This window comes from Salinifilum aidingensis, from assembly GCF_054782015.1.
Genome location: NZ_BAAGTH010000003.1, coordinates 115,344 through 230,686, shown reverse-complemented (window position 1 = coordinate 230,686; position 115,343 = coordinate 115,344). Strand labels below are relative to the sequence as shown.

General features: G+C 72.6%; 95 protein-coding genes, 4 tRNA genes and 3 pseudogenes (1 of these 102 only partly in view). 41 read left to right on the top strand and 61 right to left on the bottom strand.

The window, feature by feature from the left end; all coding sequences use genetic code 11:
- Nucleotides 1-334, top strand: partial view of a DoxX family protein gene (locus ACYVJE_RS06120; RefSeq protein ID WP_461143667.1) — the 3' portion only. Its footprint begins 257 nt before the window's first position; 334 of the gene's 591 nt are visible here — the last part of the coding sequence; the start codon falls outside the window, past its left edge; its stop codon occupies nt 332-334.
- Between the two features lie 84 nt (nt 335-418).
- Nucleotides 419-1,060: a response regulator gene (locus ACYVJE_RS06115; protein ID WP_459157861.1), complete on the top strand. Its 642-nt coding sequence runs from the start codon at nt 419-421 to the stop codon at nt 1,058-1,060.
- 13 nt (nt 1,061-1,073) lie between these two features.
- Here the strand turns inward: ACYVJE_RS06115 and ACYVJE_RS06110 are convergent, their stop codons facing one another.
- From ACYVJE_RS06110 to ACYVJE_RS06100, 3 genes are read right to left on the bottom strand one after another with little or no spacing between them, the layout of a single operon-like run.
- Complete coding sequence (locus ACYVJE_RS06110) at nt 1,074-2,228, bottom strand: sensor histidine kinase (RefSeq protein ID WP_461143666.1); 1,155 nt, start codon at nt 2,226-2,228, stop codon at nt 1,074-1,076.
- 54 nt (nt 2,229-2,282) lie between these two features.
- Nucleotides 2,283-3,191 carry a serine hydrolase gene (locus ACYVJE_RS06105; RefSeq protein WP_461143665.1) on the bottom strand — a complete coding sequence of 303 codons (909 nt, stop codon included), beginning with the start codon at nt 3,189-3,191 and terminating at the stop codon, nt 2,283-2,285.
- Complete coding sequence (locus ACYVJE_RS06100) at nt 3,188-4,060, bottom strand: LysR family transcriptional regulator (RefSeq protein WP_461143664.1); 873 nt, start codon at nt 4,058-4,060, stop codon at nt 3,188-3,190. The genes ACYVJE_RS06105 and ACYVJE_RS06100 overlap by 4 nt, the downstream gene beginning before the upstream one ends.
- Nucleotides 4,061-4,164: 104 nt before the next feature.
- Between ACYVJE_RS06100 and bla the strand changes: the two genes are divergently transcribed.
- Entirely contained in the window at nt 4,165-5,061 is an 897-nt protein-coding gene (gene bla, locus ACYVJE_RS06095) for a class A beta-lactamase (RefSeq protein WP_461143663.1), read from the top strand.
- A gap of 190 nt (nt 5,062-5,251) precedes the next feature.
- Here the strand turns inward: bla and cydD are convergent, their stop codons facing one another.
- From cydD to ACYVJE_RS06065, 6 genes are all read right to left on the bottom strand, one after another.
- Entirely contained in the window at nt 5,252-8,581 is a 3,330-nt protein-coding gene (cydD, locus tag ACYVJE_RS06090; RefSeq protein WP_461143662.1) for a thiol reductant ABC exporter subunit CydD, read from the bottom strand.
- Between the two features lie 367 nt (nt 8,582-8,948).
- Nucleotides 8,949-9,953, bottom strand: coding sequence for a cytochrome d ubiquinol oxidase subunit II (gene cydB / locus ACYVJE_RS06085; protein WP_461143661.1), 1,005 nt, complete (start codon nt 9,951-9,953; stop codon nt 8,949-8,951).
- Between the two features lie 27 nt (nt 9,954-9,980).
- Entirely contained in the window at nt 9,981-11,477 is a 1,497-nt protein-coding gene (locus tag ACYVJE_RS06080) for a cytochrome ubiquinol oxidase subunit I (RefSeq protein WP_461143660.1), read from the bottom strand.
- A 129-nt stretch (nt 11,478-11,606) separates the two neighbouring features.
- Complete coding sequence (locus ACYVJE_RS06075; protein WP_461143659.1) at nt 11,607-14,312, bottom strand: glycosyl hydrolase family 65 protein; 2,706 nt, start codon at nt 14,310-14,312, stop codon at nt 11,607-11,609.
- Between the two features lie 226 nt (nt 14,313-14,538).
- Nucleotides 14,539-15,744: a fumarylacetoacetate hydrolase family protein gene (locus ACYVJE_RS06070; protein WP_461143658.1), complete on the bottom strand. Its 1,206-nt coding sequence runs from the start codon at nt 15,742-15,744 to the stop codon at nt 14,539-14,541.
- On the bottom strand, nt 15,741-16,607 hold the full coding sequence (locus tag ACYVJE_RS06065; RefSeq protein ID WP_461143657.1) for a hypothetical protein: 867 nt from the start codon (nt 16,605-16,607) through the stop codon (nt 15,741-15,743). The genes ACYVJE_RS06070 and ACYVJE_RS06065 overlap by 4 nt, the downstream gene beginning before the upstream one ends.
- Nucleotides 16,608-16,847: 240 nt before the next feature.
- Between ACYVJE_RS06065 and ACYVJE_RS06060 the strand changes: the two genes are divergently transcribed.
- From ACYVJE_RS06060 to ACYVJE_RS06050, 3 genes are all read left to right on the top strand, one after another.
- Complete coding sequence (locus tag ACYVJE_RS06060) at nt 16,848-17,630, top strand: DUF2470 domain-containing protein (protein WP_459157850.1); 783 nt, start codon at nt 16,848-16,850, stop codon at nt 17,628-17,630.
- A 73-nt stretch (nt 17,631-17,703) separates the two neighbouring features.
- A complete protein-coding gene (locus ACYVJE_RS06055; RefSeq protein WP_459160120.1) occupies nt 17,704-18,504 on the top strand; it encodes a CPBP family intramembrane glutamic endopeptidase in 801 nt (266 codons plus the stop codon).
- A 130-nt stretch (nt 18,505-18,634) separates the two neighbouring features.
- Nucleotides 18,635-19,810 carry an arginine deiminase gene (locus ACYVJE_RS06050; RefSeq protein WP_461143789.1) on the top strand — a complete coding sequence of 392 codons (1,176 nt, stop codon included), beginning with the start codon at nt 18,635-18,637 and terminating at the stop codon, nt 19,808-19,810.
- Nucleotides 19,811-19,837: 27 nt separating this feature from the next.
- On the opposite strand, the gene ACYVJE_RS06045 is transcribed toward ACYVJE_RS06050, so the two are convergent.
- The 14 genes from ACYVJE_RS06045 to ACYVJE_RS05980 form a co-directional block, all read right to left on the bottom strand.
- Nucleotides 19,838-20,395, bottom strand: coding sequence for a ferritin (locus tag ACYVJE_RS06045; RefSeq protein WP_459157849.1), 558 nt, complete (start codon nt 20,393-20,395; stop codon nt 19,838-19,840).
- 637 nt (nt 20,396-21,032) lie between these two features.
- Nucleotides 21,033-21,512 carry a SigE family RNA polymerase sigma factor gene (locus ACYVJE_RS06040; protein ID WP_461143656.1) on the bottom strand — a complete coding sequence of 160 codons (480 nt, stop codon included), beginning with the start codon at nt 21,510-21,512 and terminating at the stop codon, nt 21,033-21,035.
- A gap of 180 nt (nt 21,513-21,692) precedes the next feature.
- A complete protein-coding gene (locus ACYVJE_RS06035; protein ID WP_461143655.1) occupies nt 21,693-22,634 on the bottom strand; it encodes a DUF5926 family protein in 942 nt (313 codons plus the stop codon).
- A 435-nt stretch (nt 22,635-23,069) separates the two neighbouring features.
- On the bottom strand, nt 23,070-23,894 hold the full coding sequence (locus tag ACYVJE_RS06030) for a glycerophosphodiester phosphodiesterase family protein (protein WP_461143654.1): 825 nt from the start codon (nt 23,892-23,894) through the stop codon (nt 23,070-23,072).
- Nucleotides 23,895-23,957: 63 nt separating this feature from the next.
- Complete coding sequence (locus ACYVJE_RS06025; RefSeq protein WP_461143653.1) at nt 23,958-24,869, bottom strand: DUF4328 domain-containing protein; 912 nt, start codon at nt 24,867-24,869, stop codon at nt 23,958-23,960.
- Nucleotides 24,866-25,174 (bottom strand): rhodanese-like domain-containing protein, encoded by a 309-nt coding sequence (locus ACYVJE_RS06020; RefSeq protein WP_459160118.1) that lies wholly within the window; start codon nt 25,172-25,174, stop codon nt 24,866-24,868. Before ACYVJE_RS06020 ends, ACYVJE_RS06025 begins: the two co-directional genes overlap by 4 nt.
- Before the next feature lie 146 nt (nt 25,175-25,320).
- Nucleotides 25,321-26,952, bottom strand: coding sequence for a solute symporter family protein (locus tag ACYVJE_RS06015; RefSeq protein WP_459160117.1), 1,632 nt, complete (start codon nt 26,950-26,952; stop codon nt 25,321-25,323).
- Nucleotides 26,952-27,302, bottom strand: a complete 351-nt coding sequence (locus ACYVJE_RS06010) for a DUF485 domain-containing protein (RefSeq protein WP_459157844.1) — start codon at nt 27,300-27,302, stop codon at nt 26,952-26,954. Before ACYVJE_RS06010 ends, ACYVJE_RS06015 begins: the two co-directional genes overlap by 1 nt.
- A 288-nt stretch (nt 27,303-27,590) precedes the next feature.
- The gene (locus ACYVJE_RS06005; RefSeq protein ID WP_461143652.1) at nt 27,591-29,357 is read right to left on the bottom strand and encodes a sodium/solute symporter; all 1,767 of its coding nucleotides are present in this window, start codon (nt 29,355-29,357) and stop codon (nt 27,591-27,593) included.
- Nucleotides 29,354-29,761 carry a hypothetical protein gene (locus ACYVJE_RS06000; RefSeq protein WP_459157842.1) on the bottom strand — a complete coding sequence of 136 codons (408 nt, stop codon included), beginning with the start codon at nt 29,759-29,761 and terminating at the stop codon, nt 29,354-29,356. Before ACYVJE_RS06000 ends, ACYVJE_RS06005 begins: the two co-directional genes overlap by 4 nt.
- Before the next feature lie 24 nt (nt 29,762-29,785).
- The gene (locus ACYVJE_RS05995; protein WP_459157841.1) at nt 29,786-30,625 is read right to left on the bottom strand and encodes a LytR/AlgR family response regulator transcription factor; all 840 of its coding nucleotides are present in this window, start codon (nt 30,623-30,625) and stop codon (nt 29,786-29,788) included.
- 263 nt (nt 30,626-30,888) lie between these two features.
- Nucleotides 30,889-31,800, bottom strand: coding sequence for a S49 family peptidase (locus ACYVJE_RS05990; protein ID WP_459157840.1), 912 nt, complete (start codon nt 31,798-31,800; stop codon nt 30,889-30,891).
- Nucleotides 31,801-31,984: 184 nt separating this feature from the next.
- Entirely contained in the window at nt 31,985-33,418 is a 1,434-nt protein-coding gene (locus tag ACYVJE_RS05985) for a histidine kinase (RefSeq protein WP_461143651.1), read from the bottom strand.
- Between the two features lie 219 nt (nt 33,419-33,637).
- The gene (locus ACYVJE_RS05980) at nt 33,638-34,075 is read right to left on the bottom strand and encodes a DUF983 domain-containing protein (RefSeq protein WP_461143650.1); all 438 of its coding nucleotides are present in this window, start codon (nt 34,073-34,075) and stop codon (nt 33,638-33,640) included.
- A 235-nt stretch (nt 34,076-34,310) separates the two neighbouring features.
- Between ACYVJE_RS05980 and ACYVJE_RS05975 the strand changes: the two genes are divergently transcribed.
- Together ACYVJE_RS05975 and ACYVJE_RS05970 are read left to right on the top strand one after the other, a co-directional pair.
- Nucleotides 34,311-34,385, top strand: a tRNA-Gly gene (locus ACYVJE_RS05975).
- A 133-nt stretch (nt 34,386-34,518) separates the two neighbouring features.
- On the top strand, nt 34,519-35,076 hold the full coding sequence (locus ACYVJE_RS05970; protein ID WP_461143649.1) for a TIGR03086 family metal-binding protein: 558 nt from the start codon (nt 34,519-34,521) through the stop codon (nt 35,074-35,076).
- Between the two features lie 90 nt (nt 35,077-35,166).
- Here the strand turns inward: ACYVJE_RS05970 and ACYVJE_RS05965 are convergent, their stop codons facing one another.
- Nucleotides 35,167-35,754, bottom strand: a complete 588-nt coding sequence (locus ACYVJE_RS05965) for a TetR/AcrR family transcriptional regulator (protein ID WP_461143648.1) — start codon at nt 35,752-35,754, stop codon at nt 35,167-35,169.
- Nucleotides 35,755-35,820: 66 nt separating this feature from the next.
- Between ACYVJE_RS05965 and ACYVJE_RS05960 the strand changes: the two genes are divergently transcribed.
- Complete coding sequence (locus tag ACYVJE_RS05960; RefSeq protein WP_461143647.1) at nt 35,821-36,372, top strand: hypothetical protein; 552 nt, start codon at nt 35,821-35,823, stop codon at nt 36,370-36,372.
- A 66-nt stretch (nt 36,373-36,438) separates the two neighbouring features.
- Here ACYVJE_RS05960 and ACYVJE_RS05955 read toward each other — a convergent pair whose 3' ends face one another.
- From ACYVJE_RS05955 to ACYVJE_RS05945, 3 genes are read right to left on the bottom strand one after another with little or no spacing between them, the layout of a single operon-like run.
- Complete coding sequence (locus tag ACYVJE_RS05955) at nt 36,439-36,651, bottom strand: hypothetical protein (RefSeq protein WP_461143646.1); 213 nt, start codon at nt 36,649-36,651, stop codon at nt 36,439-36,441.
- On the bottom strand, nt 36,648-36,965 hold the full coding sequence (locus ACYVJE_RS05950) for a hypothetical protein (protein WP_461143645.1): 318 nt from the start codon (nt 36,963-36,965) through the stop codon (nt 36,648-36,650). Before ACYVJE_RS05950 ends, ACYVJE_RS05955 begins: the two co-directional genes overlap by 4 nt.
- On the bottom strand, nt 36,962-37,246 hold the full coding sequence (locus ACYVJE_RS05945; RefSeq protein ID WP_461143644.1) for a zinc finger protein: 285 nt from the start codon (nt 37,244-37,246) through the stop codon (nt 36,962-36,964). The genes ACYVJE_RS05950 and ACYVJE_RS05945 overlap by 4 nt, the downstream gene beginning before the upstream one ends.
- Nucleotides 37,247-37,464: 218 nt before the next feature.
- Between ACYVJE_RS05945 and ACYVJE_RS05940 the strand changes: the two genes are divergently transcribed.
- On the top strand, nt 37,465-38,328 hold the full coding sequence (locus ACYVJE_RS05940) for a helix-turn-helix domain-containing protein (protein ID WP_459157832.1): 864 nt from the start codon (nt 37,465-37,467) through the stop codon (nt 38,326-38,328).
- Between the two features lie 20 nt (nt 38,329-38,348).
- Nucleotides 38,349-38,546, top strand: coding sequence for a DUF397 domain-containing protein (locus tag ACYVJE_RS05935; RefSeq protein WP_461143643.1), 198 nt, complete (start codon nt 38,349-38,351; stop codon nt 38,544-38,546).
- A 48-nt stretch (nt 38,547-38,594) separates the two neighbouring features.
- On the opposite strand, the gene ACYVJE_RS05930 is transcribed toward ACYVJE_RS05935, so the two are convergent.
- Together ACYVJE_RS05930 and msrA are read right to left on the bottom strand one after the other, a co-directional pair.
- Nucleotides 38,595-38,777, bottom strand: a complete 183-nt coding sequence (locus tag ACYVJE_RS05930) for a helix-turn-helix domain-containing protein (RefSeq protein ID WP_461143642.1) — start codon at nt 38,775-38,777, stop codon at nt 38,595-38,597.
- Between the two features lie 206 nt (nt 38,778-38,983).
- Nucleotides 38,984-39,649: a peptide-methionine (S)-S-oxide reductase MsrA gene (msrA, locus tag ACYVJE_RS05925; protein ID WP_461143641.1), complete on the bottom strand. Its 666-nt coding sequence runs from the start codon at nt 39,647-39,649 to the stop codon at nt 38,984-38,986.
- A gap of 295 nt (nt 39,650-39,944) precedes the next feature.
- On the opposite strand from msrA, the gene ACYVJE_RS05920 reads away from it, so the two are divergent.
- Nucleotides 39,945-41,387 (top strand): hypothetical protein, encoded by a 1,443-nt coding sequence (locus ACYVJE_RS05920; RefSeq protein ID WP_461143640.1) that lies wholly within the window; start codon nt 39,945-39,947, stop codon nt 41,385-41,387.
- Between the two features lie 273 nt (nt 41,388-41,660).
- Here ACYVJE_RS05920 and ACYVJE_RS05915 read toward each other — a convergent pair whose 3' ends face one another.
- Complete coding sequence (locus ACYVJE_RS05915; protein WP_461143639.1) at nt 41,661-44,867, bottom strand: methyltransferase domain-containing protein; 3,207 nt, start codon at nt 44,865-44,867, stop codon at nt 41,661-41,663.
- A 166-nt stretch (nt 44,868-45,033) separates the two neighbouring features.
- Here ACYVJE_RS05915 and ACYVJE_RS05910 point away from each other — a divergent pair, with 166 nt between their 5' ends.
- From ACYVJE_RS05910 to ACYVJE_RS05890, 5 genes are all read left to right on the top strand, one after another.
- Nucleotides 45,034-45,324: a hypothetical protein gene (locus ACYVJE_RS05910; protein WP_459157826.1), complete on the top strand. Its 291-nt coding sequence runs from the start codon at nt 45,034-45,036 to the stop codon at nt 45,322-45,324.
- Nucleotides 45,302-46,789: a sensor histidine kinase gene (locus ACYVJE_RS05905; protein WP_461143638.1), complete on the top strand. Its 1,488-nt coding sequence runs from the start codon at nt 45,302-45,304 to the stop codon at nt 46,787-46,789. Before ACYVJE_RS05910 ends, ACYVJE_RS05905 begins: the two co-directional genes overlap by 23 nt.
- Complete coding sequence (locus tag ACYVJE_RS05900; protein WP_461143637.1) at nt 46,786-47,448, top strand: response regulator transcription factor; 663 nt, start codon at nt 46,786-46,788, stop codon at nt 47,446-47,448. The genes ACYVJE_RS05905 and ACYVJE_RS05900 overlap by 4 nt, the downstream gene beginning before the upstream one ends.
- A gap of 276 nt (nt 47,449-47,724) precedes the next feature.
- A complete protein-coding gene (locus ACYVJE_RS05895; RefSeq protein WP_461143636.1) occupies nt 47,725-49,308 on the top strand; it encodes an SLC13 family permease in 1,584 nt (527 codons plus the stop codon).
- Between the two features lie 35 nt (nt 49,309-49,343).
- Entirely contained in the window at nt 49,344-50,507 is a 1,164-nt protein-coding gene (locus ACYVJE_RS05890) for a glycerate kinase family protein (RefSeq protein ID WP_461143635.1), read from the top strand.
- Nucleotides 50,508-50,530: 23 nt separating this feature from the next.
- Here ACYVJE_RS05890 and ACYVJE_RS05885 read toward each other — a convergent pair whose 3' ends face one another.
- Nucleotides 50,531-52,339, bottom strand: a complete 1,809-nt coding sequence (locus tag ACYVJE_RS05885; RefSeq protein ID WP_461143634.1) for a gamma-glutamyltransferase family protein — start codon at nt 52,337-52,339, stop codon at nt 50,531-50,533.
- A 197-nt stretch (nt 52,340-52,536) separates the two neighbouring features.
- On the opposite strand from ACYVJE_RS05885, the gene ACYVJE_RS05880 reads away from it, so the two are divergent.
- Nucleotides 52,537-53,580 (top strand): NAD(P)-dependent alcohol dehydrogenase, encoded by a 1,044-nt coding sequence (locus tag ACYVJE_RS05880; protein ID WP_461143633.1) that lies wholly within the window; start codon nt 52,537-52,539, stop codon nt 53,578-53,580.
- 51 nt (nt 53,581-53,631) lie between these two features.
- On the opposite strand, the gene ACYVJE_RS05875 is transcribed toward ACYVJE_RS05880, so the two are convergent.
- Entirely contained in the window at nt 53,632-55,287 is a 1,656-nt protein-coding gene (locus ACYVJE_RS05875) for a TM0106 family RecB-like putative nuclease (protein ID WP_461143632.1), read from the bottom strand.
- A gap of 379 nt (nt 55,288-55,666) precedes the next feature.
- On the opposite strand from ACYVJE_RS05875, the gene ACYVJE_RS05870 reads away from it, so the two are divergent.
- A complete protein-coding gene (locus ACYVJE_RS05870) occupies nt 55,667-56,263 on the top strand; it encodes a DUF6474 family protein (RefSeq protein WP_461143631.1) in 597 nt (198 codons plus the stop codon).
- A 33-nt stretch (nt 56,264-56,296) separates the two neighbouring features.
- Here the strand turns inward: ACYVJE_RS05870 and ACYVJE_RS05865 are convergent, their stop codons facing one another.
- From ACYVJE_RS05865 to ACYVJE_RS05845, 5 genes are read right to left on the bottom strand one after another with little or no spacing between them, the layout of a single operon-like run.
- On the bottom strand, nt 56,297-57,289 hold the full coding sequence (locus tag ACYVJE_RS05865; protein ID WP_459157817.1) for a glycine betaine ABC transporter substrate-binding protein: 993 nt from the start codon (nt 57,287-57,289) through the stop codon (nt 56,297-56,299).
- Complete coding sequence (locus ACYVJE_RS05860; RefSeq protein WP_459157816.1) at nt 57,286-58,041, bottom strand: ABC transporter permease; 756 nt, start codon at nt 58,039-58,041, stop codon at nt 57,286-57,288. Before ACYVJE_RS05860 ends, ACYVJE_RS05865 begins: the two co-directional genes overlap by 4 nt.
- Nucleotides 58,038-59,267, bottom strand: a complete 1,230-nt coding sequence (locus ACYVJE_RS05855; protein WP_459157815.1) for an ABC transporter ATP-binding protein — start codon at nt 59,265-59,267, stop codon at nt 58,038-58,040. The genes ACYVJE_RS05860 and ACYVJE_RS05855 overlap by 4 nt, the downstream gene beginning before the upstream one ends.
- The gene (locus ACYVJE_RS05850; protein WP_461143630.1) at nt 59,260-59,907 is read right to left on the bottom strand and encodes an ABC transporter permease; all 648 of its coding nucleotides are present in this window, start codon (nt 59,905-59,907) and stop codon (nt 59,260-59,262) included. The genes ACYVJE_RS05855 and ACYVJE_RS05850 overlap by 8 nt, the downstream gene beginning before the upstream one ends.
- A complete protein-coding gene (locus ACYVJE_RS05845) occupies nt 59,908-61,557 on the bottom strand; it encodes a BCCT family transporter (protein WP_461143788.1) in 1,650 nt (549 codons plus the stop codon).
- Nucleotides 61,558-61,833: 276 nt separating this feature from the next.
- On the opposite strand from ACYVJE_RS05845, the gene ACYVJE_RS05840 reads away from it, so the two are divergent.
- From ACYVJE_RS05840 to ACYVJE_RS05830, 3 genes are all read left to right on the top strand, one after another.
- A complete protein-coding gene (locus ACYVJE_RS05840) occupies nt 61,834-62,391 on the top strand; it encodes a hypothetical protein (RefSeq protein ID WP_461143629.1) in 558 nt (185 codons plus the stop codon).
- Nucleotides 62,392-62,510: 119 nt separating this feature from the next.
- Nucleotides 62,511-63,239: a YcnI family copper-binding membrane protein gene (locus tag ACYVJE_RS05835; RefSeq protein WP_461143628.1), complete on the top strand. Its 729-nt coding sequence runs from the start codon at nt 62,511-62,513 to the stop codon at nt 63,237-63,239.
- Nucleotides 63,236-63,799: a copper resistance CopC family protein gene (locus tag ACYVJE_RS05830; RefSeq protein ID WP_461143627.1), complete on the top strand. Its 564-nt coding sequence runs from the start codon at nt 63,236-63,238 to the stop codon at nt 63,797-63,799. Before ACYVJE_RS05835 ends, ACYVJE_RS05830 begins: the two co-directional genes overlap by 4 nt.
- A 241-nt stretch (nt 63,800-64,040) precedes the next feature.
- Here the strand turns inward: ACYVJE_RS05830 and ACYVJE_RS05825 are convergent, their stop codons facing one another.
- The 3 genes from ACYVJE_RS05825 to ACYVJE_RS05815 all read right to left on the bottom strand — a co-directional run bounded on the left by ACYVJE_RS05825 (nt 64,041) and on the right by ACYVJE_RS05815 (nt 70,939).
- Nucleotides 64,041-64,934, bottom strand: a complete 894-nt coding sequence (locus ACYVJE_RS05825) for a phosphotransferase (RefSeq protein ID WP_461143787.1) — start codon at nt 64,932-64,934, stop codon at nt 64,041-64,043.
- A gap of 133 nt (nt 64,935-65,067) precedes the next feature.
- Nucleotides 65,068-66,432: a helix-turn-helix domain-containing protein gene (locus tag ACYVJE_RS05820; protein WP_461143626.1), complete on the bottom strand. Its 1,365-nt coding sequence runs from the start codon at nt 66,430-66,432 to the stop codon at nt 65,068-65,070.
- Nucleotides 66,433-67,501: 1,069 nt separating this feature from the next.
- Nucleotides 67,502-70,939, bottom strand: a complete 3,438-nt coding sequence (locus ACYVJE_RS05815; RefSeq protein WP_461143625.1) for an L-tyrosine/L-tryptophan isonitrile synthase family protein — start codon at nt 70,937-70,939, stop codon at nt 67,502-67,504.
- A gap of 967 nt (nt 70,940-71,906) precedes the next feature.
- On the opposite strand from ACYVJE_RS05815, the pseudogene ACYVJE_RS05810 reads away from it, so the two are divergent.
- Nucleotides 71,907-72,449 (top strand): annotated as a pseudogene (locus ACYVJE_RS05810) (TetR/AcrR family transcriptional regulator); the annotation flags it as partial.
- A gap of 302 nt (nt 72,450-72,751) precedes the next feature.
- On the opposite strand, the gene ACYVJE_RS05805 reads toward ACYVJE_RS05810, so the two are convergent.
- The 4 genes from ACYVJE_RS05805 to ACYVJE_RS05790 all read right to left on the bottom strand — a co-directional run bounded on the left by ACYVJE_RS05805 (nt 72,752) and on the right by ACYVJE_RS05790 (nt 75,774).
- Nucleotides 72,752-73,411 carry an NAD(P)H-binding protein gene (locus ACYVJE_RS05805; RefSeq protein WP_461143624.1) on the bottom strand — a complete coding sequence of 220 codons (660 nt, stop codon included), beginning with the start codon at nt 73,409-73,411 and terminating at the stop codon, nt 72,752-72,754.
- 89 nt (nt 73,412-73,500) lie between these two features.
- Nucleotides 73,501-74,130, bottom strand: coding sequence for a hypothetical protein (locus ACYVJE_RS05800; protein WP_461143786.1), 630 nt, complete (start codon nt 74,128-74,130; stop codon nt 73,501-73,503).
- Between the two features lie 288 nt (nt 74,131-74,418).
- Complete coding sequence (locus tag ACYVJE_RS05795; protein WP_459157805.1) at nt 74,419-75,201, bottom strand: IclR family transcriptional regulator; 783 nt, start codon at nt 75,199-75,201, stop codon at nt 74,419-74,421.
- A gap of 490 nt (nt 75,202-75,691) precedes the next feature.
- A tRNA-Leu gene (locus tag ACYVJE_RS05790) sits at nt 75,692-75,774 on the bottom strand.
- A 258-nt stretch (nt 75,775-76,032) separates the two neighbouring features.
- Between ACYVJE_RS05790 and ACYVJE_RS05785 the strand changes: the two genes are divergently transcribed.
- The 7 genes from ACYVJE_RS05785 to pknB all read left to right on the top strand — a co-directional run bounded on the left by ACYVJE_RS05785 (nt 76,033) and on the right by pknB (nt 85,873).
- Nucleotides 76,033-77,427, top strand: coding sequence for a DUF3662 and FHA domain-containing protein (locus tag ACYVJE_RS05785; RefSeq protein WP_461143623.1), 1,395 nt, complete (start codon nt 76,033-76,035; stop codon nt 77,425-77,427).
- Between the two features lie 49 nt (nt 77,428-77,476).
- A complete protein-coding gene (locus tag ACYVJE_RS05780; protein WP_459157803.1) occupies nt 77,477-77,968 on the top strand; it encodes an FHA domain-containing protein FhaB/FipA in 492 nt (163 codons plus the stop codon).
- The gene (locus ACYVJE_RS05775) at nt 77,965-79,410 is read left to right on the top strand and encodes a PP2C family protein-serine/threonine phosphatase (protein WP_461143622.1); all 1,446 of its coding nucleotides are present in this window, start codon (nt 77,965-77,967) and stop codon (nt 79,408-79,410) included. Before ACYVJE_RS05780 ends, ACYVJE_RS05775 begins: the two co-directional genes overlap by 4 nt.
- Nucleotides 79,410-80,843 carry an FtsW/RodA/SpoVE family cell cycle protein gene (locus ACYVJE_RS05770; protein ID WP_461143621.1) on the top strand — a complete coding sequence of 478 codons (1,434 nt, stop codon included), beginning with the start codon at nt 79,410-79,412 and terminating at the stop codon, nt 80,841-80,843. Before ACYVJE_RS05775 ends, ACYVJE_RS05770 begins: the two co-directional genes overlap by 1 nt.
- The gene (locus ACYVJE_RS05765; protein ID WP_461143620.1) at nt 80,840-82,291 is read left to right on the top strand and encodes a peptidoglycan D,D-transpeptidase FtsI family protein; all 1,452 of its coding nucleotides are present in this window, start codon (nt 80,840-80,842) and stop codon (nt 82,289-82,291) included. Before ACYVJE_RS05770 ends, ACYVJE_RS05765 begins: the two co-directional genes overlap by 4 nt.
- 3 nt (nt 82,292-82,294) lie before the next feature.
- A complete protein-coding gene (locus ACYVJE_RS05760; RefSeq protein WP_461143619.1) occupies nt 82,295-83,854 on the top strand; it encodes a serine/threonine-protein kinase in 1,560 nt (519 codons plus the stop codon).
- 63 nt (nt 83,855-83,917) lie between these two features.
- Nucleotides 83,918-85,873 (top strand): Stk1 family PASTA domain-containing Ser/Thr kinase, encoded by a 1,956-nt coding sequence (gene pknB, locus ACYVJE_RS05755; RefSeq protein ID WP_461143618.1) that lies wholly within the window; start codon nt 83,918-83,920, stop codon nt 85,871-85,873.
- 58 nt (nt 85,874-85,931) lie between these two features.
- On the opposite strand, the gene ACYVJE_RS05750 is transcribed toward pknB, so the two are convergent.
- Both ACYVJE_RS05750 and ACYVJE_RS05745 read right to left on the bottom strand, forming a co-directional pair.
- Nucleotides 85,932-86,588, bottom strand: coding sequence for an aminodeoxychorismate/anthranilate synthase component II (locus ACYVJE_RS05750; RefSeq protein WP_459157797.1), 657 nt, complete (start codon nt 86,586-86,588; stop codon nt 85,932-85,934).
- Nucleotides 86,589-86,637: 49 nt separating this feature from the next.
- Nucleotides 86,638-87,459 (bottom strand): class E sortase, encoded by an 822-nt coding sequence (locus tag ACYVJE_RS05745; RefSeq protein ID WP_461143617.1) that lies wholly within the window; start codon nt 87,457-87,459, stop codon nt 86,638-86,640.
- Between the two features lie 271 nt (nt 87,460-87,730).
- On the opposite strand from ACYVJE_RS05745, the gene crgA reads away from it, so the two are divergent.
- Together crgA and ACYVJE_RS05735 are read left to right on the top strand one after the other, a co-directional pair.
- Nucleotides 87,731-87,994: a cell division protein CrgA gene (gene crgA / locus ACYVJE_RS05740; protein WP_459157795.1), complete on the top strand. Its 264-nt coding sequence runs from the start codon at nt 87,731-87,733 to the stop codon at nt 87,992-87,994.
- A gap of 162 nt (nt 87,995-88,156) precedes the next feature.
- On the top strand, nt 88,157-88,585 hold the full coding sequence (locus ACYVJE_RS05735) for a PH domain-containing protein (RefSeq protein WP_461143616.1): 429 nt from the start codon (nt 88,157-88,159) through the stop codon (nt 88,583-88,585).
- 114 nt (nt 88,586-88,699) lie between these two features.
- Here the strand turns inward: ACYVJE_RS05735 and ACYVJE_RS05730 are convergent, their stop codons facing one another.
- Complete coding sequence (locus ACYVJE_RS05730; protein WP_461143615.1) at nt 88,700-89,611, bottom strand: rhomboid family intramembrane serine protease; 912 nt, start codon at nt 89,609-89,611, stop codon at nt 88,700-88,702.
- A 24-nt stretch (nt 89,612-89,635) separates the two neighbouring features.
- Nucleotides 89,636-90,169 (bottom strand): peptidylprolyl isomerase, encoded by a 534-nt coding sequence (locus ACYVJE_RS05725; RefSeq protein ID WP_459160115.1) that lies wholly within the window; start codon nt 90,167-90,169, stop codon nt 89,636-89,638.
- Nucleotides 90,170-90,372: 203 nt separating this feature from the next.
- On the opposite strand from ACYVJE_RS05725, the gene ACYVJE_RS05720 reads away from it, so the two are divergent.
- On the top strand, nt 90,373-90,963 hold the full coding sequence (locus ACYVJE_RS05720; RefSeq protein ID WP_461143614.1) for a hypothetical protein: 591 nt from the start codon (nt 90,373-90,375) through the stop codon (nt 90,961-90,963).
- A 110-nt stretch (nt 90,964-91,073) separates the two neighbouring features.
- Here the strand turns inward: ACYVJE_RS05720 and gdhA are convergent, their stop codons facing one another.
- The 12 genes and pseudogenes from gdhA to dnaA form a co-directional block, all read right to left on the bottom strand.
- Nucleotides 91,074-92,417 carry an NADP-specific glutamate dehydrogenase gene (gdhA, locus tag ACYVJE_RS05715; protein WP_459157791.1) on the bottom strand — a complete coding sequence of 448 codons (1,344 nt, stop codon included), beginning with the start codon at nt 92,415-92,417 and terminating at the stop codon, nt 91,074-91,076.
- A 437-nt stretch (nt 92,418-92,854) separates the two neighbouring features.
- Nucleotides 92,855-92,930: transfer RNA gene (locus tag ACYVJE_RS05710), tRNA-Ala, on the bottom strand.
- A 179-nt stretch (nt 92,931-93,109) separates the two neighbouring features.
- Nucleotides 93,110-93,217, bottom strand: a pseudogene (locus ACYVJE_RS05705) (DLW-39 family protein); the annotation flags it as partial.
- 75 nt (nt 93,218-93,292) lie between these two features.
- Nucleotides 93,293-93,366: transfer RNA gene (locus ACYVJE_RS05700), tRNA-Ile, on the bottom strand.
- A gap of 98 nt (nt 93,367-93,464) precedes the next feature.
- On the bottom strand, nt 93,465-94,331 hold the full coding sequence (locus ACYVJE_RS05695) for a DUF3566 domain-containing protein (protein ID WP_461143613.1): 867 nt from the start codon (nt 94,329-94,331) through the stop codon (nt 93,465-93,467).
- A gap of 99 nt (nt 94,332-94,430) precedes the next feature.
- Nucleotides 94,431-96,938, bottom strand: a complete 2,508-nt coding sequence (gene gyrA / locus ACYVJE_RS05690) for a DNA gyrase subunit A (RefSeq protein WP_461143612.1) — start codon at nt 96,936-96,938, stop codon at nt 94,431-94,433.
- A gap of 94 nt (nt 96,939-97,032) precedes the next feature.
- Nucleotides 97,033-98,991, bottom strand: a complete 1,959-nt coding sequence (gyrB, locus tag ACYVJE_RS05685) for a DNA topoisomerase (ATP-hydrolyzing) subunit B (RefSeq protein ID WP_459157788.1) — start codon at nt 98,989-98,991, stop codon at nt 97,033-97,035.
- 434 nt (nt 98,992-99,425) lie between these two features.
- Nucleotides 99,426-100,049: a DciA family protein gene (locus tag ACYVJE_RS05680; protein WP_461143785.1), complete on the bottom strand. Its 624-nt coding sequence runs from the start codon at nt 100,047-100,049 to the stop codon at nt 99,426-99,428.
- 139 nt (nt 100,050-100,188) lie between these two features.
- Nucleotides 100,189-101,367 (bottom strand): DNA replication/repair protein RecF, encoded by a 1,179-nt coding sequence (gene recF / locus ACYVJE_RS05675; RefSeq protein WP_461143611.1) that lies wholly within the window; start codon nt 101,365-101,367, stop codon nt 100,189-100,191.
- A 223-nt stretch (nt 101,368-101,590) separates the two neighbouring features.
- Nucleotides 101,591-102,475, bottom strand: coding sequence for a phosphogluconate dehydrogenase (NAD(+)-dependent, decarboxylating) (gene gnd / locus ACYVJE_RS05670; RefSeq protein ID WP_461143610.1), 885 nt, complete (start codon nt 102,473-102,475; stop codon nt 101,591-101,593).
- A gap of 106 nt (nt 102,476-102,581) precedes the next feature.
- Complete coding sequence (gene dnaN, locus ACYVJE_RS05665; protein ID WP_461143609.1) at nt 102,582-103,706, bottom strand: DNA polymerase III subunit beta; 1,125 nt, start codon at nt 103,704-103,706, stop codon at nt 102,582-102,584.
- 1,270 nt (nt 103,707-104,976) lie between these two features.
- Entirely contained in the window at nt 104,977-107,133 is a 2,157-nt protein-coding gene (dnaA, locus tag ACYVJE_RS05660) for a chromosomal replication initiator protein DnaA (RefSeq protein ID WP_461143608.1), read from the bottom strand.
- Nucleotides 107,134-107,922: 789 nt separating this feature from the next.
- Here dnaA and rpmH point away from each other — a divergent pair.
- From rpmH to ACYVJE_RS05620, 8 genes and pseudogenes are all read left to right on the top strand, one after another.
- Nucleotides 107,923-108,066, top strand: a complete 144-nt coding sequence (gene rpmH, locus ACYVJE_RS05655; RefSeq protein WP_459157784.1) for a 50S ribosomal protein L34 — start codon at nt 107,923-107,925, stop codon at nt 108,064-108,066.
- A 9-nt stretch (nt 108,067-108,075) separates the two neighbouring features.
- Nucleotides 108,076-108,504: pseudogene (gene rnpA / locus ACYVJE_RS05650) on the top strand (ribonuclease P protein component); the annotation flags it as partial.
- 134 nt (nt 108,505-108,638) lie between these two features.
- Complete coding sequence (gene yidD, locus ACYVJE_RS05645; protein WP_461143607.1) at nt 108,639-108,983, top strand: membrane protein insertion efficiency factor YidD; 345 nt, start codon at nt 108,639-108,641, stop codon at nt 108,981-108,983.
- 6 nt (nt 108,984-108,989) lie between these two features.
- Nucleotides 108,990-110,057, top strand: coding sequence for a membrane protein insertase YidC (gene yidC, locus ACYVJE_RS05640; RefSeq protein ID WP_461143606.1), 1,068 nt, complete (start codon nt 108,990-108,992; stop codon nt 110,055-110,057).
- A gap of 37 nt (nt 110,058-110,094) precedes the next feature.
- Nucleotides 110,095-110,709 (top strand): Jag family protein, encoded by a 615-nt coding sequence (locus tag ACYVJE_RS05635; RefSeq protein WP_461143605.1) that lies wholly within the window; start codon nt 110,095-110,097, stop codon nt 110,707-110,709.
- A 470-nt stretch (nt 110,710-111,179) separates the two neighbouring features.
- Nucleotides 111,180-111,887: a 16S rRNA (guanine(527)-N(7))-methyltransferase RsmG gene (gene rsmG / locus ACYVJE_RS05630; RefSeq protein ID WP_461143604.1), complete on the top strand. Its 708-nt coding sequence runs from the start codon at nt 111,180-111,182 to the stop codon at nt 111,885-111,887.
- Between the two features lie 62 nt (nt 111,888-111,949).
- The gene (locus ACYVJE_RS05625; RefSeq protein WP_461143603.1) at nt 111,950-112,882 is read left to right on the top strand and encodes a ParA family protein; all 933 of its coding nucleotides are present in this window, start codon (nt 111,950-111,952) and stop codon (nt 112,880-112,882) included.
- Complete coding sequence (locus tag ACYVJE_RS05620) at nt 112,879-113,880, top strand: ParB/RepB/Spo0J family partition protein (RefSeq protein ID WP_461143602.1); 1,002 nt, start codon at nt 112,879-112,881, stop codon at nt 113,878-113,880. The genes ACYVJE_RS05625 and ACYVJE_RS05620 overlap by 4 nt, the downstream gene beginning before the upstream one ends.
- Before the next feature lie 401 nt (nt 113,881-114,281).
- On the opposite strand, the gene ACYVJE_RS05615 is transcribed toward ACYVJE_RS05620, so the two are convergent.
- Nucleotides 114,282-115,250, bottom strand: coding sequence for a D-alanine--D-alanine ligase family protein (locus ACYVJE_RS05615; RefSeq protein WP_459157777.1), 969 nt, complete (start codon nt 115,248-115,250; stop codon nt 114,282-114,284).
- Between the last annotated feature and the right edge of the window lie 93 nt (nt 115,251-115,343).

Genomic DNA, 115,343 nt, shown 5'->3' with positions numbered 1-115,343 from the left:
GCTGGCGGCGAACATCGTGCCGACGACGCTGGCCGCGCACGCCTTCTGGGAGCACGCGGACGCGGAGCAGCGCGGCGCGCAGACCATCCACTTCCTGAAGAACCTCGGCGTGCTCGGCGGCCTGCTCGCCAGCGCCGCGGAGACGGGCGGCAGGACCAAGCACGACCGGTGCCCCCGCAAGGCCCAGCAGAAGGCCAAGGCGCAGCACGCGGTGGTGCACACCCCCAAGGCCCAGCAGGCGGCGCACGCCCCCAAGGGCGGCAGGGGCGGCAAGGCGGGCCGGTGCGCCAAACCCGGCAAGAAGGCGGCCAAGGCGGCGAAGGCCAAGCGCTGAGCCGCGTCCCCGTTCGACCGCCGGCGACTCCGCACCTCGGGGCGGGTGCTCGGCGGCGGTCCACCGCGTCGTAGCGTGTTGACCGTGCCGGTGAAGGTGCTGCTCGTGGACGACCACGAAGTCGTCCGCCGCGGCTTGCGCGAACTGCTGAACATCGAGGACGACCTCGAAGTCGTCGCCGAGGCCGGCGGGGTGGACGAGGCGCTGGTGCGCGCCCGCGCCACCCGGCCGGCGGTCGCCGTCGTGGACATGCGCCTGCCCGACGGCGACGGGTTGGACCTGTGCCGCCGACTGCGGGAGCTGCCGTCCGCGCCGCGCTGCCTCGTGCTCACCGCGTTCGATGACGAGCAGGCGCTCGTCGGCGCGATCAACGCGGGCGCTTCCGGCTACCTGCTCAAGCAGGTCCGCGGGCAGGACCTGGTCAGCGCCGTGCGGGAAGTCGCCGCGGGCCGGTCGCTGCTCGACCCGGTGACCACGACCCGGGTGCTGGACCGGCTGCGCCAGTCCACCGCGCCCGAACCGGAAGGGCTCGCCGCCATGACCGAGCGGGAGCGGCGCGTGCTCGAGCTCATCGGCGAGGGCATGACGAACCGGCAGATCGCCGAGCGGCTGTTCCTCGCCGAGAAAACCGTGAAGAACTACGTCACCTCCGTGCTGGGCAAGCTCGGCATGGAGCGCCGCACCCAGGCGGCCGCCTGGGTCGCCCGCCACAACAGCGAGTCGTGAGCGCTCCGGCGGATCACACCCCGACCAGGGGGACTTCCCAGGTCACGATCGTGCCGGCCTCCGGGGAGGAGTCGATGTCGCAGTGGCCGCCGGCGGCCGCGGCGCGCTCCTCCAGGTTGCGCAGGCCGCGCTTGCTCACGTCCCGCGGGATGCCGCAACCGTCATCGGCGACCTGCAGCGACAGACCGCCCTCCCCGCGGCGCACCCGCACGGACACCGCGCGCGCCCCCGCGTGGCGCACCACGTTGGACAGCGCTTCGCGCAGCGCGGCGCGCGCGTGGTCGGCCACCGCCACCGGCACCTCGGAGAGATCGCCGGTGATGTCCAGCTGCGGCTCCCGCCCGAGCAGTTCGCCGGCGATGCGGACCTCCGAGCGCATCGACTCGTGCAGGTCCGCCGCCTCCCGCGAGGACTCGGGGTCCGCGGAGCGCAGCGTGCGGGCGGTCGTGCGCACCTCGTCGATGGCCTGGTCGATCTCCTGCATCGTGTCGGTCAGCCGCTCGCTGTCGGCCGGCGCCAGCTGCCCCGACAACCGCCTGCCGAGCACCTCCAGCTGCATGCCCGCGGCGTAGAGGCGCTGCACGATGACGTCGTGCAGCTCGCGCGCGATCCGCTCCCGCTCCTGGTACACGGCGATGCGCTGGCGCGCCGTCGAGCCCTCCGCGAGCACCAGCGCCAGCCCCGCCTGGGCGGCGAACGAGGTCAGCACGTCGACCGCGCTGCGGGCGAAGGACGTCGCACCCCGCCGCCGGTACACCGCCAGCGCGCCGAGGCGGCGCTCGTTCGTGCCGAACGGCGCGACCGCGAACGGTCCGTACACGCGCAGCTCGGCGGGCACGTAGGGCGCGGTCAGCGGGTCGTCGACGAGGTCGTCCACCACCACGGGCACACCGCTGCGGGCCACGCGGGCCGCAGCCGAGTTGGACGAGAGCACCGTGCCCACCGGGTCGCCGAGCGGTGCCGTGTCGTCGGAGGCGCCGTGCACGGCCTCCACCGTGACGCGGCCGTCGTCGCCGCGCGCCGTCACCACGCCGAGATCGGCCCCGACGAGTTCGGCGGCGCGGCGCACCACGAGCGGCAGCACCGCGTCCGGGTCGTCCGCCGCGAGCGCGGCCTTGGTGATCTCGGTGGACGCGTCGAGCATCCTGCCGGCGAGTGCGGAATCCATGGCGCACTCGACACTACCGGCCGCACGCGCAGCGGACCGCCGCCTCACCGCACGTCACAGCGGACCGCGCCGGAGGTGGTCCCGCAGCACCCGCGCCACCCTGCTCATCAGCACCTCGGCCTCCGGCTGGTTCACCGCGGGCACGCGGGACTCGGTCAGCGCTGCGACCGCGAACGCCCGACCGTCGGCGTGCTCGACCACGCCCACCTCGTGCCGCAGGTTCAGCAGCGTCCCGGTCTTGGACGACCAGGTGGCCGCGTCCGAGGTGAAGTCGGGCGCGAGCCGCTGCCGCAGCACGTTGGCGCCCATGAGCTCCCGGACCCGTTCCGCCGCACCGGCACCGAGCCGCGACGGCCGCCACAGCTCCTGCAGCAGATCCGCGAACGCCCGCGCCGAGCCGGTGTTGGCGCGCGTGACGTCCAGCTGCGGGATGCGGTGCCCGCGCCCGCCGGTGCCGGCCTCGATGGCCAGCGAGTGCGCGAGGTGCGCTGCGCCGGAGGGGAACCACTCCGCCGGGGTGCGCACCAGCTGGCCGAGCAGGTGCCGGGCGGTGATGCCGCGCAGCTCCCACTCCCGCAGCTTCCGCGTGACCGCTGCCGGCGGGGTGAGCCCGAACAGCGCGTCCGCCGCCGCGTTGTCGCTGATCGCCAGGCTCAGGTACAGCAGGTCGTCGACGGCGATCCGCGCCGGATGCCGGAAACGGGTCACCCCGGTCGGACCGGGGGTGTCGACCCGGCCGGGCCGGACCGTCAACTCCGCCGAACCGTCGAGCTCCCCGCCCGCGATGCGTTCGGCCGTGACCGCGGCCAGCGGCACCTTGATCAGCGAGGCCACGGGGAACAGCAGGTCCGGCTCGATGCCGACTTCCCGCCCGCTGCGCAGGTCGCGCACCAGGAACGAGCCGCGCAGCCCGCCCTCGTCGAGTTCGGCGCGCAAGTCGCCGACGAGTCGCGCGGAGTTCACTCCCCGCCACCTCCGAGGCACGCCGCGACGGGTTCCCGCAGCTTCGCGCGGAGCCGTTCGGCCTCGTCGCCCACGTCGGCGGTGATCTCGTAGCCGCGCACCGGGCGGAGCTCGGCGAGCGGCCGCCAGTGCAACCCGAACTCCGCGGCCTGCGCGGCGGAGCACAGCAGCAGGTCGGCCGAGCCGTAGGCGGTGGCGACCGCGGAGGTGAGCGATTCCGCCACACCGACCTGCGTCGGCCGCAGCCCCACGTGATCCCGCACGCGCATGAGCGGGTCGCGCACGTGCGGCACGTCGTCCTCCGGCTGGATCCACACCCGCCGCGGTGCACGCCCGGAACGGCCGACCCGCAGCGCCTCGAGATGCACGGAACCGCTGCGCAGCGATACCGCGCAGGCGACTCCCAGCGGCACGGTCCAGCTCGCCTCGTCGGCGGGCACGGCGACGAGCGCGGCGCGGACCTCCCCCGCGCGCACGAGTTCGGCGCGTTCGGCGGGGCACGCCGCGCGGAATTCCAGGAACAGCTCGTGCGCGCGGGCCTGGACGTCGAGTTCCGCGAGATCGCGGCGCCGGCAGAGGGCGGGCACGGCCATCCGCAGCGGCCGCAGCCGGGAGCGCTCGGCGTCCTGCTCCATCGCGTCGGCGAAGTGCACCAGCCGCTGCGCCCACGGCAGCATGTCGCGCCCGAACGGGGTGAGGTGAGCGCGGCGGGCGGAGCGGTCGAAGAGCCGGTCGCCGAGGTGCGCCTCCAGGGCCGCGACGCGGCGGCTGGCCACCGGTTGCGGGATGCCGATGCTCGCTGATCCGCCGGTGAAGCTGCCGATCTCGGCGACGCTCACGAACGCGCGGCAGCCGCTGACCAGGTCCACGCGCTCATCCTATGCGATCCCGGCATCGAAGTTCCGGTTCGCGTCTTGGAAAGCATGGCGCCGTCCGGTCGAGACTCGCGGCAACCGACCGGAGAGGACCTTCCATGCGATTCCTGCCACGGGCCGCGGCGGCCCTGCTGGTGCTGTGCGCGCTGCTCGGCTGCACACCCCGGGACGGGCAGCAGGCAGTGCCGCCGACGCAGGCCTCCGCGGAGGCCGAGGAGCCGGACTTCGCCGGGCTGGAGCGCCGCTCCGACGCCCGGATCGGGGTGTACGCGGTGGACACCGCGACGGGCGCGGAGGTCACCCACCGCGCCGACGAGCGGTGGGCGTTCGCCTCCACGATGAAGACGTTCACGGCCGCTGCCGTGCTCCGGGACAACGGCGCCGGCGGGTTGCGCGAGCGGGTCCACTACACCCGCGGGGACCTGGTGGCGCACTCCCCGGTGACCGAGCAGCACGTGGACACCGGCATGTCGCTGCGCGGGCTGCTGCGCGCCGCCGTCCGGGACAGCGACAACACCGCGCAGAACCTGCTGCTGCGCGAGCTCGGCGGGCCGACCGGGCTGCAGCGGTGGCTGCGCGCGATCGGGGACACCACCACGCGCGCGGACCGGTTCGAACCGGCGTTGACCGAGACGACGCCCGGCGACCTCCGGGACACCAGCACGCCCCGGGCGCTGGCGGCCGATCTGCGCGCCGTCGCGCTCGGGGACGTGCTCCCGCCGGAGGAGCAGGAGGTCCTGCTCGCCGCGATGCGCGACTCGCCGCTCACCGCGGACCTGATCCAGGCGGGCGCGCCCGCGGGCTGGCGGGTCGAGGACAAGTCCGGCGCCGCCGACCACGCGACGCGCAACGACATCGCGGTGCTGCACCCGCCGAACAGCGCACCGATCGTGCTGGTGGTGATGTCGGACCGGCCGGAGGCCGAGGCGGGAGCCGAGCACGAGGACGCCCTCGTCGCGGAGGCCGCGCGGCGCGCGCTCGCCGCGCTCCCCTGAGGCAACGCGCCTGCCCCTGCCGAGCACCTCACCCGGAAGGAGGGTTTGAACATGTCGCGGGAAGTGCGCAAACCCCTGGGCACGGGTGCGGCGACCGCGAAGGTGCGGGCGGGAGCGCAGCGGGAGTGCGCACCGCAGGGCGGCACCGCGCGGTGCAGCGGGAGCGCCGCGCGGGGCGCTGAGCTCCGCCTCAGGTGAGCGCCGCGGGGGCGCTCCGGTGCGGGTCGTGTCCCGGTGCGACTCCGGTGCCGGTGCCGATCAGGTCGCGGAGCACCGCGACCTGACCGTCGGCCACGCGGAGCACGACGTCGGCGTGCTCGGCCTCGGCCCACCGGTGCGTCACGTGCACCACGGTGCGGTCGCGCAGCGCCCGCCGCAGGCAGGTGACCACGGAATCGGCGGTCCCGGTGTCCACGTGCGCCGTCGGCTCGTCGAGCAGCACCAGCGCGGCCTCCTCGTCGAGCAGCGCCCGCGCCAGGGCCAACCGCCGCGCCTCGCCGCCGGACACGGCCAGCCCGTCCGCGCCGACCACCGCGTCCAAGTGCTCGGACCAGCCGGCCAGCCCGGCCAGCCGCAGCGCCCGGCCGAGGCGGGCGTCCGAGGCCTCCGGGTCGGCCACGCGCAGGTTCTCCCGCACGGTCGTGGACACCAGCTGCGGTTCCTGCGGGCACCAGGACAGCCGCGGCGGCGCGGCGACCGCGCCGCCCTCCGGGACGAGGTGCCCGAGCAGCAGCGCCACCAGCGTCGACTTGCCGCCGCCGGACGGGCCGACCACGGCCACGTGCGTGCCCGCCGGGATCCGCAGGTGCACGTCGCGCAGCGCCGGTTCGGCGGCCCCGGGCCACCGCGCCGTCACCCCGCGCAGCTCCACCGACTCCGCCGGTTGCGGCGCGCAGCGCTGCTCGGCGCACTCCTCGGCGGCCGCGAGCACCGGCGCGACCCGCCGCTGCGCGGCGCGCAGCGCGGAGGCCTGCTGGGCGGCAGGCGGGAACAGCCCCACCGCTTCCGCGGCGGCCAGCGGCACCAGCCCCAGCACCGGCGCCAGCTCCGGGGCCAGCGCCCCGCTGGAGACGGCCGCGGCCCCGGTCCAGACCCCGCCGAGCACGGCCACCCCGATCGCCAGGGTCTGCACCGCGGTGGCCGCGCCCGATCCGAACGCCGCCCGCCGCGAGCGCCGCGTCAACAGCGCGTCCGCCGCGGCCAGTTCCCGGCGCTGCCGCGCGTCGGCCCCGAAGGCCACGTGCTCGGCGATGCCGTCGAACAGGGCGAACACCCGCGCGGCCACGCTGCGCCGTCCCGCGGCCGCGGCCGCGGTGGCGCGGCGCTCCGCAGCGAGCGCGACGAGCGGTCCGGCCACCGCCGCGGTGATGCCGCCGCCGGCCAGCCACCACCCGGCCGCGGGCAGCACCGCCGCCTGCACCGCGACCGCCCCGAGCAGCACCACCCCGCCGACGGCCGGGGGGAGCAGCACGCGCGGGACGAGGTCGCGGATCGCGTCCACGTCGTCGACGAGCCGGCGCAGCCCCTCCCCGCGGCGCAGACCGGCGGTGCGGGCGGGTCCGAGCCGCACCAGCGCGTGCCACAGCTGTTCGCGCAGCCGGCCGGACAGGCGGAACGCGGCGTCGTGGCTGACGACGCGCTCCACGTAGCGCAGCACCGCCCGGGACAGCGCGAACGTGCGCACGCCGACGACGGCCACGGTCAGCGCCATGATCGGCGGCTGCTGCGAGGCCCGCGCGATCAGCCACGCGGAGGTGGCGGTCAGCGCGAGACCGGACAGCAGCGACAGCGCGCCCAGCGCGATGCCGGCGAACGCGCGGGGCGTGAGCAACCGCCGCACCCGCCGCGCGCGGGGTCCGTCCACATCGGATTCACCGGCGATCTCGCGGGTCCCGCCGTCCGCCGCGTCCGCGGCCGGTGCCGGTTCCTCGGGGCGGTGGCTGGCGAGCACCACCACGTGGCCCGCTCGCGCGGCGCGGTGCACCGCCGCGTCGACCCGCCGCGCCGCGTCCACGTCGAGGTTCGCGGTGGGTTCGTCCAGCAGCAGCACGCGCGCGTGCCCGCGCAGCCGCAGCAGCGCCCGCGCGACCGCCACGCGCTGGCGCTCCCCCGTGGACAGCCGGTCCACCGGGCGGTGCAGCAGCGCCGCGGCGCCGATCTCCGCGAGCGCGGTTCCGGCGGCCTCGCCGGTGCCGGGCGGCTGGTCGGACACGGCCAGGGCGAGCTCCTCGGCCACGGTGCCGCCGCTGAACGCGGGCCGCTGCGGCACCCACGCCACGCGCTGCCGCCAGGCCGCCGGGTCGAGCTCGTCCAGCGCGGTGCCGCCGTAGCGGACCTCGCCCTCGTCGGCGCGGGTGAAGCCCAGCAGCACCGACAACGTGGTGGACTTGCCGCTGCCGCTCGGACCGAGCCCGTCGAACCCGTCGAGCCGCAGGACCTCGCCGGGGCGCGCGGTGAAGCCGACCCCGTCGGGCGCGCTGCCGGCGCGGCGCAGCACCCGCAGGTCGCGCACTTCCAGGGGGGCGGCTTCCCGCGGGGGCGGGGTGGTGCCGCCGCGGTGCTCCGCGGGCTCGTCGCGCAGCGCCTCGTCCACGCGTCGCACCGCCTCCACCCCGTCCTCGCTGGCGTGGTGCGCCGAACCGACGGAGCGCAGCGGCAGGTACACCTCGGGGGCGAGGACGAGCACCATCAGCCCGGTGGCCAGGTCGAGGTCGCCGCCGGCCAGGCGCAGCCCGATGCCCACCGCCACCACGGCCACCGACAGCGAGGCCAGCAGCTCCAGCACGAGCGCGGACAGGAACGCGATGCGCAGCGTGGCCATCGTCGTGCGCCGGTGCTGTTCGCTGACCCGCCGGACGACGTCGCCCTGCTTGCGGGCGCGGCCGAAGGCGGTGAGCACGCCGAGCGCGCGGACGAGCTCCAGCAGCTGGGCCGAGAGCCGTTCGACGGCGCGGGCCGCGCGGCTGGTGCGGTGCTCGGTGTAGCGGCCGACGAGCCAGCCGAACAGCGGGATCAGCGGCACGGTGAGCACGAGCACCAGCGCCGAGATCCCGTCGTGCAGCAGGATCCACGCACCGATCGCGGGCGGCACGACGCCGGCGGTGATCAGCTCCGGCAGGTAGCGGGTGAAGTACGCGTCGAGCGCGTCCAGCCCGCGCGTGGCCACTGTGGACAGCTCGGCGCGACCGCGCCGGTCGACCCACTCCGGTCCGCGCCGCACCGCGGCGTCCACCAGGTTCCGCCGCAGCTCCGCCTTGGCCCCGGCAGCGGCGCGGGCGGAGACCGCCTCGGTGGCCCAGCCGATCGCGGCGCGCGCGGCGATCGCGGCGGCCAGCACCACCAGGTGCGCGGTGACCTCCGCCGGTGCGGCGGCGCCGGTGACCACGGCGGCGAGCGCGCTCGCCAGCGCCCACGCCTGCACCACGAGCGCGGCGGCCTGCGCCGCCGCCAGCGCGCCGCCGAGCACGAGGGCGCGCCGCGCGGACGTCGACAACCGCGGCAGGGCTCCCAGCGGGGACATCGGCCTCCTGCTCCAGGTTCGTAGTAGTGCTCTGTCCAGTCGTTCGCAGTTCTCGCCTCGAGGTAACGCCCCCGGCGCGTCAGCTCAACTACCCCACCCCCTCATCGCATCGCAGCAGCACCCACCGCGGGTTCTCCTGTGCGGCTCCTCGCGAGGACGGCGAACATCGCCTGCTTCCGCTGTTCGGGGTGGGGGTCGGGGGTAGCTGGGAGTGCAGGAGGTTCCGCTACGCATGCGCAAACGCCCTAACAAAGTCCTACGGCCTGTTTCATAAGCGGTGTAGCCGCTTGTCCTTTCACCACCCGCGCAACGTGCACCGCCGCCACGGAAGCCCGTACGCAGCCCACATGTGAAACTCTTCCTGGTGTCAGTGCGCGTGCACGGGGATGTGGTGCGTGCCGATCCGCTTGCGGAACACCCAGTACGTCCAGCCCTGGTAGATGATCACGGCCGGTGCGCCGATCAGGGCGGTCACGCTCATCACGGTCAGCGTGTACGGGCTCGACGCGGTGTCGGCGATCGACAGCGACCAGGCCGGGTTCAACGTGGAGGGGAGCACGTTCGGGTGCAGCGCGCCGAACAGCGTGACGACCACCGCGGCCAGGCTGATCCCCTGCAGGGCGAACGCCTGGCCCTCGCGCCAGGCCGCCATCCTGGCCAGCGCCGCCAGCGCGGCCAGCAGCGCGATCCCCAGCGGCACCCAGGTCCAGGCGCCGCCCTCGGCGAGCTGGGCCCACAGCACGAGCGCGACCACCGGCGCCAGCAGCGGGACACCGCCGCGGAGGGCCAACCGGTGGGCCCGCTCGCGCACCTCGCCCTCGGTCTTGAGCGCGAGGAACACCGCACCGTGCAGCACGGAGAAGGTGCACACGGCCACGGCGCCGAGCACGGCGGGGCCGGTGAACACCCCGTACCACGGTCCGACGCGGTCACCGATCGCGTTCAGCGGCATGCCGAACACCGACAGGGTGAGCACCAGGCCGACGACCAGCGGCGAGATGTACGAGGACACGACGATGACCCGGTCCCACGTGCGCCTCCAGCGCGCGGAGTCGACCTGGTGGCGGTACTCGAAGGACACGCCGCGGCCGATGAGCGCCAGCAGCAACAGCAGCAGCGGCAGGTACGCGGTGCTGAACAGGGAGGCGTACCAGCCGGGGAAGGCGGCGAAGGTGGCGGCGCCGGCGACGATGAGCCACACCTCGTTGCCGTCCCAGACGGGCCCGATGGTGTTGATGAGCACGCGCCGCTCCTGCTCGTCGCGCCCGAGGATCGGCAGCAGCATGCCGACCCCGAAATCGAAGCCCTCCAGGAAGAGGTACCCCAACCAGAAGAAGGCGATGACGATGAACCAGACGGTGGGCAGATCCATGGTCGTGTCCTCGCTTGACGGTGCGTCTCAGTACGCGAACGACAGGGCCTGGTCCTCGCCGTCCCCTCCGGACCCGGTCGGTTCCTCCTCGGTGATCCCGCCGCGCACGACGCGGACGATCAGGAACAGCTCGACGACGAGCAGCACCCCGTAGAGCACGCCGAGCGTGATCAGCGAGGTGAGGATCTCGCCCGCGGCGAGGTTCCCGGAGACGGCCTGCGCGGTGTGCAGCCAGACACCGTCCACTCCGGACGGATCCGGGTTGGGGGCCACGACCCACGGCTGGCGGCCCATCTCGGTGAACACCCAGCCGGCGATGTTGCCGAGGAACGGCAGGGCGATGCTCAGCACGGCGCCGAGCGTCCAGATGCCGTGCCGCGGGAACCGCCGCTTGCGGGTGAGCACGAGCACGAGCACCGCGCCGAGCGCGGCCATGCCGCCGAAGCCGATCATGAGGCGGAAGCCCCAGTAGGTCACCGGCAGGTTCGGCACGTAGTCGACGGGCTGGCCGGCCAGCGGGCCCAGCCGCGGGTCGTCGGGGTAGTGCGTGCCGAAGTTCTCCTGGTACTGCGGGATGAGCGACTGCACGCCGTCGACCTCGCTGCTGAAGTCGCCCTCGGCCAGGTACGACAGCACGTAGGGGACGGTGAAGCTCTTGACGTCCTCGCAGTCGGGCCGGCTGACGTCGCCGACGGCGAAGATGGAGAACGACGCGGGCGCTTCGCTGTGGCACAGCGCCTCGGCCGAGGCCATCTTCATGGGCTGCTGCTCGAACATGAGCTTGCCCTGCACGTCACCGCTGACCGCCAGGCCGATGAACGCGACCAGCCCGACCCAGGCGCCGAGCCGCAGCGAACCGTGCCAGGCGCGGTAGTTCTCCTCCTCGCGGTCCGAGCCGCGGTGGTGGCGCCACAGCTGCCAGGCGGAGATGCCGATGAGGAACGACCCGGCCACGGCGAAGCAGCCGAAGATGGTGTGCGGCCACGCGGCCCACAGGGTGCTGTTGCCGAGCACGGCTCCGATCGAGGTCAGGCGCGGGCGCCCGTCGACCATCTCCACGCCGACGGGGTGCTGCATCCACGAGTTCGCCGCGAGGATGAAGAACGCCGACAGCACCGTGGCCAGGGAGAACGCCCAGATGCAGGCGAGGTGCACGCCCTTGGACAGCCGCCCCGCCCCGAAGATCCACAGGCCGAGGAACACCGACTCGACGAAGAACGCCATGAGGCCTTCCATGGCCAGCGGCGCGCCGAAGACGTCCCCGACGAACCGGGAGTAGGCGTTCCAGGCCATGCCGAACTGGAACTCCTGCACGATCCCGGTGACGACGCCCATGGCGAAGTTGATCATCATCAACTTGCCCCAGAACAGCATCATCTTGCGGTACCGCTGCTTACCGGTGCGGTACCACGCTGTCTGCATCGCGGCGACGAGGATGGACAGTCCGATCGTCAGCGGGACCATCACGAAGTGGTAGACGGTCACGATGCCGAACTGCCAGCGGGCGATGTCGAGCAGGTCCACGACTCCACCCTGGCTCGGTGACGATCGACTGCGCAGAGTCAGATGTCCCGATTCCCACGGTCGGAGGTCGCCGGTTCGGCGGGACTTTCGTCCCGCGAACCGGCGACCTCCCGGTGAGCGGACATGCGATCACTCGACGCGCAGTTCGCGCAACCCCGCGTGCTTCTCCGCATCGGCCGGCCCCGTCAGCTCCACCCGGACGAACCGGGCCAACCGGGGGTTTTCCGGCTCGGCCGGGGTGGGCGTGAAGTGCTCCCCGTCCAGCGAGGTGGACAGCCGCACCTGCTCCGGCCGCACCTCGGAGAACTGCGCGACGATCCTGCCGACCTGCTGCGGCCTGCCCAGGTCCGCGGTCAGCGCGCCGGAGCGCTCGTCGAGCACCCACGCCGTCGCCTCGCTGCCGTCCACGGCGGCCTCCGCGTACTTGCCCGGCTCCGCCGAGGTGGCCTGAGCCGGCTGGCAGCGGGCCACGTTGTCCGTGGGCGCACGGTCGGGTCGCCGCGTCTTCATCGTCAGCGGCGCCCCGTCGCTGACCACGCGCTCGCCCTCCGGGGTGCGCACCGTGAACGGCTCGCCCGAGCGCAGCTCGACCGTGCTCGTCTCGCCCCCGAGGCGGACGTCGAACGTGCGGCCCTGCCAGTGCAACCCGGTCAGCTCCACACCGCCCTCGGCCAGCTGCGGCGGCAGCATCGGGTCCAGCTCCACGGCGTCCTCGCGCAGCCGCAGCCCGGTCAACCCGTGCGTGAACGCCTGCTGGAAACCACCGCCACCGGTGAGGAAGTTCAGCGCGGGAGCGCCCGCGTCCTCGCCCGCGGTCTCCCCGCGCGCCTCCGAGAACTGCGCGAACGGCTCCTCCATGAACGGACGCACCGAGCGCTCGAGGTACGTGTTCGTCACGCACCCGGGCTCGCCGATCTCGGCGGCGTCGATGGCGTGCACCGCGTCCGTCATCGCCGGACCGTCCGGATCGGTGCGCTGCGCGTAGTAGTCGAGCGTGTTGCGCGCCACCTCGTCGGACATCGGCCACTCCAGCGGGTACTGCAGCAGCACCGTGTCGGCCTGCTTGATCTCGTGCCCGTCGTAGCCCGCGTACTGCACGAACCGCTCGTTCTGCGCGTCGAACGGGATGCGCAGGTTGTCGGCGATGTGCCGCCACTCCTGCGGCGCGTCGGCACCGATGACCTGCGCCGCGCGGGTGGCCTTGCGCAGCGCGATGGCCGCACCGGCGTTGGTGAACACGCCGTCGTCGACGCCGTTGCTGTACTCGTCCGGGCCGGCGACGTTCTCGATCGAGTAGCTGCCGTCGTCGTTGGGCGTGACGCGGCCGGCCCAGTACCGGGCGATCTCCCGCATCACCGGCCAGCCGTGCTCGCGCAGCCACTGGCGGTCGCCCGTGGCCAGGTAGTACTGCCACGCGGCGAAGGCGACGTCGCTCTGCAGGTGGTTCTGCGTCAGGCAGTGCGGCGGGTCCCAGCTGTGGCAGTCCTCCTGCAGGTCACCGCTGTTGGCGCTGGTCCACGGGTAGAACGCGCCCTGCTGGCCGATCGCGGAGGCGTTCCGCTTCGCGGCCGGCAGCAGCTTCTCCCGGTACTCCACCATCGACTTGGCGATCTCCGGGTTCTGCAGCAGCAGGTTCGGGTACATCCGCAGCTCGGTGTCCCAGAACGCCAGGCCCGCGTAGTTGTCGCTGCTCAGACCGGCCGGCCCGAGGGCGTGGGCCCCCTCGGCGCGCGTGCTCGACAGCACCGCGTAGCGCGTGGACCGCAGCCACCGCTGCATGTCCTCGCGCCCCGGCGTGCGCACGTCGCTGCGCCACAGCTGCAGCCACCTGCGCACGTGCTCCTCCCACACGCCGTCCCAACCGCGGTCGGCGGCGCTGCGGGAGTGCTTCGCGGCGGCGTCCGCGTGCTGCCGGCCGGTGTCCACGCCGACGAACTTCGTCAGCTGGTAGCTGCGGCCCTGCTGCACCGGGAACGCGACCCGCTGCCGCGCGGTCAGCCCGTCCCGGCCGTGCCCGGCCGGTTCGGCCCGCACCCCCGGGCCCGCTCGCAGGGTCGAGGCGAGGCTGCCGGTGTCGCCGACCTCGGTGGTGCTGAAGCTGACGTGCTGGGTGGAGCCCGCGCGCCCGCCGCCGGTGGCGTGCATGCGCCGCGCACCTCGGCCGTCGAGCGCGTCGGTGACGCGGACTTCGCCGCTGTAGTGCGGGGTCACCGTCACCCGCACCGCTCCCACGTGCCGGTCGGCGCGGTCGGCGAGGACCTCGTAGACGAGGTCGGTCTTCCTGCCGTCCGGTGCGGTCCACGTCAGCGAGGTGCTCAGCAGTCCGCAGCGGACGTTGAGGGTCTGCTCGAACCCGGAGATCCGCCCGGCCGGTGTGTCCGAAGTGTACTGGTGCTCGCCGGTGCCGACGTTGAGCGTCGACCACGTCGGCAGCGCCGCGATCGCGCGGCGCTGCCGAGGGGACTGCGACGTCGGCGCCTTGCCGTACCTCCCCGCCACGAAAGCCCCGTCGTAGCGCGGAGTTTCCAGCGGGAAGCCGGTCTCCTCCCCGGTGGCCGCGTAGCCCATCCCGTTCGGCGGCACGCGCTGCGACAGCAGGCCGTTGCCGACGAAGGCGTGCCGGGTGTACGCGTCGTCGAGGCGCCGCGTCGACATCTCCCACCCGGGCCCCGCGGCGCAGCGCGGATCCTCCGCGGCCGCCCCGCCGGCGCGCGCGTCCGAACCGCCGGGGGACGCGTCGGCGCGGGACGGCCCCGCGGACGCCGGTGGAGCCCCGGCCAGCGTCGCGGCCAGCAGCGCGCTGCCGAACAGCCCCGCAGTGCGTGAGTACCTCATCCGATCACCCCGGAAGATCGCATCCGAATCGATTGACCGGGGAGCTAAATCTCTTTCGCCCGTTCAGTCAACCGAGACGCGGGATCTCCGGCGGATCCGCCAGAACCCGCTTCCGGTGATCGGAAAAGCGGTGGTGGGGCTTCCGGAACCACGGCGGCGACGGCTGCCCCCGAGCACCCGCCCCGCAGCGCAGCGCTCCGGCCGCGAACCGCGCGTGCAGCGCTCCCTACCGCCGGGGCGCGGCGAGCACGGTCCCGGTGACCTCGCCGAGCCCCACGACGGAACCCTCCGGCCCCGGAGCGCTGCCGGTGAGCGTCACCCGGTCGCCGTCCTGCAGGAACGTGCGCTGCTCGCCGTCGTCGAGCGTGACCGGCTCGGCCCCGCCCCAGGTGAGCTCGAGCAGGCACCCGCGCTGGTCCCGCTCCGGACCGGAGACGGTTCCCGAGGCGTAGAGGTCGCCCGGCCGCACCGACGCGCCGTTGACCGTCAGGTGCGCCAGCTGCTGGGCCGGCGACCAGGACATGTGCACGAACCGGGGCTGGGCGACGGGGGTCTCGTTGCACCGCACCGCCAGGCGCAGGTCGAGCCCCCACGGCTCGTCCTCCACCAGGTACTCCTGCAGCGGGTGCTCCGGCTTCGGCACGTCCACCCGGGCGTGCTCGAACGCCTCGAGCGGGGTGATCCACCCGGACATGGACGTGGCGAACGACTTCGACAGCATCGGCCCGAGCGGCTGCGACTCCCACGCCTGGATGTCCCGCGCCGACCAGTCGTTGACGAGGACGACGCCGAAGACGTGCTCCGGCAGCTCGCCGGGGCGCAGCTGGCTGGCCGGTTCGCCGCCGCAGACGAACCCGACCTCGCACTCGAAGTCCAGCCGGCGCGTCGGGCCGAACGCCGGCTGCGCGTCCCCGGAGGCGCGGCGCTGGCCGCACGGGCGGTGGATGTCCGTGCCCGACACGCACACCGTCCCCGCCCGCCCGTGGTAGGCCACGGGCAGGTGCGTCCAGTTGTCCGTCAGCGGGCTCGTGGCGCGGCGCAGGATCCGCCCGACGTTCTCCGCGTGGTGCCGGGAGGAGTAGAAGTCGACGTAGTCCCCGACGGTGAACGGGCGCACCAGGGTGTGCCAGTCGGTGCGGACCAGTTCCGCACCGCGCGGCGCCCGCTCCGCCGTGACGATCTCGATCAGCCGCTCCCGCAGTTCCCGCCACCGCTCGCGGCCCGCGGCCAGCAGCGGGTCGAGCGAGTCCCCGCTGACCAGCTCGGCGAGCCGCGCGGAGAGCTGGTCCGCGATGCCGCGCAGCGGCAGGGCGTGCCGCCCCACCCGCACCGCGACGACCGGTCCACCACCGGTCACCAGCACCCCGTAGGGCAGGGTCTGCGGCCCGAAGGGCTTGTCCGCGGCGAACTCGGGATCGTCGATCCAGCTCACAGCAGTTCCAACCTTTCCAGGTCGGTTACCGGACCAGTCGGCGAAACAGCACCGCAGGAGGCGAACACGTCCCGCACCGCGCTCGCCGCCGCCTCGGACAGGGACCGGGCCTCCTCGGCGAGCGCCGCGCCGTCCGTGCTCTCCAGGGCCGCGCGCACGTCCTTGCCGGACAGCGAGCGGGCCGTGGCGACCAGGAGGTTGAGGAAGCCGTGGTACACGGTTCCGGTCCCCTCGTCGGCGCCGCGCACCGCGGCGTGCATGCCTGTGGTCGTTTTGAACGGTACGTCCAGGCTGCTGGCCACCGCGAGGAACTCGGCCACGACGTCCACCGATGGCACCGATTCGGGGGTGTGCCCGGCGCACCGGAGCTTCGGCCAGCACCCGTGCTCGGCCACCCGGCGAACGCCCTCGAGCCACTCGGCGCCGCCGCGGCGCGGCTCCACGACGCGCACGACCTCCTCGGGCACGAACTCGGAGACGCGCTCCAAGAACTCGTCGTCGACGTCGGACGGGGCGGGCATCTCCACCATGCGCAAGTCCAGCAGCTCCTGTCTCCCCTCGATGATGGACAGGGCCTTGGGTACCCCGCCGAGCCCGCTGTCGCACACCAGCGAGAGGGGCACGGGGCTGCTGGGCTTGATCTTGGCCAGTTCGGTGATCAGCTCGGGAAGTCTGGACGCGGGGCACAGCAGCGGCCCCAGCACGCCGGCGTACTCCCCGCCGCGCACGTCGAGGTGCGCGGACACCGCACCCGGGGCGGAAGCGGTGTCGCTGGAGAACAGCGACGCGTCATCGACCAGACGGGCGAACAGGGGCGGGATGCCGCGCGGACCGGGCGCGCGTAGCTCAACAGCGCTTGACACGGCAGACACGCTAATGCCGCGGCGATGAGTGAACAAAGTTGCCCGATACACGGGCGTCTGCGTCATTCGAATCGGCTGGAAACGGGCACGACACCCCGCCGATCAGACACGGAGAGTAGCAGTTCCCGCAGCGTGAACATCCCGTGAATCTTCTCGGTGATCACCCGGCCGCCGCCTTTCTCCACCACCCCCGATGATTTAGGGTTGCCTAAGTCGGAGGTGAGCAGAGCAGTGGGCAACATGACGACATCGACATCCCGCCGACCCGCTACCCCGAGCCCGGCGGAGCGGGCGCGCACCATCGCCAAACGCGTCGGATGCGCAGAACTGCTGTCCTGCGGTGTGGAACCCGAGCGCAGCACCCCGCTGCTGCACCACGTGCACGCGGACGGCACCGCCACGGTGCTGCTCGACGACGACCACGCGTTCGTCGACCTCGCCCGGCGCTCCCCCAGGCGGGAGGTCGGCGCGGTGCTCGAGATCACCGACTCGGCGCCCGTGCCCGTGCGCGAACCCGTGCGCGGGCTGCTGTGGCTCACCGGGTGGGTTCGGCTGCTCGAGCACGAGGCCGCCGCGCGCGACGCCGTGCTCGCCGTCGCCGAGGAGCGCCCGGACTCCCGGCTGCTCGACGTGGGCCACGGCGCGTCCGTGCTGCGCGTCGAGTCCGCCTCGCTCGTCCTCGCCGACGCCGAGGAGAGCGGCGCCATCGCCCCCGCGGGGTTCCGCGCCGCCGAGCCCGACCCGTTCTGCCTGCTCGAGAACGGCTGGCTGCGGCACCTGGAAGTGGCCCACCGCGACGTCGTCGGGCTGCTGACCCGGCACCTGCCGGAAGAGCTGCGCGGCGGCCACCTGCGGCCGCTCGGCATCGACCGCTACGGCATCCGGCTGCGCGTGGAGTCCCCCGACGGGGACCACGACGTGCGGCTGGCCTTCTCCCGGCCCGCGACCACCACCGAGCACCTCAGCCACGAGCTGCGCCGCCTCGTCGGCTGCCCCTTCCTCGCCGCCCAGCAGAGCGGGTGAGCGCACCGGCGGAGCAGCACCCCGCCGGTGCACCGGCACCGCGTGCGCGATCGGTACGGTTCCGGCCGTGAGCCTGCGCGCCTGGCTGGCCCCGCCCCGCCCCGCACAGCCGGAAACGATCACCGGCCGGGCGGAGCGCCGCGCGATCCTCGCCGAGCTGCTGCTCGTGCTCACGATCACGCTCGGCCTGTCCGCGGCGCAGAGCCTGCTGTCGCTGGTCGACTCGCTGCTGACACCCGAACCGCTGTCCGAGCAGCAGGTCGCCCTCAACGCCCCGGGCGCGCGGGTCGGCCTGCTGGACCTCGCGCACCAGCTGCTCGGCGCGCTGCGCCTGCTGGCCTGGGGAGCGCTCGGCGTGCTCCTGCTGTGGCGCAGCGGCCTCGGCCCGCGCCGCATCGGGCTGGACCGCACGCGGCCGCTGGCCGACGGCGCGGGCGGTGCCGGACTGGCAGCGCTGATCGGCCTGCCCGGTCTCGCGTTCTACCTCGCCGCGCACGCCGCGGGCCTCGCGCTGACCGTGCAGCCCTCCACGCTCGACGACACGTGGTGGCGCGCGCCGGTGCTCGTGCTGTCGGCCTTCGGCAACTCCTTCGCCGAGGAGGCGCTCGTCGTCGGTTACCTGCTCACGCGGCTGCGGCAACTGGGCCACTCGGAGAACGCGGCGCTGTGGACCTCCGCGGTGCTGCGCGGGGCCTACCACCTCTACCAGGGCTTCGGCGGGTTCGTCGGCAACGTCGTCATGGGCCTCGTCTACGGCCGCGTCTGGCAGCGCACGAACCGGCTGTGGCCGCTCGTCCTCGGCCACGCCCTCATCGACGTGGTCGCCTTCACCGGCTACGCCCTGCTGCGCGGCCACGTCGGCTGGCTGCCGTGACCGGCGCGGCCGCGCCTCCGGAGGCCGCGCTCGCGGAACGCGCGGAACCCCGCGACCGCGGGATCCGGCGCGCAGCACTACTGGGGCCGCGGCAGCGCTACTAGGCTGTGGCGGCGTGACGCGCGCGCAGGTGGACAACGAGGTCGAACCGCTGCGAACGGTGCTGCTGCACCGCCCGGGCCCCGAGCTGAAGCGGCTCACGCCGCGCAACAGCGACCAGCTGCTCTTCGACGCGATCCCCTGGGTCGAGCGCGCCCGCGAGGAGCACGACGCGTTCGCGGAGCTGCTGCGGCAGCGCGGGGTGGAAGTGCTGCTGCTGCGCGACCTGCTCGAGGAGACGCTGCGGGACGAGCGCGCCCGCGCCGCGGCGGTGCACGCGGCCGTGCGGGAGCGGGAACTGGGCGAGCACGTGGCCGACGTGCTGCGCGCGCACCTGTCCGGCGCGGACGAAGCAGGGCTGGCGGACGTGCTCACCGCCGGGATGACCTTCGAGGAACTCCCGGACGGCGAGGAGCGATCACTGGTGCGGCGGATGCGGCACCCGCACGACTTCGCCGTCGAGCCGCTGCCGAACCTGCTGTTCACCCGGGACTCCTCGGCCTGGCTCGGGCCGCGCGTGGCGATCGCCTCGCTGGCGATGCCCGCGCGGCGCCGGGAGTCGGCGCTGACCGATCTGATCTACGCCTACCACCCGCGGTTCACCCGCGCCCCCCGCGCCTACGGCGCCCACTCGGCACCGGTGGAGGGCGGCGACATCGTGCTGCTCGCACCCGGCGTGGTGGCGATCGGCGTGGGCGAGCGCACCACCCCGGCGGGTGCGGAATCCTTGGCGCGCTCGCTGTTCGCCGACGGCCTGGCGCGGACCGTGCTCGTGGTGCCGATCGAGCAGGCGCGCGCGTCGATGCACCTGGACACGGTGTGCACGATGGTCGACCGGGACGCGGTGGTGATGTACCCGGCGGTGCGGGATGCGCTGCGCGCCTACACGCTGCGTCCGGCGGGCGAGGACGTGCGCATCGAGGGGCCCGCACCGTTCCTGGGCAGCGCCGCCGAGGCGATGGGCATCGAGCGGTTGCGGGTCATCGACACGGGGCTGGACCCGGTCACGGCCGAGCGCGAGCAGTGGGAGGACGGCAACAACACGCTGGCCCTGGGCCCCGGGGTGGTCGTGGCGTACGAGCGGAACGTGGAGACCAACGCCCGCCTCGAGGAGGCGGGCATCGAAGTCCTCCGCATCCGGGGATCCGAGCTCGGGTCGGGTCGGGGCGGACCGCGGTGCATGTCCTGCCCAGTGCTGCGGGGATGACCGCGGCCGCGCCGCGCGTCCCGACCGTCACACGGCGCCGCCGGCCGCTTCCGGCGCCGTCGGGTCCTGCCCGCCGTCGCCGAGCTGCTCGCGGGACAGGAAGGTCTCCACGTCGAACATGTTGCCGCGCGAGCGGTCCACGACGTTGAGCAGCGTGGACATCTGCGAGACCTCCTCGACCTGCTCCTTGAGGAACCAGTGCATGAACTGCTCGCCGATGTAGTCGTCCTCGGAGCGCGCGGCCTTGGCCAGGGCCTCGATTTCCCGGGTGACCTCCTGCTCCTGCTCCAGCGCGAGAGCGACGAGTTCGCGCGGTTCGCCGAATTCGTTGCGCACCGCCTCGATGGCCGGGATGCTCGGCGAGATCCCCCGGTCCAGGAGGAACTGGACGATCATCATGGCGTGGTTGCGCTCTTCCAGGGACTGCTTGTAGAAGTGCTGGGCCAACCGCGGCATGTCCTCGTTGTCGAACCAGGTCGCCACGGCGATGTACTGCTGCGACGACGTGAACTCGTTTTTGATCTGCTCCTGCAGAAGCTGGCGGAACTGCGAGTCCTGCTGTTGGAACTTCTCTGCTGTGGTCATGCCGCCAGCATACTCTGGAACAAATCAAGATACATCCAAGGCAAGCCTCATGGAACTTTGGTTCGCCTTTCCTTCCGCTCGGGAAAGAAAGGCAAACCTCACCTGTCCCCACCGGTGCCCCGAATCCCACGGAAGCGCTCTTTCCCGCCCCTCGGGAACGCCCGTCCGGGCGCCCTCCGGAGCTCTCCCGGCGGTTTGCCGGGAACCCTCCCAGGCATCTTCCCCGACATCCTCCCGAGGCGGAAGAATTGCACGAATCACAGCAATCATGGCACAGATCATCAGAAATGTTCCATACCACCGCACCGAGCTTCCCGGTAACCGCCGACACGCGAAGAACTCCCGTTACCTCCTCCGAAAGAAGGACACCGGCAGCGCCGCACGCACTCCTCCGGAGCTGATCCCCCCGCACTGCACCTCCCCGCCCCGGCGTCCCACCTCCCCGCACCTGCGCACTCTGGACTCGTTCCAGAGAGCGCAATTTTCATGAAAATTGTAAGCTGTCCCCACCCGTATGGAGCACAAACTGTCCCCAAGGGGTGGGTTGTCCACAGGGAGGCGGGTGGGGGATTGACACCGGCGCGGCACCGTCAGGTCCTCCGGACGAGGCGAGGAGCTCGGTCGCGTGGCTCAGGCCTCAGGAGGTCTCGGCCTCCAGGCGGCGGCGCAGGGTGCTCAGCGCCTTGCTCGACTGGCTCTTCACCGTGCCGCAGCTGACGCCGAGCAGCTCGGCGATCTCCCCCTCGGACAGCCCGTCGAAGTAGCGCAGCACGAGCACCGCACGCTGGCGCTCGGGTAACGCCCGCAACGCCTGCCGGACCGGCTCGTCGTCCCACCGGTCCCGCTCGGGCTGCGCCGGAACCTCCGGGCACTCGGCGAACAAGGTCTCCCTGCCCGCGCGGCGCCACCGCGAGATGTGCGCGTTGACCATGGCCCGGCGGACGTACGCGGCCGGGTCGGCACCGCCGCGGATCCGCCCCCACTGCGCGCCGACCTTCTCCAGCACGGCCTGCACCAGGTCGGCAGCGTCGTTCGGGTCCCCCGTCAACGCGTGGCCGTAGCGGAGCAGCTCGGGCAGACAAGCCCGGACGAACTCCGTGAACTCCTCGTCCCCCATGTCCCCTGCCGTTCCCGCCCCGGCACCACCGGGGGCTCGACGGGGTGCCCGTCCGCACCGGGAGCAGCGGCCGAAGAACCGCTGCTCCCCCTCAGCCGAGTGCCGACGGAACACGCCGGTTCACCGACTCAGCTTGCCCCCGGTGGAGGATGAACGCCCGACGGGCGGGAACGCCGCGACTCAGCGCACGGTGACCTGGCGGCCGCGCAGCCCTTCGCGGACGCGCCGCTCGTCCGCGGACAGCGGCGCGTCGTCCAGCGAGGCCAGCGCCTCCTCGAGCCGCGCCCCCAGCGCGGCCGCGGAGTCCTCCCACTCGCGGGCGTGGGCTTCGCGGTCGACGTCCCAGACCGGAACGAGCAGCCCGTGCGCGCGGAACGAACCGGCGTAGCGGGTCCCCTCGCCGAGGTCGAGCTGATCGCGGTGGCTCAACCGCGCCAGCGCCGCCACCAGCCGGTCCTCCGGCTCGGGGCGGACCCAGCGCACGTGCGCCTTGCTGCCGGTGTCCACCCAGTACGCCGAACGCACCCCGCGCAGCCGCACCGTCGGTGTGATCGCCGCGTTGGCGCGTTCGAGCGACGTGGCGATCTCGCCGGTGGGCTCGACGCCCTCCGGCAGCCACCAGGAGAAGTCCTCGTGCGTGACGACGTCCAGGTCCGCCGCGGGGTCGAGCAGGTCCTGCAGGCGCGTCGGCACCGCATCCGCGGCGGCGTCCTCCGGTCCGACCACGGACAGCGTGGACCCGGCCGCGGCCTCGCGGACCCACTGCACCGCGCGCGCCACGTCACGGCTGACGTCACCGGAGCGCGTCTGCACCTGCATGCCCACGAAGGCCTGCCCGTCGGTGCGGCGCATCGCCGCGGCGGCCACCGGAAGCACGCTGGCCGCGGTGACCTCGCCGCCCTCGACCAGCGGGAGCCGCGCCGTGGCCGCGGGCACGAACTCGCGCAGCGCCACCAGCTCGCACTCGGCCGCCAGGCCTTCGAAAGGCCTGGTCACGATGACGTCGGCAGCGCCCTTCCGCTTGCCGTGGCACGCCTTGTACCGCTTGCCCGAACCGCAGGGGCAGGGCTGCCGGGGGCTCACTCCGCCGGAGGGGGTCTCGGAGGTGGTTCGCTCGGGCACCGGGATCTCCCGCCTTGTGCACGCGCGGCCGCGCGGACGACGATCATTGCTCCCCGCACGGTATCCCAGGCGTTCGGGCAGCCGACGCGGCGGAACCAGCCGCAGCCGGCGCGCAGTCTGACCTGCCGGGGAATGCAGCAGCGGCCTCAGCTGCCCTCGCACTGCTGCTCGCGCTCGGAGTGCCACCGGGGCGGACGGCCCCGAGCGCGCTGTTCAACACCCCTCCTGACCAGGGGTTTGGATATTTCTCGAGAAATGCGCAAACCCCTCGATGCGGTGAGGTGCTTGCGAAATGGCCGCCATTGCGCCAAGCGGCTCGATCGAGCGGGCCACGCGACCGCCGGAGCTCCGCATTTCCACGCCGCAAGCGGCCATGAGTCAGCCCGCCACGCCGTCGGGCCGCCGCGATGCCACCGCCGCAGGCCGGTCGCACCGTCAGGCGGCCACGCGCTCGGCCGGGGCGAGCCGGTTCAGGTGGCTGCGGGTGGCCGCGGGCGCGTTCGTCGCGAGGTACCGCACCCCGGCCTGCCGGCACAACGCGATGTCGTCCGGGGCGTCCACGGTCCAGCAGTAGGTGCCGTGCCCGTGCCGCGCGGCGCGGGCGACGAACCCGGGGTCGGAGCGGACGACGTCGATGCCCGGCCCGGCGTGGTCGACCCACGGGGGCAGGGCGCCGGAGCGCCAGCGCCGCCCGCCCTCGAACAGCAGCACCGTCGGCACGGTGGGGGCGAGCCCGCGGAAGCGGCGCACAGCGGCGGAGGAGAAGGACATCATCACCGCCGAGGGATCGTGCTCTCCTGCGGTGAGCATGCCGTGGCGGTGCAGTTCGCCCGCCAGGAGCCGCTCGACGAGACCGCCGTAGCGGACCGGGTGCTTGGTCTCGACGAACAGCCGCACCGGCCGGGCGAAGTCGCGGATCATCCCGAGCAGTTCGGGCAGCGTCAGCACGCCGCGCTCGGGGGACGGCGGGTCGCACAGCAGCCGGTCCGCCGAGGCCGGCCAGCGCCGCTGCCAGCTGCTGAAGTCCCAGCCGGACATCGCGGGAACGGTCAGGGTGCTCACCACGCCGCTCCCGCTGGACGTGCGGTCCACGCGGCGGTCGTGCACGAGGACGAGCTGGCCGTCCCTGCTCACGCGGACATCGCACTCGACGGCGTCGGCGCCCTGTCGCATGGCCAGTTCGTAGGCGCCGCGCGTGTGCTCGGCGCGGTCGGCCGAGGCTCCACGATGCGCGACGACTTCCGGGGTCGACTGCGGCACACCCTCAGTGTGCTGACGCAGCGTGAACAGTGTCCGCCAACTGTGACCTACACGGCGAAAGTGTCACCGAGGTGAGGCACGGGGGCGTGCACGCCGCGGAGGCAGTTCGGCCCCGCGCACCGCGACGACGCGGTCGCGCCGCAGCTCGGTCGGGTCGAGCGGCGCGAGCAGCCGCCGCAGGTGCAGCACCACCCGGGACGACAGCACGGCCACCGCCGCGGCCACCGCGGCGATCCACGCGTGCAGCAGCACGCCGTCGGCCTCCGCCTGCACGCCGTCGCGGAAACCCCAGGCGATCCCGGTCCAGCCGAGCAGCAGGCTCGCCGACCAGCACGCCCACCACACGCGGACCAGCGGCGACGGCACCGGCCGCCCGGACGAGCTGCGGTCCCCGGTGCCGATCAGCGCGGTGTGCTCCAGCTCCGCCAGCGCGGCACCGGGCACGATCAGGTTCCACCCGGGCACGAGCGTCCCGAGCACCACGGTCCAGTCCGAGCGGGCGTTGCGCACCCCGGCGCCCCGGGCCGCCGCGGCCCGCGCGCGCACCAGCCACACCAGCGCGCACCCCGCGCTGATCACCGCCGCGACCAGCAGCAGCGTTTCGCTGAGCACCACGAGCGCGTCCGAGGCGGCCACCACCGCCGCCGACAACGTGCCCGAGCGGCTCATCAGCAGCAGCCCGTAGCGCCACAGCTCGGCACCGAGGGCCAGCAGCGCCACAACGGCGGTGCACCGCAGCCACAGGGCGGTCGGCCGCGTGATCGCGGCCGTGCGGGCGCCCGCGTCCGCGCGCAGGTCCGCGGGCACGCCCCGCGGCCGCCGCCACGCCACCCGCGGGAAGCCCCACCGGGGCGGGGCGGCGTACGCGGGCGGACCGGTGTAGCGGTGCGGGCCGCGGCGCACCGGCCGGGAGCGCGGAGCTCCCGGCGGTGTGGCGACCCACCGCACCGGTGGGCGCTGCGGCTCCGCGGTCACAGCACGTACGGCTCCGCGTCCGGGTCATCGGAGACCACGCTGCGCCCGTTCGCGGCCCAGCCGTTCATCCCGCGCTCGACGTTGACCGCGTCCCAACCGTTGGCGTTCAGGTACGCGGTGACCTTGGACGACCGGCCGCCGGAACGGCAGATGACGTACAGCTGGTCGGCCTCGGGCACCTCGTCGAGCCGCTGGGGGACCTCCGCCATGGGGATGTGCACCGCCTCGGGGGCGTGGCCCGCGGTCCACTCCTCGTGCTCGCGGACGTCCAACAGGGCGCTGCCCTCAGGGATCTGCGCGGGCATGTCCTCCGGCTGCACACCGGGAATCTGACCAGGCACTGGAGTAGTCACGCCCCGATGCTGCCACGCGGGCCCGGCCGCGCGCCGCCGGGTCGGCGGGCGCGGGCCGGGCCCGCTGCCGGTGTTCCGGTCGCTCAGCGCTCGAGCGCTCAGTGCTCGGCCGTGGCCTTCTCGGCCCCGGCGCCGGTCAGCGACCGCACCTCCATCTCCGCGTACTTCTCCGCGTCGTGGGGCTCCTTGCTCAGCACCGTGCCCAGGTAGCCGAGCAGGAACGACAGCGGGATGGACACCAGGCCCGGGTTGGACAGCGGGAACCAGGCGAAGTCCGCGCCCGGGAGCATCGCGTCCTCCGAACCGGACACCGCCGGCGAGAAGACGATCAGCCCGACGGTGCTGATGAGACCACCGTAGATGCTGCACAGCGCACCGGTGGTGTTGAACCGCTTCCAGAACAGCGAGTACAGCAGCGTCGGCAGGTTCGCCGAGGCGGCCACCGCGAAGGCCAGCGCCACGAGGAAGGCCACGTTCTGCCCGTTCGCGGCGATCCCGCCGAGGATCGACACGAGGCCGATGACCACGGCGGTGATCCGGGCGACCTTGACCTGCTTCTCGCTGTCCTCCTCGCCGCGCTTGATCACGTTGGTGTAGATGTCGTGCGCGAACGAGGCGGAAGCGGTGATGGTCAGACCGGCCACCACGGCGAGGATCGTGGCGAAGGCGACCGCGGAGATGAACCCGAGCAGCAGCGGGCCGCCGATCACGAAGGCCAGCAGCGGCGCCGCCGCGTTCTCCCCGCCCGGTGCGTTCTCGATCGTCTCCGGGCCCACCAGGGCCGCCGCGCCGTAGCCGAGCACGAGCGTGAACAGGTAGAACAGCCCGATCAGCCAGATGGCCCAGACGACCGAGCGGCGCGCCTCCTTCGACGTCGGCACGGTGTAGAAGCGCATGAGCACGTGCGGCAGACCCGCCGTGCCCAGCACCAGGGCCACGCCGAGCGAGACGAAGTCCAGGCGGCTCATCGCCGACTCGCCGTACTTCGCACCCGGGTTGAGCAGCGCCTCACCGCCCGGGCCCGCGCTGTCCACGGCGGAGCCCATCAGCCCCGAGAGGTTGAACCCGAACATGGCCATGACCCACACGGTCATGACACCGGTGCCGGCGATGAGCAGCGCGGCCTTGACGATCTGCACCCACGTGGTGCCGCGCATCCCGCCGATGAGCACGTACACGATCATGATCATGCCGACGATCGCGATGACCAGCGACTGCCCGGCGCGGCTGCCGATGCCGAGCAGCAGCGCGACGAGCCCGCCCGCACCGGCCATCTGCGCCAGCAGGTAGAAGAAGGTCACGGCCAACGTGGACAGCGAGGCCGCGGTCCGCACGGGGCGTTCCCGCATGCGGAAGCTGAGCACGTCGGCCATCGTGTAGCGGCCGGTGTTCCGCAGCAGCTCGGCCACCAGCAGCAGGGCCACGAGCCACGCGACGAGGAAGCCGATCGAGTACAGGAACCCGTCGTAGCCGTAGACGGCGATGGCCCCCGCGATCCCGAGGAACGAGGCGGCCGAGAGGTAGTCACCGGAGATGGCGATGCCGTTCTGCGCGCCCGAGAACGCGCGCCCGGCGGCGTAGTAGTCGGTGGCGCTGCGCGTGTTGCGGCTGACGCGGAACACGATCACGAGCGTGGCCACCACGAACAGGGTGAAGATCGCGATGTTCAGCCACCGGTTCTCCGAGGTGGGGCTCTGCGCGAGCGGGGAGAGCTCGAGTGCGGGCCGGATCACCGGTCGTCTCCTTCCACTTCCTCCCGGATGCGCTCGGCAGCCGGGTCCAGCCGTCGGTTGGCGAAACGCACGTACAGCGTGGTGATCGCGAAGGTCGACACGAACTGCAGCAGGCCCAGCACCAGGCCGACGTTGATGTTGCCGACCAGCTTGATGCTCATGAACCCGTGCGCGTAGTCGGCGAGCAGCACGTAGATCAAGTACCACGCCAAGAACAGCGCGGACACCGGGAAGACGAAGCGGCGCAATCGCCGCCGCAGGTCCGCGAACTCGGAACCGGCTTGCACGTCAGCCCAGGTCTCGGGAGGATTTCCCGCCCCGGGCTCGTGCTCGTCAGTCGTGCTCACTGTGCTCCTTCCACATAGCGGCTCCCCAACTCGGAACCGACGTCGCTGTCGCCCCTGGACAGTCGGTTCGGCCTGCGAACGCTACGGAGGCGTGCAGGAATTGTGAAGGGACGCCGGAAGGCGCGGGTCTAACGATCGAGTGACGCCGGCGGGGGTTCCCGCACATTCCACAGGGGACTGCACCCGTTCAGCGGTTGACCCGGGAATTCCCACCGCTCGGCGAGGCGGTTCCGCCGCTGTCAATGCTCCGCGCGGAGCATTGCTGCGCGCGGAGGTCCCGTGGGCGGGCTACTCGCGGTGGTGCCGCCCGCCGCGCCGCGGGACCTGCGCGTCGTGCCGCGGTCCCGGTTCCCGCTCGTGGAAGCCCAACCGGTCCGGCGCGTGCAGCCGCAGCATCACCCGGCCCGCGCGGGGCGGCACCCGGCCGCGCGTCGCCGCGCTCACCGCCCAGGTCACCGCGAACGCCAGCGGGACGGTCACCAGCGCGGGCTGGCCGAGCAGCGCCGACCACCACACCTCCGCACCCGCCCCGGCGAGCACGTGCGCCACCAGCGACACCAGCACCAGCACCCCGCCGGTCACCATGCCGCTGAGCGCGCCCGCCGCGGTCAACCCGCGCCACCACACCCCCAGCACCAGCACCGGGCCGAACGTCGAAGCGGCCAGCGCGAACGCCATGCCCACGCTGCGCACCAGGTCCTGCCCGCCGACCACCAGCGCCACCAGGGCGGCCACCAGGCACGCCGCCACCGCCATCGAGCGCACGTCCCGGAAGCGCTCCGGCACCACGTCCACCGCCAGCACCCCGGCCAGGCTCACCACCAGACCGGTCGATGTGGACAGGAACGCCGCGAACGCACCGGCACCCGTCACCGCAGCGAGCAGGCCGCCCACCCAGTTGTCCAGCATCGCCTGCGGAAGCAGCAGCACCGCCGCGTCCGTGCGGCCGGTGACGAGCAACTGCGGCACGTACAACCGGGACAGCAGCCCGAACACCGCGGGGAACAGGTAGAACGTGGCCAGCAGCGCCAGCACGTACAACGCGGTGCGCCGCGCCGCATGCCCGTTCGGGTTCGCGTAGAAGCGCGCCAGCACGTGCGGCAGCCCCATCGTGCCGAAGAACGTCGCCACCAGCAGCGAGTACGTCTCCACCAGCTCGCCCGCACCACCGCTGAACGGCCGCAACCACTCCGCGTTGGTCGCCTCCGCACCGAGGACGACCGGCGCCGGGCTCCCCGCCGGGAACCGCAGCTCGCTTCCCGCGCTGATCTCGTGCTCGCCCGGCTGCAGCTGCACGGTGCTCACCTGCCCGCCGGTGCGCTGCTCCAGCCGGGCCGGAGCGGTGACGCGCAGGAGCACGTCGGTGTCCACCGACACCGTCGTGGCGTGCTCGAACACGGGCGGCGCCGGTGCATCCAGCTCCTGCGGCACGTCCGCCCGCGCGCCCAGGAACACCACGAACAGGGCGAACGCGGGCAGGGTGACGGCGAAGAGCTTCACCCAGTACTGGAAGGCCTGCACCACGGTGATCGCCCGCATGCCACCGGTGAGCACGCTGGTCACCACCACCGCGACGACGACGGCCAGGGCCGCGGCGAACCGCAGCCCCGTCGCCGCGGCCAGCGTCGACCCCGCTCCCTGCAGCTGCGGGACGAGGTACATCAGACCGGCGAGCACCACGAACGCGGTGCACACCCGCCGCAGCCGCGGCGAGTCCAACCGGGCCTCGGCGAAGTCCGGCAGCGTGTACGCGCCGGAGCGGCGCATCGGGGCGGCCACGAACAGCAGCAGCGCCAGGTACCCCGCGGCGAAGCCGACCGGGTACCACAGCGCGTCCGCGCCCTCCTTGACCACCAGCCCCGCCACGCCGAGGAAGGAGGCGGCGGAGAGGAACTCGCCCGAGATCGCCGCGGCGTTGCGCTCGGCCGGCACGAGGCGGCGCGCGGCGGACGGGTCCGTCGTCGTGCGGGCCGAACGCACCGCCCACAGGCCGATCGCCAGGGTCGCACCGGCGATGGCCACCATGCCGGTCAGCGACCACGGGTCCGGCGTCACTGCTGCTCCACCATGTGCACGAACTCCCGCTCGTGGCGTTCGGCGAACCGCGTCGCCACGACGCCGACCAGCAGCAGGAACGGGTAGATCAGCACTCCCACCAGCAGCCACGGCAGCGGGACGCCGAGCACGCTCGCGCGCGCGAACGCCGGGAACGCCCACAGCAGCAGCGGCAGGGACAGCAGCACGAGCGCGGGCAGCCCAGCGGCCGCGAGCACCGTGCGCAGCTGCGCGCGGACGAGGTGGCGCACCAGCACCTCACCGACGCTGGTCTGCTCCTCCAGCTCCATCATGGTGCGCGCGACCTGCCGGGTCCGCCGCCGGTCGGCCAGCACCACGCGCTTCCGGCGGGGTCGGGAGGACGTGGCGAACCGGCCGCGCCGGTCCGCGATCTGGCGGGTCATGCGCTCGCGGACCATGACGTCGCGCTACTCCCAGCCCTGGCGCGGGGCCCGCACCAACCGGTCCTTCAACTCCCGCGTGTGCCTGCGGCTGACCGGCAGCTCCTCCTCGGGGTCGCCGAGCACGACCGAGTACCCCGAGGAGGACATGCGCAGCTCGGTCACCTGCGCCAGGGACACCAGGTACGAGCGGTGGATCCGCAGGAACCCGGCGTCGCCCCACCGCTCCTCCAACTGCGCCAGCGGGATGCGCACCAGGTGCGAGCCCTCCGCGGTGTGCAGGCGGGCGTAGTCGCCCTGGGCCTCGACCCAGCGCACCGAGCGGCGCGGCACGAGCTTCGTGGTGCCGGCGAGTTCGACGGGGATGACCTCGTCGTCCTCGCCCGGGTCGGAGGAGGTCAGCGCCTCCTGCTGGGTGCCGGGCTCGACCGCCGCGTTCACCCGCGCGTCGCGTTCCACGGCCCGCAGCGCGCGGTCCACGCGCTCGGTGTCCGCGGGTTTCATGATGTAGTCGATCGCGCCGACCTCGAAGGCCTCCAGCGCGTTCTCCTCGTGGCCGGTGATGAACACCAGCGCCGGCGGGCGGCGGAACGCGGAGAGCACGCGCGCGAGCTCCATGCCGCTGAGGCCGGGCATGGACACGTCGGCGAACACCACGTCGACGGGGGGTAAGTCCTCGGCCACCCGCCGCGCGAGCTCCGGGTCGTCGCCGCGCAGCACGCGCAGCGCCTCCGCCGCGTCGAACACGCTGATCACGCGCCCCACGCGGGGATTCGACTCCAGCAGGTACTTCGTCTCGTCGAGCCCGGCCACCTCGTCGTCCACGGCGAGGACGACGAGTCCGGAAGTGTGCTCTCGGGTACTCACTGCACTGCCACACCCTGCCGCGCCGACGGCGCACTGTCCACGTCTCCACCCAGCCCCGCACTGCGCGGTCCACGCCGCGCGATCCCGCACCGCGGTCGGCACCGCTCGGTGATCCACGACATGCGCTGGGTGTTCAAAAGTACGTGCTCACGCAACGCACAGAACACCGGGGCAGCCCCGGAGGTCGTGACGCGCCGCAGTGACCGGTCCCCGCGCCCGGAACGCGGGCGCCCGCACCGGTCCCGCTGGTGCTCGCAGCCGGTTCACAGCCCGAAGCGCGACCACAGCGCCCGGTGCTCCAGCGCCTCCACTGTGGACATGACCGGGTCCGATCCGCCGAGCAGCGAGCCGAGCCCGGTGGACGCCGGCGAGGACACGCCCAGCCGCGCCAGCAGCGGTTTGCGCGGCTCGACGGAGACCAGGTGCGCGTCCGGGAACTTCTCGCGCACGACCGAGCGCATCGTGCCCAGGCCGTCGAGCAGACCGAGGTCGACCCCCTTGCGCCCGGTGTAGACCTCGCCGCTGAACAGCTCCTCGCTGTCGGCGAGCCGGTCCGCGCGGCGCGCGGTGACCCACTCGCGGAACTGCTGGTGCAGTTCGTTCTGCATCCCGGTCAGCCACTCGACGTCGTCGTCCTTCTCCGGGCGGTACGGGTCGAGCCGCACCTTGTTCTCACCGGCCGCGTGCACGCGGCGTTCCACGCCGATCCGGTCCAGCAGGCCGTGCAGTCCGAACCCGGCGGTCACCACGCCCACCGAACCGATCATCGAGGTGCCGTGCGCGTAGATCTCGTCGCCCGCGCAGGCCAGCCAGTACCCGCCGGAGGCGGCGACGTCCTCGCAGAACGCCAGCACGGGCACGTCCTTGTCCTTCGCGAGCTCGCGGATGCGCTCGGCCACCAGGGCCGACTGGGTGGGCGAACCGCCGGGCGAGTTGATGGCCAGCGCCACCGCCTGCAGCCGGTCGTGCGCGAACGCCCGCGACAGCGCGGTCTCCACGTTCTGCATCGAGATCGTGGGGCGGCTGACCGGCGAGGGCGTCGAGGTGATCACGCCGTGCAGCCGGACGGCGGCGACCACCGGTCCGCGCTCGGCGCGCTCGCCCAGCTTGCCCGGCAGCTTGCTCGGCAGGCCGGTGAGCACATCGCTGAACTTCTGCGGAGTCTTGTCGGTCATGCTCCGCACGCTACCGAGCCGCGCCGCCTCGTCCCACCGGCCACGCCAGCAGGTGTGGACAGCTCGCAGGGCTGTGGATCACCAACCGCAGTCTTCACCACAACGGGTGATCACGTGCCTGCCGTTCCTTCCCCGTCCAGATGATCTCGCCATCCGGGTGATCGCGCTCGTGCCGCGGGAAGCCTCAGTGCAGGGGCGCGGCGGTCCGCGAGGACCCCTGCCCGCCGCGCACCCGCCGCTCGTTCGAGCGGGTCCGGGCCTGCTGCTCGCCAGCTGACCGCTCGCCGGTCTGCCCACCAGCATCCTGCTCGTCACCGGCCTGCTCCCCGGCGGCCTCCGCCGCACCGGACTCCGGCTGCGCCTCGTCCCCACCGGGCGAGTCCGACTCCCCACCGGGCGAGTCCGGCTCCCCGCCGGTCGACTCGGGGGACACGCGCACTCCCGGGGCGAACTTCGGCACGCGCATCAGGACCTTCATCCCCGCGCCCTGCTCGGTCTCCACCACGAGCGCGTAGTCGTTGCCGAACGTGGCCCGCATGCGGTTGTTGATGTTGCCGAGCCCCACGTGCGCGCCGGTCATGTGCGCATCGGCCAGCTCGGCGTCGAGCCGGTCCGGATCCATGCCCACGCCGTCGTCGTCGACGCTGATCAGCGCCTCCGCGCCGTTGTCCTCGGCGATCAGCGTGACCGTCCCGCCGCCGGGCTTGTCCGCCAGGCCGTGCCGCACCGCGTTCTCCACCAGCGGCTGCAGCGCCAGGAACGGCACGACCACGGGCAGCACCTCGGGCGCGATCTTGAGCTGGACCTTGAGCCGGTCCGGGCCGAACCGGGCCCGCTCCAGCGTGAGGTAGCGGTCGATGTTGCGGATCTCGTCGGCCAGCGTGGTGTACAGGCCGGTGGTGCGGAACGAGTACCGCGTGAAGTCGGCGAACTCCTGCAGCAGGTCCCGCGCGTGGTCGGGGTCGGTGCGGATCAGCGAACTGATCGTGTTCAGCGCGTTGTAGATGAAGTGCGGGGAGATCTGCGCCCGCAGCGCGCGCACCTCGGCCTGGGCGAGCTGGCGCCGCGACTCCTGCAGCTCGGCCAGCTCCAGCTGGGTGGCCACGTGGTGGGCGACCTCCCCGCTCGCCCGCAGCAGCCGCTTGCGGTCGCCGTCGGCGATGATCACCAGCGCACCGCGGGTCTCACCCTCGACGTCCAGCGGCACGACGATCGCGTGCCGCATCGGGCAGGAGCGCTGCTCGCAGGGGACGTCGGAGTGCTCGACGTACTCGCGCTTGCCCGTGCGCAGCACCTGCTCGATCGTGCCGCGCAGGTCCTCGTAGTGGTGGTTGGCCCCACCGTCCCAGCTGAGCAGCTGCCCCTCGGCGTCGACGATGCCGACGGCGCCGCAGGAGAGCAGGTCCCGCAGGTGCGGGGCGGTCCTGTCCGCCGACTCCTGGCTCAGGCCGTCCCGCAGGTGCGGGGCGGCGCTGGTGACGCGGTGCAGCGCGGCGAGGGTGGCGTCTTCCACGGAGGTGCTCACCCGGCGGGCGCGGCACAGCAGCACGAACATCCCGAGCACTGCCAGTGCGGCGAACGCCGTGAGCACCGTGCGCTCCGTCAACAGCTCCGGCACGGGCTTCACTATTTCCGATGGCCACCGGCCGGGACAAGGTAACCACGTCGGGTGCACTTCGTGCGTCGACGAGCGGTAGCCGCACTTCCGCTGAGCAGAACGAGCGCGGCCGAACTCCGCCGCGCCCCCGCTGCTCCGCGAGCGGGCGCGGCACCGGCGACGCCGCTCCGCGCCCGGGGGACGCGGGAGTCCGCGGCCGGCCGCTCGACCGGTCGCGACCTACTCGACCGGTTGCAGCTCCCCGTTCATGTCGGGCTCGGCGTACAGCTCGATGTGCCGGGCCACCTGCGCCGCCTGCTGGCGCACGTTGACGGGGCCGCGCACCGACCCGGTCCACTTCTCCGGCGGGTGCTCGTCGGCGTCGCCCGGGGTGCTCGCGGTCAGCTGCCAGGGGCGGCGCATGATCCAGCGCACCGGGAAGAACAGCACCAGCACGGCCAGGGCCGCGATGAGCCACACCGGCACGACGACACCGTCGGGCGTCCACAGCACGAACAGCACCACGAGGAACAGCAGCGCCGAACCCATGAGGATCGGCGGCATCGAGCCGCCGTTGATGTCGTGCTCGAACTCGTCGGGAGCCAGTGGGTTGGACCACTCGACGTGGGCCTCGATGCTCCACTCCCGGCCATCGGATCCCCGTACGACCCGGTTCATCCTCGCCTCCCGCCAGGCGGTCCGCACACGTGTGCACGTTGATCATGCGCGGGCCCACCGTACCGCGCGGAGCCCCGCCGCGGAGAGGGAAGCGCGGTCGAACCGCCCCCATCGTTGGAGCGGACGCACCGCGCCGAGCCGGCGGCGGCTCCCGGCGAGGACCCCCCGTCGGGTCCCGTGCGGGGGTGCGTTAGTGTGGTGGCACCGGCGAACGAGGCCGGGACGAAGAGAATATGCGGATGTAGCGCAGCGGTAGCGCATCAGCTTGCCAAGCTGAGGGTCGCGGGTTCGAATCCCGTCATCCGCTCCACCCGAAACCCCCGGTCCGCGGACCGGGGGTTTCGTCGTGCGCCGCCGGCAGGAGCTGCCCGGGAGAGGTCCTCGCGGCGAGGTGCGCCTTTCCGGGAGATGTGCGCACCGCTCCCACCGGCTACGTTGCCGCCATGGACGTGAAGCGGACCTTCTTCGACGGCTTGGAACTCTTCGGCGGGGCGGTGCGCGCCGTACCCCCGGACGCCTGGGACAGGCCCACCCCCTGCGCCGAGTGGAACGCGCGCCAGCTGGTGGGACACCTGGTGAGCGTGCTGGAACTGGCCGGCGCCACCATCCGCGGCGACGAGAACCCGCCCGGTTCCACCGCCCCCGCGGAGCTGGGCACGGACCCGGCGGCCGAGTGGCCGCGCGCGGCGGCACGCACCCGTGCGGAGGTGGAGCGCGCCGATTTGGACGAGGTGCGTACGACCATGTTCGGGGAGGTCCCGCTGCGGCAGGCGCTGGGATTCCCCGCGGTCGACCTGTACCTGCACACCTGGGACCTCGGCCGCGCCCACGGGCGCCGGGTCGCACTCCCCGACCACGTGCTGACGTGGGCGGAGCAGTTCCTGCGGCAGATCCCGGAGGAGGCGCTGCGCTCGCCGAACGCGTTCGGGCCGGAGCAGCCGGCTCCGGAGGGGGCGGACGCGACGGAGCGGTTGATGGCGTTCCTCGGCCGCACGCCCTGAGGAGCGGGGTCCGCTCCCCGTCCCGGAGCCGGCGTGCCCGAACGCGGTCGCGTCCCGAGCTCCGGTCCGCCCGAGTCCCGGCTCGTCCGCTCAGCCGCTCGCGATCGCGGCGAGTTCGCGGTCCAGCTCCGCGCGCACCTCGGCCTCGCCGATCCGCCCGAACAGCAGGTGCAGCGACAGCCCGTCGACGAGGAGGTGCAGGCGGCGCGCGGAGCCCTCGACGTCCTGCGCGCCCCCACCCGCCAGGTGCTCGACGACGTCCCGCAGAAATGCGCGGAGCTCGTCGAAGTGCCGCCGCTGCTGCTCGGCGACGCCCGGATCGACCCGCGCGAGGTCGAGGAACGCGAAGGAGATCGCGGCTTCGGTGCTGCGCTCCGCGTCGAACGGCAGGACCTCGCCGATCAGCTCCCGCGCGGCCGCGCACCGCGTCCTGCCCGCGAAGCCGCGCTCCATCCGCTCGCGGAGGCGGGCGGCGACGCGTTCGGCGACCAGTTCCGCGGTGAAGGCCAGCAGCTCCGCCTTCGTCGCGAAGTAGTGGCGCAGGGCTCCGGTGGACCAGCCGGACTCGGCGGCGACGGTGCGGATGCTCACCGCCTCGGCCCCCTCGCGCGCGACGAGCCGCTGCACCGCCGCGCCGATCTCGGCGCGGCGCTGCTCGTGATCGACCACCTTGGGCACGTGGCTTTTATAGCACGACCGTGCTACAAAGGTTTCAACACAGTCGTGCTAAAAAATGGGGGAGTCATGCTGGTCGGACTCATCGTCGGCTGCGAGATCGGCTTCTGGGCGCTGCTGCTCGCCGGGCTCGCCGCGCGCTACCTCGCGCGGCGCAACCGCCTGAGCACGGCGCTGCTCGCGGCCATCCCGCTCGTCGACGTGGTGCTGCTGCTCGCCTCGGTCGCCGACCTGCGCACCGGTGGCGCGGCGAGCCCGGTGCACGGCATCGCCGCCATCTACCTGGGCGTGACGGTGGTGCTCGGCCCGGCGATGGTGCGCCGGGCCGACGAGCACTTCGCCCACCGCTTCGCCGGCGGACCGCCGCCGACCCGCGCACCCCGCACCGGACGCGCCAGGGCGCGGCACGAACGGCGGCAATGGCTGCGGCACTTGGCGGCGTGGACCCTCGGCGCGCTCATCGGCGGCGTGTTCCTGCTGCTCATCGGGGACCTGCAGGCGGCGCTGCCCGCCCTGCAACCGCTGAAGGTGTGGACGATCGTGCTCGCGGTCGACGCGCTCATCACTCTGAGCTACCAGCTCGCCCCTCCCCGCCGGGAGCGGGAGCCGCAGCGCGGCTGAGACGACGCGGCCCGGGCCCGCGCACGCGGGCGGCGCCCGATGCCCGATCGACCCGCGCATCCGCCGTCACGCGCGGTGAGCGGAACCCGGGAGCGGAGGAACGGTCCGGGCCGGCAGCTGGTCCTCCGGCGCGACGCCGTGCCGCGCGATGAACGCGGCCACCCGCGCGGACGACTGCGCCGCGGGCGTGCGCGGCCGCTGCAGCGACCACCACGCCGCCGCCAGCCCCGCGACGTCCACGGTGACCACGAGAGCGATGACCAGGAAGAACGGGATCACGCGGCACCTCCCGCGGTGCACTGGTCCTCGTGCGCGTCCAGCTCCTCCGCATCGGTGGAGTACCAGCCGCAGCGGTAGCACGACCGCGACAGCCGCTCCCGGTACTGCTGCTGGGTCTCGTCCGGGCGCCTGCGCATGTGCGGAGGCCGCCCGCTCGACCGCCTGGTGCTCGGGTAGGCCGCCCGCCCGCTCGGCTGCGCGCTCGGTCGCCCGGGGGCCAGGCCGGCCGTCCGGTCGGCCGCCTGCTCGGTCCCCTGCTCCGCCGCCGGACCGTCCGCCCGCACGCTCGGCGGGCCCGTCCGCCGCCCGGTCACCGCGCCCTCCCGGTGGACCGCCGCTGCGCGCCGGCATCCCGCCGGTGCGCGCGGATCTCGGCACGCGAGCGGGCCCCGACCAGCGCACGGGCGCGCTCGTCGCAGTCCGGGCAGGTCTCCCACAGCCACGCGACCTCCCCGGCCGCCGCGGGCACCTCCTCCCCGCACAGCGTGGACACCACGACGTCCGGCGGGTGGACGCGACCGCTGCGCGGCGGCCGCGGATCGGTGGTGGCGTGCCTCGCGCCCTGCGCCGGCACCCACGAGAACGGATGGGGCATCTCGGGGCTCCTGCCTTCTTGCGCTCCTGTCCGCCGGGTTGCCGCTGAGCCGATATGAGGGCTCGCGATCTTGAGGAGACATTCACACAAGACATGTCCCATATCAAGTTTTCAAAGGACTATTCCCTTGAGATGCACTCGAACGGTGTACAACGATCACGGGAGGATGCGCGTGCCACACTGCTCGAGCGCCAAGTAGCTGCTTCGAAAGGTCAGCCATGACACGTACTCCGGGGCCGAGCGTCCGCCGCCGGCAGCTCGGTGCCATGCTGCGCCAGCTGCGACAGGAGTCGGGATACACGCTCAAGGACGCGGCCGAGTGGCTGGGCATGGGCGAAAGCGGCGTTTCGAAGCTCGAGAAGGCCAGGTCCGTCATCAAGGCGCAGACCATCCGAGCGCTCGGCCAGTTCTACGACGTGGACGCCGCCAAGCTCGACTACCTGCTCCGCCTGGCCAACGAAGCGAACCAACGCGGTTGGTGGGCGGCCTACCGCGACACGGTCCCCGAGTGGTTCAGGACCTTCGTCAGCCTCGAGGCCGACGCGCTCGATCTCTGGAACTACGAGGCCGAGCACGTCCCGGGGCTGCTGCAAACATCCGGGTACGCCAGGGAACTCCTCCGCGCGAATCGTCCCGACCTTTCCGAGGACGAGATCGAGCGCCAAGTGCGGGTGCGGCAAGAACGGCAGACCCGGATCGACGACGAGGAACCGCCGAGGCTGCACTTCTACATCAACGAAGCCGTCATCCGCCGTCCGACGGCCGACCCGTCCGTCTGGGGTGAACAGCTCGACTTCCTCGTGAAAGCGTCCCAGCTCGAGCACGTCTCGCTGCGCATCCTGCCGTTCACCGCCGGCATTCATCCCGCCATGGCCGGAGCGTTCGTCATGATGCAATTCCCCGAGGAGGATGCGGCCGCGTTCGTGTACGTCGAGAACGAACGCGGTGGGATCTACCTGGAAGACCCCGGCGACATCCACCGCTACACGTTCATCGTGCACACGCTCGACGAGCAGCAAGCGTTGAGCTGCGCGGAATCGCGCACGATGCTGGTGGAAGCAGCTGAAGAGAACAACACATAGGCGGAAGGGCGAACACGACCATGTCCGGCATCAAGCCAACCCATTGGCGCAAGCCTGAACGTTCCGGCAGCAACGGCGGCAACTGCGTCGAAGTCGGCCGCATCGGCGGCGGCGCCGCCGTGCGCGACACGAAGAACCGCGCGGCCGGCCACTTCACCACCAGCCGCGCCCAGTGGCAGGCGTTCATCGCGGCCCTGAAGACCGACCGCTTCACCTGAGCACGAGCGCAACGGCGTCCCACCAGCCGGCGGGGCGCCGCGCGCCGACTACACCGCCGAGGTCCGTGCGGTGAAGCGAACGTCCAGCTCAGCACCGAGCGCACGGGCGAGGCGTTCGAGCACGGGAATCGTCGGAACGGTGCCGCCGGCTTCGAAACGCGCCACTGCCGGCTGGGTCATGTCGGCCTCTTCAGCGAGCTCGGCCTGGGTCCACCCGAGTCGCTCGCGCATCTCGCGAACCCGCTTGCCGAGTTCGAAAGTCAGGCGTGGGCTTCGCAGGCCTCCTCCGCACCGGGCTCGCTCATGCGCCTGTCGCGGAGCTCGCGCCAATCAGCCCGCTCGGCCACCTGCCTCACTCCCCGTAGTGCTCCTCGACCGCGTGCGCTTCCGCCGTGCAGCGCTGCATCGCCCTTCGAGGGCGTTCCACTTCGCGCGGCTCACTCCGCGGTGACGCCGAGGCCCGCCGGGCAGGCCACGCCCGTCCCGGCGATGCCGCAGTAGCCGAACGGGTTCTTCGTCTCCGCCAGGTACTGCTGGTGGTAGGTCTCCGCGTAGTAGAACTCGCCGAGGTGGGCGATCTCCGTGGTCACCTCGCCGTGGCCGGCCTGGCGGAGCGCGTCGGCGTAGGCCTCGCGGCTCGCCTCGGCCTGCCGCAGCTGCTGCTCGTCGGTGCAGTACACCGCCGAGCGGTACTGCGTGCCCACGTCGTTGCCCTGCCGCATGCCCTGCGTCGGGTCGTGGTTCTCCCAGAACACGCGCAGCAGGTCGGCGTAGCTGATCAGCTGCGGGTCGAACACGACGAGCACCACCTCGGCGTGCCCGGTCAGACCGCTGCACACCTCTTCGTAGGTGGGGTTGGGGGTGTAGCCGCCCGCGTAGCCGACCGCCGTGGACCACACGCCCCCGGTCCGCCAGAACACGCGCTCCGTGCCCCAGAAGCAGCCCATGCCGAACACGGCGGTGCGCAGACCTTCCGGAAACGGCGGCGCGATCCGGCGGTCCGGATGCACCTCGTGGTGCTCGGCCACGGGCATCGGCGTGGACCGCCCCGGCAGGGCCGCACCGGGCTCGGGCATCGTGCTCTTGTTCCCGAAAAGCGCCATGGGACCGAGGATACGCCCGCGACGCGGCCGCGCGTACCCGTGCGGGCACCCCCGCGCGTCCGCGCGGCCGTGCCCGCGGACGACCCGGCGCGTGTGCGCTGCAGCACACCTGCCCGCGATCGCCGGCGGAGCGGGCCCGCCCACCGGAAGACCGGCCCCGGCGGGCCCGTCCGGGAGCACGATTTCGCAGAGCTCACACCTCGGGTGGTGTACCCGGCGAAGAGCGCGACGTGCAGAATGACGACTGGTCGCGTGCCGGTTTCGCGTGGCCGGAAATCCGGAAAGGGAATCATCCGTGACCTGGCAAGACGAGCTGCAGCAACTCGACGCCGAGTTCGAGGCGGGCCGCATCTCCGCCGAGGAGCACCGCCGCCGCCGCGAAGCGCTCCTCGGAGCCGGCAGCACCGCCCAGCCGGACGCGTCCGAGCAGGACGCGCCGGAGCAGTCGCAGCACGGTCCCGCCGGAGCAGGCCAGGAGCCCGCCGCGGGCGGGGTCGACCCCTTTCCGCCGCCGTTCACCTGGCCCGGCTCGAACCGGAGCGGCGAGCAGGGCCGGAACGAGCAGCCGCATCCCCCGCCGGCGCCGCAGTCGCCGCGACCCGCGCAGCAGCACGGCCCGGCACCCCGACCCCAGCAGCCGGCACAGCCGGACCCGCAACCGCAGCAGGACCAGTCCCAGCAGCCGGAGCAGGCCACGGAGCAGAACGCGCCGGTGAGCCCCGCGGCGCAGCTGCCCCCGGAGATGGGCCGCGCGCAGTCACCGGCCGACGCCAACAGCACCCAGATCGTCGACCCGCAGCAGCTCGGCCAGGTCCAGGCAGCCCAGCAGGGCCAAGCGGCCCCGCAGGCGCCGCCGCAGCAGCCGCCCGGTCCGGGTCAGCCGCAGCCGGTGCAGCAGCCCTGGCCGCAGCAGCCGTGGGGAGGTCAGCACCCGCAGCAGGGCTGGGGCGTGAACACCGCGGGCACCCCGTGGGGGAACGCCGAGATCCCGCCGCCGGACGGCGGTGCGCCGTGGCTGCGCCACACCCCCGGCGGCTTCGAGGAGCCGATCGAGCGCAAACCCAAGCGCGGCAAGCTCTACGCCTGGCTCTCGGTCGTCGGCGTGCTGGTGGTCGCGGGGGCGGTGGCCGCGGTGGCGCTGTTCGTGCCGCTCGGCAGCGGTGACGAGCAGGCGCAGCAGCCCACCTCGCAGCCGGCCCCGCCCCCGCCGTCACCGACGCCGACGACGAGCGCGCCGCCGGAACCGCCCGCGCCGAAACCCGCACCGAAGGACTCGGGCCAGGTGCTCGTGCCCTCGCCGAAGCCACCGCACCCGTGGGCCGGCGGATTGGACCGGCGCGCGTGGGCGAGCCCGAAGGGGCAGGTGCTGAAGCCGCGCCAGGTGCGGGACTTCGCCTTGAACAACGGGCTGCGCGGGGGTTGGTTCTCCGGCAGCGAGGGCCCCGGCCCGCGCGTGACGATGCTCGCCCTGCGGATGCCGAACGAGCGCACAGCGCGTTCCGTGGCCGACCGGTACCTGCAGGCCCAGCGGGACCTGTCCCCCGTGGACGAGATGTCGTACCAGGGGGTCGAGGTGCTCGGCGGCGACGCCACGTACCGCACCGCCTACGTCGCCCACGACTGGGCCGTGATCGTCGACGTCAGCGGCGAACCGGAGCAGAGCAAGCAGGCCGACTCGCTGTTCTCCCGAGTGCTCGACGCGCAGCTGGCGAAGACCCCGCCCACCGTCCGCGACTGACCCCGAGCGGGGCGATCACCCCACCCCGCGAAGCTCCCGAACGGGACGATCACCCCGCCCCGATCGACCCCGCCTTCCGAGCTCCAGCGAGTGGCGAAGACCACCCGACACGCGGAAACCCTGTGGACAACTCAACCCCTTGTGGATGGATCATGCTCCATTCGCGTGGGGACGGCTTACAATTTTCATGAAAATTGTGCTCTCTGGAACGGGTCCAGAGAGGGGCACTCCTGCACGGAGCGGGGAGACAGGGGCCGGCGGGGCGCGGGGTGATCACCTCTCCGCGAGGATCTTGCCGAGTTCGAGCAGGCCCCGCACCGCCGCGCGGTGGGCCTCGGGGCCGCACTGCTCGGCCACGGCCTCCTGGCCGGCGCGGGAGAACTCCCGCCACTCGGCGCCGTCCGCGAGCAGGCGCACCGCGGCCTCGGCCAGTTCCGCGGGCGTGCCGCCGACGCGGATGCCCTCGCCGTCGCCGAGCAGCAGCCCTTCGGGCGCGATGCCCGTGCCCACCACCGGAACTCCGCACGCCAGGCTCGCGCCGACCACCTCCGCCGCCCCGGTGCCGAACCGCAGCGGTGCCAGGGTCACCCGGGCACGCGCGCACCACCGGGCGAGCTCGCCGCTGAGCTCGTGCACGGCCACGCCGGGCTGTTCCAGGTCGCGGACCTCGCCGGCGGGACCGGTGCCGACGATGTCCAGCCGGACCTCCGGGAACCGCCGCCACACCAGCGGCATGATCTGCTCGACCGCCCACCGCGCAGCGTCCACAGTGTCCTCTTCCGTGAAATCTCCTGCGAGGAGTACCCCCTCGCGATCACCAGGATCATCCTGGACGGACTCGATTCCCTGCACAGTGGACAGAACATGGACCTCCGGTTCCGGTGCCTCCCCGGTCAGCGCCCGCCGGTGCGCCGCCCCGGCGACGAGGACGGCATCCGCCGCCCGCACCGCGGCCAGTTCCCGCTCCCGCGCGGCGGCGCTGCGCCGGCGCAACGCGCTCGCCGCGTCCGCGTCGCCGAGTTCCGAGGCCAGCTCGGCCCGCCTGCGCAGCCCGAGGAAGGACGGTTCCACCGCGTCGTGGACGACGACCGCCCCGGGCGCGCTGGTGCGCAGCTGCTCCAGCAGCGCCCACGTCGCGCGCGAGCGGGACAGCACGGCCAGCGCGACCTCCGTTCCCACCTCGCGCAGGAACGCCTGCTGCGCAGCGGCCCGCGGCAGCACGAGCACCCCGAGCTGCCGCAGCTCGCCCGTGTCCGGCTCGGGCGTGCCGTGGTCGTCCGGGAGGAACACCACGCGACAGCCGAACTCCCGCAGCTGCTCCAGCAGACCGCGCATCCGCCGCGCCCCGGCGTCCACGCCCGGCCGCGGCACGCGCTCGCCCGCGACCAGCACCACGGGGCCGTGGTGGCCGTGCGTGCCGCGCTGCCGCGCCAGCCACAGGTCGCGCGCACCGGACCCCGCCAGGTGCTCGCGCTCGAGCACCTCCGCCCACTTGCCCGCGAACGCCGCGCGGTCGTGCTCGAGGCGCTGCGCGCGGTCCTGCTCGCCCCGGGGCTGCGCCGCACCCGGCTCCTGCGCACCGGTATCCCCGACGTCCCCGGCCGCGCGGTCCCAGCCCCCGGCGTCCTGAGCACCGACCTCCGGGGCACCGAGGTCCCCGGCCGCGCGGTCCTGGGCGTGCTGCACGACGGCGGCGCGCGGCTGCACCACGGTGCGGAAACCCGCCGCACGCGCGGCGAAGGACAGGTCCGCCCCGGCGTAGTCCGCCGAGGTGAAGCGCGCGTCGAACCCGCCGAGGTGGCGGAACAGCTCCGCCCGCACCAGCAGCGCCGCACCGGAGCAGTAGTCCACATCGCGCAACACCCCGGACACGGGGTCCTCGTCCGCACCGGAACCCGGTGAGTGCGCGGTGCCATCGGAGAAGACGACGCCGCCGGCCTGCCGCAGCCGACCGTCCGGCGCGAGGAGCGCGGCCCCGACCAGCCCGACGCCCCCGTCCGCGCGCAGCACATCGACGAGACCGTCCAACCAGGACTCGGTGACCCCGCCGGTGAGGAACAGCAGGAACTCGCCCCGCGCGTGCTCCGCGCCGAGGCCGCAGGCGCCGGCGAACCCGAGGGGGCGTTCGCCGCGCACCGCCCGCACTCCGCCGCACTCGGCCAGGCGCCGGGTGGTCTCCTCGGACGCGCCGTCGTCGACGACGATCACCTCGAACGGCGCGGAGACCACGTGCCCGGCCAGCAACCGCAGGCGCTCGCGCGTGCGCGCCCACGCACCGCCCGCCGGGACGATGACGCTGACCTGCGGATTCCGCGAACGCGGCACGTCGACCGGGCCGCTGCCGCCCCCGGCGGGACCAGGACCACCACTGGGACCGCCCCCGGTGACGGCACCGCCGGCACCGGGCAGGTGCCGCAGCGCGCCGTCGACGAGGTCGCGGCGCCGCGTCCCACCGGGGGCGACCCGGTCGACGGCGCGCCGCACCAGGGCGCTGCGCTGCTGCTGCTCGGCCTCCCGCGCGGTCAGCTCCGCCGCCACCTCCGCGACCCGGCTCTGCGCCGCGGCGGCGCGCCCCTCCAACCGCGCAGCCGTGTCACGCAGCCACTGCACCTGCTCCTCGGCCCGCTCCGCCCGCTGCTCGGCCCGCTCCGCCCGCTGCTCGGCCTCGGCGCAGTCGGCGCGCAGGCCGGCCGCCTCGTCCGCACCACCGCGCACCAGCTCCAGCTCGGGGTCGAGCAGCACCGCGGCCGCGGGCAGCTTCGGCAGCTGCCGGTCGGAGGCGAACCCGATGAGACCGGTGTGCGGCAGGCCCTGCCGCACCTGCCAGCCGGTGGCGGTGCGCTGCGCCGTCTGCAGCCGCACGCCCTCGATCGCCGCGTCCGGGTCCCCCGGGTCGCTGGGCACGACCAGCGAACCCGCGGCGGGGTTCTGCTGCAGCACCGCCACGTGGCGGAACGCGCCTTCCAGCAGCGAACCGAAATCGGGCGCGGTGAGCCGGCGGGCGGGGTCGACGGCCCCGCCCTCCTCCGCGGACGCCGTGTCCCCGGTCTCCCCGGCAGCGGCGTCCGGGGTGCTGATGAGGACGAGCCCGCCGGGCGCCAGGCGCGAGCGAATCGCGTCGAGGACGGATTCGTGGTCCTCGACGCGCTCGAGGACGTGGAAGCAGACGATCACGTCGAAGGGGCGCTGCTCGGCCAGCAGCTCCGGGTCGGTGACCGCACCGGCCTGGAACTCCACCCGCCGCCCGCCGTGGGCGGCGCGCGCGTGCTCGACGGTGTCCGCGTCGTCGACGCCGACCACCTCGTCGGCCTCGGCGGCGAGCAGCGCGGAGCCGCGGCCCTCGCCGCAGCCCAGGTCGAGCACGCGCCTGCCCCGCGCGTAGCGCGACGCCACCGCGTACCGGTGGTGCTCGCAGACCAGCCGCGGGTCGTCGCCGGCAGCGCGGCGCCGTCCGCTCGGCTCGCTCGATCCGTCCTGCATCTCACCGCCACGATCCGCGCGCGTCAGTCCGGTTGTGCGCACACTAGCGGTTCCCGGTCGCGGGGATCGACATCTCGCCCGCCGGGAACGTCGCGACGGGCGCGGATGAAGGCTTCTTCATCCGAGTTTCACGTCCGTTCCACCGCTGATCGCCATGATGGGGCGCATGAAGCCAGCTTCCAAGGTGGCGCTGCTGCTCACCGCGATGGCGCTGCCGCTCGGTGCCGTCCTGGTGAGCTTCGCGCTCACCGACGAACCACGCGCCCCGCAGGTCCCCGGTCGTGTCGAGGTGCGCACGCCCGAGGGAACGGCCCCGCCGTCCGGAGCGGGGGCTCCCGAGCCGTCCCCGGGGCGGGCACCCGGCAGCGCGACGGGACCGAGCGACCTCCCGCCCCCGCCGCCCGCGCACGACGACGACGCCGACGACCGGTTCGATGACGACCAGCGCGACGACTGACCCGGCCGACCGCTCGCAGGAGGCCTCGCGCCGGCGCACCGGCACGCGCATCCCGGCCCGCGCGCAGATCATGGGGTGGCTGCTGCTCGTGCTCGTGGTGGTGCTGCTGGCGGTGATCATGCTGACGCGGCAGTTCCTGCACACCGACGTGCTCAACAAGACGAGCGCCGCGCTGGAGCAGCAGGCGCGCGAGTTCAGCGCCTTCGCCGAGCAGGGCCGCGACCCGGCCACGGGGCGCGCGCTGGACGACCCCCGCGCGCTGTTCGAGACGTTCCTGTCGCAGCAGTACCCCGACCCGGAGGAGGCCCTGGTCGGCGCGTGGCGCACCCCGCAGGGCCCGCGGGCGCTGTCCCAGGAGCAGTCCCCGGCGGTGGAAGCCGTTGCGCAGGACCCCGCCGTGCTGCAGCGCCTGCTCGACGACCCGCGCACGAGCGGGCGCACGGAGACCGCCCACGGACCGATGCACTGGGTCAAGATCCGCGCGGACACCGCGCAGGGGCCGGCCTGGTTCATCACGGAGCGGTTCACCGGGCAGGACGTGGCCAACGCCGACCGGACGGTGCGGCTGATCATCGGGGTGAGCGCGGTCGGCGTCGTGCTCGCCGCGGTGGCCTCGTGGATCATCGCCGGGCTGATCCTCGCGCCCGTCCGGGACGTGCGGCGCACCGCCGCGGAGATCAGCGAGCACGACCTGACCCGCCGCATCCCGGTGCAGGGCCGCGACGACATCGCGGCCCTGGCCGAGCAGTTCAACGCCATGCTGGACCGCCTGCAGGACGCCTTCGCCACCCAGCGGCAGTTCGTCGACGACGTCAGCCACGAGCTGCGCACGCCGATCACGATCGTGCGGGGCAACCTGGAGCTGCTGGGCTACGACCCCGCCGAGCGGCAGGAGGTGGTGCGCCTGTGCACCGACGAGCTGGACCGGATGACGCGCATCGTGGAGGACCTGCTCGTGCTGGCCAAGGCCGAGCGGCCCGACTTCGCCGCGCCGGCGACCGTCTCGCTGGCCGAGCTGACCAGCGACGTGGAGACGAAGATCCGCTCGCTGGGTGATCGGCGGTGGGTGCTGGAGCACCTCGGCGAGGGCGAGGTCGTGGTCGACGAGCAGCGCGCGACCCAGGCGATGGTGCAGCTGGCGCAGAACGCGGTGCAGCACACCGAGGTGGGCTCCGAGATCCGGATCGGGTCGCGGCTGCGGCAGGGGGCGGCCCTGCTGTGGATCACCGACCACGGGCCGGGGATCGACCCGGAGCGGGCCGAGCGGATCTTCGACCGCTTCGCGCACGGCGACGGCCAGCACGCCGGGGGCGCGGGCCTGGGCCTGGCGATCGTGCGCGCCATCGCCGATGCGCACCGCGGCCGGGTGCACGTGCGGTCGCGCCCGGGCGAGGGGGCCACGTTCACCCTGGAACTGCCGGTAGCCGGACCGGACGAGCGGGAGGAGGAGCCGCAGCAGGCATGAGCAGGATCCTGATCGTGGAGGACGAGGCCCGGATCGCCGCGTTCATCGAGAAGGGGCTGCGCGCGAACGGGTTCACCCCGACGGTGGTCGCGGACGGCCCGACGGCGCAGGACCACCTGGTCACCGGCGACTTCGGCCTGGTGGTCCTCGACCTGGGGCTGCCCGGCCGGGACGGGTTCGCGGTGCTGCGCGCGGCGCGGGAGCAGCGGGTGACCGCACCCGTGATCATCCTGACCGCGCGGGACTCGGTGCACGACACGGTCGCCGGCCTCGAAGGCGGTGCGGACGACTACATGACCAAGCCGTTCCGCTTCGAGGAGCTGCTGGCCCGGGTGCGCCTGCGGCTGCGCTCCACCGACGGGGCGGGCGAGGCGACCGTGCTGCGGGCGGGTGAGCTCTCGCTGGACCTGCGCAGCCGCCGGGCCGGCACGCCGGAGGGCGCGGTGGAGCTGACCGCGCGGGAGTTCTCGATCCTGGAGGTCTTCCTGCGGCACCCGGGCCAGGTCCTGGCGCGGGAGCAGATCCTGTCGCACGTGTGGGGCTACGACTTCGACCCGGAGTCGAACGTGGTGGACGTCCACGTGCGCGGGCTGCGCCGCAAGCTCGGCGCGGAGCGCATCCGCACGGTCCGTGGCATGGGGTACCGCCTCGACGGGTGACAGGAGCACACACCTGTGGACAACTCCCTCCACAGGTGTGCACAACTCGCGTCGATCAGTCGTTTTCGCAGATCAACTCCTGTGGACAACTGCGGAACACCCGTCCGCGCGGTCGCCGCGGGAGGAGTTGTCCACAGGCCGTACCGGCCGGGGACGCGTTCCGGGAGGACACGCGCACCCCGGCTGAACGCGCTCCCGCTGCTCGTCCCGGCCGGATGAAGAAGCCCTCATCCCGGTTTCACGATCCGCTCAGCCGCCCCCGGGAACGTGGGGACCATGCAACGCGCGCACGAGGCCGGGGCGCTCGGCACCGCAGGGCCCGCGACCGGCGACCCCGGGGACGGGCGCCCCGGTGGCCCCGAGACCGGACACCCCGGCGACGGGGCGGTCGAGTACGCCACTCCGCTGCGGGCGGCGCGGGGCGCACCGGAACCCGGCACCGACACCGGCTGGGGCGTCGGCGTGACGCTCGGGGCGCTGGCCGTGCTCGGCGCCGCCGCGCTGCTCGTCGGGCCGGCACCGCCGGCACCGTCCGGGGGCGGGCTCGACCCGACCGCCCTCGGCACGATCGCCGTGTTCGCCGCCGCGATCTGCGGCTGGGTCAGCCGCCACGCCGACGACACGTTCGTGGCCCTGGCCGCGGCCGCGGCGGTGGTCGTGCTCGGCGCGCTCGACGCGGAGGACCTCTTCGAAACCCTCGGTTCCGAGCAGATCTGGCTGCTCGTGGCCGCGTTCGTGCTCGCCGCGGGCATCAACCGCACCGGCCTGCCCGCGCGGGTCGCGATCGGCCTGGCCGCCCGGGCGCACCGGCCCCGCGGACTGGTGCACCTGCTCACCGCAGGACTGGTCGTCACCGCGCTGCTCGTGCCCAGCACGAGCGGCCGCGCCGCCCTCGCGGTGCCGATCCACCGGGCACTGGCCGGGGCCTTCCCCCGCAGACCGCAGCTGGTCCGCGGGCTGGCGCTGCTGATGCCCACCGTGGTGCTGCTCTCCGCGGTCGCCACCCTCGTCGGCGCGGGCGCCCACCTCATCACCAGCCAGATCCTGGACAGCACCGTCGAGGGCGGCATCGGCTTCGCCGCGTGGCTGGCCTGGGGCCTGCCGCTGGCCGTGGTGAGCTCCCACCTCGCCGCCGAGATCGTGCTGCTGCTCAGCGCGGACCGCGCCGAGCGGCGCACCCCGCTGCGCGTGGACGCGGCGGTGCTGCGCGCCGAGCTCGGGGTGCCCGCGCGGATCACCCGCTCCGAGCAGCGGGCCCTCGCCCTGCTGCTCGCCGTCGTCCTGCTGTGGTGCACCGAAGCGGTGCACGGCCTTCCGCCGGCCCTCGTGGCCCTGGCCGGCGCCCTGCTGGTCACCCTGCCGCGGACCGGCACCGTGCCGTGGAACACCGCCATCGCCGAGATCCCCTGGTCGCTGCTGCTGTTCATGGCCGCCACCACCGCGCTCGGCACCGCCCTGCTCGAGTCCGGCACGGCGGAACGGGCCGCGGCGCTGCACGAGGGCCTCCCCGGCGGGGCGCTGCTGGTGAGCGTGGTCGTGCTCAGCGCCGCGGCCCACCTGGTGCTGCAGTCCCGCTCGGCGCGCTCCTCGGTGCTGATCCCGCTGGTCATCCCGGCCGCGATCGGCGCGGGGCTCAACCCCGTGTCCGTCGCCTTCGCCTCCACCGCAGCGGCGGGCTTCTGCCACACGCTGCCCGCCTCGGCCAAACCCGTGGCGATCTTCGCCCGGCTCGACTCCGCCCCCACCTTCGCCACGCGCGACCTGCTGCGGCTGTCCGCCGCGCTCGGCCCGGTGCTGGTGGGGCTCGTCCTCGTCTTCGCCGTGTTCATCTGGCCGGCGCTCGGACTCCCGCTGCGCTGACCCGTCCCGTCCACCCCCGACCGATGGAGCGATCCATGCGCGTGCTCATCGCCCCCAGCGGCTTCAAGGAGTGCCTCGAGGCCGAGGACGTCGCCGAGGCGATCCACCGCGGCGTCCGCCGCACCGAACCGACCGCCGCCGTCGACGTGCACCCCGTCGTCGACGGCGGCGAGGGATCGGCCCGGCAGCTCGCGCGGGCCACCGGCGGCGAGCTCGTGCCGGTGGCGGTCACCGGCCCCACCGGCGGGCCCGTCGCGGCGCACATCGCCCTGCTCGGCCCCGCGGGACCGCTCGGGGCCGCGGGGACCGCGTACGTGGAGCTCGCCGCCGCGGCCGGGCTCTCGCTCGTGCCCCGGCACCTCCGCGATCCCGGCGCGACCACGAGCCGCGGCGTGGGCGAGCTGATCCGCGCGGCGCTGGACAGCGGCGCCCATCGCGTCCTGCTCGGCTGCGGCGACTCCGGGGTGTGCGACGGGGGCGCGGGAGCGCTGCGCGCCCTCGGCGCCCGCGTGCACGACGCCGGCGGTACCGAGCTGCCGCCGGGCGGGGCGGCGCTGGCCCGGGTGGCCGGCATCGACCTCAGCGGGCTCGACCCGCGGCTGGCGGAGGCGGAGATCGAGCTCGCGGTCAACCCGAACAACGTGCTCTGCGGGCAGCGCGGCGTGGCCCGCGTTTTCGGGCCGCAGAAGGGAGCGGGTCCGCAGCTCGTCGAGCAGCTCGACGCGGCCATGCGCGCCTGGGCCCGGGCGCTGGCCGCGCGCGGGGCCGGTGATCTCGCCGCGGTCGCCGGCGGTGGCGCCTCCGGCGGCCTCGGCGCCGGTCTCGCCGGTGCGCTCGGCGCCCGCCTGCGCTCGCGGTTCGACGTGTTCCTCCCGGAGTCCACACTGGACGCGCGGGTGGCCGCCGCGGACCTGGTGATCACCGCGGAGGGCTCGGTCGACGCCTCCACCGCGGGCAAGGTCCCCGCCGAGGTCGCCCGCCGCGCGAAGCGGCTCGGCACACCGGTGATCGCCCTGTGCGGCACGATCGGTCCGGACGCGGAGGCCGACCTCCACGCCGGAATCGACGCCGTGGCCAGCATCCTCACCGGACCCGTCGACCTCGGCGCAGCCATCGAGCGGGCGCCGGACCTGCTCGCCGGCGCCGCGGCCCGCAGCCTGCGGATGGTCATGGTCGGACGGCAGCTGCCCGCAGCGTGAGGCGCGCGCCGGCCGCTGCGCGCTCAGCGGCCGGCGGCGTAGCCCTGCGCACCGCGCGGGTTCGCCGCCGCGCGCAGCACCCCCGTGTCGGGCTCGCGGGAGACCGCCGAGAGCCGCCCCAGCGCCCACGACCCCGCGTCGACGACCTCGTGGCCGCGCTCGCGCAGCGCGGCGAACCGCTCCGCGCCGAGCCGGGACTCGGCCACGACCCGGCCCGGTTGCCAGGACCGCGGGAAGAACGACCCGGGGAAGGCGGTGGTGTGCCAGGCGGGCGCGTCGATCGCCTCCTGCAGGTTGAGCCCGCCGTGCACGTGCGCCAGCCAGAAGCACAGCTGCCACTGGTCCTGCTGGTCCCCGCCCGGCGTGCCGAACGACAGCACCGCGTCGTCACCGCGCAGCGCCATCGACGGGCTCAGCGTCAGGCGCGGCCGCCTGCCCGGGGCCAGCGAGTTCGGCAGGCCCTCGTCCAACCAGAACATCTGGGCCCTGCTGCCCAGGCAGAACCCGAGCTCGGGGATCCACGGGGAGGACTGCAGCCACCCGCCGGACGGCGTCGCCGAGACCATGTTCCCCCACCGGTCGACGACGTCGAGGTGCACCGTGTCGCCGCGGGTCGCGCCCGTGGCGGCCACCGTCGGCTCACCGAGGCCGACACCGCTCGTGTCGATCGCCGCACCGCGGCCGCGCTCCTCGGCGATGTGCCGCGGCAACCGGACCGCGCGCCCGCCCGGGTTCCCGGGCCGCAGCTCGAACGAGGCCCGCTCGCCCAGCAGCGCGCGCCGCTGCCCGGCGTACTCGCGGGAGACCAGGTCCGCGGCCGCGGCCGGGTCGGCCGAGTCGCCGTAGAAGGCCTCGCGGTCGGCGAAGGCCAGCTTCGCGGCCTCCAGCGCCAGGTGCACCGCGTCCGCGTCCGGCACGCCGTCGACGTAGCGCAGGCGCTCGCCGGACCCCTCCAGCAGGCGCAGCTGCTGCGCCAGCACCGGGCCCTGCGTCCAGATCCCGAACTTCGCCAGCGTCCACCCGCCGTCCAGGTCGGTCAGCAGCGGGTCCTCGTAGCTCGCCCGGAAGGAGGCGAGGTCGTGGGCGGTGATGACCCCGGCGTGCTCGCGCCCCGAGTTGTCCCGGTGCGGAGTGCGCGCGAACTTCTCGACCGCCTCCGCGACGAAGCCCTCCGCCCAGGCCCGCCGGGCCGCGTCGATGCGGTTCTCCCGGCTGCCGCCCGCGCCGTCGGCCGCGGCGAGCAGCCGCTCCCACGTGTCCGCCAGCACGGGGTTGCGCAGCATCGCCCCCGGCGGCGGGGCCTCGCCCCGGACGAGCCACTGCTGCGCCGAGCTCGGCCAGTGCTCGGTGAACAGCGCGCGCACCGCCTCGATCGTGGTGCTGATGCGCTCGACCGCGGGGAACCCGCCGCGGGCGTAGCCGATGGCGTGGCGCAGCACCTCCCGCAGGGACTTCGTGCCGTGGTCGCGCAGCAGCACCAACCACCCGTCCCACGCGCCCGGCACCGTCGCGGCCAGCAGCCCGGTCCCGGGGACGAGGTCGAGGCCGAGCTCGTCGCGGTAGTGCTCGATCGTCGCCCCCGCCGGCGCCGGTCCCTGCCCGCACAGCGCGCGGGTGCGGCCCTCGCGCGCGCTGTGCAGCAGCGCGGGCAGCTCACCACCGGGGCCGTTCAGGTGCGGCTCGACGACCTGGAGCACGAAACCGGCGGCCGCGGCCGCGTCGAAGGCGTTGCCGCCGTCCTCGAGCACGGCCATCCCGGAGGCGGAGGCGAGCCAGTGGGTGCTGGCGACCATGCCGTGCGTGCCGACCAGTTCGGGGCGCGTGGTGAACATGGGCTCACCGTACGTCGAGATCACACGGCCGGGCGATACCCGCGCGCGGACCGGCGCACCCGCCCGGGAGCCGGGGGCGCGCCCGCGCATCTCCCGTGCGCCGCACCGCAGCCGCGCGGAGGATGGCCGCAGCAAGGGCCGCGCGGCGGGCCGGAACGCGCCGGCGCAGGCAGGACCGAGCGGAAGGGAACCGGTTCATGAGAGCCGTGCAGTACACCGAAGTCGGAACGAAACCCCGCGTCACCGAGATCCCCGCACCCGAACCCGGCCCCGGTCAGGTGCTGCTGCGCGTCACCGCAGCGGGCATGTGCCACTCCGACCTGGCCGTGATGAACTGGCCCGCCGAGCAGTTCCCGTACGAGCTGCCGCTGACGCTGGGCCACGAGGGCGCCGGCACCGTCGCCGCCGTCGGAGACGGGATCACCACCGTCGCCGAGGGCGAGGAGTACGCCGTGTACGGCTCGTGGGGGTGCGGCCGGTGCCACTCGTGCTCGCTCGGCCGGGAGAACTACTGCACCCGCGCCGAGGAGCTCGGCATCCACCCGCCCGGCCTCGGCGCGCCCGGCGCGCTGGCCGAGTACCTGCTCGTCGACGATCCGCGCCATCTCGTCCCGCTGGACGGCCTCGACCCGGCGCAGGCCGCACCGCTCACCGACGCCGGGCTGACGCCGTACCACGCGGTGCAGCGCTCGCTGCCGAAGCTCGGCGGCGGCAGCACCGCCGTCGTCATCGGCGCCGGCGGTCTCGGCCACCTGGCCGTCCAGATACTGCGCGCCTGCACACCCGCCCGGGTGGTGGCCCTGGACGTGGCCGACGAGAAGCTCGAACTGGCCCGGGAAGTCGGCGCGCACGAAGCCGTGCGCGCCGACGACGGCGCGATCAGCAGGGTCGCCGGGCTCACCGGCGGCCGCGGTGCCGAAGTGGTGCTGGACTTCGTCGGCGCGGAACCGACGGTGCGCCTGGATCCGCGCCTCGTCGCCGTGGAGGGCGACATCACCATCGTCGGCATCGGCGGCGCCTCGGTGCAGGTCGGGTTCGGGCTGCTGCCGTTCGAGGCCTCCGTGACCGCCCCGTACTGGGGCACGCGGGCGGAGCTGATCGAACTGCTCGCGCTGGCGCGCAGCGGCGACGTGCGCGCCCACGTGGAGACCTTCGCCCTGGACCGCGGCCCCGAGATCTACGAGCGGTTCGAGCGCGGCGAGATCCGCGGCCGCGCGGTGCTGCTGCCGGACGGCGGCTGAGGAGCGGGCCCACCGCTCGCCGGGACCGCGCTGTTCACGGGCACGCGCTGTTCACAGGTCCGCGGCGGCGGGGACGTCGTAGACCCCTTCCGAGGTCATCCACTCCCGGACGGTCCACGTCGCCCGCACGTCGTCCTCGTTGTAGGTGAGCAGGCGCGTCCGCTGCTCCGGCGCGGCGGGCGTGCCGCCGAGCCCGACGGCCGCGCGGTACCAGCGCATCGAGTTCGCCCCGCCGGCCTCCGCGTCGCGCCAGGAGAAACCGGCGCACGGGGCCACCACCTTGAGCCCCTTGCCGTTCGGGCACAGGAACTGGTCGCGCACCACGGCGAACAGGTCCACCCACTCGTGGGACCTGATGAACCTGCGCACGTCCTCCACCGGGGGCACGCCGGGCTTGCCGGCGAACCGCTGCGCCGAGGAGAGCAACCACCGGTTCTCCGCGAGCTCGTTGTAGCAGTACGCGCGGAAGCTCAGGCCGCGCTCGGAGGCGAGCTGCCGCACCCGGCGCAGCCAGGTCCAGAACTCGGCGAACGAACGGGCCTCGTCGTCCGACGGCAGCGGGTCCCACGTGGCGAAACCGTGGTAGCCGCGGCGAATCCCGATGTCCACACCGGACAACCAGCAGCCCCACAAGTAGGCGCCGGAGTCGGCGTAGCTCTCCATGTCCACATCGACTTCCACGTCCGCACGCGGCACCTGGACGGTGCGGTTCCGCCGCACCATCGGGAAATCGTTCAGCCACGCCTTCGCCAGCAGCACCACGTCCGCGCTCTTGCCGTTCGCCAGCGGCAGCTCGGAAGCGCGGCTGACGGGAAGCGCCGCGAGGTCGTCCACTGTGGAAACACCGTGCTCGCGCAGGGCCGCCGCGTCCTCACCGCGCACCACGAGGCTGACGTCGCGCGCGGCGTGCAGCTGCTGCGCGCACACCGGCCACCACGGGCACGTCTTGCACTCGTTGATCCGCGACGGCTGCGCCAGCGGCTCCGCCCCCGCCGCGGCCGCGGCGGCCACGGCCACCCGGTCGGCGAACCGCCGGTCGTACTCGGTCAGCGCCGTCCGCCCGTCCGGCCACGTCGGCGCACCGAGGTCGTGCCAGAGCACGGCATCGGCCTCCACCCCGATGACGCCGCCGGCCGGGCCGTGCAGCGGCGGGACGGGGGTCGCGGCACCCATGCCGCACGCCTGCAGCAGCCGCATCGCGTGCGCCAACCGCAGCTGGTCCCGCGCGTTCGACCGCGGCTTGCGGGTCTCGTCCACCCACGCCGCACCGGGCACCGGCTTGTCCACAGCGGAAACACGCGCGCCCCGGCCCGGGTTCGTCGTCTTGTGCCGCACCACCAGCACCGGCACGTAACCGTCGCCGAAGCGGACCAGCAGATCGATCCCGCCGGTCGCACCGCGCTGCCCGTCGGTCGGCAGCTGGGCGTCCGAGATGTAGGCGGCACCCGCGCGCATCGCCGCGGCCGTGGCCTCCTCCCGCGCGGCGCCGCCCCCGCCCCGCGGGATCACGACGAGCTCGGAGCCGAACAGGTGGCCGAGCCGCTCCGCGACGAGCGAGCGGTGCTCGGCCGCATCGGCGATGCGCTGTTCCGCGCCCGGGTCCTGCGGCGCGGTCACCGCACCGCGCATCCCCGGGTCGTGGTCCAGGTGCACCCGGCGACGGCAGCGCGAGACCTCAGCGGCCTCGAGCAGCACCTGTTCGTTCACAATCCGCAGCGTAAGCCCCACCTCCAGGGGGTGCGGAGTGCACCCCGGGCGCACAGTGCGTGATTTCACCCCTTCACGAGTGGTGTGGCCCGGGTGGCGGCGTGGTCCGGTGGCAGAACCTCGGGCAGATTCCCGCTCCGGGTGCTCGACATCGAGCAGCCACGCTGATCGGGCAGTTCGCATCCGACTGTCCCGTTTCGGCGCGGCAGCGCCGAGGAAGTCTCGTCGCAGATCCACTCACCTCACATGCCCCCCGACACGCGAGGAGGGGTCGGCGCTGAGTCGTGCGTGACCGCCCGCCGACGTACAGTGATCGCCGAGGGGTGGCGAGCGCACGGCACCACCGGCCGCGAGCGAACGATCAGGGAGGTCGGCTGCGATGACACGAGTGGGGCGGCGGACGCCGGGCGGCGGCAAGCACAGCACCGCCGTGGAGTCCGCGAAGGAGCAGCGCAAAGCGGCCGCTGAGCACCGCAAAGCAGCCAAGATCGAGCAGCGGGCGCGGCAGGCGGAGCAGAAGGCCCGCGAGAAGGGCGAGCACGGCCGGGTGACACCCGGCAACGCGAAGAAGCTCATCGGCGTGGCCAAGGTCGTCGGCCCGGTCCTCGCGCCCTACCTCGCCGCTGCCGCCGGGACCGCCCGCGAGCGCTACGACCGCATGCGGGCCCGCCACCTCGGCGTGGCCGTCGAGGACGTCGGCCACTACACCGGCCACGGCGCCGCGCTGCACGCGCGCATCGCCGGGGACCACCGCGCGCTGACCGACCTGCGGCAGCAGGCCGCGCGTTCGGGCGCGGAGGAGAAGGCCGCCACCGAGCAGTTCGCCGAGCGCACGGACGCGCGGCTGGAGCAGCTCACCGGAGCCGTCCGCGCTGCCGAGCGGCTGCCCGCCGCCCGCCGGCGCTCGGCCCACCGGGCCGTGACCGAGGACCTCGCCCGCATCGAGGACGAACTGCTCGGCAAGTTCGGCGTCTGAGCCGCGGATCCGGCTGGCGCGGTGGTCCGGTGCTCAGGGGATGCGCACGAGCCCCTTCGCGGCGAGCCACTCGCGCGCCACGTCCGCCGGGTCCCGGCCGTCGACGTCGACCCGGGCGTTCAGGCGCATCAGCTCGTCGTTGCTCAGCAGCTCCGAGATCCTGCCGAACAACCCGGACAGCTGCGGGTAGCGCTCGAACGTGGGCACCCGCATGGTCATCGCCAGGTTGTACCGCGGGAAGAACGACCGGTCGTCGACGAGCACGCGCAGGTCCATCGCCCGGATCCGGCCGTCGGTGGTGAACACCTCGCCGAACGTGCACGTCCCGTTGGCCGTGGCCTGGTAGATGCTGCCGGTGTAGAGCGTGCGGACCCGCTGCGGATCGGCCCGGAACCCGTAGGCCCGCTGCACCCCGGGGAAACCGTCGTTGCGGCTGGCGAACTCGGTCTCCACGCAGAACGTGGCCTCCTCCGGCCGCTCGCGCACGATCCGCGGCAGGTCGGAGAGCTCGTGCACGTCGAGGCGGCGCTGCGCCTCGGCGCTGACGGCGAAGCCGTAGGTGTTGTCCACGGCGAAGGCGGGCGAGGTCCACGCGATGTCGTTGCGCAGGCGGTCCTGCCGGCGCACCGCCCGGTACTGCTCCTGCGGGTCCGCGATCGGCTCGGTGTTGCCGTTGTAGTTCACCCAGGCGACGCCGGTGTACTCCCACATGAGGTCGATCTGGCCGCCGACCAGCGCGTTGCGCGCGCTGGACGAGCCGGTGATGTTGCTCAGGTCCCGCACGCGCGCCCCCGCGGCGCTGAGCGCGAACTCGGCCAGGTAGGCGAGCACGACCTGCTCGGTGTAGTCCTTCGACCCGACGGTGAACGTGACGCCCTCCAGCTCCGGCACCGGGCGGATCCGCCCCGGCCGCACCGGCAGCGGCAGCGCCGATCCGGAGCTCAGGCCGCACCCGGCCAGCGCCGCGCCCGCGGCGGCGGCCCCGGCCAGCCGGAGCAGGCCCCTGCGCGGCACGCCCGCCGTCATCGCAGCCCCCTCGGCGACAGGTAGGTCTCGGCCAGCGCCCCGAGCCAGTCCACCAGCAGCGCCAGCGCCATGGACAGCACGGCGCCGACGCCGAGCACCGTCCAGTTGCTCAGCTTGTAGCCGGTGTCGATGAGCTCGCCGAGGCCGCCGGCGCCGACGAACAGCGCCAGCGTCGCCGTGCCCACGGCCAGCACGAGAGCGGTGCGCAGCCCGGCGAGGATGAACGGCACGGACAGCGGCAGCTCGATGCGCAGCAGCACCCCGGTCGCGGACATGCCGATGCCGCGCCCCGCGTCGACCAGCTCGGGATCCACCTGGCGCAGCCCCACGATCGTGTTGCGCAGCACCGGCAGCAGCGAGTACAGCGCGATCGGCAGCACCGCCACCCAGAACCCGGTGGAACCGCCGGTGAGCAGGAAGAACAGCACGATCAGCCCGACGGCGGGCGCGGCCTGGCCGACGTTGGCCACGCCGATGACCAGCGGCGCCAACCTGCGCGCCCGCGGGCGGCTGAGCAGCACGCCCAGCGGCACGGCCACGAGCACCACGATCAGCGCCACGGCCGCGCTCATCAGCAGGTGCTGCCAGGTCAGGCTCAGCAGCGTGGGGGCGTTGAGGCTGCGCGCGGTGACCTCGTCCACGCCCCGGCCGAAGGCCCACCCGAGCACCGCGGTGACGAGCACGACCGCGGTGACCGGCTGGACGAGCAGCCGCCACCGGTTCGACCGGGCGCCCGCCGGCGCGCCGCTCACCGCGCCCCCTCGGAGCTGCCGGCCCCGCCGGCGGCACCGCCCTCGGCGGGGTTGCCGGGGCCGTGCTCCTCCTGCAGCGATTTGATCGTGGCCATCACCGTGTCGATGTCCACCACCCCGACGTACTCGCCGCGGGACCCGGTCACCACCGCCACCCCGTCGTCGTCGGTGAGGATCGCCTCCAGGGCGTCCTGCAGCGTGGAGGCGGGCGAGACGCTGTCCTCCACGGCGCGCCCCGCCGCCGACAGCGTCCGCACCGAGGCCGCCTCGCGCGCGGTGGCCCAGCGCACCGGGCGGTCGCGGCGGTCGAGCACCAGCCCGATCGCGCCGCGCCGACCGCCGAGGCGCTCGCGCAGCGCCGCCGGGTCCTCGTCGAGCTTCGCGGTCGGCACCGCGCCGAGGCTGATCTCGCGCACGCGGCGCAGCGTCAGCTGCTTCAGCGCGGCCCCGGCGCCGACGAACCCGGCCACCGTGTCGTCCGCCGGACTGGCCAGGATCGCCTCGGGCGCGTCGTACTGCAGCACGCGCGAGCGCTCGCCGAGCACGGCGATGCGATCGCCGATCTTGACGGCCTCGTCGAAGTCGTGCGTGACGAACACGATCGTCTTGCCCAGGTCGGCCTGCAGCCGCATGAGCTCGTCCTGCAGCACGCCGCGCGTGATCGGGTCGACCGCGCCGAACGGTTCGTCCATGAGCAGCACCGGCGGGTTCGCGGCGAGCGCGCGGGCCACCCCGACCCGCTGCTGCTGCCCGCCGGAGAGCTGCCGCGGGTACCGGCCGCGGTACTCGGCCGGGTCCAGCCCGACCAGGTCGAGCATCTCGTCGACGCGCTCGGGGATGCGGGCGCGCTCCCAACCGACCAGCCGCGGCACCATGCCGACGTTGTCGCCGACGGTCAGGTGCGGGAACAGGCCGCTGTGCTGGATGGCGTAGCCGATCTCGCGGCGCAGCCGGTCCGGGTCGAGCCCCAGGACGTCCTGGCCGCCGATGGTGATGCGCCCGGACGTGGGCTCGATCAGCCGGTTGATCATCCGCATCGTGGTGGTCTTGCCGCTGCCGGAGGGGCCGACCAGCACGACCGTCTCGCCCGCCGGGATCGTCATCGTCACCGACTCGACGGCCGGCTCCTTCTGCCCGGGGTAGTGCTTCGACACCGACTCGAGACGGATCTCCACCCCGTGGCCGCTCACCGGCTCGCCGCCGGCCTGCTCGCGTCCCTCAGCCACGCAGCCCCCTCGGTGTCGTCACCCTGCCGACGAGCACGAGCAGCGCGTCGAGCACGAGCGCCAGCACGATCACGCCGATCGTGCCGGTCAGCGCCATGTTCAACGCGTTCGCCCCGCCCAGCCGGGTGAATCCGCTGAAGATCAGGTTGCCCAGGCCCGGGCCCTTCGCGTAGGCGGCGATGGCGGCGATGCCCATGAGCATCTGCGCGCTCACGCGCATGCCCGCGAGGATGGCCGGCCAGGCCAGGCGCAGCTCCACGCGCAGGAGCACACCGGCCCGGCTCATGCCGATGCCGCGGGCCGCGTCCACGACGGGGCGGTCCACGGCGGCCAGGCCGACGATCGTGTTGCGCACGATCGGGAGCAGCGCGTAGAGGACGAGGGTCACCACCGACGGGGCGACCCCCAGGCCCAGCGCGGGGATCAGCAGTCCGAACAGGGCGAAGGACGGGATCGTCAGGACCGCGCTGGACAGTGCAGTAGCGATCGCCGCCCCGGCGGGGCTGCGGTAGACCGCAACCCCGACCAGGACGCCGAAGAGCGTGGCCAGCGCGACGCACTGCACCACCATGCTCGCGTGCTGGTAACCGTCGACCAGCACCTGCTGCCACCTGGATGCGAGGTAATCCAGGAAGTTCACTCAGCGACCGCTCCCCGCGGAGGAGTCCTCCCCGGAGTCTTCCGAGCTCTCGTCGCCGTTCTCGACCGGCGTGGTCACCAGCTCGAAGTCGCCGTCGTGCTCCTCCGTGCCGGCGATGACCGCCCGCTCGAGCACCTCGGCACCCTTCTCGCTGCGCAGCATCATCGGGTCGCTGCGCAGGTCCTTGACCAGCGCTGCGCACAGGAAGATCAGCACGATCACGAACGGCGAGGCCGCGATGATCGTGGTCTGGTTCAACCCGTCGAGCGCGTCCTCACCGCCGATGAGCAGCATGGCCACGGCCACACCACCCATGACCAGACCCCACAGCACGACCACGTACTTGCTCGGCTTCGTGCTGCCGCGCTGCGACATCGAGCCGACCACGACCGAGGCGGAGTCCGCACTGGTGATGAAGAAGTTGATGATCAGCAGCATGGCCAGCACGCTGGCGATCAGGCCGAACGGCAGCTGGTCGAACAGCTGGAACAGCTGCGCCTCGGCGCTGTCCGCACCGGCCAGGTCCGCGCCCGTCCGCTGCTGGTACAGCGCGGTACCGCCCATGATCGCGAACCAGACCAGGCTGATCACGCTGGGCACGAGGATGACGCCGCCGACGAACTGGCGGATCGTGCGGCCGCGGCTGATCCGCGCGATGAACATGCCGACGAACGGCGACCAGGAGATCCACCAGGCCCAGTAGAAGATGGTCCAACTGGACAGCCAGCTGGACATCTCCTCACCGCCGGTCACACCGGTGCGGGAGACCATCTCGCCGAAGTTCTGCAGGTAGGACCCGGCCGACGTGGGCAGCAGGTCCAGCATGAACACGGTCGGGCCGACGATGAAGACGAACAGCGCCAGCAGGAACGCCAGGACCATGTTGCTGTTGGACAGCAGCTGGATGCCCCTGGCCACGCCCGACACGGCCGAGACGATGAAGATCGCGATCAGCACGGCGATGATCATCACCAGAACCGGCTGGGTGACGTTGCCGACCCAGCCCACGTGCTCCAGACCGGCGCCGATCTGCGTGGCACCGATGCCCAGCGAGGCCGCGGTGCCGAAGATCGTGGCGAACACCGCCAGCGAGTCGATGACCTTGCCGATCGGCGTGTCGTTCGCGCGGTTGCCGAAGAACGGCACGAACGCGGAGCTCAGCAGCTGCGGCCGACCGCGCCGGTAGCTGGCGTAGGCGATCGCCAGGCCGACGACCGCGTAGATCGACCACGGGTGCAGCGTCCAGTGGAACAGCGACGTGGACATCCCCGTCCGCAGCGCGGCATCCGTACCGGCCGGCACCGATCCCGGAGGAGTATCGGTGAAGTGCGTGAGCGGCTCCGAGGCCCCGTAGAACATCAGGCCGATGCCCATGCCCGCCGCGAACATCATCGCGATCCACGAGCTGGTGCGGAACTCCGGGCCCTCGTCGTCCGCACCCAGCGGGATCCGCCCGTAGCGGCTGAACGCCAGCCACAGGGCGAAGACCACGAAGCCGGTGCCCGCGAGGACGAACAGCCAGCCGCCGTCGGTGACGAGCACATCGATCGCGGAGCTCGCGAACGAGGTCAGCGACTCGGTGCCGAGGACGCCCCAGGCGATGTAGGCCACCGCGGCGACGCCGGCGATGGTGAACACCACCCAGTCCATGCGTCCGGGCCGGTCAGCGGCGCTCTGGACCGTTTCCTGCTCTTCGGTTCTGCGCTTCTCGGTTATTTCTGTTTCAGTCGACACAGATGCTGGCGTCGGATCGACGACGCCCCTCCTTTCCGACGTCAGTGGCGAACACCCGTCCACGGCCGCCCGGCAGTGCCGGCCACCGAAGCAGGTCCGGGTGGCGCACCGCCTAGACAGTGGCCCAAACGGGTGAAGATGGCAAGAGCACCTGCGCTCAGCGTGTTGGAACCGACACTTAGACTCGCCACCGTGTCCGTTCAGCTCGCTCCTGCGCAAGGCCTCCTTCGCTGGCTGCGCGGTGTTGGGCTGACCACCACCTCGGCTGCACTCTCCGTGGCCGCGCACGCGGCCGCCGGAGGCGCGCTACCCGACCCCGGGGTCACAGCCGTTATCACCGCCCTCCTCGCAAGTGCCGGTGTAGCGCTCGCCGATCGCCAACGCGGACCGCTCGGGATTCTAAGCGCTCTCGCCGCGAATCAAATGGCGTTTCACGTATTTTTTCAACTCTCCGGCGCGCACGCGGCCCACCCGGTGCATCCGGCCACACCGTTCGCACCGGTGCAAATGGCGTTCGGCCACATCGCCTCCGCAATCTTGACCGGATTGTTACTGAGCAGCGCCGAGCGCGCGCTGTTCGGGGTCGCGCGCTTTCTGCGCCGCGTCCTTCCGCGAGTTCCCCACCGTACCCCGCCGCCCGCGCGGGAAACGTGCGTCGCGTGCATTCCCGCACGTTCCCGGCGGCTCATCGCGCAGTTGACCGCCCAACGAATTCACGCGCTCCGCGGCCCGCCGGCGCCCGCCCGGTAACGCATTTCACGCGACGGCGAGCGGAATCACCGGCGCTCGATTGTTGCGCTTTCGTCATTCGCGGCGCGAATCCAGCGCGATTCGCGCCGAAACCCGGACCGCGGAGAACGATCGCAAAGTTGTCAACAAAAAGACTTGTCACCCGATCAGGTGTACTTCTCGGGACGTGCGGGCTCACCGGCCTGCTCGGCGCGCCGCTGGCCGCGGCGCACGTCACGGTCGAACCGGACACCGCCGCGCGGGGGGACAGCGCCGACGTCACCTTCACCGTGCCCAACGAGCGACCCGACGCCGGCACCGTGCGCGTCCGCGTGCGGTTCCCGCAGGAGGCCCCCATCAGCTCGGTGCGCACCAAACCGGTGCCCGGCTGGGACGCGCACGTCGAGAAGCGGCACCTCGACCGCCCGGTCGAGGTCGCCGGCAGCGAGGTCACCGAAGTCGTCCGCAGCATCACCTGGACCGCGCAGGAGGGCACGCGGATCGGCCCCGACCAGTACGCCGAGTTCGAGGTCAGCATCGGCGCGCTCCCGACGAGCACCGACCGGGTCGTGCTGCCCACCGCGCAGACCTACGACAGCGGGGAGGTCGTCAACTGGGACGCGCAGCCCGCGGGCGAAGGCCGGCCCGAACCGGAGCACCCCGCCCCCAGCGTGCAGCTGACCAGCGGCGGCGGAGGTGGTGAGCAGGAGCGCGGCACGGCCCGGGCCACCGGATCCGGCGAGTCCGCGGGACAACCGGCCACCGACACCACCGCCCGCTGGGTCGGCGGTGCCGGGCTCGCCGTCGGCGCGCTCGGTCTCGGCATCGCCCTCGGCACCCTGCTGCGCATCCGAGGAGGCAAGCGGTGACCCCGAGCGCGCGATCCACCCGGACGGCACGAGTCCCGCACCGCCCGGCCCGCCTGCTGGTCGTGGCACTGGTCACGCTCCTGGCCGGGCTCGGCGGCGCGGGAACCGCCTCCGCGCACAACACCCTCGTCGACAGCGACCCCGCGGACGGTGCGCAGCTGCGCAGCGGACCCGGCGACGTGCATCTCGTCTACGACCAGCCCGTGCGCGAGGGGTACAACACCGTCAGCGTCACCGGCCCGCACGGCGGGCACTGGACCGGCGGCGAGGCGCGCGTGCGGGACAACGAGGTGACCGTCCCCGTGCGGGAGCTCGGGCCAGCCGGGGAGTACACCGTCGGCTACCGGGTGCTGTCCAACGACGGGCACCCGGTGACCGGCGAGATCACCTTCCGGCTCACCCGGGAGCAGGGCGGCAGCCCGGCACCACCACCGGAGAGCTCCGCGGACGGCGCCGAGGCCGGCGGCGGCGCGCCCGCGTGGCCGTGGATCGCCGGTGCCGCCGCGCTCGTGGCGATCGGGGCGGGGCTGGCGCTGCGCCTCGGGCGCCCCGGCAGATGACGAGGACCTGACGCGGGCTCCCTCAGCGGATCGGCTGGCGCAGCGGAGCGGGCCTCGGGCAGCCACCGGAAGGGCCCGCTCCCGCCTCGAACTGGCGGGCGAATTCGGCCGCGCCGAAGACCGGACGATCCACCTGGGATTTTCCCGCTGAGCGGAAGAACGCTCCGGCTGTCGCCGAGCGGTGCCCCAGCGGCGGTGAATCGCAGCCGGCATCGCCCGGGCGGTCAACTCCGGCGCGCGGTCAGCACGAGCGGTACGGCGCCCACGCGGTGTCCAAGTCCCCCGCGCGCATCGTGCGCAACCGGTGCCGCAGCTGCTCGGCGATCCGCGGATTGCTGCGCAGCACCGGCAGCGCGCTCGCCGTGATCTTCAGCTCGCGCAGCGCGCGCAGCAGCGGGAACTCCGGCCGACCCGTGACATCGGTGCCGTAGGTGGCCGCGAAGCGCCGGTACCGCTCCGGCGGGTGCCCCATGCGCAGGTGCCCCACCGCCAGCGGTGTCATGTCCCACTCGGGCGGGCCCGCGCACATCGAGTCGAGATCGCACAGCACCGGTCCCCGCGGGCCGAGGATGACGTTGCCCAGGTGCGCGTCCCCGTGCACCGCCGCGCGGGTGAGCCGCGCCCGCTGCGCCGAGAGCCGGTTGCGCAGCGATTCGCACCGGTGCAGCAGGAACGCGCGGTCCTCGGCCGAGAGCTCCTCGGCATCGGCGACCTTGCGCCGCACGTCGGCGATCGGGTCCCACTCGGGCAGCTCCGGCGCGGGCGCGACGGTGTGCAGCTCCCGCAGCAGGGAACCGAGGTGCTCCGCGCTCGGCTCCCCCGCGTCGGGGACCGCCCGCCACAGCGTCGCGACGTAACCGCCCGCCACCACGGGCTGCGGCACGTCCGGCAGCAGGCGCACGGCGGGGACGTCGTTCTCGGCGAGCCAGCGCGCCGCCACCACGACCGCGCGCGCCCGGTGCGACAACGAAGGCGCCAGCACGATGCGGACGACGACATCGTGCCGGCGCAACCGGAAGACCGCGTTGTTGACGAACCGGAGCAGCCGCGCACCGCGGGGGTCCAGCCCCGCCTGCGCGCACACCTGCGCCAGAGCGATCGACAGCCGCGCGCGCGAGCGGCGGTTCCGCGTCACCGGCCGCGCCGGTGACGTCTCGGTACCACCGCCCCCAGCGGAGACGGACCTCCCGTCGGACCCGAGGCGGGTCTTGGAAATCATGTGCTCCAAACCGACGTCCGGCTGCGTCGGGCGCGCCGCGCTGGCCCGATCAGCTCCGGAACTGCTGCACTTCCTCCGCGAAATCGCGGGCCTCCGCGTTCATGCGGTGCTTGGTGGCCTCCACCTGCAGCGGCTTCAGCCGGTCGACCACCCGCTGCGACTTCACCTGCTCGCCGACCTGCAGCGCCCGGCGGCCGACCTTGATCCCCTCCTGCAGGTCACCCGCGCGGATGTGGTTGGTCGCCTGCATGCCCAGCCCGAAGGTGTGCGAGCGCTGCATGTCCGAGCCGTACATGGAGTTGGCCTTCATGGTGTGCGCGACGGCGATCGGGGCGTGCTTCTTCGGGTCGAACACCGCCAGCGCGTCCTGCGCGGAGCCGATCATGCAGTGCAGGTCGTGCTCGTCGAAGAAGCGGACCCAGTCGGGGGCCTCGGCGAGGTTCGCGCGGGTGAACTCGTCCTTGGTGCGCCCGAGCATCTCCTGCACCTGGTTCGGCCTGTTCAGCATGCCGTAGGCCCACGCCTCGTTGGCGCACAGCACCGCGACCGTGAGCGGGGATCCGGAGTCCTGGGCGGCGAGCTGCCCCAGCTGGAACAGCTTCAGCGCCTCGTTCGGCTCGTGGTAGTGCAGGTAAACCCGGCCCATCCGGTAGAGGATGCCGGCGGCCAAGCTGTCGTCGTTGGCCTGCTTGGCGAATTCCAGCGCCTTCCCGAAGTGCCCGCGGGCCGGATCCAGCAGGCCCGTGTCGAACGAGGTCCACCCGGCGAGGCTGTGCATGTCGGCCAGTGCCCGGAACAGCTGCGTCCGGACCTTGTCGGCCGCGCTCGTCTCTAACAACTGCTGCGCCCAGGACAGCTGGGCGACCACCGCATCGCGGCAGGTCCCGCCGCCATAGCGGTAGTCCAGGTCGCGCAACGCCTTCGTCGCCGCCTGGATCTGCTGCACGTCGGTCATGCCGATGCGGGACGGAGCGGGCGTCTGCGCGTAGGCAGGCGTCCAGTTGGCGCTCTCCGCTCCGAACACAGCCGCACCCATGGTGACGGCCGCGGCATGGGACAGGAAGTTCCGCCGCTTCACCGACTCGTCCTCCTCAACCTGGGAGTCGCTGGTGGTAGCGACCCGCCCGACCATCGCCCCTTCGTAGGCGAGGCCCATGTAGCCCCTGGGAATCCCCAGCCCGTCGGCGATCCGCGCGAGCACGTCGTAGGCGATGACCTGCCGGCCCTTGAGGATCTCCGACACCTCGGACTGCGACTGCCCGGTGGAGGCCGCGATCTGCCGCTGCGAGACCCCGTGTCGACGCAGTTGCCGGTAGATCGCGCTGACGTCCCGATTCGCCAGTGCCTCTCGCATGGGACCTCCGTCCCACACGTCCGGTGTAACGGGCGAGTCGCCGGTGTCGATGGAACTCATTACGGGCCCCCTCACGCTCAACGGGCGTCAGTCGCAGGGTAAGGGCACTTCAGCAAAGCGGTGAAGTGCACTTCGGTCGGGGTGATCGGCAGCGGTGAACTCCGCCGACCGCTCGTCGTCGCGGTCCGCCCGGTTATCGCCTCCGGGCTAGGCGAACCGCCACGCACTGTTCCAATCTAGTCACCACGGGAACACCCCGGGCGGCGCCGATCCCGGCGAGACGGGACGGGGCCGCGACAGCGGAAACACCCCGACGCGGACGGGAACTGGAGGGATGCGCGGCACGCACCCCCTGCGAACCCTGTGAACCCAACACCCGTGGTCCCACGAACTGCGACCCCGCGATCCGTGGCACCACCCCCTGCGAACCCCGCGAGGCGGCCCTCGCAGGAACACGATCCAGGCAAAGCGACCCCGGCCGGTTGCCCGCCGGCGAGCACACGACCGTCCACATCGCACACCCCGACGCGATGCGCGGTCGCGGTTCCCGCCGGAGAACCGGGAGAGCACGACAACCGGACGCGGACAAGCCCGACAACCCCGAATCCCCGACGAACGACCGGCTACCCCGGCCGCCGTTCCGCCCCGGACGGGGCGACACCCCGAACAGCACACCCCGAACGACCGCCCCCGAGCGGGCACGCGGAGCGCCCGGCGCCACCGGCGGCGAGCGCTCCGCACCCCCGACCGACCAGAACCAGGAAAGACAGGACGCGAACCGCGCGTCCCCGGCCTCCGCGGGCCGGTGCTGCCGCACTCCCCTCCCCCGACCGGCACCGGTCCGCGGACTCCACCCCTCCGGTCCGCGCCCCCCGAACGAGACCGGAGATGGCACGGCCCTGGTGTGCGGAGTGCCTCGCAACCCCGAGCGAGGTGCGCCGCCGCACCAGGGCCCTGCCGCGCTCAAGGCTCTGTTGGGCCGTTTTGCGCACGGCCTCCCGCAGCGGAGCCTCCTGCGTTGGGTCGCTCCGCGTGCCGCGGAAAGCGGCCCCGCCGCTTGCCCGACGGACAGGTGCGGCCGAGTGCACGAGCACCGATCCGCGGGCTCCCCAGCACCGCGCGCTTCAGCTCATCCGCGGCGCAGGCGCACCCTGGCGGCGAAGTCCTCCTCCAACCGCATCCCGCCACCCTGCTCCTCCGCGCGCGGCGCGGGCACGAGCGTGCTCAGCAGGTCCGACTCGTCGAGCCGGGTGCGCTGCGCCGGAACCATCATCCACGGTTGCCGCGGCCCCAGCAGCGGGGAGAACACGGGCACGAAACCCCGGTCGAGCAGGGAGATCGCGAAGTCGACCGCCACGTGGCCCCGGTCGTCCACCACGCCGGTGCCCTGCCACGGCAGCAGACCGGAGCCGCCGAGGTAGGTGAACCCCAGGCAGCCCTCGCGGCCGGCCGTGACGGTCAGGCGCACCCGGTTCGGGAACATCCGCTCGTAGCCGAACTCCTCGTCCACCTGCAACGTGGCCAGGTACCCCAGCACGGTCTGCCACGCCCGGCGCAGCACCCCGGCGCGCGCCTCGCGCACGCGCGCCGGCACCGACGGGTCGGTCAGGTTGTACACGTCGGCGTAGACGGCGGTGGACCAGCTGATCCGGTCCGCTCCCGGCGGCACGACCACGGGAACGGAGTACACCAGCGACATGAGCATCTCCCGGAACAGCCCGGCGATGCGCGGTTCGAAGTCGCCGATCGAGCCGGCGACGGCCTGCACCCTGTCCAGGGTGCGCAGCGGGTTGTCCGTGATGTCGAATCCCCGCAGCGCCTCGGCCAACCGCTTGCGGTGCCGGGAGATCCGCGCCGCCCGCTCCGCCGGGAGGCCGGGTCCCAACCGGTTCGCCGCCACCGCGTCGATCTCCTCCACCGCGGTCCGCTCGGTGATGCCGAGCAGCTCGATGTACTCCTGGAGCTTGCGCCGGTAGGACTCGGTGATCGCGTGGGGGCGGGTGCGGAAGTGCCGGCCGTCGGCGAGGATGTTGAACCGCACCCCGGGCGGGTGCACGGCGGAAACGGCCTGGGACAGCTCGCGCAGCCGGGCCAGCGCGCCCAGCTCGGCCAGGTCCGGCAGCGGCCCGAGCGCCTTGAGCCGGTTCAGGCACTGCTTGACCGGGAAGCCGAACAGGACCACGTCGATCGGCGCGCCGTCGCGCAGGAACGGCTCGACGTCGGCGCGCAGGTGCTCCACGCGGTAGTTCGAGCGGGAGCCCTTGAGGAACTGCTTGCGGGTGAACACGTGGTGCAGCGCGCGCAACCGCCGCTCGGTGCGCTCCTCCGGATCGGCGGCCTCCTGGGGGGCGAACTTGTCCAGCGCGGTGCGCGCGGTCCGCTCGGCGCAGCGGTCCACATCGGTCACGATGCGCCGGACCAGCAGCCGGGATTCGTGCTCGCTGAGCCGGACGGCCCACTGCTGGGCCAACCGGTTGCGCCGCAGCGCCCCGACCTGGAGCTCCTCCAGCGAGTGCGTGTTGGACAGCCGCGCAGGAGCCACCGTTCCCGGCGGCCGCGGGGTCGTCTCGAAGGTGGCGACGGCACGGTCGGTGTCCGGCAGCGCCCGCTCCGGGTGCCGCTCCCCCGCCAGTCCCGGCACTTCCACGGCCACCGGCTGGGCACCGGGGAACTGCTCGACCACGGCAGCGCGGTGGGCCCGCCGGCCGTCGAACACCGCGAGAACCTCGGAATCGGGCAGTTCGCGCAGCTTCTCCACCCGCAGCTGCCAGCCCGGCCCGCTGCGCTCGTCCGGCAGGAACAGCAGCGTGCTGTCCGGCACTCCGGCGGTGGCGAGCACGTCCTCGACCGCGCGGCGGCAGCGCTCGCGGCGGCCGGTGGAGAACACCACGTGCCCGCCCGCGTCCCGCACGTCCCACACGAAGCGGGCGAGACCGGCGTTGACCGTGTCCGAACCGGTGCGCTCCCGGCCGCGGGCGTGGAACGCGCGGCGGAACTCCGCGTAGACGGCCCACCAGTCCACCTCCGGGTAGCGGCGGGCGAGCCCGCTGCGCTCGAGGAAGTGCGGCCAGGTGGAGCCGGCGTGCGTGGGCAGCAGCGGCAGGGAGTCCGGTCCGGCCAGTTCCACGATGCCCTCGGCCGCGCCGGGGCGCGGTCCGGAGACCGCGCGGACGGCCTCGCGGATGCGGTGCAGCGGCACCAGCCCGCACAGGTCCAGGTCGACGACCACGACCGGCCGCGGCAGCCGGGAGTCCCACCGCCGCGCACGGGTGCGCTCCTGGACCCGGTTGAGCACGTCCTTCAGGACCGCGTCCTGCTCGGCGGGGACCGCGTGGGCGATGTCGTGCAGCGGTTCGGAACGGCGCAGCAGCTCCGCCGTGCGCGGCTCGAGGTAGCGCAGCTCCTCGTTGCGGATGCGCTCGGCGCTGCTGCGCACCTGCTCGGCCTGACCGTGGCAGGCTTCGAAACCGGTGCACAGCGCGTCCACGACGGAGTTCAGCGTGTTCACCCCGCCGGTGATCTCCGGCTGGTGCGGCGGCAGGCTCATCGGTTCGTAGTCGCCGAGCACGATCCGGCCGGTGGCCTGCAGTTCCGGGGAGAGCTCGAAGCCGATGTCGGCCTCGTGCACGCCGAACAGCCCGATGCGGTGGGTGTCCAGGCCGAGCCGGAAGGACCGCAGCAGCGGGCGGATGAAGTGCTCGAGGAAGTACGGCAGCACGGGTTCGCGGCGCTCGAACCGGTTGGCGAGGACCTGCCGCAGCAGGGCGGGCTCGCCGTCCGGGCCGGGGCGCAGCAGCGCGGACAGCGTGCAGCGCACCGTTCCCGCCGGGTATTGCGGGTGCCGCGGTGCCGGCTCGGGCACGCGCGCCAGCGCGGCCCGGCCCGTGCTCGTGTCCACCACGGCGGCGGGTGCCGGTTCGGCGGCGCAGTGCATGCGCAGCATCGGGTCCTCGGCGATGGCGCGGCTGAGGCGGGACCAGCCGCGCAGCTGCCGGCACACCCCCGCCCGGTCGAGCTCGCCCGCGGAGCTGCGGCTGAGCAGGCGGATCGCGCGGTTGCCGCGCAGCAGCGTCCCCCCGCAGGCGGTCTCGCCCGCCGCGGGGAAGTGCACGCCGCCGTCGGTCCTGGTCAGCGCGATCGCGCAGCGGCGGGACAGCGCCTCGTTGTCGGCGGGGAGCACGTCGGCGCGTTCGGCGGGCAGGCTCCGCGGAGCCGCGTCCGGCGGGTCCTCGGCGTGCAGCGTGCGCATCAGGTCGTACAACCACGCGGCGTCCCGCAGGCGTCGGGTGCGGCGCAGCCGGATGAGCGTGCGGTACAGGTCGGCCCAGCTGGGGTCGCTGCCCAGCGGGATCCCGGTTCCGGCGCCGCGCCCGACGAGGACGAGGCGCTCGCCGCGCCGGGTCACGCGCAGCCGGTACCCGCCGTCGCCGAGCACGGCGTTGGCCTCGGTCGCCGCGAGCGGCTCCCACGGCGCGGCGGCGGTGGCCGGGACCGCCCGCGCGTCGGGATGCGCGTCGGACCGGTTGCGGGGAGCGGACGGCGCGCCGGTGAGGACGTTGCCGGACACGGGGCTCAGATGCCGGCGGCGCCGGGGACGGCCCTGCTGCCCGGCGCTGCCCTGGTGCCTCGGGCTGCTCTGGTGCGCGGCGCTGCTCTGGTGCGCGGCGCTGCTCTGGTGCCCGGCGCTGTTCCGGGGCGCAGCGCTGTTCCGGGGCGCGAGGCACTCCTCGACGCAGCGACCGCACCGCCGGGACGCTCCGCAGGGTGGCAACGACAGCACTCCGATGGCCCCCTCGTCACTGCTCGCACGCCCACCGCCGGTTGACCCGTGCTGCGGAGCACGCCGGCCGCGTTCGGCGACTTCGCGCGGGACCGAGCGGCTCGCCGAGCTGGTCCGTTCAGCCGAGCGGGGTCTCGAGGAAGCCACCGCGGGGGTGTGCCCTCCGGTGCTGCAGCGTTCGGCGGATGCACCCCCGCCGATCGCGCGGCTCGTCGCGTCCCGGCGCCCCGTTCGTCGAGCGCTCGTCGATGCGTGACAACCGCGCGTTCACCCACGATGACCTTTCTCACGGAGCACACCGATCTGCTTCACGCTAGATAGTGACCATGTGCTCTGACAACATGACGGACCGCATACGCACAAGGCGTAACGCCAACGGCCCGATGAACGACGGACAACTCTTTCCGGTGGAATCCCCGCCACGGCATGCTGTCTTACTGGCGCCACAGCATCAGGGACCACCGTCAAATGGACCCATTCGTGCTCACCCCTTCGGACCACATCGTTTTCGGCATGTCACATGTCACTGGCAGCTTGATCACCGAGAGACTTGATCCGGCGCCGCAACGCGGACCGCGGAAACGCCCGTTCGTCCGTCCGGTCCGCCCGTTCCGGTACTGATCGCCCTGCAGACCACCGCGGTTCGCGGTCCGCCGCGAACCGCGCGACGACCAAGGAGAGACCCGTGCCCGCCGAAGTGGCTCCACTGCGCCGCAAGCCGGTGCAACAGCGCAGCGCGCAACGCGTGGAGAAGATGCTCTCCGCCTGCGCGGAACTCATCGAGGAAGTGGGCTACGACGGGGTGACCACCACGCTGATCGCCGAACGCGCCGGCGTCGCCGTGGGCTCGCTGTACCAGTTCTTCCCGGACAAGCGCGCCGTCGCGCAAGAGCTCACCCGGCGCAACGTCGACCGGTTCGTGCACACCCTGTCGCAGCACTTCGCCGAACTCGAGATCACGCACTGGTGGGACGGGGTGGACGCCGTGTTCGACGTCTACCTCACGATGCACCGCGAGGTCCCCGCCTTCAGCCAGCTGCACTTCGGCGATGTCATCGACCCGCGCCTGCTCGACTCGAACAAGGACAACAACGTCGTCATCGCCGAGAAGCTGACCACGCTGCTGAGCGAGACGTTCGGCTTCGACCCCGCGGAGGTGCACACCCCGCTCGTCGTCGCGGTCGAAGCCGCGGACGCGGTGCTGCGCCTGGCCTTCCGCCGCGCGCCCGAGGGCGACGACGTGCTCGTCGCCGAGGCCAAGGAACTCGTGCGCGGCTACCTCGCCGCTCGCATTCCCCAGTCGCACACGACCGCGGACCCTCCCCACCCCCGCACCGAGGAGCCCCGCACCGGCGGATCCCGCGCCGACGAGGACGCGCAGGACCTGCCGAACGCCCCCTCCGAGGCGGAGGAGGGGTCGGACGGCGCTCCACCGCGACCGGTGGAGGTGCCCGCCGGGCGCTGCTGAGCCCGGCACCGCGGGCCGAACCGCGACGAACGCCGCGGATCCGCGCACCGGCGGCACGCGCCCCGCGGCGGCGCACGCGCGGCGGCCTTCCCGCGAGCGGGGGCGGCCGCAGGGGGTGTGTCTCGCCGCGATCAGCGCGCCACCGCGGTGCGCAGGGCCTCGACGATCGGCGTGGCGCCGTTGACGACCTCCAGAGCCTTGCGCACCGAGCGCCGCTCGTCCAGCACCGCGACCGCGGTCGCGGCGACGTCGGCGCGCGTCACGTCACCGCGCGCGACGGAAGCCGCCAGCTCCACCAGCCCGGTGGGTTCGCCGTCGGTGAGCCTGCCGGGGCGCAGGATGGTCCAGTCCAACTGCCGGCTGCGCAGGTCGGCTTCGGCTTCCCGCTTCGCGTCCAGGTAGGCTCCGAACACCTCCCCCACGTCCGGCGGGTTCGGCCGCGTCGTCCCCATCGCGCTGATCTGCACGAAGCGGGCGACGCCGGCGGTCTCGCAGGCCTCGGCCAGCAGCACCGAACCGGCGCGGTCGACGGTGTCCTTGCGCGCGGCACCGCTTCCCGGCCCCGCACCGGCGGCGAACACCGCTGCGTCCACACCGGACAGTTCACCTGCCACCGTGCGGGCGTCGGCGTTCTCCACGTCCACCACGCGGGGCAGCGCTCCGTCCTCGGTCACGTCGGCCACGTGGTCCGGGTTCCGGACGAACCCCGTCACTTCGTCCCCGCGCCGCACCAGCTCCCTGGTCAGGTGCCGCGCGATCTGTCCGTGCGCTCCGGCGATCGCGACTCGCATGCGCCCCACCGTATCCAACGGAGCTCAACCGCGTGCGGTGTCGCGGCGAGCGGAGTGTCGCAGCGCGGTCGTGCTCACCGAGCCGGCGGTCACGAGCGCGGGGCCGGATCGGTCAGCTCGACGAGCTGGGCGTAGACGACCTCGTTGATCCACCGGGAGACCGCGGTGTGCTCCATCGGCGGTTCGTCGTGCCAGCACCGGCCGGCGAGCTCGGTGCGCACCGCGTCACCGTCCACACTCACCACAGCGGTGCCCGCCTGCCGCGCGCGGAACAGGCAGTTCTCCACGAACCCCTGCTCGGCGGCGACGCCCTGCGACACGACCATCGCCGTGTCCGCGTAGCGCGCGAACGGCGCTGCCGCGGTCAGCGCGCTGCGCCAGTGCCGCGCGGGCGCCAGCACACCGCTCAACCGCACCGCGGCGGGCGGAACGCGTCCCGCCATCTCCGGCCACACCCACGTGGCCACCTCGCTGCGGTCGAGCACGGGGCCGCTCCCCAGGCACAGCCGCTCGGCGTGGGCCTCGGGGACGAGTTCGGCGACCGGGACCACGTGCCGCCCCAACAGGCGCGTGGGGTGCAGCACGGTCCCCGTCCATCCCAGTTCGCGCGCCACGGTCTCGGCCACGCTGCCGACGGTGCTCGACGTTTCGAAGGGCGCGCGGGCCTGCGGCGCGCAAGGACGCGGCGCGTCGGTCTCGGCCGCGGCGCGTCCGGGCATTCCGGTCACGGCTCTGTGCCTCCCTCTTCCTTGCCGGGGTCCCCGCGCGGTCGGCCGTCGCGGACGTGCGCAGGGCTCGACCTGACTTAAACACCTCGGCAGGCTCACTGGGCGGGCTTGGCAGGCGCGTTGCGACCGACGGCGCGCGGTCGTCGGTGGCCGGTCGGTGAACGGTCACGGGGTTTCGGTCCCGCCATGCGGCCATTCAGGTGATCCGACCGGCGGACCGCCCGCGGCGCCCGCGCAGCGGGAATCAGCCCCGCACCGCCGCGGAACTGCGGCACCGCCTCACCGCGATACCGCGTTCACCTCGAGCTGGTCCTGCTCCAACCGCTGGCGGATCGCCTCGGCCGCCGGAAGCAGCGGTTTGACCAGTTTCGGCACATCGGCACGAGCGCTGTGCGCGACCACGCCGAGCGCCGCCACGACGCCGCCGCCCTGGTAGACGGGCACGGCCACCGAGCAGTTCCCCAGCGTCATCTCCTCCTGGCACTGGGCGAAGCCGCGGTGCCGCACCGAGCGCAGCTCGCGCGTCAACCTCCCGGGCTCGGTGATCGTGAACGAGGTGTGCCGCGAGAGCCCCTGCGCGCAGCACTGCTGCAGCACCGAGCTCGGGGAGTGCGCCAGCAGCACCTTGCCCACGCCCGTGGCGTGCAGCGGCAGCCGGCCGCCGGCGCGGGAGACGATCGGCACCGCGCGGGGCGCGCTCAGCTTCTCCACGTAGATCGCCGACAGCCCCTCGCGCACGGCCAGGTGCACGTTGTGCCGGGTGTTCTCGCACAGTTCCTGCAGGTAGGGCATGGACAGTTCGCGCAGCCGGCTGTTGACCGGGGCGAGCAGCCCGATCTCCCACAGCCGCAGCCCGATCGTGTACTGCCCGTGGGCGTCCCGCTGCAGCGCGCCCCACAGCTCCAGTTCGCGCACCAGGCGGTGCGCGGTGGCCAGCGGGATCGAGGCGCGGCGCGCGATGTCGGTGAGGGTGAGCCGGGAGTGCTCCATGTCGAAGGCCGTCAACACGCTGAGCGCACGCGCTGTTACCGAGCGCCCGGGGTCGCGACTGTTTCCCGCCATCGCCGTCCTCCCTGCGGATCCTGCGGTGGAATGTGCATCACCTCAGCACAGGTGAGCGGCCCGGCCAAGAGGTCGCAACGGAACTGTTCACCCAGGACCGGACCCGGCCGGGAGCGGGCGGGCAGCGCCGCCCGCGGACCACCCGGCAGAGGCGGAAGGAATTCCTCCGTCCTCTCGCGCGCGGGCGCGCGCGAGGCCCGACATCCCCACCCGCACCGAAGCGCCGCCTCCCGCACGCGGGAGGAAGGCTCGCGGGAAGTCGGGCCAACGGGCGCGCGGTTCGGTGGCGCGTGCTCCGCCGCGCCGGGCCGCCCGGCGAGCGGCGACGCTCACAGCCGCGCGGGCGTGACATTCACCTCGACCCCGCGCGCAGCCCGACGACGCGCCGGCGGTGTCCGCCGCGCGCTGAACCGGAACAACCGCGCGTCGCGGGCGGCGGTGCACTGCCCGGACATGAAAAGTCCCCCCGGCACTGCCGGGGGGACTTCGGTGGGCGAGGAGGGAGTTGAACCCTCACGTCCTTCCGGACACACGGACCTGAACCGTGCGCGTCTGCCTTTCCGCCACTCGCCCGTGGCTCGAAAAAGCCTACCGGATGGCTTCTTCGGCGTACCGTGGGGGGTGCTCACGTTCCCGATCAGCGACCGGCCGGCCACCAGCCGTCCGTGAAGCCGCCCTCCGCGGTAGCTGTTACACAGCTTAGCAGCCGCCGCGAACGGGGTTTCCCAGGGGGTGGCCTTCTCACCGGGGAGGTTGGGAACTGGGCAGTGTCAGCGCACGTTGGCACGGATACGATGGTCGTCGGGAGTCGTACGCGTGGAGGGAGATGCCGTGGGCCTCGTGCAGCGCTTCGAGCGCCGACTCGAAGGCATCGTCGGTAACGGCTTCGCGCGTGTATTCGGGGGGAAGGTCGTTCCCCAGGAGATCGCGCAAGCCCTGCAGCGGGAAGCCGATCTGCAGGTGCGCGAGCTCGCTGGTGGTCGACTGCTCGCGTGTAACCACTATGTTGTGCAGTTGAGCCCATCGGATCACGATCGGCTCACGGAGGAGGAATACCGCGTAACCGACCTCCTCGCCGAGTGCGTGCAGGAGCATCTCACCGAACAGGGGTGGGACACATATGGTGACGTCGTAGTCTCCCTGGAGCGCTCTGAGACGCTGCACACGGGACAGTTCCGAATCAGCTCGACCGTCGACCCCGACGTGACTCGACGGCCGGCACAACCTCGTACCGCAGGAGACCGACCCATGAGCCAGCCACCAGGCCAGTACCCCCAGGGAGATCCGTACGCCCAAGGGCAGTACGGCTACGGCCAAGGGCAGGACCCCAACTACGGGTACGGGCAGCCCGGTTACGACCAGGGCTACGGGCAACCCGGCTACGGCCAGCCCGGCTACGGCCAGCCCGGTTACGACCAGGGTTTCGACCCTGCGTACGGCCAGCCCCCGGGCTACGACCAGGGTTACGGCCAGCCGGGCTACGGCCAGCCCGGGTACGGCCAGCCGGGCTACGGACAACCCGGTTACGACCAGGGCTACGGGCAACCCGGCTACGGCCAGCCCGGGTACGGCCAGCCCGGCGCCTACGACCCCGGCTACGGGCAGCCGGGCTACGGCCAGCCCGGATTCGACCAGGGCTACGGCCAGCCCGGGTACGGCCAGCCCGGCGCCTACGACCCCGGCTACGGGCAGCCGGGCTACGGCCAGCCCGGATTCGACCAGGGCTACGGCCAGCCCGGCGCCTACGACCCCGGCTACGGCCAGCCGCCGTTCGACCCCGGCTACGGCCAGCCCGGCTACGGGCAGCCGCAACCGGGTGCCTACCCGGGATCCGGCGGGTTCCCCGAGCAGCCGTACCCGCAGCAGCCCGGCGGTGCCTACCCGCCGAGCGGTCCCGGCGGCTACCCGCAGCAGCCCCCGGCTCCCCCGCAGCAGCTCACGGCGACGCTGCACCTCGACGACGGATCGAACCGCTCGTACACGCTGCAGCACGGCTCGAACATCATCGGCCGCGGCCAGGAAGGGCAGTTCCGCCTGCCCGACACCGGCGTGTCGCGCAAGCACATCGAGATCACCTGGGACGGTCAGAGCGCGATGCTCGCCGACCTGGGCTCCACGAACGGCACCACGGTCAACGGGACTCCGGTGCAGACCTGGCAGCTGGCTGACGGGGACGTGATCAGGGTCGGGCACTCCTCCCTGGTCTTCCGCTCGCAGCCGATGTGAGATCGGGCGGGCCACCCGTCCCCGGAGGAGAGTAGGAGCGTCACAACAGGTGCCAGAGCTGGTGATTCAGCTGACCAGAGCAGGGTTTCTCGCCCTGCTCTGGTTGTTCGTGCTGGCCGCGCTGCGCGTGGTGCGTTCCGACCTGTTCTCGGCCTCCGGGATGCGTGCCCCGGTGCCCGGTTCGGGCAAGCTCGGCGGCAAGAAGCAGCCGAAGCAGTCCCGAGGCCGGAACAAGGCACCGCGGAACAAGGCACCGCGGAACCTCGTGGTGACCCACGGCGCGTTGGCAGGCACTCGCATTTCGCTGGACGGCCGACCGATCCTGATCGGCCGAGCCGACGACTCCACGCTGGTGCTCGACGACGACTACGCCTCGACACGACACGCGAGACTGTCGCTCCGTGGCAGCACGTGGTACGTGGAAGATCTAGGCTCTACCAATGGCACATACCTCGATCGGGCGAAGGTCACAGGGCCAACTGAGGTCCGGCTCGGAGTTCCGATCAGAATCGGCAAGACGGTGATCGAGCTGCGCTCATGACCCTCGTCCTTCACTACGCAGCCCGCAGCGACCGGGGTCTGGTTCGCTCCAACAACCAGGACTCGGTCTATGCCGGCCCACGACTACTCGCCCTCGCGGACGGTATGGGTGGCCATGCCGCCGGTGAAGTGGCCAGCAAGGTCGTCGTCGCGGCGCTCGCGCCACTGGACGACGACGAGCCCAGCGACGACCTGCTCGGCCAGCTCCGCGACGCGGTGCTGGCCGGCAACAGCGCCATCTCCGAGCTGGTGTCCGAGGACCCCGAGCTCGAGGGCATGGGGACCACGCTCACCGCGGCGCTGTTCGCGGGCAGCAAGCTGGGCCTGGTGCACATCGGCGACTCGCGCGCATACCTCGTGCGGGACGGCGAGCTCACGCAAATCACGCACGACGACACCTTCGTCCAGTCGCTGATCGACGAAGGCCGGATCACCGAGGAGGAGGCCGCCAACCACCCGCAGCGCTCCCTGCTGCTGCACGCGTTGACCGGCCACGAGGTGGAACCGAGCCTGGCCGTGCGCGAAGCCCGCGCCGGAGACCGCTACCTGCTGTGCTCCGACGGGCTCACCGGCCCGGTCAGCACCGAGACGATCCGGGAAGCCCTCCGCATCCCCGACCCGCAGCAGTGCGCTGACCGGCTCATCGAGCTGTCCCTCAAGGGCGGCGCGCCGGACAACGTCACCGTGATCGTCGCCGACGTCGCCGACGTCGAGTTCGGCGAGAACGCCCCCATCGTCGGGGGGGCCGCGGGAAATGGCGATGAGCACCCGCAGCCGGACTCGTCGGCAGCCCGGGCCTCCGCGGTCACCCAGCCGCAGCAGGCCCACACGCCGCAGTCCGCACCCACCGCACCACCGCCGGAGGCCGGCCGCCGCCGCAGGCGCTGGCTCGCCCCGCTGCTGGTGCTGTGCGGTGTGCTCGTCGCCCTGGCCGGTATCGCCCTGGTTGGCCGCTGGTGGGTCACCAACCAGTACTACATCGGCGTGAACCGGTCCGACGAAGTCGTCATCTACCAGGGCATCCAGGGCAGCGCCTTCGGCATGTCGCTGAGCAGGCAGGTCGAGGGCTCCTGCCCCGCGGACGCCCCGCCGGACTGCGAACCGATCGAGGTCGGCGACGTGCAGGAGGCGCAGCGCCCGGACCTGCGCAACGGGATCACCGAGGTGGGCGACCTGCAGGCCGCCCGCGAGGCGATCGTGCGGCTGCGCACCACGGCCCTGCTGCCGGAGTGCCCCACGCCGAAGCCCCCGGAGCAGCAGCCCGGTGACCGGCCCCCCAACGGGGATCGGAACGGTGGCGACCGGCCGCAGAACGGCACGGCACCCCCGCCGGAGCCGGGTCAGCAGGACCCGCAGGCCCCGGACCCGAACGCGGCCGATGAGCCCACTCCGCTGCAGACCGAGGAGTACGAGCCGGGCGTCACGTGCCGGACGGTGAGCTGATGTCCGAAGCCGCTGCCGGAACCGGTGCGCAGACACCGGAGGAGTCCGCGGCGCCCCGGCCCAGCACCCGGCGGGGCGTCGAACTGCTCATGCTGGTCTTCGCCAGCTTCATCATGAGCATCGCGCTCATGCTGGTCGAGCTCAGCCAGGAGCAGGCGGTCACGGCGGAGCTCGCCTACTACGGGCTGGCGTTCCTGGCGCTGTACCTCGCGGCGCACTTCGCCGTCCGGCGCTGGGCCCCGCACGCCGACCCGCTCATCCTGCCGCTGGTGGCGCTGGTCAACGGGCTCGGCCTGGTGATCCTGCACCGCCTCGACTACGCGGGGGTCGTGGGCGCGCCCTACACGGGCAAGCAGATCCTGTACACCACGGCCGGCGTCGTCGCCATGGTCCTGGTGCTGGTGCTGCTCAAGGACCACCGGGTGCTCGCCCGCTACAGCTACACCAGCGGGTTCGTCGGTCTGGTGCTGCTGGCGCTGCCCGGCCTGCTGCCGTCGAGCATCTCCGAGCGCAACGGCGCCAAGCGGTGGCTGCTCCTCGGACCGCTGTCGCTGCAGCCGAGCGAGTTCGCCAAGATCCTGCTGCTGGTGTTCTTCGCCGCGTTCCTGGTCACGCACCGGGAGCTGTTCACCACCGCGGGACGGCGCTTCCTGGGCGTGGACCTCCCGCGGGCGCGCGACCTCATGCCGGTGGCCGTGGCGTGGTGCCTGTCCGTCGGCATCGTCGCGCTCGAGCGCGACCTGGGCACCTCGCTGCTCATGTTCGGGATCGTGCTGGCGATGATCTACATCGCCACCGGCCGCATGGTGTGGGTCACGCTGGGCCTGGGACTGTTCGCCGGCGGCTGCGTCATGGGGTACTACCTGTTCTCGCACGTCCGCGTGCGCGTGCAGACGTGGCTGGACCCGCTCGCCCAGGCAGCGGACGGCTACGACCCCGGCTACCAGTTGCGCACGGGTCTGTTCGGCCTGACCAACGGCGGTATCTTCGGCACCGGTCTGGGTGAGGGCATGCCGGGGCTCACCCCGTGGGCGATCAGCGACTTCATCACGGTGGCCGTCGGTGAGGAGATCGGCCTGGTCGGCCTCATGGCGCTGTTCATGGTGTACCTGCTGATGATGATGCGGGGCCTGCGCACCGCGCTGACCGTGCGGGACTCGTTCGGCAAGCTGTTCGCCGGCGGCCTGTCGTTCACGATCGCGCTGCAGGTGTTCGTCGTCGTCGGCGGCGTGACCGCCCTCATCCCCATGACCGGCCTGACCGCGCCGTTCCTCGCCTACGGCGGTTCGTCGATGCTGGCGAACTACATCCTCATCGGCCTGCTGCTGCGCATCTCCGACGCGGCCCGCAGGCCCCAGGAGCCGGCGCGGCCGAAGCAACCGCAGACGCCGATCGCGGAAGCACATACCGAACTGGTGGAGCGTCCCCGATGAACAAGCCCCTGCGCCGGGTGGCGCTGGCGATGATGGCGATGGTCGTGCTGCTCATGGGCAACGTGACCTTCAAGCAGGTCATCCAGGCGGACGAGTACAACAACGACGCGCGCAACAAGCGCAGCCTCTACGCCGAGTACTCGCACCAGCGGGGGCAGATCATCGCCGACGGCCAGTCGCTGGCCAACTCGTCGAAGACGGGGCAGGAACCGCTGGAGTACGCGCGGAACTACCCGGAGGGACCCGCGTTCGCCCCGGTCACCGGGTTCTACTCGTTCATCTACGGTTCCAAGGGGATCGAGCGGGGCCAGGACGACATCCTCAACGGCACCGACGACAGCATGGCGTTCAACAGGCTGTCCGACACGATCACCGGCAAGGAGCCGCGCGGCGGGAACGTCGAGCTCACCATCGACCCGGACATGCAGCGCACCGCCTACGAGCAGCTCACCAGCAAGGGCTACCAGGGCTCGGTGGTCGCGCTGAACCCGCAGACGGGGGAGATCCTGTCGATGGCCAACGCCCCGTCCTACGACCCCGCGAAGGTGTCCACGCACAACCGCGACGCGGCCGTCGACGCCTGGCAGAACTACGAGGACGACCCGGACGGGCCGATGGTCAACCGCGCCGTGGACGAGACCTACCCGCCCGGGTCCACGTTCAAGCTGATCACCACGGCCGCGGCGCTGGAGAACGGCTACACGCCGAAGAGCCGGGTCCAGGACGCCGCGGAGATCACCCCGCCCGGCACGAGCGTGCCGCTGCCGAACTACGGGAACCTGCAGTGCCAGGGCAACACGCTGACCGCGGCGCTGGCGCACTCCTGCAACACCGCCTACGCCGAGATCGCCGGCGACGTGGGCGCCGACGCGCTGCGGCAGAAGGCCGCCGCGTTCGGGTTCGGCAAGGACCTGAGCGTGCCCATGGACGCGGCCCAGTCGAGCATGGGCGAGATGCCCGACCAGGCCGCGCTGTACCAGAGCGGCATCGGCCAGCGCGACGTGCGCGTCACCCCGCTGCAGAACGCGATGATGGCCGCGGCGGTGGCCAACGACGGCGAGGTCATGAAGCCGCAGCTGGTCCAGAGCACGCGCGCGCCGAACATGTCCGAGATCGACGGTTTCCAGCCGGAGAAGCTCGGCCGGGCCACCTCGCCGGAGGTCGCCCACCAGATCCGGGACATGATGCTGCAGTCGGAGGAGAACACCTCGGGCTCCGGCAAGATCTCGGGCGTGGAGATCGCCTCCAAGACGGGTACGGCCCAGCACGGCCAGGGTTCCGATCCGCACGGCTGGTACGTGGCCTTCGCGCCGGCGGAGAATCCGCAGATCGCGGTCGCCGTGCTCGTGGAGAACGGCGGCGACGAGGGCGCCGAGGCCACCGGCGGGTCGATCGCCGCCCCGATCGGACGCGAAGTGATCCGAGCCGGACTGCAGGGAGGTGGCTGATCGGTGCTCACTTCCGGGCAGCTGCTCGCCGACCGGTACCGGCTGCGCCACCGCATCGCCGTCGGCGGCATGGGCGAGGTGTGGCAGTCGGTGGACGTCCGGCTGGACCGCGCGGTCGCGGTCAAAGTGCTCAAGCCGGAACTGTGCGGTGACGCCGAATTCCTGCACCGGTTTCGCACCGAGGCGCGCACCACCGCGGCGCTGAACCACCCCGGCATCGCCGCGGTCCACGACTACGGGGAGACCTCCGCGGCCGAGGACGGGGCGGAGGACACCGCCTACCTGGTCATGGAGATGGTCGAGGGGGAACCCCTGGCCGCCATCCTCGCCCGCGAGGGCCGGGTGCGCACCGAGCACACGCTCGACATGCTCGAGCAGGCCGGGCGCGCGCTGCAGGCCGCGCACGAACGCGGCCTGGTGCACCGGGACGTCAAGCCCGGCAACATCCTCATCACCGCCGACGGAACGGTGAAGCTCACCGACTTCGGCATCGCCAAGGCCGCCGACGCCGCCCCGGTCACGCGTTCCGGCATGGTGATGGGCACGGCGCACTACATCGCCCCCGAACAGGCCCTCGGCAGCGACGCCACCCCGTCCAGCGACGTCTACTCGCTGGCCGTGGTCGGTTACGAGTGCCTCATGGGGCACCGGCCGTTCCTGTCCGACAACGCCGTGACCGTCGCGATGATGCACATCCGCGACGTGCCGCCGCCGCTGCCGCCGGACGTGCCCTGCGGCGTGCGGCAGCTGGTCGAGTCCACCCTGGTGAAGGACCCGCGCCAGCGCTACGCCGACGGCGGGGAGTTCGCGGGGGCGGTGGCGGGCGTGCGCGCGGGCGGGCCCGTGCCCGCGCCGGCAGCGCTGGGCGCCCCGCCCCAGCCCGGACCTCCGGTGCAGTCCGCGCCGGTCCCCCCGGGTCAGGCGGCGCCCGGCCAGGCGGCGCCCGGTCAGGCGGCGCCCGGTCAGGCGGCGCCCGGTCAGGCGGCGCCCGTGGGATTCACCGCACCCGGTCCGCACGTACCGCAGCAGCAACCGGGACAACAGCAGCCGGTGCCCCAGCAGGCTGCCCCCCAGCAGGCTGCACAGCCGCAGGCTGCCCCGCCTGCGGCGGGCCAGCACCCCGCTCCCCCGCCTGCGGCGGGGGGTTATCCGGCGGGGGTGGTGCCCGGCCAACCACCGGCTCCCCCGAACCCGGGTGCCGGGCCTCCGCGGCACCCGGCTCCACCTCAGCCGCGGCAGGTGAACCGGGCCGTATTCTGGGTGGCGATCGTGTTCGCCGCACTGGTACTGGTCGTTCTCGGAAGCACCGCGCTGCTGTGGCTGCGCGGCGGATCCGCGCGGGACGCCCTCCCGTCGCCGGTTTCGTCCGAATCCCGGATCGCACACACCGACCTGGTTTCGACGGCGGCAGTGGGTCACACTGCGCAACGGCATACTGACACGGACGGGTTCACCGTTACCGCCGATAGTGGGACGAGGGACGTCACGGTCACGACCGGACGGACACGTGACGAGGTCGGGGGAACCGTACACACCGCCGAAACGCCCCGTGGCAGCCCTTAGCAGGGGCGCACGGCGAGTCGGCACGATGGGACGATCATTGACACGGATCGGAACGACACTTCGATGAGTTCACCGCGACTTCTTTCCAACCGCTACGAGCTCGAGGACACCCTCGGGTACGGCGGAATGTCCGAAGTGCACCGGGGCCGCGACATCCGACTCGGCCGGGACGTGGCGGTCAAGGTCCTGCGGGCCGATCTCGCCAACGACCCGACGTTCCAGCTGCGGTTCCGCCGGGAGGCGCAGAACGCGGCAGCGCTGAACCACCCCGCGATCGTGGCGGTCTACGACACCGGGGAGACCGACTCGGAGAACGGCCCGCTGCCCTACATCGTCATGGAGTACGTGGAGGGGCGGACCCTTCGGGACATCGTCAAGACCGAAGGGCCGCTCAACCCGCGCCGGGCGATGGAGGTCATGGCCGACGCGACCGCGGCACTGGACTTCAGCCACAAGCACGACATCGTCCACCGCGACGTCAAGCCCGCGAACATCATGATCACCGAGTCGGGCGCGGTCAAGGTGATGGACTTCGGCATCGCCCGCGCGCTCGCCGGGGAGCAGGCGGCGGTCACGCAGACCGCCGCGGTCATCGGCACCGCCCAGTACCTCTCCCCCGAGCAGGCGCGCGGCGAGGCGGTCGACGCGCGCAGCGACGTGTACTCGGCGGGCTGCGTGCTCTTCGAGCTGCTCACCGGCGAACCGCCGTTCACCGGCGACTCCCCCGTCGCGGTGGCCTACCAGCACGTGCGGGAGCAGCCCCGCAAGCCGTCCGACCTCAACCAGAGCGTCCCCCCGCCGCTGGACGCGGTGGTGCTCAAGGCGCTCAGCAAGAACCCGGAGAACCGCTACGACTCGGCGGCGGACATGCGCTCCGACCTGGTGCGCGTGCTCTCCGGCCAGCGGCCCAACGCTCCGCTCGTCATGTCCGACGAGGAGCGCACCGCGATGTTCGCCGACGCCGACCCGGAACCCGACCACACCGCTGCGCAGGAACCGGTCCCACCGGAGGAGGTGGCCGACGGCGAGCACCGGCGCAAGCGGCGCAAGGGGTGGCTCATCGCCCTGACCACCGCCGCGTGCGTGGCCGTGCTGGCCCTGGTCGGCTGGTTCGCGGCGACGACGCTCACCTCCGACGAGCCGGAGCGCATCGCTGTTCCGAAGTTCGAGGGCAGGGCCAAGGGCGAGGCCGTCAACCTGGCGAACCAGCGCAACTGGCAGCTGAACCAGACGGACTGCTACTCCTCGCCCCAGCAGATCAACCGGGTCATCAAGCAGGACCCCTCCCCCGGCGCGCAGGTGGTCAAGGCGAACACCACGGTCACCATCTGCTCCGGCGTCGGACCGAAGAAGGTCCAGGTGCCCGACCTGACCGGGCTGAGCATGGACCAGGCCGCGCAGAAGCTGCAGGGCCAGGGCCTGAAGATGGGCTACAACCCGGAGTACCGGGAGACCGAGGACCCGAACCTCGTGGACAAGGTCGTCGACTGGAACAACCGCGGCAGCGAGGTCAACACGGGCACCACGATCCAGGTCACCATCGGTACCGAACCGCAGACGCAGGAAGTGCCCGACGTGCAGGGCCAGCCCTTCGACACGGCGAAGGCCTACCTGGAGGGCGCCGGTTTCAAGGTCGTCCGCCAGGACCGCGAAGCCGACCAGCCGCAGGACACCGTGATCGAGCAGTCCCCCTCCGGGGGCTCGCAGGCCCGCCCGGGCGAACAGGTGACGCTCCACGTCTCCACCGGCAAGAAGATCACCATGCCGCAGGTGCGGGGATCCTCGCCCGAGGAGGTGGAGCAGCAGCTCAGGAGCCAGGGCTGGCAGGGCGACATCAACGAGCAGAACAGGAAGACCGGCAACGAGGACATGGACGGCAAGGTCATCGGGTCCTCGCCCTCGTCCGGGCAGAAGCTGGACAAGAACCAGTCGGTGACGCTCCACGTCGGCGACTACGACGAGAGCGCCACCGGCACCAGTTCCGACCAGCCACCGAGCGGCATCTTCCCGTTCGACTGAGCCGAGCCGGGTCGGGTCGGGCCGGCGCGCCGCGGGGCCGCCGGCACCGCTCGGCGGGTCAGCTCCGCCGAGCGGTGGCGGCGACCCGGCGCATCTCGCTCTCCAACCCGCCGACGACGCCCTCGGCGACGGGGTGGCCCGCCGCGGCCATCCAGTTGGCCAGCATCCGGTGCCCGGCGTCGGTGAGCACCGACTCGGGGTGGAACTGCACCCCCTCCACGGGCAGTTCGCGGTGGCGCATGCCCATCACCAACCGCGTCCCGTCATCGGCCGCGGCCCACGCGGTCACCTCGAACGGCTCCGGCACGCTGTCGGCGGTGACGATCAACGAGTGGTACCGCGTGGCGGGGAAGTCCTCGGGCAGGCCGGTGAACACGCCCCGCCCGGTGTGCTCGATGCCGCTGACCTTGCCGTGCAGCAGCTCCGGCGCCCGGTCGACGACACCGCCCCACACTGCTCCCATGGCCTGCATGCCGAGGCACACGCCGAACACGGGCCGCTGCTGCCCGGCGCACCACCGGACGATCTCCATCGACCGGCCGGCGCGCTGCGGCGTGCCCGGGCCGGGGCTGAGCAGCACCCCGTCGGCCGCCGCGAGGTCCGCGTCGGTGACGACGTCGTTGCGCCGCACCACGCACTCCGCGCCGAGCTGGGCGAGGTACTGGACGATGTTGTAGACGAAGCTGTCGTAGTTGTCGACGACGAGTACGCGCACACGGCCACTGTAGTGGCAAACCGCAGGTGACGCCGGGACCGGGCGGGCATCACCCCTCCCCGGGCCCCGGTGGCCGCGTCCCGGCGGATCCCCGCCCCTTCGGGCGCTCGTCCACGAGCACGCCGTGCACCACCAGGCGCTCGGCGGCGGAGAACTCCGGGTGGCAGGTGGTCAGCGTGATCAGCCTGGCGCGCCGCCGCTCCGGCAGCGCGCCGCGCGGTCTGCCGGGAACCGGGTGGAGCACGTCGCGGCGCTCCGGTTGCACGATCCGCCTGCCGACCGCGCCGCCGTAGGCGGCGCCGAGCGGGTGCACCCGCGCGCAGCGCCCGTCCTCCGCCGGGGGCGGCTCGCCGGGTACCGGCAGCACCCGGTAGACGTACCAGCGCGTGCCGGTCTCCACGACGAGCGCGTCGCAGGTCGAGAGCTGGTCGAGGTCGTTGAACGCGGCCCCGCGTCCGACGCGGTGACCGGCCACGGCGAAGTTGCCGCGCCGCCCGGGCAGCTGCGTGGCCGCGTAGTGGCCCGGGCCGGAGCGGAGCGTGCCCGCTCCGGTGCCCTCGAACACGGTGACGGCGAAGTCCGGGCCGAACGCGGGCACGTGCAGCCGCGCGAAGGCCCGCCCCGGCTCCGGCCGCTGCTGCGCAGCGGGAGGGGCACCGCCGGGCGGAGGTGCCGCGCCGCGCCACCGCTGCTGCAGCCGCGCCGTGGCCTCGTCCTGCTCGCGCGCGGTGAACCAGTCGGTGACGTACAGCGCGTGGACCACGACCAGCAGCGCGGCGAGGCCCGCGAGGATCAGGAGCTCGCCGAGCACGCGCAACGCCCGCGCGCGGGAGCCGCCCCGGCGAGGTCGCGTTCCGACCGTTCCAGGCATGCGGCGTCCTCCGTCGCGCCCGGCGGGGCGGAACCGGGGCTCACGGGCTGATCGGTGATTACGTTAACGTAGTCCCCGGGGAACGACCCGTCACGAACGCTGCAGCGTCACCGCTCGTTCCACCGCCGCGGGTCACGGCGGCGGCGCGTCGGTGATCCGCTCACCAGCACGGCCACGGTCCGTTCCGCACACCGGTCCCGCGACCTGACCCGACCCGCGGTCTGGCCCGACCCCGCAGTCCGGCCCGGCCGCACGACCTGGCGAGGACACCATGCCGAAGTCCAAGGTGCGCAAGAAGGATCGCTCCGCCCAGACCACTGCCGGTGCGCGCACGCCGGCGAAGCTCAAGGGGCCGACCCATCCGCTGTATCTGGGCGTCATGTTCGGGCTCATGCTCCTCGGCCTGCTGTGGCTGATCGTCAACTACCTGGCAGGCGACAAGATCCCGTTCATCGCCGAGATGGGGGCGTGGAACTTCGCGGTCGGCTTCGGTCTCATGATCGTCGGGCTGATCATGACGATGGGATGGCGCTAGTCGCTGATAATATCCGCTGGCACCAGCGACTCCTGCCCGCCGGCCGCGGCCCCCGGCCCGCCCACCGGGACGGAGCGCGTCCCTGCCCAGCAGAACGACACGGACGTAAGTCATCCCCATGTGGACAGCCCCTGTGGACAACTCGGATCCTCGCAGGTGAGCATGGGTGAACCGAACGAGACCCGCAGCTGGTCGACCCCGCTCGGGATGGTGGTCACCGGCTGGGTCCTCACGGCCGCTGCCGCCGCCTGGTGGCTGCTGTCCACCAACGCGGTGGACCGGCTGTTCATCGGCGTGGTCGCCCTGGCGCTGCTGGCGCTGACCGGTCACGCCACGGCCTTCCGGCCGCGGTTGAGCGCCGACCCGCACGGCGTCACCGTCCGCGGGCTGCGCGGGCGCCGCCGCTTCGGCTGGTCCGAGATCACACCCCGCGCGCACGAGCAGCGCCGCCACGGGCGCACCACGCGCAGCGTGGAGCTGGAGACACCCGACGAGCGGCTGATCGTGCTCGGCCGCTTCGACCTCGGCGCCGATCCGGAGGACGTCGCGGCGGAGCTCGAACGCCTGCACCACGAGCACGGCGGCACCTGAGGGCAGGGCCGGTGAGCTCAGTGGCCGCGCGGATCGGTGGCCGTGTGCTCGGCCCCGCACCGGCCCGTCAGGCGAGCGGCGCAGCCGCTTGCTGAGGGATGGCGCCATCTGCGGTCAGGTGGAGGTCATCCCCGGCAGCACCGCGGCCGCCTGCGCCAACTGCGCGTCCCGCGTGATGATCATCGCCACGAGCAGCACGAACAACCCCCCGAGCGCGCTCGCCTGCAGCAGCGTGCGCCGCTGCTGCGGCGCGTACACCAGCGCCGCCGTCGCCGCCGAACCGATGACCAGACCGCCCAGGTGGCCGTACACCGAGATCGCCGGGATCGTGAACGTGATCAGCAGGTTCAGCACGATCACCGTGATCACCGGGCGCAGGCTGATCTTCAGCCGCAGCGCCACCAGCGCGATACCGCCCATCAGCCCGTACACGGCACCGGAGGCGCCCGCCATCATCGACAGCTGCTGGCCGAAGGCGAACACGGCGACGCTGCCACCGAGCAGCCCCAGCACGTACACCGCGAGGAACCGCAACCGGCCCAGCACCACCTCCAGGTCCCGGCCGATCACCCACAGGGCGATCATGTTCATCGCCAGGTGGGCCACCCCGAAGTGCAGGAAGCCGGAAGTGACCAACCGCCACCACTGGCCCTGCGCCGTCAGCAGCGGGACCATCGCCAGGTCCGCGCCGAGCTGGGAGCTGAGGTTGCGCTGCGCGCTGCCGGCCACCACGGCCGTGAGCACGAACATGCCCACGTTCAGCACGACGAGCGTGAGGACCACGAACGGCTTGCCGAGCTGGTACTGCGCCCCCGCCACGGTCCTCGGCGTGCGCTGGCGGCGCCGTCCCTCGTCGACGCAGTCCACGCAGTGGTAGCCGACCGAGGCCTCGCGCAGGCAGTCCGGGCAGGCCGGCCGCTCGCACCGCGTGCAGCGCAGGCCGGTCGGCCGATCGGGGTGACGCGCGCAAGCGGGTAACTGCTGCCCCGCCTCAGGCTGCGGCGGCGTCCCGGGTGGCACGCTCACGATGCACCTCGCCGGGCCGTGGGGTCACTGAGCAGCGTTCTCGCCGCGCTCGATGGTGACCTTCTCGATCACGATGTCGTTGATCGGCCGGTCGCCCTGCCCCGTCGCGGTGTGCGCGATCGAGTCCACGACCTCCTTGGAGGCCTCGTCGGCGACCTCGCCGAAGATGCTGTGCTTGTAGTTCAACCAGCTCGTCGCCGCGACCGAGATGAAGAACTGCGACCCGTTGGTGTTCGGCCCCGCGTTGGCCATCGCCAGCAGGTAGGGGCGGTTGAACTGCAGCTCCGGGTGGAACTCGTCGGCGAACTCGTACCCCGGTCCGCCGCGGCCCGTGCCCGTGGGGTCACCGGTCTGGATCATGAAACCGTCGATCACGCGGTGGAAGATGACCCCGTCGTAGAACGGGCCGGAGCGTTCCCCGCGCGCGTTCGGCGCGTAGTACTCCTTGGTGCCCTCCGCGAGCCCGACGAAGTTGGCCACTGTCTTGGGAGCCTTGTTCGAGAACAGGTTGAGCCGGATGTCCCCCTGCGTCGTGTGCAGGGTCGCGGTCAACGTCATCCCGACGAGCGATCCGTTGTCTTCAGCCACCCGACCATCCTGCCATCGCAGAGCGGGCACACCGTGTTCGGGTGCACGATAGGGCGTGGCTGCCCGCCGACCAGGCTTCCTCCCGCGGCAGTCGGCGGGCCATCACCAACCACCGGGGACCACCTCCGGTGGAAGTCCGGCCGGCCGGTCCCCACCGGCCAAGGAGGAAGAACATGGACGAAGTCACCACGATGGCCCGTGCCGGAGAGAACATGGGCAAGGCCGTCGGCACCGGCATGCGCACCGCGCGGCGCGGAGCCAAGCGCGCAGGCCACGTCGGGCTGGTCGTGTCCAAGCAGGCAGCGGCGCGGGCCGACCGCGAGCTCGCCCAGCGGGGCCTGTCCACCGCCGAGATCCAGGACCAGCTCGCGCGCAGGACCACCGGCATGTCCCGCAAGGAGCTGGCCAAGCGCAGCCGCAAGATGCGCAAGGAGTGGGACAAGCGCACCAAGCAGCAGCGCAAGCAGCTCGCCCGCAACACCGAAGCGGCCCGGCGCGAACTCGCCGCCCGCATCGACCCCGGCAAACCCAAGCACCGCACGTGGCGGTGGGTGGTGCTGGGCGTGCTGGCGGCGGCCTGCGCGGCCGGTGTGGCGCTGCTGCTGACCCGCCGCCCGGAGGAAGTCCCCCTCGGCGGCGAGAAGGACGAGTACCCCGAGCCGAACGGCTCCGCGCGCCGCGCGGACACCGACACCGCGGCGGCGACGCCGAGCCCCGCGGCGGGCGCGGACGGTCCCGGCGTCCGCCCCGGTCCGACCGGCTGAGCCGCGCCGGGTGCGCCGGCCGGCCCGGCGCACCCGGGCAGCGCGGCCCGGGTGCGCGGACTGGCGGTCGCGTGCTCGGCCGCACCGGTCCCGGCGAGCGGCGCAGCCGCTCAGACCAGGCCGAGCGCCAGCATCGCGTCGGCCACCCGCAGGAACCCGGCGATGTTCGCCCCGGCCACGTAGTCCCCGGGCATGCCGTACTCCTCCGCCGTGCGGTAGCAGCGGTCGTGCACGTTGCTCATGATCTCGCGCAGGCGCTGCTCGCTGAACTCGCGCGACCAGGAATCCCGCGAGGCGTTCTGCTGCATCTCCAGCGCCGAGGTCGCCACGCCACCGGCGTTGGCGGCCTTGCCCGGGCCGAACGCCACACCGGCGTCCCGGAACACGCGCACGCCCTCCGGAGTCGTCGGCATGTTCGCGCCCTCCGCGATCGCGATGCAGCCGTTGCGCACGAGCTGCTCGGCCTCCTTGCCGGTGATCTCGTTCTGCGTGGCGCACGGCATCGCCACGTCCGCCTCGACGTCCCACACCTGGCGGTCCTGCCGGAACCGGCCGGAGGAGCGCCGCTCGGTGTACTCGGACAGCCGGGTGCGCTCGACCTCCTTGAGCTCCTTGACGAGATCGACGTCGATGCCCTTCTCGTCGTAGAGCACACCGCCCGAGTCCGAGCAGGCCACCACCGTGCCGCCGAGCTCGTGCACCTTCTGCATCGCGTAGATCGCCACGTTGCCGGAGCCGGACACCACCGCGGTCTTGCCCGCCAGCGAGTCGCCCCGCGCCGCGAGCATGTCCTGCACGAAGAACACGGTTCCGTAGCCGGTCGCCTCGGTGCGGATCTGCGCCCCGCCGAAGGCCTCGTTCTTGCCGGTCAGCACGCCGGACTCGTACCGGTTCGTCAACCGCTTGTACTGGCCGAACAGGTAGCCGATCTCCCGGCCGCCGACCCCGATGTCCCCGGCCGGAACGTCGGTGTGCTCACCGAGGTGGCGGTACATCTCGGTCATGAAGCTCTGGCAGAACGCCATGATCTCCCGATCGGACTTGCCCTTCGGGTCGAAGTCCGCACCGCCCTTGGCCCCGCCGATCGGCAGGCCGGTCAGCGCGTTCTTGAAGATCTGCTCGAACCCGAGGAACTTGACGATCCCCAGGTACACGCTCGGGTGGAACCGCAGTCCGCCCTTGAACGGGCCCAGCGCGCTGTTGAACTCGACGCGGAACCCGCGGTTGATGTGAACCTCGCCGTTGTCGTCCTGCCACGGGACGCGGAAGATGATCTGCCGTTCCGGTTCGCAGAGACGCTCCATGATCCGGGCCTGGGTGTACTGCGGGTGCTTGCCCAGCACCACGCCGACGCTCTCGAAGACCTCGCGCACCGCCTGGTGGAACTCGCTCTCCCCGGCGTTGCGCCCCACGACCTCCTCGTAGACGGGTTCCAGGGTCTCGTGCAAGAACATGTGCCACTCCGCTCTCATCTCGAACCGCACGCGAGGAATCTCCGACCGGCCGGGCGTGCCAGGCGTGCGGCGTCACAACAGTAGGTGATCATCCGCGCACTGCTGGGGGAAGCGCTGCGTCGGAAATCATCGCGGGCCGCAGGCATCGAGACCGCGGCACCGCGGTGCTGAACGCCCCGGTCGCGCTTCGGTCGGCTGCGGTACACGCCATCGCCACCCGTCAGTTCCGCCAACGCTGCCGGAACGGGGTTCCGCAGTCCATGGTGTCCGGAATGTGGCACCGGACGACCATCCTGTGCAACCGCGCTGACGGTACCCGAGCGCCCGCGCGCACGACTACTGCGCGCACGGATTGAGCAGGTCACACCGAAGGTGATCCAGATGTGATCCAGAGTGGATCATGAAAAAAGACCAGGCCGCGTGACCTGGTCTTTCGGTGGTGGAGACGAGGGGAATCGAACCCCTAACCCCCGCCTTGCAAAGGCGGTGCTCTGCCGATTGAGCTACGTCCCCAGCAGGACGGAATCGCGAGCCGGATTCACGAGGTCTGGACCTGCGGATCCCGCGCCCGCGGGAGGAACTCGACCGCGGAGAACCGGCGGAACACCTGCCGGGCGCTCAGGGGCCGCCCGAAGACGAAGCCCGCGGGGACCCGCCGGGCCGGTCAGCACCGCGCGGCGTCGTCACGCCTCAGCGGTCGCCTCGCGCCACAGGTCGGCCTCGGCCTTGGCGGCACGGTTGCGCCGAATGACGAAAAACACGACGCCGGCAACGGCGGCCAGTGCGATCAGCTTCTTCATTGCGGACGCCTCCCTATGACGGCATCAGTGCCGTGACGCTGGGCCATCCCACGGCGCTGGAAAAGCCTGGGATCGTGGGCCTAGCTGGACTTGAACCAGCGACCTCTTCGTTATCAGCGAAGCGCTCTAACCGTCTGAGCTATAGGCCCTCGGTGCGCCACACACATTACAGGACCGCGCGGCACACCGTTCAACGGGGGGTGCCCCGCGATTCACGACGCCGTCGCCGCGGGGCACCCGACCGGCCTCACTCCCGCTCGGACAGGGTGACCTCCAGACCGCCGGCGAAGTCCGCGGCGACGTTGTAGATGAACGCCGCGACCGTCGACAGCGCCGTGACGAGCACGATGTTGATCGCCCCCACGATCAGCGCGACGCCGAACACGCTGCCCGCGCTGATGAGCGGATCGCTCAGCGTGTTGTCCGTCTGCGTGAGGTCCGAGATGCCGCTGTTCAGGTTGTCCCAGACGCCCATCCCGTCCAGCACGCCGTACAGCACCGCGACGGCGATCATCCACACGATGAAGGCCGCGACGCTGAGCACCAGCGCCAGCTTGAGCACCGACCAGGGGTCGACCCGCTTGATGTGCAGGCTCGCGCGCCGCGGTCCCCGGCTCGGCCGCCGGGCGGAGCCCGCCGAGCTCGACGCCGGCTCGGCACCGGCGCCCGCACCGCGGGCGGCCCCGTCGTCCCGAGCGGTCCCGGTGTCGAACGACACCGGGCTGCGCTGCTGGTCCTGCGGCAGCTGCGTGCGCACGGTCTCCTGATCGTGCACCGCACCGGCTGCGGCGGCACCACCGGCCCGCACGGTCGGCTGCTCCGCGGTGGCCGCGGTGTCCGCCGCCGAGGCGGAGGTCTCCGCGGTGCCCGCACCCGCCGCGGAGGCACCCGCCGCAGGGGCGGAGGTGTCCGCGGCAGCGCCCCGCTGCCACGGCGGCGGGGCCTCCGTTCCCTCCTGCGCGGCGCCCGCCTGCTCGGTGGCGTCCGCTCCGCCCGCACCGGCGGCGGATCCGGCGGTCTCGGAGTCCTGCGCCGCGTCTGTCATGACCACGCTCCGGTCCGCGTCCTCCTCCGGGCGCGAATCCGATTCCTCCGGCTTGTCGGAAGCTGTCACGAGCGATCCCTTGTCGAGCGTCGACGTGGTCGGCGGCCCGCCAGGAGACCCCCGGAGGGGTCAGCGAGCGGACCGCCCCACGATGTGTGCTGGCCGCTTTCAGTTCTGCTGGCCGGTGCTGCCCGGCTGACCGGCGGTGTCCGGATCGGCGGCCTCGTCCGCGTTCCGCGCGATCGCCACCAGGCTGGTGCCCTCGTCGAGGTTCATCAGCCGCACACCCTTGGTCTGCCTGCCGGCCTTGCGCACCTCCCCGGCGGTGGTGCGGATGACCCCACCGGTCGAAGTGATCGCGTAGAGCTCGTCGTCGTTGTCGACGATGAGCGCGCCCACAAGCCTGCCACGTTTCTCGTCGTGCTGAATGGTCAGCACGCCCTTGCCGCCCCGGCCCTGCAGCGCGTAGTCATCGATCGGAGTGCGCTTGGCATAACCCCCGTCCGTGGCGACCAGGACGTAGCGGTCCGGCCGGACAACGCCCATGGAGAGCAGTTCGTCCCCCTCGTTGAAGCGCATGCCGAGCACCCCGGAGGTGGCCCGGCCCATCGGCCGCAGCGCCTCGTCGCTGGCGCGGAACCGGATGGACTGCCCTTCCTCGGAAACCAGCAGCAGGTCGTCCTCCGCCGAGCAGAGGACCGCCCCCACCACCTCGTCGGTGTCCTTGAGGTTGATCCCGATCAAACCACCGGAGCGGTTGGAATCAAAGTCGGTCAGACGCGACTTCTTGACCAAACCGTTCTTCGTGGCCAGGACCAGGTACGGCGCGACCGTGTAGTCCTTGATCTGCATGACCTGGGCGATGTGCTCGTCCGGCTGGAAGGCCAGCAGGTTCGCCACGTGCTGACCGCGCGCCGTGCGGTTGGCCTCCGGCAGCTCGTAGGCCTTCGTCCGGTAGACCCGCCCCTTGTTCGTGAAGAACAGGATCCAGTCGTGCGTGGAGCACACGAAGAAGTGCGACACGATGTCGTCCTGCTTCAGCTGCGCGCCCTGCACGCCCTTGCCGCCGCGCTTCTGCGCCCGGTACAGGTCCGTGCGCGTCCGCTTGGCGTACCCGGTCCGGGTGATGGTGACCACGACGTCCTCGTCGGCGATCAGGTCCTCGATCGCGACCTCACCGGAGTACGGCACGATCTTCGTGCGCCGCTCCTCGGCGTACTGGTGCACGATCGACATCAGTTCCTCGCGGATGATCGCGCGCTGCCGCTCCGGCTTGTCCAGGACGTCGCGCAGGTCGGCGATCTTCTCCTCGATCTCGGCCAGCTCGTCGAGGATCTTCTGCCGCTCCAGGGCCGCCAACCGGCGCAGCTGCATCGCCAGGATCTCGTTCGCCTGCGTCTCGTCGACCTCGAGCAGCTCGATCAGCCCGGTGCGGGCCTCGTCGACCGTGGGCGAGCGGCGGATCAGCGCGATCACCTCGTCGAGGTGGTCCAGCGCCTTGGCCAGCCCGCGCAGCACGTGCGCGCGCTCCTCGGCCTTGCGCAGCCGGTAGCGGGTGCGCCGCACGATCACGTCGACCTGGTGCTTGACGTAGAGCTTGATCGCCTGGTCCAGCCGCAGCGTGCGCGGCACCCCGTCGACCAGCGCGAGCATGTTCATGCCGAACGTCGTCTGCAGCTGGGTGTGCTTGTACAGGTTGTTCAGCACGACCTTCGGGATCGCGTCCCGCTTGAGCGTGATGACGATCCGCATGCCGCGGCGGCTGTTCGACTCGTCGGCGATGTCGGCGATGCCGGAGATCTTGCCGTCCCGGTGCATCGTCGCGATGCCCTCGATCAAGTTGTCCGGGTTGACCTGGTACGGCAGCTCGGTGACGATCAGCGAGTTGCGCCCCTTGCGGTCCTCCTCGACGTTGACCACCGCGCGCATCTTGATGGAGCCGCGGCCCGTCCGGTAGGCGTCCGCGATCGAGTTGGTGCCGAGGATCAGCCCGCGCGTCGGGAAGTCGGGGCCCTTGATCCGCTCGATCATCGCCTCGAGCAGCTCCTCGTCGGTGGCCTCCGGGTTCTCCAGCGCCCACACGACGCCGTCGGCCACCTCGCGCAGGTTGTGCGGCGGGATGTTCGTGGCCATCCCGACCGCGATCCCGCCACCACCGTTGACCAGCAGGTTCGGGAACCGCGACGGCAGCACGTCCGGTTCCTGGGTGCGGCCGTCGTAGTTGTCCGAGAAGTCGACGGTCTCCTGCTCGATGTCGGCGAGCATGTGCATCGCCACCGGCGCCAGCCGCGATTCCGTGTACCTCATGGCGGCGGCCGGATCGTTGCCGGGCGAGCCGAAGTTGCCCTGGCCGTCGACCAGCTTGTGCCGCATCGCCCAGGGCTGCGCCAGGCGGACCAGGGTGTCGTAGATGGCCGAGTCGCCGTGCGGGTGGTAGTTCCCCATCACCTCGCCGACGACGCGCGAGCACTTCACGTACGAGCGGTCGGGCCGGAAGCCGGAGTCGTACATCGCGTAGAGCACGCGGCGGTGCACCGGCTTGAGCCCGTCCCGGACATCCGGCAGCGCCCGCGCCACGATGACGCTCATCGCGTAGTTGATGTAGGAGTTCTGCATCTCCTGCTGGATGTCGACCGGTTCGACGCGGCCGCTCTCCGGAGGCAGGGTTTCGGTCACGGTCTTGGATTCCTTTCACGCGGTCAGGCGAGTCTGGCGCTGCGGCGCGGGCGGATCCGCCGCGCGTCGCGCGCGAACGCGGTGCGGGCGCGCCTCACACGTCCAGGAAGCGGGCGTCCTTGGCGTTGCGGTTGATGAACGACCGGCGCGCGTCCACGTCCTCGCCCATGAGCACGCTGAACAGCTCGTCGGCCGTCGCCGCGTCGTCCAGCGTGACCTGCCACAGCAGCCGGCTGTCCGGGTTCATCGTGGTCTCCCACAGCTCCTGGGCGTCCATCTCGCCCAGCCCCTTGTACCGCTGGATGCCGTCGTCCTTGGGGACCTTGCGCCCCTCGGCGACCCCGCGCTCCAGCAGGGAGTCGCGCTCGCGGTCGGTGTAGGCGTAGTCCGGCTCCGAGCGCGGCCACTTGATCTTGTACAGCGGCGGCTGGGCCAGGTACACGTGCCCCGCCTCGATGAGCGGACGCATGAAGCGGAAGAACAGCGTGAGCAGCAGGGTGCGGATGTGCTGGCCGTCGACGTCGGCGTCGGCCATGATCACGATCTTGTTGTACCGCAGCTTGGACAGGTCGAACTCGTCGTGGATGCCGGTGCCCAGCGCGGTGATGATCGACTGGACCTCGTTGTTCTTGAGCACCTTGTCCAGGCGGGCCTTCTCCACGTTGATGATCTTGCCGCGGATCGGCAGGATCGCCTGGAACCGCGACTCGCGGCCGTCCTTGGCCGAACCGCCCGCCGAGTCGCCCTCGACGATGTAGAGCTCGCACTCCTCGGGGCTGTTGGACTGGCAGTCCTTGAGCTTGCCGGGCAGCCCGCCGATGTCCATCGCGCTCTTGCGCCGCACGAGCTCCTTGGCCTTGCGGGCCGCGGTGCGCGCCTGCGCCGAGGACACGGCCTTGTTCACGATCGCCTTGGCGTCGGTGGGGTTGCGCTCGAACCAGTCCGTCAGCCACTCGAAGGCGGTGGTCTGCACGAAGGACTTGACCTCGGTGTTGCCGAGCTTGGTCTTGGTCTGGCCCTCGAACTGCGGCTCGGCGACCTTGACGGAGATGATCGCCGCGAGGCCCTCGCGCACGTCGTCACCGGTGAGGTTGCCGTCCTTGTCCTTGAGCATCCGCTTGTCCTTGGCGTAGGCGTTGACCACGCGGGTCAGCGCCGCCCGGAAGCCCTCCTCGTGCGTACCGCCCTCGTGCGTGTTGATCGTGTTCGCGAAGGTGTAGACCGACTGGTTGTAGCCGGAGTTCCACTGCATCGCGATCTCGACGTCGTGGCCGGGACCGGAGGCGCTGAAGGAGACGATCTTCTTGTGGATCGGGTCCTTGGTGGCGTTGATGTGCCCGACGAAGTCCTCCAGCCCGCCCGGGTAGTGGAACGTCCGGTGCCGGGTCTCCTGCTCCTCACCGGTGGTCTCGTCGACCAGGTGGCGCTCGTCGTGCAGGACCAGCGTCAGGCCCTTGTTGAGGAAGGCCATCTCCTGCATGCGGCGGGCCACGGTCTCGGCGTTGAACTGCGTGGTCTCGAACAGCTTCGGGTCCGCCCAGAAGGTGATGCTCGTGCCGGTGCGGTCGGTCCGCTCGCCGCGCTCGACGTCGTGCACGGGCTTGGAGTCCTCGTAGCGCTGCCGCCAGACGTAACCGTCGCGGTGCACCTCGGCCTCGAGCACCGAGGACAGCGCGTTCACCACCGACACGCCGACGCCGTGCAGGCCGCCGGAGACGGCGTAGCTGTCACCGCCGAACTTGCCGCCGGCGTGCAGCATCGTGAGCACCACTTCCAGCGTGGGCTTCTTCTCCACCGGGTGCTCGTCCACCGGAACACCGCGGCCGTCGTCGGTGACCCGCACAGCGCCCTCGGGCAGCAGCGTCACCTCGACCTGGCTGGCGTAGCCGGCCATCGCCTCGTCGACGGAGTTGTCCACGACCTCCCAGACGAGGTGGTGCAGACCGCGCTCCCCGGTGGAGCCGATGTACATGCCCGGGCGCTTGCGAACTGCCTCAAGGCCCTCGAGAACGGTGATGGATGAAGCGGTGTACTCGCTCTTCTTCGATGTCACGGGCCTCGATGTCTCCTTGGGCCGGTTGTCGTTGGTCTGCCGGAGGCTCGCTGCGCGACAGCCGCCTGCCGTCGGGATCCGACGGATCGGCACTCCGGCTGGTGGAGCTCACCGCACGCGTCTGCCGCACACCGTCCTTCGAACGGGGGCGCGGCGCTGAGGTGGTCTCGCTCGGCGTGCGGACCCGCGCCGCGGATCCGCGCCCGCCCCGCAGCCGATTCTACTTCCCTGGAACGACAGAAGCGGGGCAAGGACACCCCTGGTTTGCTCACAGAGCGAAAAACTCGACCCAGGGACCCCGGCGAACACCCCCGCATCGCCTCCAACGGCTCCAACCGGCACTCGGCGGGCACCGCGGTGCGCGGTCGGCGGCCCCGGGGAACCCCGGCCGGGACGACCCGGAGGCGGCTCCCCGCACGGCCCGGGACCGGTCGTCAGCCGTACGTGTCGCGGGGACCCCTGCCCCGCACGTGCCGCGGTCCGCGCCGCCAGCTCGGCGCCGCCGGGCCCTGCACGCGGATCTTGCGCACGACGTCCTGGCCGACCCCGTCGGCGATGCGACCCAGCAGCTGCCGCTGCAGCAGGCGCAGCTGGGTCGCCCAGGCGGTGGACTCGGCCCGCACCGTCAGCACCCCGTCCTGCAGGCTCACCGGCTGGGTGTGCGCGGCCACGTCCTCGCCGACCAGCCCGGCCCAACCGGCGAACACGCGGCCGCCGGCGATGCGATCGCCCCAGCCGCGCTCGCTGACCAGCCGCGAGGCGAGCCGGCCGAGCGCCTGCGGATCGCGGTCGTCGGAGCGGGCCCCGGACCAGCCGCGGCGCTTGCGCTGCCCGGTGCGCACCCGCGGGCGGGAGTCCCGCCGCGCGGCCCGGCGCTGGGACGAGCGCTCCCGGGCCGCCTGCAGCGCGGCGCGCGCCAGATCGGGGCCCTGCAGGTCGCCGAACTCGGAGAGGTCGCCCCCCGCGGCGCCGCCCTCGTCCTGAGCGGGTGTTTCACCCGCCCCGGTTCCGTCCGGTTCGCCGGTGCGTGCGGCATCCGAGCGCGTGGAGTTATCCACAGTATCCACAGGGCCATCCCCAGTAGCCGAATTTCGCTGAGCGGAGTGCTGTGCGCGGTCGGCTTGCTCACCCTCCGCGTTCGGAGTGCTCGTCCGCTCCGCTGCGCTCCGCCCGCGCGCCCGCGCGGAGGTCGAACGCCTAGTCGACACGCTGCACCTCGCCTTCGGCCACGCGGAAGCGGACACCGGTGAGCTCCTCGGGAACGTCCTCCTCCACGGCTGCGGTCACCAGCACCTGCTCGGCGCCGGTCACCAGCTCGGCCAGCCGCGCGCGGCGCCGGCGGTCCAGCTCGGCGAACACGTCGTCGAGGATGAGCACCGGCTCGGCGCCGTCCGCCGTCAGCAGCCGGTAGGCGGCCAGGCGCAGGGCCAGCGCGAAGGACCACGACTCGCCGTGGCTGGCGTAGCCCTTCGCCGGGAGGTCGCCGAGGAGCAGGTCGAGGTCGTCCCGGTGCGGCCCGATCAGCGACACGCCCCGCTCGATCTCCTGCCGCCGCACCTCCCGCAGCTGCTCGGTCAGCACCTCCTCCAGCACCGCCGGGTCCGCGGCCGGGCCGTGCGGCTGGCCGTAGCCCGCGGGCAGCGCCTCGTCGATCCCGCACCGGTAGCGCACGTCCGCCACCCGCCCGGCCGGCGCGTCCGCGGAGCCCGGCGAGGCGGCCACGCTCGCGTACTCGCTGGTCACGTACGGCGCCAGCGCGGCCACCAGGTCGAGCCGCCCCGCCAGCAGCTGCGCCCCCAGCCGCGCGAGGTGGCCGTCCCAGACCTCCAGCGTGCTCAGGTCGGCCGACTTCCCGCCGCGGGCGGCCGCCCCCGCCGTCTTCAGCAGGGCGCTGCGCTGCCGCAGCACCTTGTCGTAGTCGGAGCGCACCCCGGCGTAGCGCGGTGCGCGGGAAACGAGCAGGTCGTCGAGGAAGCGGCGGCGCTCACCGGGGTCACCGCGCACCAGCGCGAGGTCCTCCGGGGCGAACAGCACGGTGCGGAGGATGCCGAGCACGTCGCGCGGTTTGCCCGCCGCGCCGCGGTTGATCCGCGCGCGGTTGGCGCGCCCCGGGGCGATCTCCAGCTCCACCACCAGCTCCCGGCCCTGGTGCACGACGGCCGCGCGCACGATCGCGCGCTCCGCGCCCTCGCGGACGAGCGGCGCGTCCTGGGACACGCGGTGCGAACCCAGCGTGGCGAGGTAGCCGAGCGCTTCGACGAGGTTCGTCTTGCCCTGACCGTTGGCGCCGACCAGCACCGCTGTTCCCGAACCGAGCGCCAGGTCCGCGTGCTCCCAGCAGCGGAAGTCGGTCACTTGCAAGTGGCGGACGTACACGGTGGTCGACGGTATCGCGGAACCTCCGGCGGCCCGCGGGACGGCGCGGGGAGCGGCGGTGGCAGCGGTTCCGCCGCCGTGCCACCGCCCTCGGGCCACCGCCGTCGGCGCGCGCCCGGGAGCACCGGCCGGGCGGCTCCCGATGCCCGCCGCCCGGGTGGGTGTCCGGCCCGCGGGCCGGCCGGGGTTCCTCCCGGGCACCCCGGCCGGTCCGCGGGCTCCCTCAGTCGCTCTTGGCCACCGAGTGGCCGCCGAACTGGTTGCGCAGCGCGGCGACGGCCTTCATCGCCGGCGAGTCCTCCTGCCGCGAGGAGAACCGGGCGAACAGCGAGGCGGTGATCACCGGTGTCGGCACGGCGTTGGCGATGGACTCCTGCACGGTCCAGCGCCCCTCGCCGGAGTCGCTGACCCAACCGCGCAGCTGCTCCAGCTCGGGGTCCTCCTCGAGGGCGCGGACGAGCAGGTCGAGCAGCCAGGACCGCACGACGGTGCCGCGGCTCCACGCCTTGACCGTGGCGGGCACGTCGGTGACCACATCGGACGCGGCGAGCAGCTCGAAGCCCTCGGCGTAGGCCTGCATGAGGCCGTACTCGATGCCGTTGTGCACCATCTTGGCGTAGTGGCCGGCACCGACCGGTCCGGCGTGGGCGAAGCCCTCGTCGCGCGGCCCCTCGGGGCGCAGCGCGTCGAAGATCGGCATGGCGCGCTGCACGTCCTCCGCGGCGCCACCGGCCATCAGCCCGTAGCCGTTCTCCGCGCCCCAGACCCCGCCGGAGACGCCGACGTCGACGTAGTGCACCTCGTGCTCGGCCAGCAGCGCCGCGTTGTCCTGGTCCTCGGTGAACCGGGAGTTGCCCCCCTCGATGACGAGGTCCCCGGGGCTGAGCGCACCGGCGAGCTCCTCGATGGTCTGCCTCGTGGGGTCGCCGTGCGGCACCATGATCCAGACCGTGCGCGGGGCGCTGAGCGACTTGACCATGTCCGCGACGGACGCGGCGTCACTGACCTCCTGGTTGCGGTCGTAGCCGACGACCTCGTGCCCGGCGGCGCGCAGCCGCTCGCGCATGTTGAAACCCATCCGGCCGAGGCCGACAAGTCCGAGTTGCACCGGAACTCCCTCTTCGCGAGCTGATGTGATTGCCGATTCGGTGGTCGGCACCTCGAATCGCCATGCCGTCGCGGCCGGGGCGCTCGTGGCGGGCGCGCCGCGCGGGTCAGCCGGGCAGCCGCACGGGCATGAGCAGGTACAGGTAGCCGTCCGCCACCTCCCCATCATCCCCCACGGGTTTGAGCAGCGCCGGTCGATTGGCTGTGGTGAACAGCATCTGTGCGCGATCGCTCTTGAGCGCGTTCAGACCGTCCTGCAGGTAGCTCGGGTTGAACGCGATCGTGATCGGATCCCCGGTGAACTCGACCGGGAGCTCCTCCTCGGCGCTGCCCTCGTCGTCGCCGCCGGCGGTCAGGCGCAGCGCGCCCTCGGAGAACTCCAGCCGGACCTGGGTGCCGCGCTCGGCGACGAGGGAGACGCGCTTGATCGCGTCGAGCAGCGGCGACACGTCCACGGTGGCCTGGATGGGGCTCTCCTCCGGCAGCAGCTGCCGGTACTTGGGGAACTCCGCGTCGAGCAGGCGGGTCGTGGTGCGGCGGGCGTTGCCGGACAGCCCGAGCAGCCCGTCGCCGGAGGCCAGCGACAGTTCCACGGTGCTCGCCGGGCCGCCGAGCGTTTTCGCCGCGTCAGCAAGGGTTTTCGCAGGAACGAGCACCGAAGTGTCCGCTGTGGACGAACCGGGCTCCCACGTGATCTCGCGCATGGCCAGCCGGAAGCGGTCGGTGGCGACCATCGTCAGCTTGTCGGCGTTGATCTCCATCCGCACGCCGGTGAGCATCGGCAGCGTGTCGTCCTTGCCCGCGGCGACCGCGACCTGGGCCACCGCCTCGCTGAACACGTCACCGGGCACCGAACCCGCGTGCTCCGGCATGCCGGGGAGTTCCGGGTAGTCCTCGACCGGCATGGTCGGCAGGCTGAACCGGGAGCTGCCGCAGGTGATCGTGACCCGCTGGCCGTCCACGGTGAGCTCCACGGGGCGGGCCGGCAGGGCCTTGGTGATGTCGGCCAGCAGCCGCCCGGACACCAGGGTGCGCCCGGCGGTTTCGATCGCCGCTTCGGTGCTGACCTGCGCCGAGACTTCGTAGTCGAACCCGGACACGGTGAGCGCGTCGCCGGAGCTGGCATCGAGCAGCACGCCGCCCAGCACCGGTACCGGGGGCCGCGAAGGCAGGCTGCGCGCGACCCAGGCCACGGCGTCGGCCAGGCCGTCCCGTTCCACGCGGATCTTCATGGGTGTCCTTTCGGTTTCAGCCATGAGCTGGAGTGGTGCGGCCCGAACCCCGGCCGGTGGAGGCTTGCGCGGTCCGCGGCTCGCACACCGGGATGTGCCGGGCGTCGCGGCGCCGCAGCAGCGAGCCTTCGAAACGGGTGAGGACCGGTCCGCGGTTCGCGGGCTTTCCACGGTAGAGCGTGCCGCTGGATGTGCAGAACCGGGGGCCGGGGCCCTCCCGGCGCTCGTCCGTCCACTTGTCCACCGCCCCTACCCCTCTTCTCCCTTCTTTCAAAGAAAGAAGAAGGACAGCAGGCGCAGTAGGACTTGTGGGCAGTGGGGACAAGTAGCTTTTTCGCAGCGCACTACGAGTGACCGGGTGTGGAGGACCTGGGGGTTCCCTCGGGACGGAGCTTGGGATGAATCGTGGACAACTCGCGGGTGTCATCCGGGTGTCCCCAACGTGGCCGAGGCGTCCACACCCGGATCCACAGATTTCCCCCGAGTTGTACCCAAGCGCTGTTGACGTCCGGGCGGGCGCGGCGGCCTGTGGGTCGTGCTGTGGGCGACCTGTGGTCAACTCCCGGACACCTGTGGGCAACTGCGCGGTAGTTGTGTACAGCTTGTGGATCCTGTGGATGAATTCCCTGCGCAGCCCTGTGGAGCAGCAGCTCGGGGGCAGCTGTGGACAACCGGCGGGACCGGTGGTTTTTCTGCGCGCCCGGTGCGATGAAGCCCACCCGGGCTCGTGGAAAAGTTTCACCGGTTCGTGGGGCTGCTTCCGCCCGGTGGGGCTCCGGCTCGCCGGTGCGCGCGGGGCGGTGGACGTTTCCGCGCGGCCGGTCGGACCGCGCCGCACCGGGTTCGCGGAAAGGTCGCGGCGGGTCCCCACCCGCTCGCCGCGGGCCGGGACGCGGGGCAGGACGGCGGCACCGGACAGCGGGATCGGGATCGGGACGGCAGCACCGGGGTCGGTGGGGCCGGAGCGGGAAACAGGTGCGCGTCGCAGCGGCAGCCTTGCACGGCGCCGCGCAGCGGGGTCGCGGACACGCCGCGGGGGCGCTGGTCCGGTACCGAAGGCGGGCACGGCCTCGCCCCGGACTGCGGTGCCGCGGGACGTCCCGGTGCCTCGGGGGCGCCGCCCGCTGCACCGGCACGTCCGCCCCGACCCCGGGGGCGGGACGGACGGGATCACGGCTACCCGGGCGGGGCCCCGGAGCGGGGCGACGTCGGAGGTTCCTCCCAGCTGCCCCCGGACAGCCGCCCCCGGCGGCCAGTCCGCCGACCCGCCTCAGCGGGACTGCTGCTTGATCCGGGCGGTGAGCTCCTGCACCTGGTCGTAGACGCGGCGGCGCTCGGCCATCTCCTTGCGGATCTTCTTGTCCGCGTGCATCACCGTCGTGTGGTCGCGACCACCGAAGGACTGGCCGATCTTCGGCAGCGAGGAGTCCGTCAGCTCCCGGCACAGGTACATCGCGATCTGCCGCGCCTGCGCCAGCGCCTTCGTCTTGCCGGGGCCGCACAGGTCGTCGACCGTGACGCCGAAGTACTCCGCGGTCACCGACATGATCGTCGGCGCGGTGATCTCCGGGTTCGGCTGCGAGTCCTCCGGGATGAGGTCGCGCAGCACGATCTCGGCCAGTTGCATGTCCACCGGCTGCCGGTTGAGCGAGGCGAACGCGGTGACGCGGATGAGCGCGCCCTCCAGCTCCCGGATGTTGCGCTCGATGCGCGAGGCGATGAACTCGAGCACGTCGGCCGGTGCGTTCATCCGGTCCTGCGCGGCCTTCTTGCGCAGGATCGCGATCCGCGTTTCCAGCTCGGGCGGCTGGATGTCGGTGATCAGCCCCCACTCGAAGCGGGTGCGCAGCCGCTCCTCCAGCGTGCGCAGCCCCTTCGGCGGCCGGTCGGAGGAGACGACGATCTGCTTGTTCGAGTTGTGCAGCGTGTTGAAGGTGTGGAAGAACTCCTCCTGGGTCCCCTCCTTGCCCTCCAGGAACTGCACGTCGTCCACGAGCAGGACGTCCACGTCGCGGTAGCGCCGCTGGAAGGCGACCTGCCGGTCGTCGCGCAGCGAGTTGATGAAGTCGTTGGTGAACTCCTCGGTGGAGACGTAGCGCACGCGCATGCCGGGGAACAGCCGCTGCGTGTAGTGCCCCACCGCGTGCAGCAGGTGCGTCTTGCCCAGCCCGGACTCGCCCCAGATGAACAGGGGGTTGTAGGCGCGGGCCGGGGCCTCCGAGGCGGCGACCGCTGCGGCGTGCGCGAACCGGTTCGACGAGCCGATGACGAACGTGTCGAACGTGTACTTGCCGTTCAGCCGCGTCTGCGAGGTCGGCGGGCCGTGCTTCGGCGCGGTGTACGGCTGCCCCGGGGTGCCGTCGGCGGAGGTGTCGCCGGAGCTCTCGACCTCGTCGGGCTCCTCCGCGTCGTCCTCGGCCTGCTCCTCGTCCCGCGTGCGGTGCCGCCCGCTGCTGGCCTGGGCGCTCGCGCCGCGCGCGGCATCGCCGGTGTCGCCGTTCGGCTCGGGGTGGGCGACCGGCTGGATCGCCCCGAACTGCTGGGTCTGCTCGGCGCTGGTCTCCAGCGGAGGGGGCGGAGCGCCCCCGGGCCAGCGGAACTCCGTGGTGGGCAGGTCGGAACCGCGCGTGTCGGACGGCGGGATCGACCCGGTGTGCGCGACGTGGCCGAACGTCTCCCGGTCCCCCTCGGCGGCGTGCTGCGGACCCGGTCGCCGGTCCTGCTGGGAGTGGCCCTGCTGGGAGTGGCCCTGCTGGGGACGGGGCTGCTGGTCCTGCGGTGGCAGCGGGAGCTGCTGCTCCTGGGGCCACGCCGGTGCGGCGGGAGCGGCTCGCGCGGCCGACTGCTCCCAGGACCGGGAGCGTGCTTGTTCGGGTGCGGTGCCCTCGTTCCGGGCTGGCTCGCGCCCGGCCGGCCGCTCGGGGGCGGTGCCGGTGCTTCCGGTGAAGTGCAGCGGCAGACCGGCGGGGGCGCTGCGCCCCTCCTGCTCAGTACCGGCCTGCTGCGAGCCGGGCTGCTGGGGGGATTCCTCGTGCGCAGCCGGCTCCTGCGGAACGGGGGCGGGCGATGGCGCGGGGGGTGCGGACGCCGCGGCGTCCGCAGCTGCGGACTCGTCGGCGTCCTCGTCGTCCCCGCCGGCGGCCACCGGCCGGGTGGGGGCGGGAACGGCGGTGTCCACCTTCACCGCGAGGGAGACGTCACGCCCGAGCCGGCGGGAGAGCGCATCGGTGATGGTCTCGCGCAGGGCGCGCTCGATGGCTTCCTTGGCGAAGTCGCTGGGCGCTGCCAGCAGCGCCGTCCCGTCGAGCAGGCCGATCGGCCGCGTGACGCGCATCCACGCCCGCTGCTGCGGGGAGAGCGTGCCGGAGGACAGCTCCTGCACCACCTCTTCCCAGACTCTGCCGAGATCGGTTTGGTGCTCGGACAACGCCGTACTCCCCTCCCCTCGCTCTCGCCCGTAGATCCCGGCAGTCCGCGGTCGCCACCGTGGCTGCGCACCGCGCACAGGGCGGACAGCAGAAAAAAGGACAGCTCACGGCTGTCCACAGACTTGTCCACAACCACGTATGAAGGTACGGCAAAGCTCGACGGTGATCCCCCGGGGCCCCGCGGTCGCGCGGAGTGGATGAGGCGCCGGTCTCCCGCTCACCGGGCTACATCGTGGAGGCGCACGCTAACAACCGTCACCTGGGGCTCACAAGCGAACGCACGGGGGTCGCGAGGAGCTGGACGGAGGGCACGCGGACGCCCGGGCAGGGGCCGTACTGCTCATCCGCGGGAACTGCGCGGCGCTCGCGGTGTTGATCTTTACCCGGACGAGTGACAGTAGGAACGTCCGCGGATGCCGGTGCTTCGCACCGGTCGCTCGGCGCGGAGTCCGGTATTCTGGATGGCGGTTCGCGCTCGTGCGACCCGCCTCCCCGAACCAGATCCCCGCCCCGGATCCCCGAACCGGATCTTCCGGACCAGGTCCCCAGGCCGGACGCCGGGACAGGCCCCCGGGAGCGGACCCCGGGTGCCGGTCGCGGCCGCGGACTCCGTATCCTCGGCCGAGCCCCAGTGTGCGGAGCGCATGCCGACGTCGCGCCGGTGCCCGATCGGGATCCGGTGCCCCGTCCGCCGGGCAAGGCGGCGTGGACCGCGGACCGGGGAACCTGACCAGATGGAGCGTGGCCCCTCGTGGCCATCGGCCCAGAAGTAACCGGGAGATCCGACCGTGAGCAAGGGCAAGCACACTTACCAGCCGAACAACCGCCGCCGGGCGCGGAAGCACGGTTTCCGGGCGCGCATGCACACCCGCGCCGGCCGGGCCATCGTGGCCGCGCGTCGCCGCAAGGGTCGCGCCCGCCTGACCGTCTGATCGAACAGCGTGCTTCCCGCAGCTGCCCGACTCACCTCCGGAGATGAATTCCGCTCAGTCGTGCGGCGGGGACGGCGGGCCGGACGGCCACGCCTCGTCGTGCACGCGCTCTTCCCGCGCGACGAGGAGCAGGACCGCTCCGGTGCGGCACCGGGCGGCGGCACGCCGTGCGGGAACACACCTGCATCCGAGGTGAGCAGCACACCCACCCGGGGATCGGTGGCGAGTCCGCCGGCCCGGGTGGGTTTTGTCGTCAGCAGAGCCGTGGGCAACGCCGTCGTCCGGCACCGGGTGACACGTCGCCTGCGTCACCTGATGCGCAACCGCCTGCCCTCGCTGCCCGCTGGCACACTGGTGGTTGTCCGGGCACTCAAGCCGGCGGCGGACGCGTCCAGCGCGGAGCTGGGCACGGACCTCGACGCGGCCCTGCACAAAGTGCGGACCCGCGGCCGCGGTGGTCGGCGCCGGAACCACCGGCGCGCGGACGCGGACACGCGTACCGGCGCGGACCAGTCATCGCCGGAGCGCGGCGGCACCGGGGAACGCCCCGGAACGGCGGCAGGTTGCGGAACATGAAGCGAGCAGGGGACGAGGAAGGCACCGCACGGGACGAGGCGGACGAGCAGGCGGCAACCCGCCCCGGCCCGCTCGCCTGGGTGCTGCTCGTCCCGGTGCACGTCTACCGCAAGGTGATCTCGCCCCTGCTGCCGCCGACCTGCCGCTTCTACCCCAGCTGCAGCGCCTACGCCGTCGAGGCGCTCACCGTGCACGGGGCGGTGCGCGGCGGGTGGCTGACGATCAGGCGACTGCTGCGCTGCGGCCCCTGGCACCCCGGCGGACTGGACTTCGTACCGCCCCGGCAAACACGCGACCGTTCCGAGAGCGTTCGTCACCCCCAGCCCCCGGTCGAGGAGTAAGAGCCCGTGCTGGACATCCTCTACTACCCGGTGTCGGCCATCCTGTGGTTCTGGCACAAGGTTTTCGGTTTCGTACTGGACCCGGCCAGCGGTCTCGCGTGGGCGCTGTCGGTCGTCTTCCTCGTGTTCACCCTGCGCGCGCTGCTGTTCAAGCCGTTCGTGCAGCAGGTGCGCTCGATGAAGAAGATGCAGGAGGTCGCCCCGCGGATCAAGGAGCTGCAGCGCAAGCACGGCGAGGACAAGCAGAAGCTCGCCATGGAGATGCAGAAGCTGCAGTCCGAGACGGGCTTCAACCCCATGGCCGGCTGCCTGCCGATCCTCGTGCAGGTCCCGGTGTTCTTCTCCCTGTTCCACGTGCTGCGCGGCTTCCGACCGGGCGCTGAGTCGAACTTCGTCTTCGGCCCGGACGGGGTGCGTTCGTTCGTCGAGGCGGACCTGTTCGGGGCGAAACTGGCGAACACGATCAGCCAGAGCCCGCAGGAACTCGCCGCCGTGGCCACCGACCGGCCCTCCATGCTGGCCGTGGGCGTTCCGCTGATGATCGTGGCCGCCGTCGCCACGCACATCACCGCCCGCCACTCCGTGGCGCGGCAGAACCCCGACCAGGCGCAGAACCCGCAGGCGGCGGTGATGAACCGGCTGATGCTGTGGGTGTTCCCGTTCTCGGCCCTCGTCGCCGGTTTCGTGCTGCCGCTGGCGATCCTGGTGTACTGGCTGGCGAACAACATCTGGACCCTCGGCCAGCAGTACCTCGTCTACAACCGGATCGACCGGGAGGAGGCCGAGCGGGCCGCAGCCGCCCCGGACGAAGCTCCGGCGGTGGTGGAGGGCGCGGCCGAGAGCAGCGCGGAGACGGGGGAACCGAGCGGACAGGACGTGGCCGGCACCGCGGCGCGGGCGACCGCGACGGCGGAGGCTGCCGAGCTCGACGCGAGCGCGTCGCCGCAGACCTCCGCAGCGGCGCAGGAGGACCAGCACCCCGCGACCGAAGCGGCGTCGGCGAACCAACCCGGTGAGATCCCCGGGGCAACCGAAGACAGTGCCCGCGACGCGGACAAACCAGGCAACTGGTGACCGCTCGCATCCTTCACCCCTGGAGAGGAGAGGTCCAGTGTCGGAAACCGTGCAGGAGTCGGACCAGGCCCCGTCCGTGGAGCAGGAGTCCGCATCGGAGCAGGACTCCGTGTCGGAGCAGGACTCCGTGTCGGAGCAGAACCCGGAGACCGGCGCTTCCGCCGAGCAGGAGGACGCCGACGCCGACGCCGACGACGTGCTCGTGCGGGAAGGTGACATCGCGGGGGACTACCTCGAACGTCTGCTCGACGTGCTCGACTACGACGGGGACATCGACCTCGACGTCGAGTCCGGGCGCGCCGTCGTGAGCATCGAAGGCGGTGATGACCTGGAACAGCTCGTCGGGGACCGCGGCCAGGTGCTCGAGTCGCTGCAGGAGCTGACCCGGCTGGCCGTGCAGCAGGAAACCGGCGTGCGCAGCCGGCTCATGCTCGACGTGGCGGGATGGCGCTCCCGGCGCCGCTCGGAACTCGTCGAGCTCGGCCGCAGCACGGCGGAATCCGTCCTCGAATCCGGCAAGGCGACGCGGCTGAGGCCGATGACCCCCTTCGAGCGCAAGATCGTGCACGACGCCGTCGCCGCCGTCGACGGGGTGCACAGCGAGAGCGAGGGGGAAGAGCCCCAGCGCAAGGTCGTCGTCTACCGGACCTGATGGAGATGGGTCGGGTTGTTCGTGCGCGGGGTCCCGCAGGAGAACCTCCGGTGGGCCCGGCTGCGATGTCGGGTGGGCGCTCGGGGTAGCTGGGAGCTTCGCGTCGAATGGATCGGCAGTTGGGCTCCGCTTCGCCACCGGCACGGCGAAACCCGGGCCGAGTGGTGCTGTCGTGGACAGCTCGTTCAGCAACCGTGTCGTTGGCCGATGCGGAACAATACCTGCTTCCGGCTGAGCTGGCGTTTCCCCGGAGCACGGAAGGCGGCAGCATTCCTGACCCTCCTGGATGGGAGCGCCTCCCCGGTCGGCGTGTCGGGTGGGTAGGCGGAACGATGTGGACCCCCTGGCTGGGATGATGTGAAGTCGTCTCAGCCAGGGGGTCTTTTCGTGTCGGCGGCCTCGCGGGCCGCGCCGGATCGGTCGACCGGTACAACGACACGTGACGTTTCACGTGAAACCACACGAGCGGGATGGGGACAGTGACGGCAGCGGAAGGAGCCTCGCAGGAGGTCACCCGGCGGGTGTTCGGCGATCGTGCCGAGCTCGCGGAGCGTTTCGTCGACATGCTCACCGAACAGGGTGTCCTTCGAGGCTTGATCGGACCACGCGAAATTGATCGACTCTGGGAACGGCATGTGTGGAATTCCGCGGTTCTCGCGGAGTTGCTCCCCCCGCGGAGCCGGGTGGTCGACGTAGGCTCTGGGGCGGGGCTGCCGGGCATCCCGTTGGCGCTCGCGCGTCCCGATCTGGAGATCACCTTGCTGGAGCCGATGGCACGACGGGTCGACTGGTTGAGCGAGGTAGTCGCGGACTTGTCTCTCGAGACCACGGTCGTGCGGGGGCGTGCCGAGGAGGAAGCCGTCCGGGAACGGACGGCTGAACAGGATGTTGCCACGGCGCGGGCCCTGGCACCGCTGGGGCGGCTGGCGCAGTGGTGCTTACCGTTGGTGCGATCCGGTGGCCGGGTGCTGGCTCTCAAAGGGGCGAGTGCCGGCGAGGAGCTCGAGCGGGACTCCTCGCAGATCCGGGCAGCCGGTGGTTCCGCAGGCCGGGTACTCACCTGCGGCGCTGATGTGCTCGACCAGCCGACAACGGTCGTCGAAATCGAGCGGACAGCCGAGGCGCCCCCGAAGAAGCGCCGCGGTCGGAGTCGGAGCAGGAAGGATCGAGGACGGTGAATCGGGAGACGGACGAGACAGGCCGTGTTTCACGTGAAACGAAGGGCCGTGCGGTCGGGGGGATGCGCTTCCCCGGGACGTCGGAGAGCGGCACGGGTCTGCCCGCGGAGGACTTCGACATCGGGTGGACCCCCATCATGGAAGAAGCACAACGTGCGACGCGGGTCCTGCATCCGGAGACGTTGGATCTCCCCCGGCCTGCACATCGACGGATCATCACCGTGGCCAACCAGAAAGGCGGCGTCGGGAAGACGACGAGCACGGTGAACCTCGCTGCCGGGTTGGCCATCCACGGACTGAACGTGCTCGTGATCGACCTGGACCCGCAGGGGAACGCCAGCACCGCGCTCGGGGTGGAACACCGCGCGGGTGTTCCCTCGGTGTACGAGGTCTTGCTCGGGGAGAACACCGTGGCGGACGCGGCCGCGCAGAGCCAGCAGGCGACGACCCTGCACTGCGTCCCCGCCACGATCGACCTCGCCGGCTCGGAGATCGAGCTCGTGACGATGGTGGCCCGGGAGAGCCGCCTGAAGCAGGCCCTCGAATCGCGGGTCGTCGAGGAGATGGCGCCGGACTACATCCTCATCGACTGCCCGCCCTCACTCGGCTTGCTCACGGTGAACGCGCTCGTCGCGGCGCACGAGGTGCTCATCCCCATCCAGTGCGAGTACTACGCCTTGGAGGGGCTGGGACAGCTCCTCAACAACATCGAGCTCGTGCAGTCGCATCTCAACCCGGCGTTGTGGGTCTCGACGGTGCTGCTCACGATGTACGACGGTCGGACGAAGTTGGCCGACCAGGTGGCCTCGGAAGTGCGCGAGTACTTCGGTGACCGCGCGCTGCGGACCGTCATTCCCCGGAGCGTGAAGATCTCCGAAGCCCCCGGGTTCGGCCAGACCGTGCTGAGCTACGACCCCGGTTCACGTGGGTCGATGAGTTACCTGGATGCCGCGCGGGAGATCGCTGAGCGGGACGTGACGAAGGAGACGGCATGACGGAACGTCGAGGCGGTCTGGGGCGGGGCCTCGCCGCGTTGATTCCGAGTGCACCGGAAGAAGACCCGGAGTCGACGACCGAGGAGACGGCCGCCTCGAGCAGTGCCGGTGGTGCCGCTGTTGCCACCACTCCCCCGGCTCCGGCCGAACAGGCCGATGTTTCACGTGAAACCGCACCGGCCGAGCCCGCCGGTGCGGTCTACCGCGAAGTGCCGATCGAGGCGATCACTCCGAATCCGCGGCAGCCGCGGCAGGTCTTCGACGAGGACGCGTTGGCTGAACTGGAGCACTCGATCCGCGAGTTCGGGCTGCTCCAGCCGATCGTCGTGCGGGATCGCGGCGATGGCAGCTACGAGCTCATCATGGGGGAACGACGCTGGCGTGCCGGCCAGCAGGCAGGCGTCGGTACCCTCCCGGCGATCGTGCGCACTACGCAGGACGACGCTCTGCTGCGGGACGCGCTGCTGGAGAACATCCACCGGGTGCAGCTCAATCCGTTGGAAGAGGCTTCGGCCTATCAGCAGCTCCTGAACGAGTTCGATGTGACACACGACGAGCTGGCCGAACGCATCGGGCGGAGCCGCCCGGTCATCACGAACACGATCCGCCTGCTGCGGTTGCCCGTGGCGGTCCAGCGCCGGGTGGCCGCCGGTGTGCTCTCCGCCGGGCATGCGCGTGCCCTTCTGACGCTGGAAGACCCCGAGGCCCAGGAAGAGCTCGCCACGCGGATCATCGCCGAGGGGTTGTCCGTGCGAGGTGCCGAAGAAGCGGTCACCCTCGCCAAGCGCGAGAACTCGGAGAAGGAGCAGAAGGCGCCGAAGAAGGCGGAGCCCGATGCCGAGTTCGATGCTCTCGCCACCCGCCTCTCGGACCGTCTCGACACGCGCGTGAAGGTGGAGCGGGGCAAGCGGAAGGGCCGCATCGTCGTCGAGTTCGGCTCGAGCGATGACCTCAGCCGGATCTTGACCCTCCTCGAAGGTCAGCGTGATGAAAATTGATCGACTTGAGGGTGCCACCCTATTTCGTCACGGTGACGATCTTTGCTCGCGAGAACGCCCCCGGGTGACTGCGCCGGCTCGGCGGCCGTGCTCGGCCGCACCGGTCCGCCAGGCGAGCGGCGCAGCCCCTTCCTCGCCACGCATCCGGAGTGCCCCGCCGCGGGTTCTCCGGCGTCGCCTCGCGAGGACAGCCCCGGCGGTGCTGCGTGGGCAGCGGGGTGTCCCCCGTGGAAGGTGCCGTGGTTTCACGTGAAACCGCGATACCGAGAAGTCATCACCCCTCCTCCATCAAGAACGGCCCGGCGCTTCCGCCGGGCCGTCCTCATGAGGCCGTTGCTCCTCGGCGCTCGCCGGGGCGAGCGTGACGTTCCGCACCGGTGAGCGGAACGGGCTGGGTCCTCTCAAGCCTGGTGCAGAGCGCTTCCGGAGCGCGCGATGGCCCGTTCGATGCTCGTGCTGAAGACCTCCCCGAGCGAGCGCTCGGCGGACTCCACCGCCATCGGCGTGAGCGAGGTTTCGGTCAGCCCCGGGGAGACGTTCACCTCGAGGAAGTGCGGCGTGCCGGTCGCATCCACGATCATGTCGGTCCGCGAGATGTCCCGGAGTCCGAGCAGGCGGTGCGCTGCTGTGGCGAGTTCCCCGGCCGCTTCCGCCGCCGGATCGGGCAGCTGCGCCGGCGTGCTGTACTCGGTCAGACCGGCGGTGTAGCGCGCCGTGTAGTCGTACACCCCGGAGGCCGGTTCGATGCCCACCGGGGGGAGTGCCTGCGGCCCCTCCGGTCCGTCGAGGACGGTCACGGCGATTTCGGTGCCGGTGATGAGCTGCTCCACGAGCACGGCATCGCCGTACGACAGTGCCGACATCATCGCCGCAGGCAGGTCGGCGGCTTCGCGCACCACCTGGGCCCCCAGGGCGGAACCGCCCTTGTCGGGCTTGAGCATGAGCGGTAGGCCGAGTTTCGCGACGAGCGCGTCGAGCACGTCCTGCGCGCCCAGCTCGCGGAAGGTGGAATGCGGCAGCACGGCCCACGCGGGCGTCGTCAGCCCCGCGCGGGCGAGTTCGGCCTTCGCGGTGGGCTTGTCCCAGGCGCGGCGGCACGCCTGCGGGGCTGTGCCCACGTACGGGATGCCGAGCAGGTCGAGGACGGTCTGCACGGATCCGTTCTCGCCCTCTCCCCCGTGCAGCGCGATGATCACCGCGTCGGGGCGCTCCTGCCGCAGGCGGGGGAGCAGCTGGTCATCGGCGTCCCACTCGGACACGGTCATGCCGACCGAACGCAGCGCCGCGGACAGGCGCCGCCCGGAGCGCAGTGAGACGTCCCGCTCGTGGGACAGACCACCGGCCAGTACGGACACCCAGCGTTCGGACACGTGATTCTCCTCGTCTCGGTCGGTGTTGCCCGTCTGCAAGGGACATAAAAATCCACTGTGCACGGACAACGGTGCACAGTGGATTTCGTGCTG

Bases quoted from the DNA above. Each gene is read 5' to 3' on its own strand.
- ACYVJE_RS06110 (WP_461143666.1), bottom strand. From the start codon at position 2,228: ATGGATTCCGCACTCGCCGGCAGGATGCTCGACGCGTCCACCGAGATC.
- bla (WP_461143663.1), top strand. From the start codon at position 4,165: ATGCGATTCCTGCCACGGGCCGCGGCGGCCCTGCTGGTGCTGTGCGCG.
- cydD (WP_461143662.1), bottom strand. From the start codon at position 8,581: ATGTCCCCGCTGGGAGCCCTGCCGCGGTTGTCGACGTCCGCGCGGCGC.
- cydB (WP_461143661.1), bottom strand. From the start codon at position 9,953: ATGGATCTGCCCACCGTCTGGTTCATCGTCATCGCCTTCTTCTGGTTG.
- ACYVJE_RS06075 (WP_461143659.1), bottom strand. From the start codon at position 14,312: ATGAGGTACTCACGCACTGCGGGGCTGTTCGGCAGCGCGCTGCTGGCC.
- ACYVJE_RS06060 (WP_459157850.1), top strand. From the start codon at position 16,848: ATGACGACATCGACATCCCGCCGACCCGCTACCCCGAGCCCGGCGGAG.
- ACYVJE_RS06045 (WP_459157849.1), bottom strand. From the start codon at position 20,395: ATGACCACAGCAGAGAAGTTCCAACAGCAGGACTCGCAGTTCCGCCAG.
- ACYVJE_RS06040 (WP_461143656.1), bottom strand. From the start codon at position 21,512: ATGGGGGACGAGGAGTTCACGGAGTTCGTCCGGGCTTGTCTGCCCGAG.
- ACYVJE_RS06020 (WP_459160118.1), bottom strand. From the start codon at position 25,174: ATGCCCGCGCAGATCCCTGAGGGCAGCGCCCTGTTGGACGTCCGCGAG.
- ACYVJE_RS06000 (WP_459157842.1), bottom strand. From the start codon at position 29,761: ATGACCCGCCAGATCGCGGACCGGCGCGGCCGGTTCGCCACGTCCTCC.
- ACYVJE_RS05990 (WP_459157840.1), bottom strand. From the start codon at position 31,800: ATGACCGACAAGACTCCGCAGAAGTTCAGCGATGTGCTCACCGGCCTG.
- ACYVJE_RS05980 (WP_461143650.1), bottom strand. From the start codon at position 34,075: ATGAACCGGGTCGTACGGGGATCCGATGGCCGGGAGTGGAGCATCGAG.
- ACYVJE_RS05970 (WP_461143649.1), top strand. From the start codon at position 34,519: ATGGACGTGAAGCGGACCTTCTTCGACGGCTTGGAACTCTTCGGCGGG.
- ACYVJE_RS05960 (WP_461143647.1), top strand. From the start codon at position 35,821: ATGCTGGTCGGACTCATCGTCGGCTGCGAGATCGGCTTCTGGGCGCTG.
- ACYVJE_RS05945 (WP_461143644.1), bottom strand. From the start codon at position 37,246: ATGCCCCATCCGTTCTCGTGGGTGCCGGCGCAGGGCGCGAGGCACGCC.
- ACYVJE_RS05940 (WP_459157832.1), top strand. From the start codon at position 37,465: ATGACACGTACTCCGGGGCCGAGCGTCCGCCGCCGGCAGCTCGGTGCC.
- ACYVJE_RS05935 (WP_461143643.1), top strand. From the start codon at position 38,349: ATGTCCGGCATCAAGCCAACCCATTGGCGCAAGCCTGAACGTTCCGGC.
- ACYVJE_RS05930 (WP_461143642.1), bottom strand. From the start codon at position 38,777: ATGCGCGAGCGACTCGGGTGGACCCAGGCCGAGCTCGCTGAAGAGGCC.
- msrA (WP_461143641.1), bottom strand. From the start codon at position 39,649: ATGGCGCTTTTCGGGAACAAGAGCACGATGCCCGAGCCCGGTGCGGCC.
- ACYVJE_RS05915 (WP_461143639.1), bottom strand. From the start codon at position 44,867: ATGCAGGACGGATCGAGCGAGCCGAGCGGACGGCGCCGCGCTGCCGGC.
- ACYVJE_RS05910 (WP_459157826.1), top strand. From the start codon at position 45,034: ATGAAGCCAGCTTCCAAGGTGGCGCTGCTGCTCACCGCGATGGCGCTG.
- ACYVJE_RS05905 (WP_461143638.1), top strand. From the start codon at position 45,302: ATGACGACCAGCGCGACGACTGACCCGGCCGACCGCTCGCAGGAGGCC.
- ACYVJE_RS05900 (WP_461143637.1), top strand. From the start codon at position 46,786: ATGAGCAGGATCCTGATCGTGGAGGACGAGGCCCGGATCGCCGCGTTC.
- ACYVJE_RS05895 (WP_461143636.1), top strand. From the start codon at position 47,725: ATGCAACGCGCGCACGAGGCCGGGGCGCTCGGCACCGCAGGGCCCGCG.
- ACYVJE_RS05890 (WP_461143635.1), top strand. From the start codon at position 49,344: ATGCGCGTGCTCATCGCCCCCAGCGGCTTCAAGGAGTGCCTCGAGGCC.
- ACYVJE_RS05885 (WP_461143634.1), bottom strand. From the start codon at position 52,339: ATGTTCACCACGCGCCCCGAACTGGTCGGCACGCACGGCATGGTCGCC.
- ACYVJE_RS05880 (WP_461143633.1), top strand. From the start codon at position 52,537: ATGAGAGCCGTGCAGTACACCGAAGTCGGAACGAAACCCCGCGTCACC.
- ACYVJE_RS05870 (WP_461143631.1), top strand. From the start codon at position 55,667: ATGACACGAGTGGGGCGGCGGACGCCGGGCGGCGGCAAGCACAGCACC.
- ACYVJE_RS05865 (WP_459157817.1), bottom strand. From the start codon at position 57,289: ATGACGGCGGGCGTGCCGCGCAGGGGCCTGCTCCGGCTGGCCGGGGCC.
- ACYVJE_RS05845 (WP_461143788.1), bottom strand. From the start codon at position 61,557: ATGGACTGGGTGGTGTTCACCATCGCCGGCGTCGCCGCGGTGGCCTAC.
- ACYVJE_RS05820 (WP_461143626.1), bottom strand. From the start codon at position 66,432: ATGAGTTCCATCGACACCGGCGACTCGCCCGTTACACCGGACGTGTGG.
- ACYVJE_RS05805 (WP_461143624.1), bottom strand. From the start codon at position 73,411: ATGCGAGTCGCGATCGCCGGAGCGCACGGACAGATCGCGCGGCACCTG.
- ACYVJE_RS05800 (WP_461143786.1), bottom strand. From the start codon at position 74,130: ATGCCCGGACGCGCCGCGGCCGAGACCGACGCGCCGCGTCCTTGCGCG.
- ACYVJE_RS05795 (WP_459157805.1), bottom strand. From the start codon at position 75,201: ATGGCGGGAAACAGTCGCGACCCCGGGCGCTCGGTAACAGCGCGTGCG.
- ACYVJE_RS05775 (WP_461143622.1), top strand. From the start codon at position 77,965: ATGACCCTCGTCCTTCACTACGCAGCCCGCAGCGACCGGGGTCTGGTT.
- ACYVJE_RS05770 (WP_461143621.1), top strand. From the start codon at position 79,410: ATGTCCGAAGCCGCTGCCGGAACCGGTGCGCAGACACCGGAGGAGTCC.
- ACYVJE_RS05765 (WP_461143620.1), top strand. From the start codon at position 80,840: ATGAACAAGCCCCTGCGCCGGGTGGCGCTGGCGATGATGGCGATGGTC.
- pknB (WP_461143618.1), top strand. From the start codon at position 83,918: ATGAGTTCACCGCGACTTCTTTCCAACCGCTACGAGCTCGAGGACACC.
- ACYVJE_RS05745 (WP_461143617.1), bottom strand. From the start codon at position 87,459: ATGCCTGGAACGGTCGGAACGCGACCTCGCCGGGGCGGCTCCCGCGCG.
- crgA (WP_459157795.1), top strand. From the start codon at position 87,731: ATGCCGAAGTCCAAGGTGCGCAAGAAGGATCGCTCCGCCCAGACCACT.
- ACYVJE_RS05735 (WP_461143616.1), top strand. From the start codon at position 88,157: ATGGGTGAACCGAACGAGACCCGCAGCTGGTCGACCCCGCTCGGGATG.
- ACYVJE_RS05725 (WP_459160115.1), bottom strand. From the start codon at position 90,169: ATGACGTTGACCGCGACCCTGCACACGACGCAGGGGGACATCCGGCTC.
- ACYVJE_RS05720 (WP_461143614.1), top strand. From the start codon at position 90,373: ATGGACGAAGTCACCACGATGGCCCGTGCCGGAGAGAACATGGGCAAG.
- gdhA (WP_459157791.1), bottom strand. From the start codon at position 92,417: ATGTTCTTGCACGAGACCCTGGAACCCGTCTACGAGGAGGTCGTGGGG.
- dnaN (WP_461143609.1), bottom strand. From the start codon at position 103,706: ATGAAGATCCGCGTGGAACGGGACGGCCTGGCCGACGCCGTGGCCTGG.
- yidD (WP_461143607.1), top strand. From the start codon at position 108,639: ATGAAGCGAGCAGGGGACGAGGAAGGCACCGCACGGGACGAGGCGGAC.
- rsmG (WP_461143604.1), top strand. From the start codon at position 111,180: ATGGGGACAGTGACGGCAGCGGAAGGAGCCTCGCAGGAGGTCACCCGG.
- ACYVJE_RS05625 (WP_461143603.1), top strand. From the start codon at position 111,950: ATGCGCTTCCCCGGGACGTCGGAGAGCGGCACGGGTCTGCCCGCGGAG.
- ACYVJE_RS05620 (WP_461143602.1), top strand. From the start codon at position 112,879: ATGACGGAACGTCGAGGCGGTCTGGGGCGGGGCCTCGCCGCGTTGATT.